We start from the raw sequence: 111,277 nt of genomic DNA on the forward strand, positions 1-111,277 counted from the left end.
GTCGACGCCAAGCAGTACGGCATAGAATTCGTTGCCGAGACCCGGAATGGTCGACGCCTCGGCGAACGCCTGCTTGCCGAACTTGGAGTAGATGCGGCGTTGCGGCTGGGCCATGCCCACATCGGAGCCGTTCTTCTTCACGTCGAGTTCGGCCTCGATGAAGATGTAGCCGGGGCCTTCGCCCTCGTACAACGCCTTGAAGGTCACGTCGTATCCGGCCACCTGCACGGTGTCGCCCTGCTGCATGATGACCTCATGCTCGGTCTTGTACGGGCCGGAGAAGGCCACGCCAAGGGCGGTGAGCGCAAGGCCGATGTGGACGCCGTAGGCGGCCAGAGACTGCGGCGAGCGCCTCAGGTGCGGTTCGGTCGCCAGCAGCATGACAATGCCGCCAAGGGCCGCGATGGCACCGGCTGCACCGAGGACTGCGGTGGGGATGGTGTAGCCAGCGGCCCATATGCCGCCAGCGGCCCCGACGAAGAGACCCAGTGCCGTGACGGCACCCACCTTGTTGCGCAGGCCGCCCTTCCAGCCAAGCCAAGGGCATATGGCGAGCATGACGACCAGCACGGCGAAGAGCGGGAGGCACACACGGTTGTAGAACGCCGGTTCCAGCCCCACGGGCTTGTCGACCCAGAACTTGCTGAACACGGGCCACATGGTGGCGACGAGGATGATGGCACCGAGGGCAAGCAGCACCCACGCGACCATCACGAGAAAGCCCTCGCGGCTTTCGACACCCGAAAGGGGCTTGGCATCCGGGTGTTTCCACAGGATGGAGCCACCGAGGGCGACCGCGGTGAAGACGATGATGAAGATGAGCAGGGGAGTGCCCACGCCGCCGTCGCCGAAGGCGTGCAGCGATTCGACCACGCCGCTTCTGACCAGATAGGTCGCGAAGAAGGCGGAGATGGTCGTCAGGGCCATCAGGAAGGTGTTCACACGGTGCAGCTTGTTGCGTCGGGCCTCGATGACGGCCGTATGCAGGTACGCGGAGGCGATGAGCCACGGGATGAGCGATGCGTTCTCGACCGGGTCCCATGCCCAGTAGCCGCCCCAGCCGAGTTCCATGTAGGCCCACCAGCCGCCAAGCACGATGCCGGCGGTGAGGAAGAGCCACGCAACAAGGGTGAAGGGACGTGCATGGTCCGCCCATGCGCCTTCGGAGAGACGCATGCCGCTCAGCGACTGTGCCAGCGCAAGACAGCCGGGAATGGCGAAGCCGCCGTAGCCGAGGAAGAGCAGCGGCGGGTGGAAGATCATGCCGGGGTTCTGCAGCAGCGGGTTCAGGCCGTTGCCGTCCGCCGGGGCGGGGTCGACCACGGTGAAGGGGTTGCTCCAGCAGGTGAGAACCAGCAGGAAGAAGCCCATCATGGCGAGAAAGAGCAACCAGAACCACATGCGGGTCGGTTCGCTCACACGCCGATAGACGGGGGAGAAGAGGAAGAACACACCGAACAGCGCGACCGACCAGCCCCAGAAGAGCATGGACCCGGCCTGCCCAGCCCAGAATGCGGTGAGACGGTAGAACAGGGGCAATGCCCTGTCGGTGTAGCTGGCGACGTACACCAGCGAGAAGTCGAAGTTCGCAAGGGCATGAAGAAGCACGGCTGATGCCACCGACATGAACGCGGTGAGCATGAGGTGCCCCTTCTCCATCCACGGCAGCGCCGTGGTTCTGCCCTGCCATATCTGTATGGCCGCCGTGCCCGCAAAGAAGAGCGCGAACAGCAGCGAGGCTACGAGAAGCAGGTAGGCGGAAAGGTGCATAGAGTCTCCGGCCGTTGCGCGAACGGCATCAACGCGGATGGCCCAAGGCCACGCGCAGCGGACAGCCCATGGGGGGCGGCGTCCGCCTTATCCGCGGTTTTCCTTCTGGTATTTCGAGGGACACTTGGTCATGAGGGTGCGTGCCTTGAAGGTGTCTTCACCGGGGGCGAGACCGCCTTCGATGATGACCTCGACACCGGGTTTGAAGGTGTCGGGCACAGCCCCTTTGTAAAGGACCCACACGGTCTTGGAGGTGTTGTCCTTGTCTTCGAGGCGAAACCGCACACCCGGTGCGCCGTCGAGCATGGTCAGCCCGTCGGCGGCAACGGTGCCGAAAAGCCTCACGGTGTGCAGCTTGTCTTGGGGAGTGGCAAGGGCTTCGGACACATTCAGGAAGTAGACGCTGTTCTGCGTGAAGCCCGAGAAGAGCAGATACCCTATGCCGCCGAGGAAGAGTGCCAGGGCGACAAGGTAGAGGCTCTTGCTGTTCTTTTGCGCCATGCGATGATCCTTGGGAATGTTGAACGTGCATCTATGGCGACCCGGCGACGTGTGGCGTGCCGGGGTTCAAGCGGACGGGATGACCCGGAGTGCACATCTGATACGGGTTTTGTGACGTTCTTGCAAGAGGATAATGGTTACTGATTAGCTTTGATGGCGGCGTCACGCCGTTCGCGTGCAAGTTCACGCAGGTCGGTCACACGGTCTGACTCGTCGACGATCTCACGTCCGAGTATCTCCTCAAGGACGTCTTCGAGCGACACGACACCGGCAAGACCGCCGTATTCGTCGAGAACGACGAAGAGATGCACCCGTGCGTCGAGAAACTGGAAGAGCACCCTGTCCAGCGTCTGCGATTCGAGTGCGTAATGCACGGGCTGCATGATGTCGGCAAGGCGTGTTCCCTCCCGGTCGGCAGCCACCTCCTGCAACACCCGGCGGCGCATGACGATGCCCACGATGTCCTCGTTGCCTTCGCCGAAGACGGGTATGCGGCTGTAATGCCAGAAGTCGGGCTTTTCGTAGGCCTCTTCCACGGTGAGGTCGGCAGGCAGCGAGAACACCACGGTGCGCGGGGTCATGATGTCGTGCACATGCTTGCGGTCGAGAGAGAGGATGTTGCGTATGGACATCTCCTCATGCGGCTGGATACCGCCAGCCTGACGCGAGAGGCTCACGATGGCGCGGATGTCGTCCTCTGTAGCATGGGGGCCCGATGAGGCGGGCATGATGGCACGCGTCACCCATCCGCCCAGCCAGATGACCGGCATGAGCAGGATGACCAGAAAGCGCAGGGGGTACGCGATGACGGAAGCCAGAGGACGGGCGTACGCCACGCCGAGGGTCTTGGGCAGGATTTCCGAGACCACGAGGATGAGGACGGTGAACCCCGCGGCGAAGGCGGGCATCTGGTCGGGTGACAGGACCTCGGCCGCGTAGGAACCGGCGATGGCGGCACCGGCGGTGTTGGCGATGGTGTTCAGCGTGAGGACGGCTGTGATGGGCTGTTCGATGCGCGAGCGCATGGCGAACAGCAGTTTTCCGACGGGGCTGCCCGATTTGCGCAACTGCTCTATGTGACTCCAGGGGACGGAGTACAGGATGGCCTCGGTGATGGAACACGAGGCCGAGACCACGACCGAAAGGGTGACGGCCACGACGAGTGCTAGCATGATGTGAAATACCGATGCGGCCGGAGGCACGCAGGGACAGACGTATTGCCGAGAAGCATGGCATGAATCGTAAGCGCTGGAAGGCCCGAAGGCAATGCCCGGCGTGAAGAAACAGGTGAAATCGCGTGGCTTGCAAAGTCTTCTGCCTCATGCCACAAGGTGCCGCAACCATCATCATATAGTGCGAGGAAAGCCATGGCATTGCGAAATCTGCTGCTGGACAGGGACGGCACGGTCATCGAAGACCGCCATTACCTGTCCGACCCGGAGGGTGTGACCCTGCTGCCCGGAGTCGGCCCTGCCCTCGGTCGTCTTTCGCGGGCAGGTCTCCGGCTGTTCCTCGTCACCAACCAGTCGGGAATCGGCCGGGGATACTTCACTGTCCCGGACTATGAGGCGTGTCAGGCCCGACTCGCAGCCTTGCTCGCCCCATACGGGGTGACGTTCGTGGATGTGGCCTGCTGCCCCCATGCCCCCGATGAGGAATGCTCGTGCCGCAAACCGGGTACGGGCATGTGGGATGTGCTGCAGAACCGCCACGGCCTTGTCGCAGGAGAGACGGCGATGGTGGGGGATAAACTGGATGATGTGCTCTTTGCGCGTAACGCCGGACTCGCCGCAGCCATACTCGTGCTCACGGGCAAGGGGGCGAGGGCGGCAGGGAGTATCGGCCTTTCCGTGCCTGCCGGGGGCACGTGCCTTGATGTGGCCCCCTCCGGGGGCGATGCCTCTGGACGGCCCGATGTGGTGGCGTGCGACCTCGTTGCCGCGGCCGACTGGCTTCTGGCCGTCAGTGCCCGGCGTAGTGCGCCGTCTCTGGAGGAACTTTGCTGATGTCCGCAGGTGATCTTTTGCGCAGAGGGGACACCCCGCGTGGACTATGGCCATCGGATACCATGTCTGCCGGATTGTCCATGACGGCCATAGAGGGGACATGCCCCTCTCCATCCGCCTGCCTGCAAGCGGGAGTCCTTGCCTCGCAGCCTATGGATGAAAGGGCGACGCCGCCCTCGCATACGTCAGGAAAACGCGCTGTGAACTGTCAGTCCGGTCCCGTCAGGGGGGAAGCCGTGCGCCGTATCGGCGTCTGGAACACCGCCTTTCTGGGCGACGCGGTGCTGACCTTGCCTCTGCTGCATACCCTGCATCGCCGCTTTCCGGATGCGGAAATCCATTTCTGGGTGCGCAAGGGGGTGGGGGCCTTGTTCACCGCCGTGCCATGCCTCGCTGCTGTCCATGAATTCGACAAGCGCGGCACACAGGGCGGTGGTGGTGCCGTGTTCGGACTAGGCCGGGCGCTGGCGCGTCAGGGCTTCGACATCTGGGTGAACGCTCACACCAGCCTGCGAAGCGGTCTTGTGGCGCGGGCCACAGGGGCACCTGTGCGTATCGGCTACGACAGGCCGTGGTACAATCGCCTGTTGCATACGCACGTGGTAGACCGCAGGTTCGACGAACTGGACGAGATAGAACGGCTGTTGCAACTGGTCGGCCCTCTTGCCATCGAAGACCGGGAGACATGGCCTGAACTCGTTCTGCCAGCCGATGCCCGTGAACGGGCAGAAGCCTACTGGCAGCGGTATGTGCGGGGCCCTGTCCTTGGAATGCACCCCGGTTCGGTATGGGCCACCAAACGCTGGACGGCGGCGCACTTCGCCGAGGTCGCCCGTCGTGCCGCCGCAGAAGGGGTGCAGGTGATGCTCTTCGCCGGGCCCGGTGAAGAGACGGTGGCACGGTCCGTGGTCGCGATGGCGGGGCTGGAGGGTTCTCCGGCGTTGCTCGACATGGCGGGAGCCCTGTCGCTTGTCGACCTTGCGGCATGGCTTGGCAGACTCGACTGTTATCTCAGCAACGACTCAGGCCCCATGCACATCGCGTGGGCGCAGCGTACGCCCGTGACCGCTGTCTTCGGTCCCACCGTGCGCCGACTGGGCTTCTATCCGCGCGGCGAGGGCACGACAGTATTCGAAGTCGACCTCGACTGCCGCCCGTGCGGGTTGCACGGGCCGCAGCAGTGCCCTCTGGGCCATCATCGCTGCATGACCGACGTCACTCCCGACATGGTGTGGCCCGACATCCGGCGCAAGCTCTTCGGTCAGTCCTAGTCTGTATGGCCTTGGGATGGTGATGCCAGCCTGCGGGCGTCGAGCGACGCCCCTCTGGCGGTCGTGCCCCGGCATTTGAGCCGGGACATGCGTCGTTCATGGCAGACTCGAGAAGGGCCTGACAGCCCCCGGCAGCCCCTGAAGCCATGGCCGCGTGGCGGCTGCTGTGCGTCATCGTGCGGGGATATGCCGTCGGCTGCCACTCTTCCGGCTTCCCCCGGAGGCGAACCTCTTCCGGCTCCATGTCTCGCGGGGTGTGCCTTGCGCGGCTGCATGGTCGGCGACCCCGTTGTCGGTACGAAGCGCATCCACTGTCGGCGTACCGTCTTTATCGCTCGTGCCGAAGCCAGTGCCCCCCCGACTACCTGCCTGTACACCTGCCTCGGTTCCCCTGCTGGTACGCAATGCCGCAGTCGTCCTTTCGGATGCCGTGAGGCCGTTGCGCCACCTGTAATCGGGACGTCAACGTACTTCGGCGGTCTGGCGGCTGCGGGCTATTCGGTCGTCTGGCTGGTATGGGGGTGGTCGTCATCATGCCCGGCGTGATGATGGCTGCCGTCATGCTGATGGCAACATCCGCGCGACGGATGCTCGTGTGCGACCTCCCCACCGTGGTGGATGTGGGTGTGCACGTGAGGGGTGTGCCTTGATGTGCACACGATACCGTCGTCGACGGTGAGAAAGGTCGTGCAGGTGCGGGCGAGGAAGTCCCAGTCGTGCGAGATGATGATGTGCGTTGCACTCATCCTGTTAAGGACGTCGATGAGGCGTTGGCGGGTGGCAGGGTCGAGGTCGTTGGTGGGTTCGTCGAGAAGCAGCGCCGTGGGCTGCATGGACAGCACCGACGCCAGTGCCACCATCTTCTTCTCTCCGCCGGAGAGTCGATGCGTCACCCGTGCACCGAACCCCTCAAGCCCGAGTCCTTGTAGTGTCTGCGTGGCACGTTCGCGCGCCTGTTCCGGAGACAGCCCCAGATTGAGCGGCCCGAAGGCCACATCTTCAAGCACGGTGGGGCAGAACAACTGGTCGTCGGCATTCTGGAAGAGGAATCCGATGTCGCGGCGCAACGCGGCAAGCGACGCCTCGTCGTGCGCCACGGCGTTCCTGTGGTGTACCGTGCCCGACTCGGGCCGTAGCAATCCCATGGCGATATGCAGCAGCGTGGTCTTGCCGCTGCCGTTGTGCCCCAGAAGGCCAAGCCTGTCGCCCTGCGCGAGGTGCAGGGTGGCACCTCGCAGCACAGGTGCGGTCGTGCCGGGATAGGTGAAGTGGATGTCGTCGAGAGAGAGAAGGGGATTCCCGGTCGTGTCGGTCATGCTGGCGTCCCGTGGCGGAGGATGATGTCGGTGACGAGTACGGCGATGGTGAAGGCGATGAAGGCGCAGGCCCACATCCTGTCACCGGGGGCCGTGCTGAAATCATAGAGCCGATGGAACGTGCCCGCGAAACCGCGCAACCGCATGGCCTGTTGTACCCGTTGCGCCCTGTCCCAGCTGCGGACGAGCACCATGCCTGCGAGGTTGGCATAGGTGGCGTAGGTCCTCATGTCCGTTCGTGCCACGAAGCCCCGCACCCGTGCTGCCGTGAGCAGCCGACGGTATTCCTGTTCGATGACATGCAGGTAGCGCCATGTGAAGAGCAATAGGAGCGACAGTTTGCGGGGGGCACCTATGGCCGCGAGCGCGTGCCCCGTCTCGGTGATGCCGGATGTGGCGGCAAGCCCTATGAGTGCGAGCACGATGGCGTTGGACTTCAGGGTCACCAGCGCGGCCTCGCGAAGGCCCTCGGCGGTGGCATGCAGCGGCCCGAGGCTCCATACCGTTTCGCCGGGGGTGGCAAAGGGCAGGAAGAGCCAGAGAAAGAGGATGAACAGATTGATGACGACCAGTCTTCGCACGAGGCGGGGGAGGGGCAGTTGCGCCGCCACGACGGGTACGAGGGCGAGGGCGAAGGCGCAGAGGGCCATGGGCAGCGAACGCACCGGCGCGACGAGCATGGCGAAGGCGAAGGCGCTGACCACCTTCGCCCGCGGGTCGGCCCGGTGCAGGTAGCTTGTGCCCTCGCTGAAGGGTTCGTCGAGCATCGCTAGCGGGTCGCCTGTGCCGAGAAGTCGAGCACTTCGGGACGAACCTTGTAGAGGAACCCGATGACAAGGGCGGTGATGCAGCCCTCGACGACCATGACGGGAAGATGGGCGATGAGCAGCGACTGCGCCGCCGGGATGAAGCCCTCACCGGCAAGACCGAGGGACAGGGCGGTGAGCGATGCGGAAAGGAGCACGGAGAGGAAGCCGCAGGCGAAGGCCGCACCCGTGCGCGGCGTGGAGGTGCCCGTGAGCGCCTTGCGGAAGAGATAGTGGCAGATGACAGGCGGCAGGGCCATGTTGAAGGTGTTCACGCCAAGCACCAGCAGACCGCCGAACTGGAAGAGCAGGGCCTGAAGCAGCAGGGCCACGAGAATGGCGGGGAAGGCTGCCCAGCCGAGAATCACGCCGATGAGCCCGTTGAGGACGAGATGGGCGCTCACAGGGCCGACAGGCACATGGATGAGAGAGGCGACGAAAAAGGCGGCGGCGAGCAGTGCCACGGTCATCACCCTGTCCCAGTCGATGCGCCGCAACCCCAGGGCCGTGCCGGCTGCGGTAAGTGCTGCCCCGCCCAGCAGGACGGAGGCGGGAAGAACCCCTTCGGAGATGTGCATGTCGTAGGCTCCTCAGGCTTAAGGCGTCACACTTGCGTGACAAGGTGCGTCAGCGGTGTCATCCGGGGTAGCAGATGGCACAGGGAGCGTCAACGTGTTACGAATTATTGGTTGATAACACAGTATGGCGAGTGGTGGCCCTGAGTCGCCCTGTCATCCTGGAGCAGGGGAGGGGGCCGACGTTCAGCGTGGTGGTGGGCGTCTGTGCCGGGGCGGGGGTCAGCGTGCCATACGCTCCAGCATCCTGAACAGGGCAGGCATGGTTTCAGGATGGCGCACCTGCAACCTGATATGACCGGGGGGCATGCCGGTGATGTTGTCGCATACGCGTACGAGATAGCCTTCCCCCATGAGCGCCTGACGTGCCGTCTCGGGATGCAGGTGTGGCTGTAGCCGACAGGTCACAAAGCTTGTGCCCTCATGCAGTCCGCCAGCGGCGAAGGCGCCTGTCGCTTCAAGTGCACAGCGCATGGCCGACCGTGCTGCGCGAAGGCGCGGAAGCCGCGACCTGTACTGCGCGATGTCGCCCAGAAGCCGTGCGCCGAGTTGTTCGGCGTAGGTGCTGACCATCCACGGGGCGCGAATGGCTGCCAGCCTCTGCAAGAGCGCAGGAGACCCCACGGCATAGCCGCAGCGGATGCCGGCGCAGTGGAAGAACTTGGTGAGGCTGTGCAACGCCAGAACCTCGCGGTCGGGTCCTGTGGTGTTGCGGTAGACCTGCCACGCATTGGCCTCGTAGGCATCTTCGCCCCAGATGAATTCCCGGTAGGTGTTGTCCACGAGGACGATAGGCGAACGCACGGCGGCAAGCAGACCCTCCACCGGGCCGTAGATGGCACCGGTGGGGTTGTTGGGTGTGCAGAATACGGCGAGGTCGGCGTCTTCAGCGGCGATATCGTCGAGGTCTTCGGCCGTGAAAGTGAAGGGGGACGGTGTCGTTTCACTCCATGAGTGTGAGGCCTGAACGCCGCAGGGGGACGGTGTCTTCCCGTACAGCGGGCGCAGGGCGCGGGGTGTCACCACCCGGTACGCGATGTCGAGTGCGCGGCAGGCCCGTTCGTACTCGCCGAAGAGAGGGCCCAGCAGCAGCACCCTGCGAGGGCGCAAGGCCATGAACGCGAGCCAGATGAGTTCTGCGGAACCGTTGCCTGCCAGCACGTGGTCGACGGGCACGTTCTCGTGTGTCGCCACTGCCTCGCGTAAGAGCGAGGCTTCAAGGTCGGGGTAATGCTCGTGCGGGTAGGGCACCGCCGCCACGTGTGCGGCTGTCAGGTCGGCGCAGAGGATATTGCCGTTGGTGCCAAGGTCGACAACCTGCGAGACGTCGACCCCGAGGGCGCGGGCAATACGGTAGGCCTCGCCCCCGTGCTCGCCTTGTGCTGGTCCCGTCATGCCGTGTGCAGCCCTCTGCGTCGCAACAGCTGTGCGTAGATGTCTTCCAGCGCATCGACCCGCGCATGGATGGTGTAGCGCTCGCCTTCCGCATGGCTGGCCGCAGCCCACGCCTCTCGCGTGGCATGATCCGATGCCATCCGCCCGAGCGCGGCTGCCAGCGCATCGATGTCGCCTGCGGGAAAGAGAAGGCCATTCCCACGCACGAGTTCAGGTACGCCGCCCACGGCACTGCCGATGACGGGCAGCCCCATGCGGATGGCCTCCAGCATGGTGTTCGGGAGCGATTCGGTGCGCGACGGCAGAACGAACGCGTCCATGAGCTGCAACATGTCGCTCACTGATTCCGTATGCGGCACGAGATGCACCCTGTCCGCAATGCCGAGGGCCTCGCAGCGGGGACGCCACATGTCGTGCGACACGCCGACCATCAGCAACCGTGCCTCGCCGACATCGGCGCGGGCGAAGGCGTCGATGAGGATGTCGGCCCCTTTGACGGGGCTGTTCTGTCCCACGAAGCCGAATACCAGTGGCGCGGGGGAGGAGGAAGACCATGCGGCCTCTGCACCTCGGGGCGGAAGCCCGACCTGTTCGCGGGCAGTGTCGGCGGGCGTGCGGGGGGTCACACGGGCGTCATCGACACCATTATAGACGACGAACAGTTTGCCTGCCGGGGTGAAGAGACGCAGCACACGGGCGCAGGCCTGCGAATTGGCGATGAACGCATCCATGCCGGGTGAGATGTAGGGCAGGGGGTTGCCGGGCCGGTACATCACCCCTCTGTGGGCGCAGCATACAACGCCGCGATGCCGCCAGAACATGCCGTGCCATGCCACGAACTTGACCGCCCTGTTGTGGAAGGCGTGCACGACGGTCGGGCCATCGGCGGCGAAAAGCGCTTCGATGCTGGCCTTCCAGCGTTTCCTGTCGGCTGGCAGGGTGACGATGAGGTCGTCGTAGCCCATGCCGTGCATCTGCGAATCCTCGGGCAGGCAGAGCGATACGTGGTGCCCGCGCGTGGCAAGTTCACGGGCCTGATAGAATGCCTGACGCGTGCCGCCGCTACGGTTCGTCGACGAGCTTAGGATGATGATACGCATGGTGTTCAGCTATTTGTGACGGGTGTCGATGATGTGTTGCAGCCATGTTTCGAGTTCACGGGTGCACGTCGTGAGGTCGAAGGTCTGGCGACAGGCCTCGCGGGCGCGTTCGCGCAGGCGCAGCAGGTCCGGGGCGGGCAGGTTCAGGGCCTCTTCGATGCGTGCGGCGAAGGCTTCGTCGTCAGCGTCACGGGGGAGCATCCAGCGGGTGAGGTCGGCGGGAATGACCTCGCCCACGCCTCCCACATCACGGGATAACGGCAGAAGACCGGTCGCCATGCCTTCCAGCAGGGTGTTTGGCAGGCCCTCGCTATGCGAGGCAAGCAAAAAGATGTCCGACTGTTCCAGCAGCGAGGCCACGTCCGGCCTGAACCCGTGCCATACGACCCTGTCGGCGATGCCGAGAGATGCGGCAAGCTCTTTGAGGCGGGTTTCGGCGGACCCCGTGCCCACGATGTGGCACTCGAACGGTGTCACGATGCGCGCCAACGCTCGCAACAGCGTGTCGTGTCCCTTGTCGGGGTTGAGTTGCTGCGTTGCGATGAGCCGCCGCGGGGCGTGGGCGACAAGCGTGTGGTCTGTCGCTGTCTTGCCGTTGAGCACCGTGTGTACGTCTTCCGGGGTGATGTAGGGCAGGCTGCGGGTGAAGCCTTCGGCGATGAACCGGCAGGGGCACAGGAATGCGGGGCGTATGAGACGGTGCAGAAGGCGCGTTTTCAGCCGGTAGGGGATATCCTCGGGCAGGCCGATGCGCTGGATGACCGGTATGCCCATGATGCGGGCTGCAATGCCCGCCGTGGCAAGGTCCTTGCCGACGTTGACGCATACGATGTCTGTCGCGTGGCGGCGGAATTCGCTCATGAAAAAGGCGATGGCGCGCGGATTGAGGTCGGCACCAAACGAAACCTGACGCCCATGCCCTACGGCCTTGACGGCGGCTTCGACGAACGCGGGCTGCCTGCCGTAGATGTGCACGTCATGCCCGAAGGAGCAGAGGCGTTCGGCGAACGCCAGCGTCCAGCTTTTTACGCCCCCCCATTTGCGGGTGGCGTTGACAAAAGCGATGTTCATCGTAGGGAAGTTCCCTTGTTAACGTGTTCCGTCACCTTGGGTGAGGACGTGTTCGTTTGACGCATCAGTGCGGCAGGGACGTGCCAGCCGTGTCGTTGTCATGGTCGCCTCGGGGTGCGCCTCGCCTACCGTCTGTGGCTGCGCGTCATCTTCACGGCGAATGCCGCAGCCCCGTAGCCGTTGTCGATGTTGACCACGGCAAGGCCCGGTGCACAGGCGTTGAGCATGGTCAAGATGGCGGATAGACCGCCAAGCCCGGTGCCGTAGCCCACCGATGTCGGAACGGCGACCACGGGGGCTTTGACCAGTCCCGCCACGATGCCCGGGAGGGTCCCTTCCATGCCTGCCACGACGATGAGCGCCTTGGCTGCGGTGAGGGCGTCCATATGGGGGGTGAGTCGATGCAGCCCTGCCACACCGACATCAGACACCAGTCCCGCATCGATACCGTTGAAGCGCAGGGTCCCGAGGGCTTCGAATGCGACGGGCAGATCCGCAGCCCCTCCCGTGACGACGAGCACTTCGCCTTCGCTGCTGAACGGGGCCGACAGCCTGCGTGGCGGGCTCACGGCAAAAATGCCAGCTTCGGGCCACCATTCACCGTCGGGCAGCTGCGCCGAAAGCAGTCGTCCCTGTGCCTCGCCGACCCGCGTGACCAGCACCGGGCCTTCTGCCGCAAGAATCGTCACTGCGTGAAGCAACCGTTCGTCGTCCTTGCCTTCTGCGAGAACGACCTCTCCCATGCCGGTACGGGCCATGCGCTGCATGTCGAGGCACAGGCCTGCGGGCATGGTGGCGCAATGCGTCTTTTCAGCCTTGCATACCTTCGTGCCGTTACAGGACCCGGTCGGCACGGCAGGCCTTTCGTCCGGGGGCAGTCGTCCAGAATCAGGCATGAAGACTCCGACAGGAGTGATGTCGATGATGACAGAAGCCTATACGGGAGGTCTTGCGCGGGGGTCAAGGCATGTCATGATGCCATGCGCCCGTCTTTGAACGGCAAGATTGTTGCCAACGACTTCGCTTCTGGGTAGTTAGGGTGCGTATGTCAGCACGACGCATCCTTTTTCTGGCGCCCGCCCACGCCGTCACCCGCATCTACCCGCAGTTGCGGGATGCGGGGTATGAGGTCGGGCTTGCCGAAAACCTCAAAGGGGCCTCGGCCTTCATCCGCAAGTCGGGGCCGGATGTCATCTTCTCCCGTCCTTCGTTGCCGGGCTACAGGGTCGACGACCTGCTTGCCGTGGGTAGCGACGACCCGGCCTTCCCGCCCGTCATCGTCTTCACCGACCGGGGAACCCCCGAAGAGGCCGAGCAGCTTCTCGCGCTCGGTGCACGTGACTACTGGCTCGAACCGCTGACATTCGAGAAGGTGACGGCCGCTTTGCCCCGTCCGCGTCGTTCCGCCCCTGCCGCCCCTCCCCAGTCCACGCTGGGCGGGCGCAAGCCCGACCCCTTTCCGCCGGGGGCCCGCATCGTGGGGTCGCATCCCGCGTTGCGTCGCGTCCTCGGTCTGGCAAGGCAGGTCGCCCCGTCACGCGCCACCGTGCTCATCTCCGGCGAATCCGGGACAGGCAAGGAGATGTTCGCCCGTTGCCTGCATGGCTGGAGCGATCGCGCTGCGAACCCCTTTGTGGCCGTGAACTGCGCCGCCCTTCCTGAACACCTGCTCGAAAGCGAGCTCTTCGGTCACGAGCGCGGCGCCTTCACCGGAGCCATTGCCCGCAAGCTAGGGCGGTTCGAACTGGCCAACGGCGGTACCATCCTGCTGGACGAAATCTCCGAGATGGATCTTGGCTTGCAGGCGAAGCTGCTGCGGGTGCTGCAAGAAGGCGAGATAGACCGCGTGGGTGGCATGGAGACCGTCAAGGTCGATGTCCGCGTGCTCGCCACCACCAACCGGGACCTCGAAGAGTGGGTGAAGCAGGGCAAGTTCAGGCAGGACCTCTTCTTCCGGCTCAACGTCATACCCCTGCGGCTGCCTGCACTGCGCGAGCGCGGGGACGACGTGCTCGAACTGGCCCGTTTCTTCATCGACCTCTATGTACGCGACTACACGCTGCCTGTGCCCTCCCTGTCGGATGAGGCCATCGCATGGTTGCGTTCCTATGAATGGCCCGGCAATGTACGCGAGCTTCAGAACCTCATGGAGCGCGCCGTGCTGCTTGCCAATGGCGGGGCCATCACTCCCGGACATTTTCTGCTCGACCCCGATGCATGGCCTCTTTTCGAAGAGTCGTCCGACGCCGGTGACACCGCAGGTGTGCAAGGCGCTCCCGACAAGGGCGCACAGGTCGAGGCCGTCAACATTTCGGGCGGGGTCATCCCCCTGCACGAGATGGAGCGCATCATGATTCTCAAGGGGCTGGAGGCCACTTCCGGCAACCGGACGCAGGCGGCCGAGCTTCTGGGTATTTCCGTGCGTACGCTGCGGAACAAGCTCAACGAGTACCGCAGCATGGGCATAGACGTGGATTGACCTTCGGGTCTTTCCCGTCATCGAGACGGCAGACCGCCCGTTCGAGGGGCGGTCGTGACAGGACGCTGGCAGCGAACCTCATGCCCGCACGCACGCGGGCGGCCCGCCCGACGGGGCGGTTCGGGGCAGGCTGCTTGCGTGGCGTCGCCTGCTGGCGACGCCCGACCCGCCTGATCGTGGCGGGTGCGAGTCCGGCCCGACCGGATACCGGGGCTCCCCTCGACGTCTGCCGGGTGCAGATGTGACGGGATGCCCTTATACGTGTCAGGTGCGGTTTCGCATGGCAGCCGGAAGCGCAGCCTCCGGGTCGTTCCGGCAACTTAAGACAGCATCTACGGGAACACGACATGCCCCTGAACCAGACCCAGAAGATCATCAAGGCCCATCTCGTGCACGGCGACATGGCACCCGGTGCCCCCATTGCCCTGCGCATCGACCAGACCCTCACGCAGGACGCCACGGGGACCATGGCGTACCTTCAGTTCGAGGCCATGGGGGTGGACAGGGTGCGCACCGACCTTTCGGTGAGCTACGTCGATCACAACACCCTGCAGATGGGCTTCCGCAATGCGGACGACCATCGCTTTCTGCGCACAGTGGCGGCCCGGCACGGCATCGTCTTCTCCGCCCCCGGCAACGGCATCTGTCACCAGTTGCATCTCGAGAACTTCGGCCGTCCCGGCGCGACCCTTGTCGGTTCCGACAGCCATACGCCCACAGCCGGTGGCATCGGCGCCCTAGCCATGGGTGCCGGTGGCCTTTCCGTCGCTCTCTCCATGGCGGGCGAGCCCTACACCATCACCATGCCCAAGGTCGTCAACGTTCGGCTTGAAGGCCGCCTGACGGGATGGGCCGCCGCCAAGGACGTGATCCTGCATCTGCTTGGTCTGCTCACCGTCAAGGGTGGCGTGGGGCGCGTGTTCGAATACACCGGCCCCGGTGTGGCGACCCTCAGCGTCCCCGAACGGGCGACCATCACCAACATGGGGGCTGAACTGGGAGCCACGACATCCATCTTCCCCAGCGATGAAAGCACCCGCGCCTTCCTCGCGGCCATGGGGCGCGAGGCCGACTGGCAGCCGCTCGCCGCCGACGCCGGTGCCGTCTACGACGAGGAGGTCGTCATCGACCTCTCGCAACTGGAGCCTCTGGTCGCCACGCCGCACATGCCCGACAGGGTCGTCACCGTGGCATCGCTGGCGGGGCTCAAGGTCGATCAGGTGGCCATAGGTTCCTGCACCAACTCGTCCTATGCCGACCTCAAGAGCGTAGCGCAGGTCGTCGCCGGACGGCGCGTCGACTCCACCACCGACTGCATGATCTCGCCCGGCTCCAAGCAGGTGCTGCGGATGCTCGCCACCGAAGGCTTGCTCGAACCCCTGCTCGACGCCGGTATCCGCATGCTGGAGTGCACCTGCGGTCCCTGTATCGGCATGGGCGGTTCGCCGGTATCCGGGGGCGTGAGCGTACGTACCTTCAACCGCAATTTCGAAGGGCGCAGCGGCACCAAGGATGCAGGCGTGTACCTAGCCAGCCCCCTCACGGCGGCGATGGTGGCCCTGCATGGCGGGTTCACCGACCCCGCCACATGGGGAGAAGCCCCGGCGGTGCCCGAACTTCCCGCCGATGTGCCCTCCATCCGGCATCTCTTCGTCTTTCCCCCGGAGGACGGTTCGCAGGTCGAGGTGCAGCGCGGCCCCAACATCGTGGCCCTGCAAACCTTTGAGGGGCTGCCCGACAGGCTTGACGCCGAAGTGGTCATCAGGCTTGGGGATGACATCACCACCGACCACATCATGCCTGCCGGTGCGGAGATAACGGCCCTGCGGTCCAATGTGCCTGCCATCTCGCGCCATGTCTTCGGACGTGTGGATGCGGACTTCGTGAAGCGCGCCGAAGCGGCGGCCAACGGCGTCATCGTCGCCGGAGAGAACTACGGGCAGGGCTCCAGCCGCGAACACGCGGCCCTCGCCCCCCGTCATCTCGGCATCAGGGCTGTCATCGCCAAGTCGCTTGCCCGCATCCATCGCGCCAATCTCGTGAACTTCGGTATTCTCCCGCTCATCCTCGTGGACAAGGGGGATTATGAACGCCTTGAGCAGGGCGGCAACGTGACCATTCCCGTTGCGGACATCATCGCCGGAGGCGAATGCGCGGTTGCGCTGGCAGACGGCGGTTCCGTCCGTGTCCGGAACGATTTGACGGTGGACGAATTGGAGATTATTCGAGCGGGCGGACTCCTCAACTACGTCCGCAATGCGAGAACGCGCGGCTAGACGCCGCGATCATCATCAGGAGAAACTATGCTCGACGTCATACGTGGGCACGCCCAGTCTTGGGGCGTCAAGGTCGCCTTCGGCCTCATCATTGTCGTCTTCGTGTTCTGGGGCGTCGGCTCCATGCAGGAAGGCCCGACATCGGTCGTAGCCACGGTGAACAAGAAGCCCATCGTCATTCGCGACTTCATTCGTGAGTATGAGCGTCAGGTCGAATCGCTGCGTACCCGGTTCCCGGGTGTGACCGCGGATGAGCTCAAGAAACTGGGGCTCAAGCGGCAGGTGCTACAGCAGATGGTTGCCGAGACGCTCATGCAGCAAGAGGCCGAACGCCTTGGCATAACCGTGACGCCGTATGAGCTGCGTGCCGCCATCGACCAGATTCCGGCCTTCCGCGACGCGTCGGGCAAGTTCGACCCCGAGACGTACAAGAAGGTGCTCAAGGCACAGCAGACCGTCCCCGGTCGCTTCGAGGAAGGGGTGCGCAAAGACATGCTGGGCCGCAAGATGCGTGCGCTTGTCACCGCCGGTGCGGTCGTCACCGATGCCGAGGCGCGTGACATGTTCACCTACGCGCAGGAAAAGCGCAGCATTGACTACGTCCTCTTCCCGCTCGACGAATACGCTGCGGCAGCCAGCATCGAAGATGCCGCACTGCAGGCGTGGTACGACAGCAACAAGGCCCGGTTCACCGAACCGCAGAAGGTGCGCCTCGATTTCGTGCGCATCTCGGCCGAGTCGCTTGCCGCTGGCATCGACATCCCCGAAACGGCCATTGCGGCGTTCTACGCCGAGAACGCGGCGAGCTACTTCATGCAGCCCGAACGGGTGCGTGCCCGTCACATCCTCGTGCGTGTGCCTGAAGGTGCCGACGAGGCCACCGTACGGAAGGCCGAAGAGCGCATCGCAGACGCTGCGGCGCAGATCAAGGCCGGAAAGGACTTCGCCGCCGTGGCGGCCAAGGTCTCCGAGGACGGCAGCGCGCGCAACGGTGGCGAGCTTGGCTGGTTCGGTCGTGGCGAGATGGTGAAGCCCTTCGAGGACGCCGCGTTCGGTCTCAAGCCGGGCGAGGTCTCCGCGCCGGTGCGTTCGCAGTTCGGCTTCCATCTCATCAAGTCCGAAGGGCATGAGGCGCAGCGCCAGAAGGCCCTCGACGAGGTGCGCAACGAGATACGCAAGCGTCTGGCCGAAGAGAAGGCCATCGAGAAGGTGCACGACTCCCTCGACAACGCGCTTGAACTGGTGAGCGCAGGCAAGTCGGTGGACGAGATCGCTGCACAGCTGAAGCTGGAGCGTCAGACCTCCGAACCGCTGACCCGCGAAAGCGCGTCCGCCACGCTGGGGCTCAAGCCCGCCGACGTCACGCTGGCCTTCTCCGCACCTGCGGGGACGGTCATCGACACGCCCCTCGAGGCCGAAGGCGGTTACATCATCGCCCGTGTCGCCGAGGTCGCCCCCGAGCGCATTCCCGGTTTCGACGAGGTGCGTGACAAGGTCGTCGTCGCCGTGCGCGAAGACGAAGGCGCCAGACTGGCGCTCAAGGCCGCGGACGAGGCGCTTGCCGGGGTCAGGGACGGGCAGTTGCCCGGTGCGCTGGCCTCGCGGGTGAAGACCTCGCCGCTCTTCGGGCGCGACGGCAACATCCCCGGTCTGGGTGTCGACCCCGCTCTTGCCGCCGCGGCGTTCTCCGCGGAGAAGGGCGTATGGAGCGACAAGGCGCATGCTACTCCGCAGGGCGTTGTCGTGCTGCGCGTGCATGAGGTCGTGCGGCCCACCGACGCACAGTGGCAGGCCGTGGCCTCCACCGTGAAGGAGACCATCCTTGCCGCCAAGCGTGAAGAGATGTTCCGCGCCTTCCTCACCACTCTCCATGCGAAGGGCAAGGTCGAGGTGAAGGACGCCTCGGTGCTCGAATAGCCGGACGCATTCGCCGTGCCCCGTTGCAACGGGGTGACTGAAAGTACAGGGGAAGCCCGATGCGCCAGCGCGTCGGGCTTCCTTGCTTTCTTGCATAGGCAGGGCTGGCCGGAAAACACGAGCAGATGGTCTTGGTACCACGTCTGGCCCTGGGCTTTGCGAGCCTGCCATCGCCCCCGAGATGTAAGGGGCGAGCACTACTAAACCGCAGGGCGGCCTTGTCTCTGAAGCCCTGTACCGTTTCTGGATGGGCAGGCCTCACCGTCCGCGTGTGCCGCGTGTACCGCGTGTGCCGCGAATGATGTTTCTTGGATGAGCGGTGGTGCAACGGAACCTCCTTGACAACAGACGCAGGGCAGGGCAAGGGAGGGCCACACATCATCCGGCCATCCGTTTCCCAACACTTCCCGGAGGAGAGCGTGAGCACCGCCGACCGCTATCGCAAGGTCTTTCCCGTCACCTGGGAGCAATTGCACCGCGACGCCAAAGCGCTTTCATGGCGCTTGCTGGAAAAGGGCCCGTACAAGGGCATCATCGCCATCGCCCGGGGCGGCCTGGTGCCCGCTGCTGTCATCGCCCGTGAACTCGACATCCACCTTGTCGAGACCATCTGCATCTCAAGCTACCAGTGGCAGGAACAGACGAGCAGTCACAAGGTGCTGAAGACCGTCGAGGGGCGCGGCGAAGGCTGGCTCATCATCGACGACCTCGCCGACACCGGAGGCACCGCCCGCCTTGTGCGGGAGATGCTCCCCGAAGCGCACTTCGCCACTGTCTACGCCAAGCCCGCTGGCCGCCCTCTCGTGGATACGTTCATCACCGAAGTCAGTCAGGATACGTGGATACTCTTCCCGTGGGACTCCGAGGTGCAGTACGTGGTGCCTCTTGTCAATCAGCCGCAACAAAGCTAGATTCCAAGGTTTCCGAGCGATGCGAGCAGGGGGGCGGAGTTGCCCTGTCCCTGCCAAGCAAACCACCAACGCAGGGAGGAGCGCGATGCGCCGCATTATCGTTCTGCTTGCCGCCATGCTTGTCCTTTCCGGGCTTGCCGGATGCGGCGATGACAAGAAACCCGCACAGGAGGCCCCCAAGCAGGAGGCTCCCAAGCAGGAGGCCAAGGTCGAACAGCCTGCGGCCAAGGCGGGTGAAGACAAGAAGCTCCAGATCGGCCTCGTCTACATCTCCCCCGTGGGAGACGCCGGCTGGTCGTATTCCCATGATCAGGGCCGCAAGGCGCTTGAAGAGGCGGGTGGCGTCACCACGTCGTACGTCGAATCCGTGCCCGAAGGTCCCGACTCCGAACGAGTCATCCTGAACATGGCACGCAAGGGCTACGACATCATCTTCACCACCAGCTTCGGCTACATGGACCCCACCATCAAGGTGGCCAGCCAGTACCCCGACATCACCTTCCTGCATTGCTCCGGCTACAAGACCGCGCCCAACGTCAGCAACTATTTCGGGCGCATGTATCAGGCCCGCTACCTGACCGGCATGGTTGCCGGGGCCATGACCAAGAACAACATCCTCGGCTATGTGGGCGCGTTCCCCATCCCCGAGGTCATCCGCGGCATCAATGCCTTCACGCTGGGCGCACGCGCCGTCAATCCCAATGCGCAGGTGCGCGTGGTGTGGACAAAGACGTGGTACGACCCTGCGACCGAAAAGGAAGCCGCGAAGAGCCTGCTTGACGTCGGTGCCGACGTCATCGCCCAGCATCAGGACTCTCCCGGCCCGCAAGAGGCCGCACAGGAACGCGGCGTGTACTCCGTCGGTTACCATACCGACATGAGCGCGTTCGCCCCCAAGGCCCACCTCACTTCCGCCGTCTGGAACTGGAAGGACTTCTATCTTGATGTCGTGAAGCAGGTTCGTGCCGGCACGTGGAAGTCCGGTTCGTACTGGCCCGGTATCGAGTCCGGGGTCGTCGACATCGCCCCCTACGGTGAGATGGTGCCGCAGGACGTGCGTGCCCGTGTCGACGCCGCCAAGGCGGACATCAAGTCCGGCAAGCTCAAGGTGTTCACCGGGCCGGTCAAGGACCAGAAGGGCGCAGTGCGCGTCGCCGAGGGCGCCGTGCCCACCGACCAGGACCTGCTTGGCATGACCTGGTTCGTCGAAGGCGTCATCGGTACCACCGAGTAGTCGTAACATCTGGAGATTCCGGTACATGCTCGGATACCGTGTCGTGAAACGACAGGAGCCCCTTGAATGGGGCTCCTTTTTCATTTTTCTGCTGGCACTTGCCTTTTCGTTGTCGGTGAGCGGCCTCCTGCTCGCCATTCAGGGCAAGCCGTTCGCCGAGGGCATTCTCATCCTGTGGCGCGGTGGCTTCGGCTCGTTTGTCGCGCTCGAAGACACGCTTCTCAAATCCATTCCCATCTTCCTGTGCTCTCTGGGGGTTGCCGTGGCGTTTCGCATGCAGGTGTGGAACATCGGCGCCGAAGGGCAGTTCGCCTTGGGGGCTGTGGGTGCCACATGGGCGGTGATGACCTTCGGCGGTTTGCCGGGCTGGTTGCTCATGCCTGTCATGTTCCTGTGCGCTGCATTCGCCGGGGCCGCATGGGGCCTCATCCCCGCCGTGTTGCGTCTGCGTTTCGGGCTCAATGAGATCATCTCGACGCTGATGTTCAACTACATCGGCATCCTGCTGCTGCAGTACCTTGTCTTTGGTTCATGGAAGGACCCGACAAGCTTCGGCTTCCCCATGACGCCGATTTTTCCGGACGGGGCCATCATCGGGCGTCTGTTCGGGCGCATCCACTGGGGGCTTGTCGTCTGTGTCGGGGTCGCGGTGCTGCTTGGGGTGTTCCTGCGGCGCACGAGACTGGGCTTCGAACTTCTTGCAGGAGGTGAGAACCCGCGTGCTGCCCGGTATGCCCGTATGCCCTACGACTTTCTCGTATTGCTGGTGATGGGACTGTGCGGCGCGCTGGCTGGCTGGGCAGGTTGCATCGAGACCTCCGCCACGCTCAACAGGCTGCAGCCGAGCATCATGGTCGGCTACGGGTACACCGCCATCGTGGTCGCGTGGCTTTCGCGGCTACGTATCTCTTCCATCGCGTTCTTCGCCTTCCTTCTCGCCGGGTTGCGCGTCGGAGTCGAGAATCTGCAGCTCGACTTGCAGGTTCCGGCGGCCTTCGGCGGCATCATAGAGGGACTCATTCTCCTCTCTGTCCTCGCCGGGCAGTTCTTCGACAGTTACGCCCTGCGGCGTAGGGGGGGCGACGCATGACAATTGAAATGGTCATTCCCGTACTCGCAGCAGCTGTGCAGTGCGGAACCCCCATCCTGTATGCCACTCTCGGCGAAATGCTCACTGAACGCGCGGGGGTGCTCAACCTCGGCGTCGAAGGGATGATGATCATCGGCACGTTCACGGCGTTTCTCGCCCTGCACCTGACCGGTGACCCGTGGATTGCCGTGGTCGTGGCGGCCCTGTGCGGTGGTGCGCTGGGACTGGTGCATGGCATCGTGTGCCTCGTCTTTCAGGGCAATCAGGTCGTTTCGGGGCTGGCGCTCACCATCTTCGGTGTGGGCCTCGCCGACTATCTCGGCACGCCGTTCGTAGGCACGGTGACCACTGGCTTCACGCCGTTCAGTCTGCCCGTACTGGGCGATATCCCCGTACTGGGTGAGGTGTTCTTCCGGCACGATGCTCTCGTGAACCTGTCCTATGTGCTGCCCCCGTTGTTCTGGCTGTTCCTTGCCCGCACCCGTTGGGGGCTGGCGCTGCGCGCCACGGGTGAACATCCCGCAGCTGCGGCCGCGGCAGGTATCAACCCGGTGCTCGTGCGCTGGGCTGCGCTCTTCGCGGGCGGTGCCCTTGTGGGCATCGGCGGTGCCTATCTTTCGCTCGCCTACACCCATCTGTGGACGAACAACATGACCGCAGGGCGAGGCTGGATTGCCGTGGCACTGGTCATCTTCGCCTTCTGGAGGCCGGGGCGCGCCGTTCTCGGTGCCTATCTCTTCGGGGGCGTCATGGCTTTCCAACTCCGGTTGCAGGCCATGGGTGCCAGCGTGCCTTCCTCGTTGCTGCTCATGCTTCCGTATGCCTTGACCATCGGCGTCTTGCTGTTCTCGTCGGCGCGGGGCAAGGGGCGGGGTGCCCCCGCGGCACTCGGCGTCAACATCGAGCCCAAGGACTGACGCCATGACAGTAGCGAATGCGAATGACACCGCACCCCATGCGGATTCCACGACCCCGCAGACGGGGCGTACCGGCAGGGCCCTTCGTCACGATGTGACACCCGTGGTGCGTCTTGAGGGCATCGGCAAGAGCTTCGGCCCCGTGCGGGCGAACCACGACATCACGCTGGACATCGTCCCGGGCCGTATCAAGGCGTTGCTGGGTGAGAACGGGGCGGGCAAGTCGACGCTCATGTCCATCCTTTCCGGACGTCTGGCACAGGACACCGGCATCATCCATGTCGATGGCGAGGCGGTTCGCTTCCGTTCACCCAAGGATGCGCTCAAGGCGGGCATAGGCATGGTCTACCAGCATTTCATGCTGGTGGATTCCATGACCGTGGCCGAGAACGTGCTTCTGGGGCAGTCGGGGGCGTGGTTGTCGCCTGTCCACATGAGCCGCGTGGTCGCTGAACTCGCGGCCCGTTACGGTCTCGACATCGACCCCGCGGCACGCGTGTGCGACCTTTCCATGGGGGAGCGGCAACGGGTCGAGATTCTCAAGCTGCTGTATCGCGACAGCCGGGTTCTCATTCTCGACGAGCCCACCGCGGTGCTGACCCCCGGCGAGACCGAACAACTGTTCGAAGCCCTTCATCGCATGGCGGAGAATGGCAAGGCCATCGTCTTCATCAGCCACAAGATGCAGGAGGTGCTTGCCCTCGCGGACGAGATCGCCATCCTTCGTCGTGGCGAGGTCGTGGATGAGTTCCACGAATCGGAAGTGCCCGGAGAGGCTGAACTCGCCAATCGTATGGTGGGGCGCGAGGTCATCCTTGAAGTGGCTGCCGAACCGCTGGAACCCGGCGACCGGGTGCTGCATGTCGATGGACTTGCCGGTGACGGCCTCAAGGGGCTTTCATTCGAGGTTCGCAAGGGGGAGGTCTTCGCCATCGCTGGCGTAGCCGGGAACGGACAACGAGAGCTCGTCGAATGTGTCACCGGGCTTCGCCGTCCTGCCGAGGGCGAGGTCGAACTTCTGGGTATCCCGTGGCGTCAGTTCTTCACGAAGGCACCGCGACAGGGCGGGCTTGCCTACATCCCCGAAGACCGGCAGGGGCTGGCCACGTGTCTGTCTCTCGACCTTGTGGACAATTTCCTGCTCACTGCGCGTGGCTGCTTCACCCGTGGGCCTTTTCTCGACAGGAAGTCGGCCGATGCCGCCGCACGTGACATTCTCGCCGAATACAATGTCCAGCCCGGTCGCGCCGAAGCGCCAGCCCGGTCACTGTCGGGCGGCAACTTGCAGAAGCTGGTCGTGGGGCGTGAGTTCTACCGCAAACCATCGCTCATCGTGGCCGAGAACCCCACACAGGGTCTGGATATCGCGGCGACAGAGGAGGTCTGGGCCAGATTGCTCGAAGTGCGCTCCCATGCAGGTGTCCTGCTTGTCTCGGGAGACCTCAACGAGGTACTGGCATTGGCAGACCGTGTCGCTGTCATGTACCGCGGATGCTTCATCGGCCTGCTTGACCGCAGTGACACCAATAAGGTGGACGCCATCGGTCTTATGATGGCCGGGGTTTCGTGCGAAGGTTAGCTGCGTTCTGATTCATAGTGCGTACAAGAAGGCCGGGGCAATGCCCCGGCCTTCTCGCTGCTGTCGAAGGGCAGCAGCCTCGAAAAGCACGAGGAGACGGGATTCATTCCCGTCGTGCGCGAATGCCTTTTCGTGCCTACCATCGGTACAGCGTTGTGGTGACGGTTCAAGGCCCGAGAGAGGGGCGTGTCGTCATGTTGTCGGCCGGGGCGTTGCTCCGGCCTTCTTTCCCATGAAGTGAACCATTGCAATGAAGATGCGGGAGTGGGGCAGGAAGAGACCCACCCGCACGGCGGATGGGTCCGAAAAGGGTGTCTGTGACGTCTGCGTGGTGTCCATGGTGGGCATCACAGCGCATCGCGGTCCGTGGGCATGGGGCGTCACCCGTAACGCTGCGCATGCCGTCAGCAGAGTGAGGCAGCGTCACATCAGCCGATGGTCTTCGTGTCGGATGCCGCGGTGGCGTCCACCGCGGCGGGTTCCTGTGCGTTGCAGTCGGCGGGGGGCGTACAGGAACCACACCCCCCGGAACAGCCGCCCCCGGACATGGAAGGGCAGGCAGGGGCTTCGTCCTGTGTCTCGTGCAGGTCTTTCATGTGCGGCAGCAGGGCCTTTGTGGCCAACGCAGATTTCGCATCGATGAACACTTCGCCGCCACTGATGCGGACGTCGAAGCTGGTGACCACACGTCTGTCGCCGGGGTGGATGAGCCCTTTCTGGCGCACCATCTCTTCGATGATGCCCTCGAGCGCCTCCCGTGCGTCGTCGTCAAGCCCGAAGCGGGCGATGGACTTCCTGAAGTTCGCCCTCCACCGTTCTTCGGGGAGGAACGCGGCGTTCCATGCGAAGATGCCAAGACTCACGGCGTTTTCGGGGCCGCTGAGGTCGGGTGCCACGGCAAGAAGGGGGCGACAGAAGTCGCGCAGTTCCTTGGCGAACGGGTCCATGACGCGTTCGGCCTTGCGCTGGCGGATGGCTGCGATGCGTTTCTTGAGCTTTTGCGGGTTCCTGCCGGACATGGCGGCTCCTTGTTGCGGTGTTCCGGCTGGATGTAGGAGGTTTCGCCTGCTCTGGCAAGACTCAGCGACGGCGCGAACGTGCCCAGAGGGCGAGTCCTGCCATGCCTACGAGGTAGCCGATGCCGCCGAAAATCTCCGGCAGTCGCGGGCCGCCAGCCGTGCTTGCCGCAATTGAGTGGCGCAGGGGGGCAAGCTTGGCTTCGAGTGCTTCGTCAATGATACGGCGCATGGTGGCTTCGTCGATGTTCCGGGATGTGGCTGGCACGGCGGTCTGCGATTGCGTCGCCTGCGGGGCTGTAGGGGAGGCTGCTGCCACCACCGGTGCTATGGGCTGTGCGCCGGGGGCTTCGGCTGAGAGATAGTCCTCAGGGGTGAGTTCCCATGTGTTGCGGTGCCCTTCGCTGGCTTGCAGTTCAAGACGCAACGTGGCCTTGCGCTGGCGCATGGCATCGGTGATGGGCAATGTGGCCTTTCCCTGTTCGTTCGTCGTCGCTTCACCGAGGACCGTTCCGTCAGCGGCGTCGATGGCGGTCACCTTGCTGTTGCGGGCGGGATTGCCGCTGTTGAAGGTCGCCTCGGCGATGATGTTCCCACCTTCTGCCCATGCGAAGATGTTCACGCGGTGGGCGAGGGCCGGGGTGGCGAGGGTGATGGCAAAGACGAACGTCAGAACGGATGCAGACAGACGGGAGAGGCCCGTCGAGATGGCGGAGTGGATGATCATGGTGCCTCCTTTGGCGAAAAGGCTGCCGAAAAATGTCATGACTTGCAATCAGAAAAGTATACGAATCATGCTGGCGTAACACGCATCTGATCTCTGGCTGTGAGATGTCTGGGGGGTGTAAAGTATTCACACCGTCTGCCGATACTAGAGAGGCAGGGGTTTCCATATGTTCGCCCGAAAGGGCCGGAGGAGACGATGAACATCACGCGGATACCGTCAGCGTTCGTGCTGGCTTTCGTACTGGCTGTCGCCTCTCCGGCGCTGGCAGAGGGTGACCTCGCCGAGATAGGCTCTGGTGAGCGGGCCGGTAAGCAGGGCGAGGCTATGCTCGATTCCGCCGACGCCGTGGCCCGGTCGCTGCATGATCAGTTGCGGCGGCATGGCAAGGATACGGGCACGATACTGGTGGCATCACTGACAGACCTCGAGGATATGGACGCGTCGAGCCCCTTCGGCAGGCTTGCCATGCAGCAGATAGCCTCACGGCTGGGAAGCCGGGGCCATGAAGTCGTCGAGGCACGGTTGCGGCGCGATTACGTCATAGCCCCTGAAAAGGGCGAACAGATGCTCACCCGCGACGTTACGGCCCTTCGTGCGTCCGACCATCCGGCATGGGCCGCCCTTGTGGGCAACTACAGCCGTGCAGGGGAGACGGTCTTCGTCTCTGTGCGTGTGGTCCGCCTTGTGGATGGCGTGCAGCTGGCAGCCGAAGAGTACCGTCTGCCCCTGCGTGGAGAAGTGAAGCAGCTGTTCGTCGCGTCGTCCGGACGTGCCAACCAGTGGGCGCACTACGCCATGCGCGACCCTGCCTTTGTCGTGGGAGGTGCCCAGCCGCAGGCTTCGGCAGCATCGGGGCCGCAGGTCGCCTCGCCTGCCGACCCGGCACTCATGCCACAACTCAAGGCTTTTCCGCCCTTCGGTGCGGAGGGGCGCAAGGTCGAACCTGCGCGTGGTGCCGTGAAGAAGTCGAAGGCCGCCAAGTCCAGACCCGCGACGGCCAAGGCGAAGAGCGTGTCGAAGCAGAAGCCGAAGGCCGTCTCCAAGCCCTCCGCGAAAGAGGGTGGGGCCCCTGCACCATCGCCGCTGGACACGCCCGGCCCGAATGGACTCAAGGATGCCTGAAGGCGCCCGTCGGGCGGCACTGCGGGCGACACCGGCGGGCGACCCGGCCCGTCACGCTTTTAGAGGTTGAAATCCGCCGGGAAACAGCCTAGAAAGCTGCACGCGAATGTCTGCCCGGGGCGATTGCGCCCCAGAGGCTGCTCTTGACGCGGGCCGTGCCACCCGGTACAAAGGTCCGTTCATATTTTTTGAAGGAGAAAACCATGAAGAGAACCTACCAGCCGAGCAAGATCAGAAGGAAGCGTAGCCTTGGTTTCCGCGCACGCATGGCCACCGCTGCCGGTCGCGAGATCATCCGCCGCAGGCGTGCCAAGGGGCGCAAGAAATTAGCCGCCTAACGTTCACCCATAGCCACCGACTGACCCGGCGGCCTGAGTTTCAAGCCTGCTATGGAGCAGGCCGCCGTTTTTTTTCAAAGAACTTCGTGCTGTTCGTCATGGAACGATCGGCCGACCCCGAAGGCTGGCGTCTGGGGCTGGCGGTCACGCGAAAGACCGGAACGGCCGTGCAGCGCAACCGCGTCAAGCGAGTGCTGCGTGAGTTCTTCAGGTTACATCAGCATGTGTTGCCCGATGATGCCGACATCATCGCGGTGCCCAAGCGCCATCTCAGGCCAGAGCGGGTCACACTCGGCCTCGTCACGCAGGAACTCCTGCCCCTGGTAGCGGCCCTCCGCCAGGACGCGACCCGCACGGCGGAAAACGGAGCGCCATGAGCGTTATGCTGCGCAGACTGGTGGTGCTGCCTGTCAGATTCTACCAGTACTGCATCTCCCCCCTCTTCCCGCCCGCCTGCCGGTATGTACCCACATGCTCGGCCTATACTGCCGAGGCCGTCATGAGGCACGGCGTCATGCGTGGTCTGTGGCTTGCCGCGCGTCGCATCCTGCGTTGCCATCCGTGGTGCGCCGGAGGGCACGACCCGGTTCCGCCCGTTCCGCCCCAAAGATATCCAAGCGCACAGGAGCACTAGACATCCCATGGAAAACAAGCGCGCCATCATAGCCGTCGTTCTCAGCTTCATCGTCCTCGTAGGATGGGGCTATCTCTCGGAATACATGGGCTGGACGCCCAAATCCGTTCCGGCGACCGAACAGAAGACTGCTGCTTCCGCACCCGCACCGTCAGTCGTGACCTCCGCACCGGAGGCCGTGACCCCCGCCCCCGCCTTCTCGCCTTCCACCGGTCATGAAGTGACCGTGACGACTCCCCTCTACAAGGCCGTCCTTCATTCCGGTGGCGGTGTGCTGCGCCAGTTCATGCTGTCGCGCTACCACATGGGCATCGACCGCGATGCCGCCCCGGTGAATCTCATCGAATCTTCCGCCATCCGCGTGGCGCCGCTGGGCCTTCTGGTCAACGGGCAGCCCTCGTGGAATACGGGGCAGTGGGCCTTTGAAGGTGGTGACCTGAACCTTGCCGACGGGCAGACGGGCACCTTGCGGTTTGTGGGGTCGGTGGACGGGCTGCGCGTTGTGCGCGAGCTTGAATTCCATGCCGACAGCTATCTCGTCACCGAGAAGCTGCACCTTGCGCCCGAGGGCGACGCCCCCCGCACCGCGCGCGTGGGGTTCACCCTTGGCACCACCAGCCTCACCCCGGGTGAGAGCCAGTACAACCTGACCCGTGTGGCATGGTTCGCAGACGGCAGCTTCAGTGAGAAGTCCAGCACCGGCGATCTTGAAAAGGGCGTTCTCATCGACGGTTCCATCGACTGGGCCGGGGTGATGAGCAACTACTTCCTTGCCGCCGTGGCGCCCAAGGACACCCGCGCCGTTCTCAAGGGCAAGCTCGAAGGCGGCGTGTACCGCGTTGCGGTCGAACGCCCCGACCAGATGGTCAACCCCGGCAACAGCGACGTCATCGTCTGCAACTACTGGTTTGGCCCCAAAGAGCGCGACCTCCTGAACGCAGCGCCCAACAATCTCGGCAAGGCCATCGACCTTGGCTGGTTCGGCTTCATCGCCCGCCCGCTGGTGACCCTGCTCGACTTCTTCTACAAGTACGTGGGCAACTACGGCACCGCCATCATCCTGCTCACCATTCTCATCAAACTCGTTTTCTGGCCGCTTTCGCACAAGAGCTACAAGTCCATGGAGCAGATGAAGAAGCTCCAGCCCATGCTCGCCAAGGTGCGTGAGAAGCATGCCGACGACCGCGAGAAGATGAACGAGGAGATGATGCGCCTGTACAAGACCTACAAGGTCAACCCCGCAGGCGGCTGTCTTCCCATGCTGGTGCAGATTCCCGTGTTCTTCGGTCTGTATCAGGCCCTTCTCAATGCCATTGAATTGCGTCATGCCCCGTTCATCGCCCATGTGCCCTTCACCGACATCGTGTGGCTTGCCGACCTTTCTGCCAAGGACCCGTTCTACGTCACCCCGCTGGTGATGGGGGCGACCATGTTCCTCCAGCAGAAGCTCACGCCTCCCGCGGGAGACCCCACACAGGCCAAGGTGATGATGTTCATGCCGGTGGTGTTCACCTTCCTGTTCCTGAACTTCCCTTCGGGTCTTGTGGTCTACTGGCTGTGCAACAACGTCCTGTCCATCGCCCAGCAGTGGTGGATTCTGCGCAAGGCCTGATTCCCACGTTGAATCCGCGACAAGCGACGAGGTGATGCATGGACGGTTACAAGGACTTTCAGGGTAAGACCCTGGATGAAGCCATACGCGAGGCCTGCTCGTATTTCGATGCGCCCCGCGAGAAGCTCGAGATAGACATCATACAGGATGCCAAGAGCGGCATCTTCGGACTGGTGGGTGTGCGCAAGGCCAAGATCAGGGCCCGTCGCGTGCAACTCAAGACGACTGTGGAAGAACTCGTCGGGCGCGGTCGGGAGGCTGCATCCCCTGCCGAAGCCTCTGAAGGCGAAGGCAAGGCGCGTTCATCGCGTCGTCCGGCGAAGCCCGTGCGAGAGAAGCGCGAGACGGCATCCGAGGATGCGCCCAAGGCCTCTTCGGCCGATGGTGACGATGCGGCACCTTCGCGGCAGCCCCGCGGCGAACGCGGTCGCAGTGACCGTCAGCCCCGTGAGGCCCGTGCCCCGAAGTCCGAGGCCGCCGTTGCCGAGTCGGATGCTGGCGCCGCGGCGACCGAACAGTCCGAAGCCATGGACGGCGAACAGCGCGAACGTACCGGCCGTCGTCGTCGTCGTGGCGGTCGCGGTCGTGGGCGTTCGCAGAATGGCGAACGTGCAGCGCAAGAGGCGACAGGTACGGCCGAGGCCGAAGCGCAGGGCACGGCAGACGCCGCCCCAGCACAAGAGCCCGCGACTCCTGCCCCGCGCGGCAGGGGACAGAACCGGCCCGCCCCGGCGCGTCGTTCCGCCCCGCCCGCAGCCTCTTCCGTCGCTGCCTCTGCCGAAGGCTTCGAAGACTTCGCCGACGGCGGCGATGACGCCACCCCCGAAGGTCTGCCGGATATCCCTCTCGCCGACCTTGATCAGGAGCTTGTGCGTAGCGTTGCGCTCGAAGTGACAGGCAAACTGGTTGCTCCCATCATCGGCGAGGCCGCGCTCACTGTCGACCTTGCCGACGGTCGCATCAAGGTCACCGTCGATTGTGGCGACAACTCCGGATTGCTCATCGGGCGCGAAGGGCAGACCCTCGCCTCCATACAATACCTCGCTTCGCGTATCGTGGCCCGCAAGCTCAACGCGGCCGTGCGCGTCCAGCTTGACACGGGCGACTACCGCGAGCGTCAGGACGAGAAGCTTCGTGAACTTGCGGTTTCCCTCGCCGAGAAGGCACGCGCGACAGGCAAGCCCCAGTCCACCCGCCCCCTCAGTTCCTACCATCGCCGGGTCGTCCATCTGGCCTTGCAGGAGGAAGAGGACATCGTCACCCGCAGCAAGGGTGACGGTCCGCTCAAGCGCGTCATCGTGCTCAAGCGTCGCAAGTCCCCCGCCGCGTAGCGGCGGTCTGCCAGTCATCACGACGGGGGAGCCTTTGAAAGGGTTCCCCCGTTTTTTCCGTTCAGGAGTCCCTATGCAGCACGACGACACCATCGCCGCCATCGCCACGCCACTAGGTCAGGGGGGCATCGGCATCATTCGTATCAGCGGGCCGGCCAGCCTTGAGGTGCTGCGGGCACTGTTCAGGCCGTCTTCTTCCCGGTTCGGGGGCTTCAGGCCATGGACGCTGCATCATGGAACCATCACCGACGGGTGCGACCCCCTCGACGATGTTCTCGCCGTGCATATGCCGGGGCCGCGGACCTTCACCGGAGAGGACGTGTCGGAAATCCACTGTCACGGCGGTTCCGGTGTCCTTGCTGCGGTACTGGAGGCGTGTGTCAGGCATGGTGCGCGCTATGCGGAACGCGGAGAGTTCACCCGTCGTGCGTTCCTGAACGGACGCATGGACCTGACGCAGGCCGAGGCCGTGGCGGAGATGATCGCCGCGCCGTCGCGTGAGGGAATGCGCCTTGCGCAGGCAAAGCTGGATGGTCTTCTGGGGCAGAGGGTCGGCGCGTTGCGTGCCCGTCTGGATGCGTTGCGGATGCAGTTGTGCGTGGCTGTCGATTTTCCGGAAGAGGAAGTGGAGTGTCTGGCGCCCGAGGCCTTTCTCGCTGAAATCGAAGCCGTACGGCAGGGCGTTGTGGAACTTTCGGCAGGGTATGCCAGAACCCGGTGCTGGCAGGACGGAGCGCTTGTCGTGCTGGCTGGGCAGGTCAATGCCGGGAAGTCAAGCCTCATGAACGCCCTCCTCGGCAGACGTCGTGCCATCGTCACCGATTTGCCCGGTACGACCCGTGACTTCATCGAGGAGCCCCTGAACCTGTCGGGCCTTGCCATCAGGCTTGCCGACACGGCGGGGCTGCGTGAAACAGGGGATATCGTCGAGCAGGAAGGCGTGCGCATGAGCCGCGACCTCGTGGCGCAAGCCGACCTCGTCCTGCTGGTCACCGATGCGACGCAAGGTTTGCAGGGGCCGGAACTCGAACTCCTGCGTCATGCCGGGCCGGAGAGGGTGCTTGTCGTCTTCAACAAGACCGACCTTCTGGAGGGGCGCATCTTGCCGTCAACCCCGGAGGGCTGCCGTTCCGTTCATGTGGCCGCAGCCTCGGGAGACGGGGTCGAATCGCTCGTCACGGCCATCCGTGCTGCTGTGCTTGCGGCGACGGGTGCAGGAGAACCCGAAGCGGGCGAACTCGCCCCCAACATGCGGCAGGCTGCTGCACTGGACAAGGCCGCGACAATCCTCGATGAACTCGCCGGGGATATACGGGCGCACGTGCCCTACGACCTTTGCGGGGTGCGCCTCGACGGGGCTTGCGCTGCCCTCATGGATGTCACCGGGCAATCCACCCCCGAAGCCATCCTCGACGCCATCTTCGCCAGCTTCTGCATCGGCAAGTGACCTGTGGGTGGACGGCTTGCGCACCACTGGGCGACACAGGGGCCGGACGTCCGGGGGGGCCCTGCCTTGGCGGTGGTTACGGCCGTGTGACCCGCGTCACAGACATGCACCTGTGATGTCGCCAGTATCAGGCATGTGCAACGCATACTGTACCTTTTCCCTGTGAGGTTCTGCATGTCCGAACGCGCTGTCTCCAGTTGCATGATCACCGTCTGCCGTGGGTTCGAACCGGGACGGTGCCGCTTCTCCCTCGTCGAGGGAGGCCTTTCTTCCGCAGATGTCGATGCCGCTGTCGCCGCGACCGGATGGGATGACTTCGTGAAATCGAGGGCACGCGGCCCACTCATGCAGCATGATGCCTTCAAGGTGGCATTGACGGGCTGCGCCAACGGTTGTTCACGTCCGCATATCATGGATGTGGGACTCATCCGGGCTGAACGCCCCGGTGCCGCCGATGACGCCTGTACCGCCTGTGGGCTTTGCATCCGTCAGTGTCCGGAAGGTGCCCTGACACCTATGGGGAACGACTCCTCGTGCCCCGCGACCATGTGCGCGCGTCCGGCAGGGACGCCGGTGCTGGATGTCGCTTCGTGTGTTTCATGCGGTCGCTGCCTGCGGCGCTGCCCGGAACATGCGTTGCCTGTCGTCGCTGCGGGCTGGCGCATTGTCGTGGGCGGTCGTCTCGGCAGACGCCCCCGCCTTGCGACCGAACTTCCGGGCATCTTCGATGATGCTACGGCCCTTGTGATTCTCGACCGTGCGGCCCGCTGGTTCATGCGTGACCATCGCCCCGGCTTGCGTTTCGCCGACATCGTGGCGAAATCTCCCGAAGGGCTGTCTGCACTGGTGGAGGGCGTATGACACCGCATACGAAACCCTGCGGCGGATGCCGTGACACCGCCGGAGAGGGCACAGCACGGGTGCCAGGACAGTCCGCAACCGAAGGGGACGACAGCGCCCTGAAGCACGAACAGGGCAAGTCTGCCCCTGCCGTTTCAGAAGATACGGCGCCAGACTCCATGATGGCAGGGGACGTTGCCGTTTCGTCTGGGCAGATGGCGAAACGGAGAGTCGCGCAAGGCGACGGAGAAGAAGCCAGCCCCTCTATCACCCCCCCGCAGGGCGAGACCCCTGCAGGGTTAACCCGTCACCTGCTGCCGTGGTTGCCTGTCGTTGCCGCGCTGCTTCTGGCTGCCAATGCACTCCGCCGCGACGCATGGGGGCTGCTTGGCCTCTGGTGTGTCGTGGCCTGTCTTGCCTGTACCCGGCAGGCATGGGCCCGCATCGTCGTGGCGTTGGCCCTGTGTGCCGGGGTGGTGGTCTGGGCAGACACCACGCAACAGTTCGTGTCGTTCAGGATGATGGCCGGATTGCCGTGGGGGCGGCTTGTGGCCATCATGGCGACTGTGGGGGGCATCACGGCCCTGTCTTCGCTCGTACTACTGGGGCGCGCCGGGGAGGCCCGCTACACCTCCGGGCGTGACATGGCCGGTGCACAGGCGTGGGCAGCCCTGCTGACCTTTGCCGGACTGATGTGGATACGGCATGCCACGGGCCCGCTCACGCCGTTGCTCGCTGACAGGCTATGGCCGGGAAGTGGCATGGTGCAGGCCGCTTTGATGGCCGTCTATGCGGCATGGGCGGTGGGCAGGCTTGCCGACCCGAAGCTGTCGCGCGTCTGGCGGCCGAGACTGTGGGCGTTGTTCAGCTTCGTCTTCTCTATGCAACTGGCCCTCGGACTCATCGGGTATGACATCTTTCTCATGACGGGCAGGCTGCATCTGCCGGTTCCCGCACTCATCCTCGCCGGGCCACTCTATCGCGGTACCGGGTGGTTCATGCTGGGGCTGTTCACCTTCTCCACGCTGCTCCTGGGGGCGGCGTGGTGCAGCCATCTCTGCTATATCGGTGCATGGGATGACATGGCGTCAAGGCGCAAGCGTCGTTGCGGGACACTGCCCAACCATGCGGGGCGGGTGCGGTTGGGCATCGCCCTGCTGGTGTTCGGCGGGGCCGTGGCATTGCGTCTGCTTGGTGTCGGCCCCGTTGCCGCCTTCACGGCCGCGGCGTGCTTCGGCCTTGCCGGAGTGGGGGTGATGCTGGCCGTCAGTACACGTCGAGGCGTGCTGGTGCATTGCACGACATACTGTCCCATGGGACTGCTGGCCGACGTGATGGGCAGGCTGACACCGTGGCGGTTGCAGGTCGATACGGGCCGTTGCACCCGCTGCGGGGCGTGTTCCGCCGTATGCCGTTACGATGCCCTCACCCCCGCCGACATCGAAGGCGGTGCCGCCGGTTTCACATGCAGCCGTTGCCGCGACTGTCTTGCCGTCTGCCGCCATGGGGCCATGCGTCTGACGTTTGCGGGGCGTGGCATCGTCGGCAGACTGGCTGGCGGCGTTCGTGCCGAGACTATTTTTGTCGTCACTGCCGTCACGTTGCATGCCATCTTTCTTGCGGTGGCGCGGATGTGAGGGCTTGCTGCAGGATTGGGGCTTTACGGAACACCCCCGGTTCATGTATGAAAACCGCCGCGACGCATGCCGCGTCGTGCTATTCAGCCGTGCCCGGCAGTACCCCAGCCGTGTGAATGATGACGAACGTACCGGAGCGCTACAGGCGCAAGATAAGCAAGGAAGAGATCAACGAACTTCCGTTGCGGCGATATGCTGGCGAGGTGCGTCTTGTGCGTACCGAAGAGGAACTCGCCGACGCACTCGACGTGCTGCGCAGTGATTCTGTGCTCGGCTTCGACACCGAGACGCGCCCCACGTTCCGCAAGGGCAAGGTCAACCTGCCTTCGCTTGTGCAACTCGCCTGTGCCGATGTCGTGTACCTCATCCAGTTGAACTGGGTCCCTCTTGGCGAGATGCTGGCAGACCTTCTCTCCGACCCTGCCATCATCAAGACCGGCGTCGCCGTCCGTGACGACATCCGCGACCTTCAGAAGCTGTACGCTTTCCGTGACGGGGGCGTGGTCGACCTCGGAGAGGTGGCCCGTGACCTCGGTCTCGAGACGCACGGCCTGCGTAACCTCGCTGCCAATTTCCTCGGCATCCGCATATCCAAGGGCGCACAGTGTTCCAACTGGAGCAACCGTGAGCTTGGCCCGCAGCAGGTCGTCTACGCCGCCACCGACGCATGGGTGAGCCGCGAGATACACATCTCGATGCGCAATCTGGGCCTTGTGGGGCTGTAACAGCCCCGTAACTTCACCCGCCTCTTTCGAGTCCCCGTTCCCGTAGCCGGAGCGGGGCTTTTTGTCATGTTGGCAAAGCTGTTGTAAAATGTCACACGGTTGTAACCGCTCTTCCACGCAGGTGTCACTCTGTGGCGTAGAATGTCGGCGCATAAGTGAGCAAGGAGATGCAGATGGCAAAAGAACGGATTCTGGTCGTCGAGGATGACGAGGATATCCTTCAGCTGCTCCGTTTCACGCTCGAGGCGGCCGGTTTCGAGGTCGTCACGGCCGCCACGGGACGAGACGGGCTCGAGAGCGCGCAGCGGCATGTTCCGGGGCTGGTACTGCTCGACCTTATGCTGCCGGGCATGAGCGGTTTCGACGTATGCCGCGAACTCAAGCGCACCCCCGCCACGGAGCATGTACCGGTCATCATGCTGACCGCCCGTGGTGAAGAGGTCGACCGCATCGTGGGGCTTGAACTGGGGGCCGACGATTACGTCATCAAACCCTTCAGCCCGCGTGAACTGGTCTTGCGCATCCGTGCCGTGCTCAAGCGCGTGACAGGGGCGCAAGAGCCTGCACCCCGTGGACAGTGGAACGTGGACGGGCTGTTTCTCGATGAAGAGGCCCACCGCGTGGAAGTTGACGGTGAAGAGGCGCTGCTTACCGCGACGGAGTTCAGGTTGCTTGCTGAACTTGTCCGGAACCGTGGGCGTGTCCGCACTCGTGACCAGCTGCTGAACACGGTGTGGGGCTACGAATTCGAGGGATATGCACGCACGGTCGATACCCATGTGCGTCGCTTGCGCCAGAAGATAGGCCGCTTCGCCGCCATGATCGAAACGATCAGGGGTGTCGGCTACAGGTTCAAGGAGTAACCGCGGCGACGCCGCACGGAAGGCATGATGGCAGTTACCAGCAAAGCGAAGATGTACGCCCAGGGGTTGCAGTTCTATTACGGCGACTTCAAGGCGCTGCATGATATCGACCTTACCTTTGAACAGAATCAGGTCACGGCGCTCATCGGGCCGTCCGGCTGCGGCAAGAGCACCTTCCTGCGTTGCCTCAACCGCATGAACGACCTCATCCCCATATCCCGGGTGGAGGGCGTCATCGCCCTTGACGGTGAGAACATCTACGACCCGAAGGTCGATGTGGTCGAACTGCGGCGCAGGGTGGGCATGGTCTTCCAGAAGCCCAACCCCTTTCCCAAGACGGTGTTCGAGAACGTGGCCTACGGGTTGCGTGTGAATGGCGTCAAGGACCGGGAATATCTCGAAGAGAAGGTGGAACAGAGCCTGCGTCATGCGGCCCTGTGGGACGAGGTGAAGGACAGGCTTCAGGACTCTGCGCTGGGCCTTTCGGGCGGGCAGCAGCAGCGGCTGTGCATCGCACGGGCACTGGCAGTCGAACCCGAGGTGCTGCTCATGGACGAGCCTGCTTCGGCGCTCGACCCCATCGCCACGCAGAAGATCGAAGAACTCATCCACATCCTCAAGCAGCAGTACACCATCATCATCGTCACCCACAGCATGCAGCAGGCGGCACGGGTCTCTGACGTGACGGCGTTCTTCTACATGGGGCGGCTCATCGAGACGGGGGCGACGGAGATCATGTTCACGCGGCCCCGCAACAAACAGACCGAAGACTACATAACCGGCCGATTCGGGTAGGTGCATTCGTGGAAACGCATTTTCACAGGGAACTGCAGAAGCTCCGGCTCACCATCCTCGAAATGGCGGCACACGCCACCACCGCCATAGAGGACGCCACCACCGCCCTCATCAGGCGCGATGTCGACCTTGCCAGCAAGGTCGTGGCGGGTGACAGGCATATCAACGCCCTCGAATGTGATGTCGATGAACGCAGCTTGCGTCTTATCGCCCTCGACCAGCCCATGGCGGTCGACCTGCGCAGCATCGTCGCCACCATGCGGTTGAGCATGGACCTTGAGCGCATCGGCGACGAATCGTCGAACATTGCCCGGTACGCCCGGTTTCTCGCCGAACGCCCGAAGCTGTCCGGGCTGGAGGGGCTGGAGCAACTCACGGGGCATGCCGTGGGCATGGCACGCAAGGCCATAGACAGTTTCCGTAACGGCGACCCGGGCAGTGCCCGTGAAGTGCTGGTGCTCGACAGACGCTGCAATGAGATAGAGCGTGAGACGCGCGCTGGTTTCATGGAGATGATGCGCAAGGATGGCGATACGGTAGAGCGTGCGTTACATGCCATTTTCGCCGCACGCAGCCTTGAGCGGGTGGGTGACCTCTCCACCAATATCGCCGAGTCGGTCATCTTCATCGAGGAAGGGCTCAACATCAAGCATTCCTGTCCTCAGAAGGTCTGAAGCCGACTCGCAAACAGCCTTCAGGCGATGCCATACCGATCAAGGCACGGCTGCTGTCGCTGCTCAGAAACTGCAAAGGCGCACGTCTCCCGTGCGCCTTTGCAGTGATACAGGTCGGCAGGCCGTGTGGCGAAAGAGCAGGGGACGATCATAGCGCATGCGTGGTTGCCGTGTCGCCTCGTCAGGCACTCGCGCACAACAGGCGGGGCAAGGCGGGCGAGTCCCTCTCCCTGCGCGCTCCCATTACCCCGCCATGCCACATGCACGAACGCGTGCCCGTGCGGTGTCGGCGGCGTATGGGCGAAGCTTCCTATACAACGCCCCCTGTGCTATCTTCCGCAGCATGGAACATGACAAACGCCGTTCAGGTGCAGGCGGAAAAGGGGCGAAGCCGGACTCGGGCGGTTCGTGCTTCGAACCCGGCGGCATGCACCCCAAGACGCTTGAAGACGAAGGAACCTGTCTGCCGTGCGTGACCCTGCAGCTTGACGGGCTGGGCGGCGGGGCAGGGCATGAGGATGACATCCCTGATGTCGAGCCCATGTCTTTCGCTGTCCCAGCAGTGGATGACGGTCCTTTCGATGAGGACAGGTTCTCTCACCTTGCCGTGGCGGCACTTCCCACCGAGTACGGTTCGTTCAAGAAATGGCTGGCCAAGGCCTTTCACCAGCTGCGCGAGGCTGCCGAGACCGGAGTGTTCCCCGATGAGCCGACAGTGCAGCGATTCATCGCCGCATGCCGTCGCATGACCGAACTCGATGGCAGGGGAAGCGAGACCTTTTCGGCGTTCCTTGCACAGGCCCATCGTTTTGCGGAAGCCGTCCGGGGCGGTGACCACGAGGCGGGTCGCGCCGCGCTCGATGCGCTGGAAGCCCATCGACGCCGTTGCCATGCCCGGTACAGGTGACCCATGCCGTTCCCCAGCATCCCGCACCCTTTCGAGAGCGATGAGACCCCGCCTGAACTCGGGCCCCGCCTGCTGTTCTTCACAGGCGGCACAGCGCTACGTGGGCTGAGTCGCGAACTCATCGACCATACCCACAATTCGGTGCATCTGGTCACCCCTTTCGATTCGGGTGGCAGTTCAGCCATGCTGCGCAGCTGCATCGCCATGCCTGCGGTGGGCGACCTGCGTAACAGGCTTCTGGCACTTGCCGATCGTCGAGTGGTGCCATCGTCGGTGCTTGATATCTGCAACATGCGCCTCCCCCGCGACGGTGACAGACAGGCATTGCTGCAGACACTCTATGGCATGGCGTCAGCGCGTGATGCCGTGTGGCGTGGCGTTCCGCGGGTGTTCGGCGAGGCTTTGCGCGTGCACCTGCGCTATTTCCTCGAGCAGATGCCCGAGGCCTTCGACCCCAGAGGGGCGAGCCTCGGCAATCTCATCATGGCAGGGGGCTTTCTGCATCATGGCAGGCGCCTTGAACCGGTGCTGCTTTTCCTTTCGCGTCTTTTGCGCGTGCGGGGGGTTGTCCTGCCCACGGTGCATGAGGACCTCCACCTGATGGCTGAGCTTGCCGACGGGTCGGTCATCGTCGGGCAGCATCGTATAACCGGTAAGGATGCCCCCGCCATAGCCTCGCCCATCCGCAGGCTTGCCATCACGCGAAGGTTGCCTGCCGCGGGCGCTGAAACCGTGGAGGAATACCGTTCGCCCCTCTCGCCCCTCGCGGCGACCTATATCGCCACGGCAGACCTCATCTGCTACCCCATGGGCAGCTTCTGGACGAGTGTCGTGGCGAACCTCCTGCCCGTCGGCGTGGGAGGTTGCGTGGCACAGGCCGATTGTCCCAAGGTCTACATTCCCAATGTGGGGGACGACCCAGAGCAACTCGGCATGAGCGTGGCGGCTGCCGTGGCGGTGCTGCTGGCGACTCTCCCGGCGTGATGCGGGGAGTGATGCGCCCGCGTCGCAACTTCTGCAATCCGTGCTTGTGGACACGAGGTCGGGCGAATACCGGGGCGGGCTTGATGCCGAAGGCATCAGGGCGCAGGGTGTGACGATCATCGACCGTCCTCTCATAGATGACGGCGCCAGTGCCCATGCCCCGAAGCTGGTGGCACAAGCGCTGTTTGAACTCGCTGCCCGCAAGGATGATGGCATGGCATAGGGCCGCGTGGCGGCTGCGGCGACATGTGTTCAGACCTGCCCCTTCCCCTGAAGCCTGAATGAGCCTGACACGGGCAACGCCTCTGCGGAACGACAGTCGTCTTGCGGCTGTGGGCCGGGGGCAGAGGTGTATCGCCCTCTTTCGTGTCGTCAGCCGGAATGCAACATGCCGGAGTGTCGCGTGATGTCGTTGGCGGTGTCTGCGATGCAGCTACGGCATGATTCGCCTCGTTGTTGTGCCTATGAGTCTGGCATGAGAATCCTCGGGAGTGTCGTCATACGTCCCGTCCCGTCCTCATCGGATGGGGCAGCATATGAAAGGCCCCGCATCGTCATGATGCGGGGCCCGTGTCCACAGAGGGAAGGCGTCGCCGGAGGCGTTAGCCGCCGATGAGCGAACGCAACTTGGCGAATGCGGCGTCGATACCAGCGGGGTTGGTGCCGCCCGCCTGTGCCATGTCGGGGCGCCCGCCACCGGAACCGCCGACTTCCGCTGCCACGTCCTTGATCAGTTGCGGGGCGGTGAAGCGGGTCTGAAGGTCTTTGGAGACGGCGATGATGAGCTGAACCTTATCGCCATCCACCGCGGCGAGGCAGGCGATGCCGGAGACCAGCTTGGAGCGCACGTCGTCCATGAGGTCGCGCAGTGCCTTGACGTTGGGTACCTCGACCTTGGCGGCGAGCAGTTTCACTCCGGCGACATCGGTCGCCTCATCCATGATGTTGCGTCCCTGACCGGATGTGGCCTGTGCGGCAGCACGTTCCATGTCCTTGCGCAGGGTGCGGTTCTCCTTCTGGAGAGACTCGACGCGGGATACGATTTCGCCCGGGCGTGCCTTGAGCATGGCCGAGAGTTGGGCCTGTTCGCTACGCTGTGCCAAGACGGCATGCATCGCATTCCAGCCCGTGAGGGCCTCGATGCGGCGAACCCCGGCAGCGACGCCGCTTTCGGAGACGATGAGGAAGAGTCCGGCCTGTCCGGTGGCCCTCAGGTGTGTGCCGCCGCACAGTTCGACCGATTCGTCGGCAATGGCGACGACGCGAACCTCGTCGCCGTACTTCTCGCCGAACAGGGCCATGGCCCCGCGCTTGACGGCGTCGTCGTAGTGCATGTGGTCGGTTTCGAGGGGGATGTCGGCCATGATGACACGGTTGACCTCGCGCTCGACGGCGGCGAGTTCCTCCGGTGTCATGGGGGCGATGTGGGTGAAGTCGAATCGCAACCTGTCGGGGGCCACCAGCGAACCGGCCTGCTTCACATGGTCGCCCAGCACGCGGCGCAGGGCGGCATGGAGCAGGTGGGTGCAGGTGTGGTTGCGGGCAGAGGCCACACGGTCGTCTTCAGTGACGGTCAGGTCGACTTCCTGGTCGAGCAGGATGTCGCCTTCGACAGCCTCGACATGGTGCACGACCAGTTCGGGAGAGGGCTTGATGGTGTCGACGACACGCACCTTGCCGGAAGGCGAGGCGATGGTGCCGATGTCACCGGACTGACCGCCCGACGCACCGTAGAAGGGAGTGCGGTTGGTCACGAGGTAGCCCTTCTGCCCGGCGGCGAGCCTCTCGACGGCGAGGGCGTGTTCGTCCATGAGGGCCACGATGCGGCCTTCACCGCAGAGGTGGTCGTAGCCGATGAACTCGCTACGCATGCCCTCTTCGAGCAACGGCTGGAAGCGGCTGGCGATGTCCTTCTCGCCCGACCCCTTCCACGCGGCCTTGGCGCGCTCCTTCTGCTCCTTCATCAGGGCCTTGAAGCCGTCCTCGTCGACGCTGAAACCGCGCTTCTCGGCGATGTCGTTCACGATGTCGAGCGGGAAGCCGAACGTGTCGTACAGGCGGAAGGCGATATCGCCCGGGACGTGAGCCGCGCCGGAGGCGGACAGGGTGGCCAGCTCGTCTTCGAGCATGGACAGGCCCTTGTCGAGGGTGCGGTTGAAGCGGTCTTCCTCTTCACGCACGACGCGCGCCATGAAGTCGCTGTTCTCGCGCAGTTCGGGGTAGTCGTCACCCATGATGTCGACGACCTTGAGGGCCGTCTTGTGCAGGAACGTGTCGGTGAGGCCGATGAGCCTGCCGAAGCGGTAGGCACGCCTGATGAGGCGGCGCAGCACGTACCCGCGTCCCTCGTTGGAGGGCAGGATGCCGTCGGTGATCATGAAGGCGATGGCGCGGCTGTGGTCGGCGATGACGCGCAGTGCCGTGTCCGTCTCGTCGTCGGAACGGTACGAGACGTTCGCCAGCCCGCAGGTGTACTGGATGATGGCCTGGAAGATGTCGGTGTCGAAGTTCGAGAACACGCCCTGGCACACGGCGGTGATGCGCTCAAGGCCCATGCCGGTGTCGATGGAGGGCTTGGGCAGCGGTTCGCGTTTGCCCGTGGCGTCCTGGTCGTACTGCATGAAGACGAGGTTCCAGATTTCGAGGAACCGGTCGCAATCGCACTTGCCGATGCCGCAATCAGGGCCGCAGGTCATGTGCTCGCCCTGGTCGATGAGGATCTCCGAGCAGGGGCCGCATGGCCCGGTGTCGCCCATGGACCAGAAGTTGTCCTTCTCGCCCATGCGGTAGATGCGTTCGGCCGGGATGTCGGAGTGCTTCAGCCACAGCTGTTCGGCCTCGTCGTCGTCGCGGAAGACGGTGGCGTAGAGGCGTTCCTTGGGAAGCTTCAGCTCTTCGGTGAGGAACTTCCATGCGAACTTGATGGCGTCTTCCTTGAAGTAATCGCCGAACGAGAAGTTGCCCAGCATCTCGAAGAAGGTGTGATGGCGCGCCGTGCGGCCCACATTCTCAAGGTCGTTGTGCTTTCCGCCGACACGCAGGCATTTCTGCGAGGTGGTGGCACGCGAGTAGGCGCGCTTCTCCTGCCCGAGGAAAATCTTCTTGAACTGCACCATGCCCGCATTGGTGAACAGCAGGCTGGGGTCGTCCTTGGGGACGAGCGACGACGAACGCACTGCCTCATGGCCGTGGGCCTTGTAGAATTCGAGAAACCGGCGACGTATTTCGTTGGCGGTGATCACGTTGAGTTCTCCTGTAAAGCGATGCACAGGGCATGCGAACGCCGCCCCCGGCGAGAGGGGCGGCGCGCGGTATGAGTTCTAGAGGTCGTTCTCTTCGTCGTTGGCGGGCTCTTCGCCTGATGAGGCGAATTTGGTGGGAGTCATGCCAAGGTGTTCGATGAGCTTGGCTTCGATGGCCTCGCGCAGGGGGGCGTTCTCTTCGAGAAGGGCGCGGACGTTCTCCTTGCCCTGGCCCAGTCTCTCTGAACCGAAGGCGAACCACGAGCCGCTCTTGTCGATGATGCCCGCATCGGAACCGAGGTCGATGATTTCACCGGTGCGCGAGATGCCGGTGCCGTAGAGGATGTCGAACAGGGCCTCGCGGAAGGGCGGGGCGACCTTGTTCTTCACGATCTTGACCCGGGTGCGCGAGCCGTAGACCTCTTCCTTGTCCTTGAGGGTCTGTATCTTGCGGATGTCCATACGGACGGAACTGTAGAACTTGAGTGCGTTGCCGCCGGTGGTCGTCTCGGGGCTGCCGTAGCCCATGGTGCCGATCTTCATGCGTATCTGGTTGATGAAGATGACGGCGGTGCGCGACTTGTGGATGGTGCCGGTGAGCTTGCGCAGTGCGTGCGACATGAGGCGCGCCTGACCGCCCACCTGCGTGTCGCCCATGCTGCCTTCGAGTTCGGCCTGCGGGATGAGCGCGGCGACGGAGTCGATGACCACAAGGTCGACCGCCGCAGAACGCACGAGCATGTCGGCGATGTCGAGAGCCTGTTCCCCGAAGTCGGGCTGCGAGATGAGCAGCTCTTCGGTGTTGACGCCAAGACGGCGGGCATAGGCCACGTCGAGCGCATGTTCGGCGTCGATGAACGCCGCCGTACCCCCGCGTTTCTGGGCTTCGGCGATGATGTGCAAGGTCAGCGTGGTCTTGCCCGAGGATTCAGGGCCGTAGATTTCCGTCACGCGACCGCGCGGAACGCCACCTACGCCCAGTGCGAGGTCAAGGCCGATGGAACCGGTGGGGATGACGGGGATGGCGACATGCGCCTCGTCGGACAGTTTCATGACCGCCCCCAGACCGTACTTCCGCTCGATGGTGCTAAGAGCGGTCTCCAATGCCTCGCGGCGCATCTCTTCGGGGCTGAGGCTCGGTTTCTTCGCCATGTGCTGTTTTCTCCATGTAAGGATGTGCGTGAGCGAGATGGGCATACCAGAACGGGGCAGACGGGGCAACGCTCCCGTTGTGGCAGTGGGCGCGCGGGTATGCGGACGGGCAGGGGCGCGGGGGGCATCCGTGCGGCTTTGCTTTCGCCCCGTCCGCCGCAGGTATGGTGCAGCGACCCCGGTCTCGGGCTGTGGTGCACGTCCCTGCGGGCATGTCCTGACGAGGCCCATGGTCGCCCGGTCATGAAACGGGTTGCCTTGTGCCCGCGCACCGCTTATGTCACGCCCATGGAAACGCAACACTACCATGCCGTAGCGCTGCTCTCGGGTGGGCTCGACAGCATCCTCGCCGTCAAGCTCGTCGAAGAGCAGGGACTGCGCGTCAAATGCCTGCACTTCGTCTCTCCCTTCTTCGGCAAGCCTTCTCAGGTGCGCCGCTGGCGTTCGATATATGCCCTGGACATCACCACGGTCGACGTGAGCGACGATTTCGCCCGTATGCTCGCCGAACGCCCGCAGCACGGGTTCGGCAAGGTCATGAACCCGTGCGTCGACTGCAAGATTCTCATGCTGCGCCGTGCGCGTGAACTGATGACCCAATACGGTGCCACGTTCATCATCACGGGCGAGGTGCTCGGACAGCGCCCCATGTCGCAGCGGCGTGACACGCTCAACGTCATCAGGCGCGATGCCGAGGTGCGCGACCTGTTGCTGCGCCCCCTCAGCGCAAAGCTGCTCGACCCCACCCCCTTCGAGCTTTCCGGGATGGTCGACCGCGAACGTCTGCTTGCCATCTCCGGGCGGGGACGCAAGGAACAGATGGCACTCGCCGAGCGTTTCGCACTTGAGGAGATTCCGACCCCCGCGGGTGGCTGCAAGCTCGCCGAACGCGAGAACGCGCGTCGCTACTGGCCCGTGCTCGTGCATGCGCCCACCGTCACCGCCGCCGAGTTCCGGCTTTCGAACATCGGGCGGCAATACTGGCAGGGGGCCCACTGGCTCTCCATCGGCCGCCACCAGAAGGACAACGAGGCGCTGGAGCGCTTCGCCTTTCCGGGTGACCTGCGTTTCAAGGTCGTGGGCTACCCGGGCCCCTTGGCCGTGGGACGTCAGTTCAACGGACAACCGTGGTCGGAAGAGGTCGTGTGCGACGCCGCGTCGTTCGTGGCGTCGTTCTCACCCAAGGCCGTGCGGGACGGCATCGCTGTCGCTGTTCGCGTGACGTGCGGCGAGACGGTGCGCGAGGTGCAGGTGATGCCCGCCCGAGCAACGGTTCTCGGCTGGGCCGAGGATGAGTGGCCTGTGGTGCGGGAGGCCATCAGGGCCGATGCGCGAGCGCGCGCCCTGCCCGTACATGCGACCCCGGACGATGGTCGCGACGGCGAGGCGGAATAGCCTTCAGTCATGAGAAATGTGGCGGCGTGTCCCGGCAGGGGATGCGCCGCTTTCTTTTGTCCAGCTTGGGTATACGGTGTGCAACCGTCAGGCAAACGAATGTAAGTGGTGGGTTACTTTTAAAAAAAGGCTTGAAAACGCGGGACTTCACGTTTAACCAGAGTCTGCCCGGACACTCGCCTGCGCCGGGACTCCCCCTTTAACGAAGGATAAACGAATGGCACAACAGACTTCTGGACGCGATGGTTTCGCGACTCGCCTCGGCGTACTCGCGGCCACGCTCGGTTCCGCAGTCGGCCTCGGCAACATCTGGAAGTTCCCGGCACTCACCGGGCAGAACGGTGGGGCCACCTTTCTTCTTGTGTACATCATAGCCACGCTGCTGGTGGGTCTGCCTGTCATGATTTCCGAGATCATGCTGGGGCGCAAGGCCAAGGCCAACGCCGTGCGCACCTATCGTGAACTCGGCCCCAAGGGGCAGCCGTGGTCGCTCATCGGTATCTCCGGTGTCATCGCGGCCGTGCTCATCATGGGTTTCTACACTGATGTGGCCGGGTGGGTCTTCGCCTATATCTTCAAGGCCATGAGCGGCAGCATCGCCACCACCGACCCCGCGGTCGCCAAGGAGGCCTTCGTGGCCCTCGTCGGCAGCCCCACGCAGTCGCTGATGTGGCAGTGGATAGTGCTGGCCCTTGTGAGTGCCATCATCCTCGGCGGCGTCTCTTCGGGTATCGAGCGCACCACCAAGATTCTCATGCCTGTGCTGCTGCTCCTGCTGTGCGTCGTCTGTGCGCGCAGCCTGACGCTGCCCAAGGCTGCGGAAGGTCTGGCCTTCCTCTTCACGCCCGATTTCTCCAAGATCACGGGTGGGGTCATTCTCATGGCGCTGGGCCTCGCCTTCTTCAAGCTGTCCATCGGCATGGGTACCATGACCACCTACGGCAGCTACTTCCGTGACGACCAGAACATCCCCGTCACCGCCGCCCGCGTCATGCTGTGCGACCTGTCCATCTCCATCCTCGCGGGTGTCGCCATCTTCCCGGCGGTGTTCAACTTCGGTTTCGAGCCCTCGGCCGGGCCCAGCCTGCTGTTCATGACCATTCCTGCGGTCTTTGCGTCCATGCCGGGTGGTCAGCTGTTCACCGTCATCTTCTTCTGCCTCACTGCCATCGCCGCCACCGGCGCCATGCTCTCGCTCTTCGAAGTGCCCGTGGCGTGGCTCGTGGAAGAGTTCAAGATGTCGCGTGCCAAGGCCACCATCGGCACTGCACTGGTGCTTGGCGTCATGGGTGCCCCTGCCACGCTGTCCATGAGCGTGCTGGGCGACTTCAAGATGTTCGGACTGAATATGTTCGACCTGTACGACTTCGTGTCGTCCAACATCCTGCTGCCCGTGGGCGGTATCTTCATCTGCATCTTCGCCGGTTGGGTGTGGGGTTCGAAGCGTACCCGCGAACTTCTGAGCAACGGCGGTCATCTCGACAATGCCGCTGTGGTCTCCGGCTTCCTGTTCGTGGTGAAGTGGGTAAGCCCCGTGCTTGTCACCATCGTGCTGCTCAACGGCCTGAAGCTCTTCTAGGCCATTCCGTCCGCATTCCGGCGTCATTGGGGCGCTGGGCGCAGGCGGACACTCCAGATACGAAGGCCCCCGGTGAGAACCGGGGGCCTTGTCATATGCATGGTCTGTCATTGAATGGCCTGTATCCCGTCCCCGGGCGATGGCAGACCCTCTTCGCCGGCGAAAGGAGAGGGGGCGACGTGAAGGTGGCTAGAAACCGAGGTCTGCGAGGACGTCAGGCAGTGACCTGAAGTCGTGTATGGTGCGAACGCCTTCGCGTTCACGCACTTCGTCGCTATGCGGGTTGAACCATACGCCGCACAGCCCCGCCTGTCGGGCGCCCCATACGTCGCCCATCCAGTCGTCACCGACCATGACCACCCTCGCGGGCGCCACCTTCAGGTTGCGCAGGACATGACTCCAGAAGGGGCCCCATGGCTTGGGACTGCCCACACTGCGCCACGTGAAGATGTGCTCGAAGAGATTTCCGATGCCGATGGTGTCGAGGGATGCGCGAATGGGGTCTTCGTCGGATTCGCAGGCGTTGGAGGCGAGGCCCATGCGCCAGCCTGTGGCGAGACAGTGCAATGTCTCGGGTGCGTGGGGGATGGCCTCTTCACGGGTCCATCCGGCAGATGTCCCCTGCCACCGGGGCATGGAACGCATGAGCGTACCGCCCCAGTCGAAGAGCAGTACCTTGTCATGCGTAGATGATGACGGATGCGATGGAACGTCGGGCATGGTTTCTCCTCTCTCCCCTTTCTGTATCACTGCTACGTCTTTCGCGTACGGTCAAGTGAAAGGGCCGTCCCTTGCGGAACGGCCCTCGGCAACTCTTCATTGCCCGTGGCGGACGTGTGCAGCCTTGGGCAGCTAGCGGCCGAGCCAGCTGTCGAGTTCGGCGATCTGGGCTGCCACCGAACGCGGCCCGGTACCGCCGGGGGTCTCGCGACGCGAGACGGCGGCTTCAGGTTCGAGGATGGGGTACACGTCCTCGTCGATGCGGTCGCAGATGCCCCGGTAGTCTTCCAGCGGAAGCTCTTCGAGGGTCACACCCTTCTCTTCGGCAAGCGCCACGGCAGCCCCGGTAAGGTGGTGTGCCTCACGGAAGGGGATGCCCTTGCCCACGAGGTAGTCGGCAAGTTCGGTGGCGTTCAGGAAGCCGGAACGCAGGGCCGTGCGCATCCGTGCGGTGTTGAAGCGCACTTCCCGCAGCATTCCGGCCATGATTTCAAGCGACGCGCTGACGGTACGGTCGGCGTCGATGAACGGTTCCTTGTCTTCCTGAAGGTCGCGGTTGTAGGTCATGGGAAGTCCCTTGACCGTGGTGAGCATGGTGGTGAGTGCACCGTAGACCCGCCCCGTCTTGCCGCGCATGAGTTCGGCCACGTCGGGGTTCTTCTTCTGGGGCATGATGGACGAGCCCGTGGCGTACGCGTCAGGCAGGAAGATGTAGCCGAATGCCGGATTGGCCCACAGGATGAACTCTTCGCACAGGCGCGAGAGGTGCGCCATGATCACCGACCCGTCGAACAGGGCCTCCAGAACGAAGTCGCGGTCAGAGACGGCATCCATGCTGTTGCGGAAGGTGCCGTACATGCCCAGTTCGTCGGCGACGGATGCGGGGTCGAGCGGATAGGTCGTTCCGGCGAGCGCCGCCGCCCCCAGAGGGCAGACGCGGGCGCGCTTGTCGCAGTCTTCAAGCCGGTCGATGTCGCGGCGCAGCATCCACGCGTAGGCCAGCAGGTGCTGTGCAAGGCTCACGGGCTGTGCGGGCTGCATGTGGGTGCAGCCGGGCAGCAGGGTGGCGGTGTGCTGGCGTGCCTGGTCGACGATGACGCCCACGAGGTCTCGCCCGAGTTCGCGCCATACGCGCACCCTGTCGGAGACGAAGAGCCTGAAGTCGAGCGCGACCTGGTCGTTGCGGCTGCGTCCCGTGTGCAGTTTCTTGCCCACGTCGCCGACGAGTTCGGTCAGGCGGTTCTCGATGTTCATATGGACGTCTTCGAACTCGCGACGCCAGACGAAGCTGCCCGCTTCGATTTCAGAGCGCACGGTGGCGAGGCCATCCACGATGATGGCCGCCTCTTCGGCGGTGAGCACCCCCTGACGGGCGAGCATCCGCGCATGTGCCATGGAGCCCGCGATGTCCTGCGCGTAGAGGGCCCGGTCATACGAGACCGACTCCGTGTACTCCTCGACGAGGGTGGCGGTACCCTGCTTGAAGCGTCCGCCCCACATCTTCTTTTCGGCCATGGGCTATCCCTTCTTGTAACCGCGGATGCGCAGACCCTGCAGTTTGATGAAGCCTGCCGCGTCCTTGTGGTCGTAGGTGGCGCAGTCTTCGAAGGTGGCGAGGTCGTGGCAGTAGAGGGTGTTGGGCGACTGGCGACCCACGGGCCACGCATTGCCCTTGTACAGCTTCAGGCGCACGGTGCCGGTGACGCGCTGCTGCGAGACGTCGATCATCGCCTGCATGGCCTCGCGTTCGGGGGCGAACCAGAAGCCGTTGTAGATGGCTGCGGCGTAGCGGGGCAGCATGGCGTCGCGCAGGTGCATGGTCTCGCGGTCGATGCAGATGCCTTCGAGGTCTCGGTGGGCGATGTGGATGAGCGTACCGCCGGGGGTCTCGTACACGCCGCGCGACTTGATGCCCACGAAGCGGTTCTCGACCATGTCGAGACGGCCGATGCCGTGACGTCCGCCGATGCTGTTGAGCTTCTTGACCAGCGCGGCGGGCGAGAGGCGTTCGCCGTTCACGGCCACGGGGTTGCCGTGTTCGAAGTCGATGCTGATGTACTCGGCCTCGTCGGGGGCCTGTTCCATGGGAACGGCCATGACGTAGCTGTTGGGGCCGGGTTCGTTCCACGGGTCTTCAAGTTCGCCGCCCTCGAAGCTGCAGTGGAGCATGTTGCGGTCCATGCTGTACTGCTTGGCCGAACTGGAGATGGGGATGCCGTGCTCTTCGGCGAAGGCGTTGAGCTGCGTGCGCGAGCGCAGGTCCCATTCTCGCCACGGCGCGATGACGCGCAGGTCGGGTGCGAGGGCGTTCACTGCCAGTTCGAAGCGCACCTGGTCGTTGCCCTTGCCGGTGGCGCCGTGGGCCACGGCCTGCGCGCCTTCGGCGCGAGCGATCTCGACAAGGCGCTTGGCGATGAGCGGGCGCGCGATGGAGGTGCCCAGCAGGTAGCGGCCTTCATAGACCGCCCCGGCGCGCATCATGGGGAAGATGAAGTCGCGGGCGAACTCTTCCTGCAGGTCTTCGACGTAGGCGCGGGAGGCTCCCGTGCGCATGGCCTTGTCGTCCACGCCGTCGAGGTCCTCTTCCTGACCGAGGTCGGCGGTGAGGGTCACCACTTCGCAGTTATAGGTGACGGCGAGCCACTTCAGGATGACGGACGTATCGAGACCGCCAGAGTAGGCGAGAACGACCTTCTTGATACCGGACATAGCGTTTGACCTCTTGAAATGAGACGGCCCGCCGGGGGCGGGCCGACGTTGTTATTCGGTGAAGACCCACTCCAGAATGGCCTTCTGCATGTGCAGCCTGTTCTCCGCCTGGTCCCATACGATGGAGGCGGGGCTTTCCATGACCTCGTCGGTGACTTCCTCGCCGCGGTGTGCGGGGAGACAGTGCATGAACTTGGCGTCGGGGTGTGCGCGCCCCATGAGGGCGCCGTCGATGCAGAAGCCCTTGAAGGCCGCCTCGCGACGCTTCTGCTCCTCTTCCTGCCCCATGGATGCCCAGACGTCGGTGTTCACATAGTGAGCGCCGTCGATGGCCATGTGCGGGTCGCGGGTGAGGAATATCTTGGCTCCGGCCTCGAGGGCGAGCCCAAGGAGCTGGCGGTCCGGTTCGTAGCCTTCGGGGAAGGCCATGAACAGCTCGAACGGGAAGTACATGGCGGCCTCGATCCACGAATTGGCCATGTTGTTGCCGTCGCCTATCCACGCCACGCGTACCTGTGAAAGGTCGGGGGTGCGCTCGTACATGGTCAGCACGTCGCTCATCACCTGACAGGGGTGCCCCTCGTCGGTGAGTGCGTTGACCACGGGAATGGAGCCGAACGACGCGAGTTCGTCGATCTTCGCCTGCCCGAAGGTGCGGACGATCATGCAGTCGGTGTAGCGCGAAATCACGCGCGCCGTGTCGCGCAGGGGCTCGGAACGGCCAAGCTGGCTTTCGGCGGGCGTCATGAATATGGTGGTTCCGCCGAGGTGGCGTACCGCCACTTCGAACGAGATGCGGGTTCGCGTCGAAGCCTTCTCGAAAATGAGGGTCGCTACCTTTCCTTCGAGCGTGCGGCCACGGTAGCCCGTATCCTTCATCTCCTTGGCCCGCTCCAGCACCTTCCATGCGCCTTCGAAGCCAAGATCCCTGATTCTCGTGAAATGCTTCGGCATCGGTACATCCTTTGTTGCGAGTAGCATCGACTTCCGAAAGGAAAATCCATAGAACCAAAGCCTGACGTTGTAAAGCCGCACGCGGGCCGCCCCGGCATACCGCATCCCGTCAGGGGATGCGCCCGTGCGCCACCTTCGGAGATGCCCATGCAGCACGTCCACACATCACCCGTCCGCGATTACCGCAACCGCTGTGCCCGACGAGAAGGCGAGACCGTCTTTCAGGTCGTCGTCGAGGAGACGGACCTCAGGGTCACGGCCCTTGCCGAGCTCGCTACGCCGATGGCGGCGTATGTGGGTGAACTGCGTGCACAGCTCAAAGTGTGGATGGAGTTCCAGCCTGCGTTCAGGCACAGCCTCGTTCCCGTCGAGGTGCCCGAGGGTGCGCCGGAAGTGGTGCGGCGCATGGCCCACGGGGCGCGGCTTGTCGGCGTGGGGCCTTTCGCCGCGGTGGCGGGAACCATAGCGCAGATGGTGGCGGAACGGTTCGTTGACGTATCGCCCGAACTCATCGTCGAGAACGGGGGCGACCTGTATCTGTACTCGGAACGTGACAGGGTGGTGGGCATCCTGCCCGACCCGGCAAGCGGCGACATGGTTGGCATACTCGTCCGTGCCGGGACAGCACCCGTCTCGCTGTGCGGGTCGTCGGCGCGTATCGGACATTCGCTGAGCCTCGGCGACGGCGACCTTGCTGTGGTGCGTGCCCGCGACGCCAGCCTTGCCGACGCAGCCGCCACCGCCTTCGGCAATATGCTTCGCCGCGCCGACGACGTGGCGGCGGTCACGGAACGTGCCGCGCAGCTTGCCTCCATAGGCATCGAGGGCGTGTACGCCCAGTGCGGAGGGCGTATCGGCATATGGGGCGACATGGAACTTGCGGTGGCGTGAGGCATCACACAACGTGACGGCACTTTGCGCTTGACTGTTCCTGACGTTGGGCGTATCTACGCCTCCTCGAATGCCAGCTTAGCTCAGATGGTAGAGCAACTGATTCGTAATCAGTAGGTCGGGAGTTCAATTCTCCCAGCTGGCTCCAGAGATTTCAAGGCGTTACCCGTCAAGGCGGGTGGCGCCTTTATGCGTTCTGCTCCCTGTTGCTACCCGGATGCGAAGAAAGCCTTATTTGTACCCGCTCGACCCCTTTGGCTGTGGGGTGTCACCCAAGTTGAGAAAATGCGTCACGCAAGTTGAGAAAGCTGTTTTCTCATCTGTCGTGACAGGCATAAGCGTTGCAACGCGCGCGTGCGCGAAGTTGGCCATCGTAGAAGCCCCCCGAAGGTGATGCCTTCAGGGGGCTTTTTTGTGGCCTAGCTCCCGACCGCCTGCTGGTGGGCTGCGAGCCTCTCGCAGGCCCTCTGGTGATACTCCTTGGACAGTTCGATGCCGAGGTAGCGCCGTCCGGTGTTGAGGCAGGCGACACCAGTGCTGCCACTGCCCGCGAACGGGTCAAGCACGAGTCCGCCCGGCGCGGTGATGTCCAGCAGGTTTTCGAGCAACGCCACCGGCTTTTCTGTGAGGTGGATCTTGCGGGCGGTGTTCACGCTATGGCTGTACACCCCCGGCGGGCACTTGCGGCTGTGCATGATCGGCTTCCCCTTGCTGCCGGTGATGACGTACTCGGCATCGCGCTTGAAGTCGCCAAGGCTGGGTCTGGCACTGGGTTTATGCCATGTGACCACCCCTCTCCACATCCACCCTGCGGCTTGCAGGGCGTCCGTCATGGATGGCAGTTGCCGCCAGTCTGTGAAGACCATGATGCGTGCCCCATCCTTTGCCACGCGCCAGCATTCCGAGAGCCACAGCGTAGCCCACAGGGTGAAGCTGCGCTGGTCGCGGTTGTCTCCGAGCATGGCGGGATAGGTGCGCTTCGTGTTGCTCTGTTGGTACTTCTGCGCCGGGTCTGCCTGACGAGCCGCCATGGTGACGCCTCCGCTGGAATACGGCGGGTCAGTGAGCACCGTGTCCACGAAGCCATCCGGCAGAGTGCGGAGAATGGCGAGGGATTCGCCTTGCAACAGTGTCAGCCTTTCATCGTCGAAGATGCGGGTCATGGGATGCTCCGTTCCGAGGCTCGTGGCCTGCCGGACTGGGACTCATGGCCCTCAAGTGGTTCATGGCCCCGCAACGGGGGCATTTGATGGCAAGTTCAATGGCCTCGCCTTTGGCGAGCAGGCGGTGACATACGCCGCAGCGCAGTTCCCGGTTGGACTGGTTTTCTCTCATATCGGATGGTTGTGTTGGCCCGCTGTGTTCTGCTAGGTTCCGTGGCACCCCTGATCAGGGCCATGGAGCAGCGGATCGAACCGGAAGGGGTCGGCCTTTCCGGGGGCCGTGGGCCGGTGTTCTCGCACCGGGCCAGTGGGGGCGTTAGCGCGCCCCCGCCTGTTCCTCCGGGTTGCCCGGTCGTGTCTCCTACATGCGGATACGACCGGGCGTTCTCGTTCTCCCTATGTGATTGTCACAGAGCGCCCCGCTTGGGGTTACACCGGATAGCTCACCACTATCGCCGTGACGGCCTCCACCGTCTGCGCGGCTTCGACCTGTGCTTCGAGTTCGGCCCGGCGTGTGGCCAGCTTCTGCCGGGCGTAGTCCAGCCCGGTGGGGTCGGTGGTGGCCAGCAGCGCCGCCTCAACAGCCACCACGGTGGGCGTGGGGTCGGAGATGGCCACCACACCCGCGAGGGCGGCATCGTGCCCGGCGGCGATTGCCGCACGCTTGGCGGCCTTGGCGTCGACCAATGACTGTCCCGGCGCGGGCGCGACACAAGGGCGGCCCTCTGCGTCCATCTTTATGATGCACCCCTGCGCCAGAGCGTCTGTCAGGTCGACATGCTCACTATCGGTGATAGGGATGGCATCAGCGGGGATGTCGGAGTGTACGCCGTCGAGATAGAAGCCTCCGGTGGAGGGGGAGTGGTATCTCTGCATGACTGGTATCCTCTTATCTGCCGATGGCGAGGAATCTGGAGTTGATGGGATAGCTGGCTGCCGCCGTATTGATCGAGTAGTAGATGAACTGGGCCAGACTGTGGTGCACCCACGATTGCTGGGTCACGCCGCTCTGCTGCCCCACGCTGCATGAAAGGAAGACACCGAGAACCTCGCTCGGGAACGCCACGGGATAGGTCACATACGTACCGTTGCCGACAGGCCCGGTGTTGCTGATCTGCACAATCAACCCGTTAGGTAACTTCCACGCCTTGCCCGGAACCAGTTCTACCCAGTCGCTGCGATCCACCTTGCCCGCCAGAGACGCGGCGAGCACCGCCATATCCACCTGAGCGGCGTTGATGGCCGTGTCGAAGGCCTTGATGCACGGCAGCCAACTGACAGACGGCGGGCGCATCCGCCCTTCGGCCACGGAGAGTTGTGTGGTGGGGCTGCTGCTGTTCGCCGTGGAGGTTGAGACCGTTTGTTGCCCGTCAAGATCGCCTACGTTGAGACGCAGGCCCGAACCGGGGGAGCCTCCTTCATATAGCACCGTTGCAGAGATGCGCGATGCACGCTGCCATGCCCCCACAGGCCGTCCTCCGCTGGGGTCTGCCCCGCGCGCGAAGTCACGCATACGTGGGCAACGGAACGTGGTGGCGCCGTCGCCGCTGGAAAAGGCTCCCACCGAGCTTTGCACGGCGGCCTGTGCCTGCCATTCCGACTCGGTGATGATGTTGCCGCTGGCCTGCGCCATGGCCCATAACTGCGGGTAGGCGGCACGTTGCAGCAACGGGCCGTCGTGGATGGCCAGCGAGCCCGCCGGAGGCGTGGTGCCCGGCCACCAGAACGGCATGCCCACGGGCATACCCGAGACACGGTTCAACGCATCCGCCAGTTGCTTCGGCGTCACATAGCGTTCGCCATCAGTTCCGGCCTGTGCCTCGGCATCGGTGGCGCGCTCCACCAGCCCCGCCGCGTCTTCAGTCGCATGGGGGTGCGTGTGCTCCTCCAGCCTGCGTACCATGTCGCCGTGGGCCGTGGGGCTTTCGTCATGGGCCTTCACTTGCGCCTGCACGAACTGCTGCGTCGCCACGGCCTGCGAGGCGATGGTCAACGTGATGGCCCCGGCGTTGGCTATGGGCAGCAGGATGCGTTCGACGATCTCGGCACTGGCCCCGGAACTGATGACGGGCTTGTAGAACTCTGCGTGCGCCCCCACGGCCACCATGTCGCCCTCGGCGTCGTACAGGCCCCATTCACGGATGAAGAAACCGCCGATGTTCAGCGGGATGACGGCATCGACCTGCACCTGACTGGCATTGTCGGGCGACGTCTGCACGCCGTTGACCATGCCGCGCCACACCTGCCGGGTAAGTGCCGTCCACGATGGCGCGGGGGCCGGGGCCGGGCTGCCGCCCCCGTCGCCCAGCGCCAGTTCGCGCAGCATGAGGGCCGTGCCGCCTGCGGCATGCCGGGCCAGCTTCTCAAGCCCCTTGGCCGTCCACATGCCCTGAAGTTCGTTTGCCATGTCAGGCTACCTCGCTCTGGATGATGACGTATTGGATGCATCCCGCGCCCACATGGAGAGGCGCGGGCGGGAACGCCGCCTCGCCCACCCCCACACGGTGCTCCATGATGATGGCGGTGGAGATGACGGCCCCGGCGGTGAGTCCTGCCGAGCTACGCAAGGTGAACCCTACCTTGCCGAGCACCGAACGGGCGGGTTTGTACTCGTTCGCCAGCGACCGTACCGCATCGATGTCCGCCGCGCCGAAACCTGTGGAAGGAGGAGAGAGAAGTTCGACGTCGAAGTGCGCCCACTGCGCCGGGTCGTCATCGCGCAGGTTGCGCACCCTTCCGTCGGGGTAGCCGTATTCGGCGAGGATCTGCGGCAGCCCGTCCACGGTGCCACCCATGCGATGCCACGCGAAGGCGCGTTCCACCCGGCGGCGGTGGCGCGCATCATCGTCGTGCCGGGTGCGCGGCGCACCGCGCGACGCCCCATAGCCCTGCATCCTGTCCTGCTCCGCCAGCGGCACCACCCACTGGTCGCGCATCCACCGGATGTCGTCGCGCACGGCGTCCATGGTGTCGGCAAGCCCCTTGGCGATGACGCAGAGAGCCCCCGGCGTGGCAAGCCACGGCCATGCCAGCGTGTCGCGGAAGTAGCGCCAGAAGAGACCCATTTACGCCTCCCGTCCATGCCGACCGACCGCATGTGCCATGCGGTACGGTCTCTCGCTTGCGGGGCAAAGCCCCTGCTGTGCTCGCGCTGCGCGGCCTGACATGTGAGTGAGGATGGAGGTGCCAGTGCTGGCGGGAATAATCGCCTTGAACATGCTACGCCTCCTCGGCCCACGCGGTGGTGATGGTCAGGTTGCGGAGCGAGGCGAGGCCATGCGGCGGGATGTCCACGTCGGCAGTGGGGGCCGTCCACACGATGCGCTTCACGCCGGGCAGCGTGACGATGCCTGCGGCCATGCGGTCGCGCACCACGTCCGCACCGATGCCGAAACCCGGCACGTCGCCCGTGATGTCGGGCCTGTCGCCCCTGAAGAGGGCCTCCACCCACGAACGCGCGGCCTGTTCCGTGGCGGTGGGGTCGCCTGTGAGCAGTTCGATGCGCATGGCCACATCCACTTCCACGGGGGTGGGTGCCTTGACCTGCACGTCGTGGTTGATGCGGATGCGCCCGGCCAGTGCCACGCGCACGGCTTCGAGCAGTTGTTCTGTGGGCAGCCCGGCGGCTCCCTGCACGATGACGTCCACCGTACCCTCGCCTCTGGGGTGCTGGTCGGCGATGTAGACGCCCACCACGCCGGGCACCGAAAGGGCTGCGGCTGCATAGGCTGCCGCGGTGACCCCGGCCTGCTCGCGCCATGCGAGGGCGTAGCGGGTGCGGAGCATGGCGTCAGGCTCGGCGTTGGCTCCCTCCTCGATGAGCCAGCCGACCCTGTTGGTGACGGCCCCGACACCGGGCACGGGTGTGGCCAGTTCCACCACCTGCCCCGGTGCGGCGTTGGCAGCGGCTCCGTATTCCTCGGCCCTGACCTCGACCTCCACGGTGTCGCTCCCGGCGGGCAAGACGGCATCGGCCAGCGTCACATAGCGGTAGACATCGCCCCTGCCGTCGGGCCGTGTGCGCACGATGCGCCCGGCGGGGATGCGCAGGTTGGGCTTCTCGGTGACGCCAGAGACGCCGGGGGCACGGGTGAAGAGGATGCGCCCCCGCGCCCGTGTCGCCTCCTTGCGGGCCAGTCCCACCTGTTCGGCGTGGATGTCGAGCCAGTCGCCGCTGGCCGAGAGGGGCACCGCCTGCCCATGCACCTGTTCCAGCAACTGGTAGAGTTGCCACAGCCCCCACGCGAAAAGCTCGATGAGTCCGCGCGCGATGCCCTTGTTGAGGGACAGGCGCTGGGGCAACCAGCCTTGGGCGGCGTATTCGTCCTGCACGGCCTCCATGCGCGCGTACAGTTCAGTGCGGATCTGCTCCATGGATTTAGAGAGTCGTGGGGTCGACATCGTTCACCACCAGTTCGCGCACGGCCTTGTCGGCGTGCAGGATGAGGTTGAAGGGCTGGTCTTCGCCGATGAACGTCCACGCCACCTCGGCGAGCACGGCCCGCTCGTCCCACCGGAAGACCTTGGTGCGCACGCTACCCACCTGCACGCGCGGGTCGAGTTCCACACGCAGGGTGACCTCGGCCTCGAAGGCGATGCGGGCCGCTTCGGTGTTCTCGTCGAAGATCCAGTCGTGGATGAGGCTGCCCCACGCCTTGTCGTAGAAGAGCGTGCCGAGCCGGGTGAACAGCCGGAGCCTGATGTCCTGCAGGCCCGTCTCCACGCCTTCGGTCAGGATGAACTCGCCGCTTGCCGCGACGAGGGCTTGGCCGGAGGCATCGAGCGCGATGTCTTGGCCCCATATTCCTGTCATATGATGCCCCCGCTTCGGCTGCCCGCGTGGCTGTTGCCGCTGACCGTGCTGTCACCATCCACCGACAGCCCCCCGTTGATGGCCACCGGGCCGTTGATGGTGAGGCTGCCGGTGATGGTGCGGTCGGCGTGCTCGCTCACCGTGCCCTTGCCGCCGTTGTGCCCTTCGCCCGTCACGTTGCCGCGCTGGATGATCTGCGGGGCTTGCAGGGTGATGGAGCCTTCGGCCTGCACGGTGGCGTTGCCGCCCACCTGCACCAGCCAGTCCGCCGGGGTCATGGACACGATGCGTTTGCCGGTGTCGATGCGCATCTCCACACCTTTCTCAAGTTGAATGACGAATTCGCCCACCTCGGCCAGCGGCGCGCCATGTCCCTGCCAGCGGATGTTGCCGATGCGCGGGTAGTTGGGGTCGCCGTCGTAGTAGGAGAGGTCGCACAACGTCCCCACCACGGGCGGGCACACCACGCCACGTTCCGGGCCACCCCACAGCACGGGCAGTTCCACACGGGGCACCACGGGTTCTGCGGGGTCGTCGCTCTCGTCGTTACGCAGGGGCTGCACGTCGGCGTAGTAACGCCCGTCGCTGGCATAGGCCGCCACCACGCGGGCCTTGCGGGTCATGCGGTAGTAGTGACGGAAGTCCGGCATGGCGAGTTCCACCGCGCGCCGGATGAGTTGCAGCAGGTTGGCGGTGCCGCCATTGCCGCCATTGCTAGGCCCAGCCATGGTCTGCTCCGTAACGGATGAGGGTTCTGTTGCCCGAGGGCGTCAGCACGTGGCGCACCTCTTGCGCACGGAACTGCCCGCTGACACCCCGCCGGGCATCTTCAAGCCTGAACTGCATGGAGTGCGTCAGCCCGGCCAGCAGCACCGTTTCCACTTCGGACAGCGCACCGGGAGCCGTCGCAGGGTTGTGCGTGATGAGGTTCTCGCCCGTGGCCACCGTGTACAGAGGGCCGGGTTCGTCGCCCGCGCTCCAGCGCAGGCCAGCCGCACCCAGCCACAGGGCGTGGCGTGAAAGATCGTGCCCGTGCCCGCGCTGGATGGACTCCGCCAGTTGCCGCACGGCCCGCCACAGCGGCACCGTGGCGAAGACGATGTGCGGCAGGGTCACGTCGGGTATCGCGACCTCGGCCACGGGCAGGCCGCTTCGCTCAAGGATGCGGCGGGCCACCGTGGCGACAGGTTCGCCGTGGAACGATTCGGTGAGCGTGGTGCGGGTGAGCGCCAGTTCGCGCCCGGCGGCGAGCACGGTCACGGAGTCCGGCCCGGCCTGCCTGATGCCGTCCACCGTACCGGTGAACTGCTGCATGGGGCCGCCCCGGTAGCCGAAGGCCAGCGTCACGTCGTGCCCCACGGTGATGGCGGCTTGCAGGGTTCCTTCCGGGTCGGGCAGTTCCACCTCGGCCCGCGTGACCACGGCCCGGCGGCGGCTGATGACCTCCGCACGCGGCGCGCGCAGGGCCTCGAACGTGCCGACCTGAACGCGGATGTCCACGCCTGTGATCTCCATCACCTGCTCCCTCCCTGATGACGGGCACCCGCGCTTCCTGCACGGGGTGCCCTGTCGCTTGCCGGAAACGCGGTTCCGGCTGCGCTCGCGCTGCGCGGCGTGCGGGCTTCCTGCCCGCAGGCGCATGCCTCTGCTGGCCTTGCCATCACCGGCTCCCTCTTGCCCGTTTGCCCGCCACGTCCACGAGGAGCGTGGCTTCCGGTTCAGGGTTGGTGGTGACGCCCGGCGTGGTGGCTGCGACGTCCGCAGGGCGCGGGGTCTTGGCCCCGGCCTCTTCCACGCGCACGATGGGTGGCCTGTGCTCCACGAAGGCGAGCGTGACCCGCAGGGTGTCGTCCACATCGCGCTCTTCGCTTTCGAGCCGCGAGAAGACCACCTGACGGATGCCCCGCGCCATGAGATGGCGGTTGGCCACCTCCAGCACGCGGGGGTTGGTGCGCCTGTCGGTGCCTCTGAAGGCGGCGTTGACCTCGGCCAGTTGGTCGTAGCAGTCGGCCCCGTCGTCGCTCACGAGGTCGAGCACCAGCACCACGTCGGCATCTTCCCAGCCGAGGGGGGTCTTCTTCTTGCCGGAGACCCCGTCCACCTTCTGTTCGTCGAAGCGCACCTCGCAGGTGACGCGCTGCGAGACGAGAACGCCCGGCAACGCGGTGTCGCCAAGGCGCACCATGCCGTCCTCGAAGGTCAGCAGGCTCATACCAGTCCCCCTTCGGGAACGCCGTCGTATGCGGCAACGAAGTCCTGCAACTGGGCCACGAAGTCTTGCGCGTTGGTGACGCCGGGCAGGTTCAGGGTGCCGATGGTGATGGTCACCCCCCGGCCCTGTGCGGCCCTTGCGGTCTTGCGGCCCGGCTGCACGTCGGCTGTCGCCGGGGCTTCGATCTGCGGCGCGACGGCATCACCGAGCGCCGTCTCCAGCGTGTCGTGCAAGCCCGGCGCGGCTGCGGTCATGCCTTCGCCCATGGTCGAGAGCGTGGCCATGCCCGACGCCGTGAGGGTCGAGAGCGGCCCTTCGTCGGCATCGCTGTGGGGCAGGAGCTTGCCCACCATGTCCAGAGCCTTCTTGGCGGCCTCGAACGGTGCGCTGACCATGGACATGATGCCGTCCACGAACGTGCCCAGCAGCTTGGCCCCCGCATCGAACAGCGAGACGCCGTTGAACAGGTCGAGCACGAACTGGAGCATACCGGCAGCCATCTCGATGGGGGCCAGCAGTGCCGTGAAGGCCGTGGCGAGGATCTCCACTGCCCCGCATACGACCGAGCCGATGACGTTGCCGAAGCGTTCCCACCCGGAAACGTCCGAGGCTGCCGACACCCCGAAGAACGCTTCGCCAAGGCCGCCCAGCACCGTGAAGAGTTGCCCGAACACGGCCCCGAGGCGGTCGAGCGTGGGGCCGAAGACGACAGCGAGGCGGTCGCCGACACCAGAGACCCCGTCCCATAGCCCGCGAAAGAACGCCTGCACCCGGTAGACGACGCTGCCCACCGAGGCCACCAGTCCTTCAAGCCCGGCGGCACGTATCTCTGTGGCCAGTTCGCCCCTGATCTCGCCCACCCCGTCGGTGAGCGTCGAGAACACGGCCATGACACCGCGCACCACCAGCGATACGGTCTGCCACCAGCGGCGGAGCGTATCGCCGATGCCTGCGAAGTTTGTTTTGTAGGCGAGATACAGCGCACCCACCACGGCGATGATGGCCCACATGGGCCACGAGAGTCCCAGCAGGGCCGCCTTGAGCGGGGCAAGGGCCGCAGCCAGCATCGGCCCGGCGGCAGAGAGTAGCCAGAGCGCACCCGACAGGGCCGTGGCCGCGACGATGGCCGCAGAGACCCCGGCCACCAGCTTCAGGGCGAACTCCCCGCCAGCGGTCTGGGCGGCTGCCCGTAACATGTCGACGAAACCCCCAAGGGCGTCCGCGACGGCTCCGATGACAGGCAGGAAGTAGCTGCCAATGACGATCATCAGGGCCTTGGCCTTGTTGCCGAGCAGGAGCAGTGCGTTCTCTGTGGTGCGGCTGCGCGCCTCGAACTCGCCCTGCATGCTGCCTGCGTAGGCCGCGCTGTCACCCACGAGGTCGAACGCCTGCGAGAGATTGCCCATGTTGGCCAGAAGCGGAGCGATGGCCCCCAGCGCCTCTTCTCCGAACATCTCGGTGAGCAGCGACATCTGCAATTCCTTGGGCTTGTCCGCCAAGGCTTGCAGCACCTTGAAGATGGTGCCTTGCGCGTCGGTCTGCATGTCTTTGGCCATCTGCGTTACGGAGAAGCCCAGCGCCCCGAAGGCGGCCTGCGCGTCTTTGGAGAGCGCAGAACCACGCACCAGCGTGGACGTGAACTTCTTGAGTGCCGTGGACGCGATCTCGGGCGATGCACCGGCAGAGAGGAAGGCCGCGCCAAGGGCCGCCACCTGTGTCTCTGAAAGGCCCGCCGCCATGCCCACCGCGCCCACGCGCTGGATGACCTCACCCAGTGCGGGGGCCGTGGCGTTCATGTTGTTGGAGAGGTGGTTGGTGGCGTCGGCCAGCGCATAGACGCGCGGTAGCGTCAGGTTCATGCCTGCCCGCCAGTCCGCCATCATCTTGCCAGCCTGATCACCCGTCAGGTCGAAGGCGACGCCCATCTTCGCCGCCTGTTCCGCGAAGTCCGTAAGGTCTTGCCGCGCCACGCCGCTTTGCGCCGCTGCCGCGACGATGGCGGCCAGACCGTCTGCCGCCATGGGGATACGGGTGCTCATGTCGAGAATGGTGGCAGACATGGCCTTAAGCTCGCCCGCACTCTCGAAGTTCACCACCTTGGCCACGTCTGCCATGGCGCTCTCGAAGGCGATGGCCTCACGCGCGGCAAGGCCCAGTGTGCCCAGCAGCACCCCGGCAGCGAGGGCCACCGGGGCCATGGCCACGGCGAGCTTGCCCATGCGGCTGCCCAGTGCCGAGACCTTGCCGCCCAGCAGTTCCATCCCCTCGGAGACGGAGCCGAGCGGCCCGGAGATCATGTCCACGAGGGAGAGTGTGGCGAAGACCTTGAAGACTTCCATGCCGTTGCCCTTCTGTTAACCCGCGTCCCTGCTGCCGTGCAGCCGCGCAAGCACCCTGTTGTGGCGCTCTTCGAGCCACAGCGCCTGCGCCACCTGTTCGGCGAAGGCGTCCATATCGTCGGCGGGGCCGGTGTTGAGCCAGTGGCGAATGAGCGCCTCGCCCTTGCCGACCCCGCCAAGCTGCTGCCGGGCGCGGTCGATCAGTTTCCCAGATCGCCGAGACCCACGGCCTTGATGAGGGCCGCACTCATGGTGGTGACGATGCCGGGGTAGGTCTCTGCGTCGCTCTGGAACGTGGCCCTGTCGTCGGGGTGGATGACGTCAAGGATGAGGGCGCGCGCCGCCTGTGCCGGGTTGCGGTGGGCGGTGGCCTGCATGCGCTTGATGTGCGTGGGGGTGGGACGCCGGAAACGGTAGCTGACGCTCACCTCTGTATCGGCCCAGCGGTCTGTCCAGCTGTGCTCGAAGGTGGCATAGCCACCGGTTTCAGGGGTGGACGTATCGTCGTCGGAATGCTTCGGGGTGGTGGACATGAGAAGGCCTCCGGTAAGGTGTTGCGTGCAGGTTGCCCTGCCATGCGGACACCCTAACGGAGGCGTAGGGGGCTTGCCGGAAGCTGTGAAAGCTGTGGATTGATATGGACGAAAATGACTAAAAAGAGTATATAAAGGCAGCTAGATAAAAGATTATCTTCTATTCTAATCGTTAAGGCATGTGAATGTTTTGCTTTGATTATTTTTAACTCTGCTAAGCAAGGAGGCACACATGACTGTTGTTTATGCTTTTTGGAATAACAAGGGAGGCACAGGTAAGACAAGCCTCGCATTTCAAACTGTTGCTCGTTACGCAAAACATCACCATGCATCGAAAATCCTGATTGTCGACGCATGTCCTCAAGCGAACATGTCTGAATTATTGCTAGGAGGACTTGAGAGTGGGGGAAGTCATAACGTACTTGAATTACACGATCTGAAAGGACGTAAATCTCTTGGAGGTTACTTTCAACTAAGACTTCCAAATCCATACAATGTCCCTCGCTTTGACTGTGATGATTTTATTATCAATGTTAGTGATTACAATGAACACATGCCCACAAATATAGACCTTCTTTGTGGTGATCCAATTCTCGAACTCCAATCTAACGCGATAAACACACTCGCGAACAATAATATTCCTGGCACAAATACATGGATAAAAGTTATCGATTGGATTCGAGATTTTATAAATGCTTGCGATGGTACATATGACACTGTTTTTATAGACTGTAATCCTTCTTTTTCCATATACACACAGATAGCCCTTGCTTCATCAGATAGAATTATTTTGCCAGTAATGGCAGACGACTCATCTCGCAGAGCAATACAAAATGCGCTTTCGCTTGTATATGGATTGAGAATACCTTCTGATATATATGCTACATACATGTTCAAAACAAAGCTTGAAACAGAACATAGGGAAATCCCCAAGGTACACCTTGTGGTCAAGAATAGAATAACACAGTATATGGGATCAGCGTCGGCCTATGATGCTGTTCTTTCCATGATTAAAAATGATGTTAAAGAAATAAGGGAATCAAACCCTGATTTCTTTACATTTAACAACGTCGATGACGGTTTCGTTGATATCCGAGATTTTCAAACAACAGGCGTTATCTCTTTCGCAAAGGGAATACCCTTTTTTAAGATGACTCACGGTCGAAAAACGTTAAACGGAAGGAAAATTGCGATAAGGAAAGAGTACCTTGAAAAATGCCAGCAGGAAATTACCGTGCTTGCAGGAAAGTTGTAAAATATTGGCGCAATGGTCCATAGTTGCATTTGTTTAAAGGAACCATTGCGCCATTTTCTTTACCTCCTCCTCTTCGCGGGCAGCCCGTTCCACAGGATGGGTTCCAGTATCTTGAACTCGCATTTGACCGCACCCACGTTGGCCTCACCCTGACTGCCGGAGGTGTCGAAGCTGGTGATGCGGCAGGCGGGCAGCGTGTCGGTGATGGTGCCTTGGTCTTCGTTGGCGTAATTGACCACGATGGGGAACGGCACATGGTCGTAGATGCCGCCTCCTGTCGCCGTCAGTTCGCGCGCCAGCCTGTCGAACTCGTCGCGGTCGAGGGTCATGGAGCCGGACGCCTCATAGTTCTTGCGCCCGTAGCCGCGCGGTGTGGAGCCGCGCCCGTAGCGCGGGTCGACATCCTGCCCGTCCTTGTAGCCTATTTCGGTGACGCCCACCGTCTCCCCGCTGGGCAGCCTGATGCTCACGTCTTCCCAGTCGTACAATCTGCCGTTGATGCCCATGTGTCGTCTCCTTTACGCGGCCTTGAGCCGGGGATCGAAGGCACTGCCCGCGTAGGCGTAGTTGGCGAACAGCTTGATCTGCCGGATGATGGGAATGCCGATGAGCGTGGCCTCTACGGCGACGCCGTTGTTCACGTAGTCCTGCCCCGGCGGGATGGTGACCACATACCCCGCCATCTCGGGCGGCACGGCGGCGGTCATGGTGGTCAGGGCGCTTTCGAGGTTGGTACGCAGGTATTGCAGCCCGGCGGCGTTCTCCGGCACGAGCGGGTCGCCCAGTTCGTCGTACATGGACTTGAGCGCCGCGATACGCAGCTTGCGGACGGCCTTGAACACCACGCGCAGCACCTCTTCGTACTGGAAGTCGCTGGTGACCTCGGCCATGGTGCGCGAGTCTGCCCAGTAGGCCCCGCGAAGGCCGGCATAGGTCTTGGCGGTGACGTAGCCGGCCTTTTCAAGGGCACCCTGCACGGCCTCGTTCCATCCTGCGGGCAGCACGCCCGGCGCGATGGCTCCGTCACGCACCCGGCCCGTGGCCCGCTGTACCGGGATGGAGAGCACCCGCCCGGCCTGAAGGCCGCCGAAGTTGCGCGTCTTGCGCTGGCCCGTGGCGTCGGTCACCTCGCCGAACTGGGCGCACACCTGCACGAAGCGGCCACTGAAGGCCTCACGTTCCACCAGAAGACCGGCCACCCAGTCGTTCAGGTCTTCGCCGTCGTAGGGCAGGCGGACCTCAAGCTTGAAGTAGGTGGGCCTGTGCAGGTTCCACAACTCGTCGGCCTTGGCCTGTGCCGCCGCCCAGTCCACAGAGTCGGACGGGCCGACGATGTGGACGAACTCCACGTCGTACAGTTCGAGGGGACGTTGCAGCGTGGCCATCACGTCCACGATGGAGGGCACCGGGGCCAGCAGCGTGGCCGCGTAGCTTGTGCCGCCAACGTAGTCCCCTGCGGGGAAGGTGATGGTGATGCCCGTGTCGCCAGCCGGGGCCGTGCCGTCCACGGGGATGGTGCGCACGGCGGTGAAGGTGTCGCCACCATCGAGCGAGAGGCGGTACGTGCCCTCGTTGCGGGCACCGCCGCGCATGATCTCCAGCACCAGTTCACCCCCCACCTTGGGCGTGCCCGCCAGCGTGATGGCCGGGCCGGTTCCGGTGCGGGTCACGGGGCCGACGTCCATGCGGGCCTTGCAGGCATACGTGGTTGCGGTCTTCAGTTCGCCCGCGTCGGGAAAGGTGAAGGTGACCCCGGTGCCGGGCACGGTGATCTGCGTGGCCGAAGCCTGCTGTGTCTCGAAGGTGGCCCCGCCATCCTTGGACAGTTGCACGCTGGCCAGCCCCACGGTGCCGTCGCTGGCCACCTTGAGCACGATGTCCGCGTTGGCCTGCGGAACGCCGGTGACCTTGACCGCCGCGCCGGGGCCGGACTGGCGCACGGGTGAGATATAGCCCGCAGGCTGTCCGGCCACGGGCACGGCGATGACGGTGGGGTTCTGCCCGCCTGTGGCGAAGACGTCGCGCAAGGCGTCCACCAGCGGCCCCACGCCCAGCAGGCCCGCAAGGTCGCTTCGCTTGCCGAGCAGGTAGCCCTTGCCGGGTTCGCCCCTGGAGCACACGCCCACGATCATGGCGGCACCGTCCACGCCGCCGGGCGCGAGGCCCGAGGTTCCATCCACGAGATATTCGAGTACGTCGCCCATGCTGCCTCCCTATCGGCCACCCTGCGGACGGGCATGCAGCACGTCGAGGGCCTGTTCGTAGTCTTCGGTGGTGACGCGCTTGCCCGTCTCCCAGCCGCACAGCCGGGCCAGCGCGGCCTGCTGCCACGAGGGCACCCGGTAGCGCATGGCCAGTTCGTCCAGCGAGAGCAGCGAGAGGCCCGCCGCTGTTGCGGACGCGGGGGGCACGGCCCCGGTTTCGGAAGCCGTCTCTGCCTCTGCGGCCTGTCCTTCGGCCCCGGTGCCGTCCGTCATGTCAGGCGGCGTGCCCGGAGCCATGTCCGGGGTCATGCCGGGTGACATCTGGGGAGTGTCGGCGTTCTGCGTCGCCTGCTCTGCCTGTGCCGCCTGCGGGTCGTTCTTCTTTGCCATGTCAGCCTCCCTGCCCCATGCGGGGCGTGATGGTTATGTCGGTGAGCAGGCGGACGACCTCTTCGGTGGCCACCCGCCATGTGAAGTCGATGGTGAACAGGCGCGAGCGCTTGGTGAACACGTTCACCGTCGCGGCGCCCACGCGCTTCTCGGCGTAGCCTGCGAACTCCGCCCGCTGCACGCGTACGGCCACCCACAGCCCTCGGGCATCGTTCACGCCGGGGGGCAATGCCGCGACGAAGGCGGGGGTGAAGGCGTCCAGCCATGCATCGTCATCAGCCAGAACGTGGGCCACGACAGGCAACCGGACGGCGTAGAGTTCACGCCGGGTGCGTTGCACCGGCGGGGTCGACGCCCCGTCGCGCTGGCGGCACAGCACACGCCCGGTTCGCAGGTAGCTTTCGGGCAGGTACTGCACTTCAAGACGCGGGCGCGGCAGCGTGATGTTGTCCTTGGCGCTCTGCGTGGTGACGCGCCCGGCGGGCAGGCCAGCGGCCTCTGCCGCCGTGGCGATGATGGAGTGGGCCAGCGTTCTCAACTCTTCGCTCCCGGTCAGCGCCTGAAGGCGCTGGCTAGATGCTGCGCGAGGAGGTTCTGCACCTCTTTCGCGTCTTCCTGTGACAGGCCGAGGTAGGGCCTTGCAGGCATGGTCACCGCGTGGCCGCGCCCGGTCTTGCCGCCATATTGATGTATGGCCGCGTATTCCACGGCTGTGCCCACCAGCACGGCGTCGTTCGTGACGGCATGACCGATGGAGTTGCGAAGCCGCGCCGTATCCACCAGCGTCTGCCCCTCTTCCTCCTTGGCCCTGTGTGACGCCTCCCATGGTTCACCGTCCGGCCCTTCGCCATCGCGGAACCGCTGGATGGTGGACGACACGAGCGTCTCGCCCACGGCATCGAGTATGGCCCGCCTGTTCGCCAGTTCTCTGGCGGCCCGGCCCAGCGTCCGGTCAAGGCCGTTCCATTCGAGTGAGACTCCTGTCTTGGCCATCAGAACCCTCTTCGATCGAACAGCGGGGGACGAGTGACCACGGCCACGCTGGCCTCCTCGCGGTCGGTGTTCAGTTCCTGCGCAGGGGGCGGCAGCCGTAGCCGCCCGGCGGCGATGTCGTCGAGTTGGGCGGTGACTCGCTTCCACTGCTGTTGCAGGGGCAGCCACTCGTTGTTGGTGCTGCCCTCGGTGTCCACCAGTGACGTGATGGCCTGCACGATGCGGTACGCCGCGATCACCGAGGTGATGTACCGCAGCAGGTCGGGGACGGCGGGCAACGGGGTGACATACCGCCACGCGAGCATGGCGGTCACTTCGCCGGATACCGCCGCGATGGTGCGTTCGACGATGCCGGGGTTCTTCTGCTCGGCCACGGTCACGTAGTCCTCGAGCAGCAGGTCGGTGATGTGGTCTCTGGTGCAGTATTCCATGGTCGTTCCCGGCGTTTCATACTGGTTTCATACTAGTCTGAAGGGCCGCCCCCCTGCCGTTGCCCGTTCCAGCCCTTTCGCGGCCCCTACGGGCCTTTGCCCGGTCGCCGCCCTCCGTGAAGACTCACGGCGGGCGAGAAGTTGCCTAGCCTCCTGCGCTACGGGGATTTTGTTCACCGGCTAGGAAGGCCCGCCGCGAGCGAGGGAGCGTACATTGTGGGTACGTGACCGCAGCGCGCGGCGTGGCCTGACGCAGCCGGTGGGCAAAAGGACGTAGCGCCTAGTCCACCGCCACGGTCTTGCAGATAGTCCTCGGATTCCGTGCGGGCAGGGGCTTGGACTGGGCGATGAGCCGGTAGCCGGAGTCGCCCGGCAGGGGTTCGGGCACCACATAGAACGGGGTGGCGCTGTTGGCTGCGCTGATGGAGTCGATGGCGCAGTACCAGACCTTGCCCGGCACGTCGGTGGCGTATCCCACCAGCGCCTTGCGTTCGAGCTTGGGCGTCCATGTCCCGGTGACCGGGTGCGGATAGGTCTCGTCCATCAGGGCCACGGAGAAGCCGCCGATGCTCAACTTGCCCTCGCTCATCTCGACGCGGATGCCTCCGCCTTCGGCTGTGCTCGTCCAGCCTTGGCAGATGTCCAGCAGCACGGCGAAGACGTCGGCCCCTGCGTGGAACGCGACCTTGCCGCCGATGCCGCTTTCACGGATGCGGGTACGCATGGCCGTGAGCAGCTTGAACACCTCGCTGACCTTGGACGATGCCGTGAGTTTGGCCTGCATGGTGTGGTTGAGGATGCTGCCGTAGTCGATGACGTAGCTTTCGCTGTTGCCGCCATCGCCCCGCGAGGGCCAGTTCACCTGCCCGGTGTAGAGCACCACCGAGGCCATGGCCTCTGTGGTGTCGCGCACGAGGCGGCGCAGGGTGTCGATCTTGTTGCTACGCCACATGTCGAGGGCTGCGGCGTTGCCGAGGATCATGCGCAGGTCGTTCAGTTCCGCCGCCGTCACTTCGATGGCGGGCTTCACGGGCTTGGGGGCGATGAGTTGCACGTCATAGCCTTCGCCGCCCACGGCCACGGGCTGGCCGCCACGCCGCACCACGGGCACGGTGCCCACGATGGCGGTGAGTTCGCCCACCCCCACCACGGGGAAGGGATGCGTGGGCCTGTCGGGAAAGGCGGTGTCGAGCACGGTGGTGGCGAGGTCGGGCAGCTTGGTGAGCGATGCCGCGATAGCCTGCGCCGTGAATACGTTCTTGAGTGATGCAAGCATGATGTCTCCTACAGGGCGTAGATGGTGGCCTTTTCGAGGCTGCGAAGGTCGGCGGGGGTGAGGGTCGCGCCGCCTGTCTTGGTCAGAGCGGCGGCCCGTACCGAGCCGTGGGCCAGATAGATGCAGCTTGCGCTGGTGGCGGTGTCGCAGGGGACGTCGCACACGCCCGCAGGCGTGGCGGAGCCGTCCCACGGCACGAGCTTGTCCTGCGCGTCGCGCATGAGGACGAGGCCAGCGGGGTAGATGCCGCTGGAGGCCTTCACCGCGCCCTGACGCAGCACGGGCGGGTGATCCATGGTGTGGGCGTGTTCACCCTTGAAAGAGAAGGTGCCGAGCACCCCTTCGTTGGCGGGCATGGTGTCGTCTCCTTGCTAGATCTTGCGTGAGAGGTCGGGGGTGGAGGCTTCGGGCTGGCGGAACGGGGGATGGGCCGGGCCATGGGCCGGGCCGCCGGGCGCGGAGAAGGTCATGGCAAGGCCGGAGGGGGTGCGGGCCTCAAGCCCCTTCCAGAGACGCTCCTCCAGCGTCTCTTTGACGCCGTCGCTGAACTCCACGGGGTCGGGCACCTTCGAGAGGGCCTCGACCTGTGCGAGGATGTCCTTGTGTTCGCCGGGGGTGACCCGGCCTTCGGCGGTGAGGCGTTCGAGGCGGGCCATGCGGGACGCCTTGACCTGCTCGCCACGGTAGGCGGAGAACTCCGCTTCGACCGTGGCCTTGCCTTCTTCTGCGGTGGCCTTGGCCTGCTCGGCCTCGGCACGGCCTTTCTCGCTGGTGGCCAGCTGTTCCTTGAGCGCGGCGTTGGCCTCGTTCAGGGCCTGCAGCTGCTGCTCCAGTGCGCCGAGGCGCTTCTGCAACTCTTCAGGGGTCATGCTTCCTCCGGGGGCTTCACGCCCCGACGCGGCGAACTGGATGGAGACGACGCCCTCGCCGTCGGCCAGTTGCACCGGGCCGAGGCCCTTGATGGCTGGCGGTACGGCTCCCAGCAGCCCCACATGCCGCAGGCGATCGCCGCCGGGGTGCAGGGCCATGGACACGTACCGATAGGCCCCACTCTGCACGACCTCGCGCACGGCTGCCGGAACCTGTGCAAGCTGTGCGAGCAATGTCTCTCCGTCACGCCGCAGGGCTTGCACCCAGCCGTAGGCCGGAGCGTCTTCGGCGGGGTGCCCGAACACCAGCGGGGCCTCTTCGGTGGCGGGGTCGTAGTTGCGGATGATGGCGTCGAAGTCGCGGGTCGTGAACGTATGGCTCTTGCCGCTGCTGTCCTTCCATGTGCCGGTGCGGGCGATGGCTATCCACGCGGTTTCGGGCTGTGCTGTCATGTTGACTCCTTGGCAATGAGGGCTTACGTGTTGCGTACAAAAGGCGATGACTATGCCTAGTTGCTTCCACCCCTCCATTGCGGAGAGATGGGACGGCGCTTGACGGCATAACCACTGAACCTCCGGCAGGCGGAGGGTCGCAAGTAAGTGGGTCGCCTGCCTCGTCTGGCCTGCCCTTTCGGGGCTGTCTTATTCCCCCTCCCGATAGAGCAGCGTCCCTGCGCGCTGCCGCTCCAGATACTCCAGCATGCTCTTGGTGTTCGTCCCCTTCGGGTTGAACACCGTGCTGCCGTGCCAGTTACGGCCTATGAGCGAGAACACGGCAAAGCCTCCGATGGTGGTTCCCTTTCCCCTGAAAAGGCGGATGAGGCGTAGCGCCGCATGCCTTCTTCCCGCGAGGGCGGCGGGTGTGAGCCATATCTCGTAGGGGGATTTGATCGTGCGAGCCAGCAGGCGCAGATAGGCTTCACGGCCCTCCTTGGTCACCTTGAACTCTCCGCTGGCCTTGTCGATGAGGAGGGCCTTGCTGATGACCACGGGCATCTTCACGCCCGGCAGCGTGATCACCGTGCTGGCGTCCATGTCGTTCAGGCCGAACTCGGCAAGGAAGGCCCGCACATATGCCGTGTGGGCCAGACCGCGCGGCAGCAGGTCTGCCTCGCGTATGGGCAGGATGTGACGCGGGTCGAGGGATGCGAGCGGAGGACGGCACGGGTCGCCCTTCTGGTCGTGGTCGGCAAAGGCCGGGCCGCCCCGGCGGCACAGGGCCGGGGCTTGCGGAAAGACCACCGCGCCGTCATCCAGTGGCGAGGGGGCGAGTCCCTGCAGCCAGTCCTTGCCGGGGTTGCCCGCAAAGCCCCTGTCCGGGCCGGGCATGTTCACGAAGTGCTCCATGCCCGTCTTGGCGTCCGTCCAGACCTGCGGCCCCGGCATGTTGCGCTCCACGGTCAGCCTTTCCGCCTCGACCTGACGGGGCGAGAGGCTGCGTACCGTGCAACGGCACTGGAATCCGTTGGGCGGGTAGTGAGCGTTCCAGAACTCGTGGTCGGCGGGGTAGACCTTGCCGTCGAGCACGGCGTGGGCTGGCCGGGTGCGCCTGTCCTGTACCGCCACATACTGCCAGTAGGGGCGGGCCTTGCTGGCCCTGCGCATCTGGACGTAGCGCCCGGCCTGATAGGCCTGCTGCACGTTGGTGCGGAAGATGTTCTCCACCCGGCGGCCCTTCCAGCCCGCCTCTTCGATGATGGCGGCGGCCCGCTTCTGGAACGAGGCCAGCGTCTCTCCCTGTTCCAGAGCGTCTGCCAGCGCAGTCTGTAACGCACTCACCTGATCGAGCCGCGCCAGCCCCACCACGGCAAAGGCCCGCGCCCGTGCTCCCGCTTCCAGCGACTTGAAGACCTCTGCGGTGATGGGCGTCTTGTCTCGCCAGAAGGCCAGCGCCTCTTCAGGCGGCAGCGGCTTGACCGTGAGTTCGGTGATGGAGGGGGGCATCACGCACCCCCTTGCTCTTCAGCTTCGGCGGCGGCGTGGCCATAGGCCGAGGCCGCGAGCATGAGTTCGGTCAGCAACGATTCAAGGGCGTCCGGCTCCAAGGCCCTGCCCAGATGTTCCGCCAGCAGAAGATGCAGGTCGTTCCAGCTTTCCGCAGTCTGCACGGCTTTCTCAAGTTGCGTGACAATGGCGGCGTTCGCTCGCAGGGCTTCAGGCAGGTGACGCTCTATGGTGGCGTCGATGGTGCGTTGGGCCAGTTCGGCGAGCGACGCACCATCTTCCGGGTCGGGTTCGGAGGAGGTCGCCCGGGGGGACGAGAACAAGGCGGGGGACGCCGCGCCGCCCGGGGGCGTGGCTTCCGGCTGGCGCACATCGAACTCTTCGGGGTCGAGTGAATACGTTCTCTGGTAATGCGCCTTGCGGAACACCACCCCGGTGTCGGTGAGCGTCTTGTCCAGTTGCGCCTTGGCCAGCAGGTCTTCCGGCTCGCTGTAGGCGAAGAGCGGAGCAAGTGCCGCCGGGCGGTTGATCTGCGCGTAGACCCACGCGACCTCGTTCAGGGCCGCCTCCACCAGTCGGCGGTCGGCCTCGGCGATGTCGTCCGCCACGTCCTTGTGCGTGTCGGACGCTGCGCGTGAGCCGCCCTTGCCGTCCAGTTCCACGGTGAGGGTCTGCCCCATGAGCACCTTGGATATGGAGGCGTCCCACCGGCGCAGGAAGGCTTCGTGCAGGTCACCCACCTGCCCTGTGGGCGTCTCGATGCGTACATCCGCCCCGTGGGGGATGACGGCCACCGCGTCTTGCACCATGCGGGCGAGGTCTGCCGCCATGGCCCGCTTCTCATCCCTGCTGGCTCTGGCCGGGGCCACGCCCACGGCCCATGGCATGCCGTACTTCTCAAGAAAGGTGGTGTAGAAGGTGACGCCGCCCTTCTTGAAGGCCACGGGCCAGAGGCAACGCGAGAGCAGCCGCAGGCCGTAGGGGTTGCGATAGGTGGGGTGATGCCGGGCCACCACGAACTTGCCCGCAGGCAGGGGCGTGCCCTCTACCTGCGCGGCCCCGCGCCAGACGAGTTCATTCTCGGCATTGTAGCCGAACCATTCCGGCGGGCGGGGGGTGACATCCGCAAGGTGCCACCAGCCCCCGTCGAAACGCCAGAGCAGTTCGAGCGGTGTCATGCCGTAGTACGGCGCATCGAGGATGCCGGAGATGACCCCGGCAAGATCCCATCGCTCCATGTCTTCAGTGAGCCTGTCGCATAGCAGCGTGGCGTCGGCATCTGCCTGCTGGCCTTTGCGCTGGCCCGGTTCCAGAGCGTAGTCACGGCGATTGAGCACCCGGTTCTTGCGGCCCAGCATGGCCGTGGTCACCTGATCGTCCGCCGCGAGGTCGTTGAGCACCAGTACATCGTCACCACGGGCGCGCAATACCGGGTCGGGGTCGGGCAGAATGCCGAGGTGGCTGCCCATGAGGGAAAGGAAGTCGCCCGCCCGCTCTCGCGTGGCGATCTCCGAGGTCAACGCCTCGGCGTCGAAGGGTCTGAAACTGCCGTCAGGCAGGTACAGGCCGCGTGGGCCTTGCGGGGTTTGCATGAAAAAGCCTCCTGTCGCTTGGACAGGAGGCTATGCAATGGCGGGGATGTTTGCCGGAAGGGGTGAGGAATGTGCGTGGGAATGTTAGTTAATCTGGCAGTCTCGCAAGAAGACGTTGCCGATGCTCATGCCGTTGACCGTGCCCACGACTTGGATCTTGGCCCCACGGCTTATTTTCGCAGCACTTGCCTCGTCCTCCATGATGCAGTTGACCCCGGTAAGGCCAAACTGGTCGACTGCCATCGCGACATACGGAGACCCTGTGATGTCTTTCTTGATGTCCGTGGCCGTGCCAACAACGAGGATTCTCTTGCCCTTGTATTTGTTGTCGGCAGCCACTTCATTCGCATCATAGGCAGCCCACAGATCCCTCGCACTGATGCGTGAGGCTTGGAGGGCCTGCGCCTCGGCTTTTGCCTTGGCCTCTGCTTCGGCTTTTTGCGCACGCTCCTTTTCTGCCTTCTCTACGGCTCGCACAGCTTCTGCCTCTTGTCGCACTTGGGCTTGCCTCGTTTTTTCTTCGGGACTCATGAGCGCAGTGCCTACGAGAGAACAGGCAAGGGCAATGACAAAGTAAAAGCCAAACGCCTTAAGGCGCGTTCTGTGGTGCGGCTGCAAGAAGAACAACAGTTGCTTGGGAAGAATGATCCCGACCAGCGCAGCAAGCATTGCAATAGCAGTAATCGCTCCAAAAAACTGAGTCATAATTCCTCCTGTTTGCTTGCCGCATATCGCTGATGACACATTATATCAAGAAAATGATGTTAATTTATGTGAGACACGAACATGGAGCGTTCCACCGTCTCCACCTCCCACGGTTCCACCGCCCCCAGCGTGGCATGCGCGTGCTGTGCCAGTGCCAGCGCCACGGCAGAGTCGGCGTGACGCTGGCCAGAACCTCCCCGGCTTCGGCCTTCGGGCACCTTGGGCACGCCACGCACCATGCGCAGGCTGCGCAGGTCGTCCTTGATGTCCGCATCACGGGGCAGGACGATGGCCCGGTCTTCAAGCCGGGCCTTAACGCGCGGCATATGCTCCCGATACCAGCCTTCAGAGAGCATCACCTCGGCCACCATGGAAGGCCCCCACGTCTGCCGGGCGAACTCGGCAAGGGCCTGTCCGTTGCCGCGCGCGTCCAGTGACACCCCACCGCAGCCCGGCAGCCCGTTGACGAGATGCGCGAGTATCTGCTCTTGCGTGCGGAACGGGGCGTCGCGCAACTCCATCACGAACGGCGTGGCCAGTGTGAGATCCACGCGCTCGGTCAGGGGCCAGAACACCGAAAGGTCGCCGTTACGCCCGAAGTCGCCGCCCACATAGTGCGCCCTGTCCTTGGGCAATGCAGCCAGAAGCGGATCGAGGTGCGCGGCCAGCCATTGGCGTACATGCTCTTCCGCCACGGTCAGGGGCCAGTCCACGAAGTCGGAGGCAGGAGGCCGCCACCGGAGCACCGGCACGTCTTCGGCCCGTTCGGCCATGCAGCCCTCGATGAGCGCGCCGGGCAGCCATGCCCCGCCGCTCCGCTTGGGGATGCAGAACAGCTCCTCGTCGGCGTTGTCTCCGTGGCGATGCACGATGTCCGTGCGCCATGCGTCTTCGGCCTCTGGTGACCACTCCCGGCCTGTCTGTCGGCATATGGCCTTGTAGAGTCCCAACTCCAGCGCATCGTCCAGCGTGGTGCGATGCAGGGCATAGTCCCATTTTCCGGCGCGGATCTCCTGCACCCGTTCGTTGAAAAGGTTCTCCTCGCCGTTATGGGTCGAGATGACGCGCACCTGCCCACCCCACATGAGCAGGGCCATGCTGGCCTTCAGCACCTCTTCGAGGTCGTCCACGAAGGCCGCCTCGTCGATGACCACGCGCCCCTGCTTCGACCGCAGGCTACGCGCCTCCGACGGCAGGGTCACCACCTCGTTGCCGCTGTCGAAGCGGATGCGGTAGACCAGCACGTCACGATCAGGGTCGCCGAGCAGACGCAGGCCGTCCTCTATCTGCCCGGCGACCACGTTCAGCGCCCGCGCCCACCACGCGCAGTCCTTGATGAACTGCTCGGTCATGTCCTTGTTGTAGGCGAGGTAGTAGGTCGACTGGCCACCGCCTTCACGGGTGACGGACGCGGCGAGCACGGCGTCGAGGGCCTCGGCCCAGCTTGCACCGATGCGGCGGCTCTTCTCCCACCATTTGACCGGATGCCTGTCGTTGATCCACGCACGCTGGTAGCCCAGCAGGATGTCGGGGTCGGTGTGCATGTGTCCTCACGCGGGAAAGAGGGTTGCAGCGGACAGAACGCGGGCCGCCATCATTTGAGTCCCAACGCCTCGCGCAGGGTCTGGACGATGTCGACGGGGATACCACGCGAGCGTTCCGCCTCCGGCGTCTCGTCCGGGGCGACGGTACGTTCCAGCGTCGCCAGCAGGTCGAGGCAGCGTTGCACCTCTTGCAGGGCGCGCAGGTCTACCGCTTCGGGCCGGGCCAGCAGCATGTGCAGCCGTCGCTCCACCGCCTTGCGCACGGCGGACACGGCATCGGCCCGCGTGTGGATGGCAGGCAGTTCGCCCGTGGTGGCATCGGACAGGGTCTGCCCCTGCCGGGCGGCCTCGGCCTCTTTCAGGGCCAGCGATTCCAGCGCGGAGACGGCGAAGGCGTTCTGTGCATCCGGCTTGGCCAGCAGGGCCTTCAGGGTCTTCGAGCGCGCCAGCACCTTGTCGGCGCGGATCTCGCTTTCAGCCTGGGCGAGTTGTTCCCGCTTGTCGCGCCAGCCGTACTTGTCCGCCCAGCGGCACAGGGTGGAGACGGCCACCCCGGTGCTCTCTGCCACGCGCTCGAACGACAGGCGGTCGACGCAGTAGAGTTCCTGCGCCCGCCACACGGTTTCCGGCTCATGTTCGCGGCCCATGTGTCACTCCGCTAGTCGCCCAGTTCGCGGTTGAGGATGCCCAGCTTGTGGTCGAGGGCCTGCAATTCGCCAAGGCGCTCGTACAGGGCCATGGCCACGTCGAGGAACTGCTCGCGGTCGAGGGTGCCCACCTCTTCGGCGATGGGCAGCGACAGTCTCACCCTGTCGCGCAGAGCCTCGCAATCGACCGCCTTGCGCTGGCGCTGCTGGCGCAGTTCGACACGCTGCCCAAGGTACTGGGTGCGTTCGCTCATTTCTTCCCCCTTGCTGCCTCGCGCACGGCGGGGCACATCATGTTGTTTTCGATGAGGCTCAACACCCGCTCCATGGTGCGCGTGTTGTTGACCACCACGTCCTGCAGGCCGGTGGCGATGCGCTCGTATGCTTTCACCAGTTCCACATTGTCGCGGTAGTATTGGGCCGTCTCCTGCTGGTGGTCGCCCAGCTCGCGCAGCACGGTCTGCATGTCGGCCCGGTAGCTCTCCAGCTTGCAGGCCGAGTCTTCGCGCATCTCCTTCACCATGTCGGCCACGTCGGAGCGGTAGGTCTCCAGCAGTTCGCCCTGCCGTCTGCTGCGCAGGTGGTCGAGGATGAGCACGGTGATGAGCACGGCGGCAGGCCCGGCCAGCATGAGCGACACGAGGCCGGGCACGCCGAGTTGCTGCAGGATGCCCGCGATCATCTGCAGGGCTTCGACAAGTTGTGTGATGTCTGCGGGGTTCATCGGTTCTCCATAGGTGCGGTTTGGGCGCGGTAGCAGTCCACAGCGGCCTCAAGGCCCTTGGCGTAGCCGCGCAAGGCGTCGTCGCGTTTCAGCAGGGCCGCCACGTTGGGCGGTGCATCGAAGGGGAGCGTGCCGTCCAGCATGGGCAAGACGGGCCGAACCGGGGCCGGGCACGGCTGCGTTGCCACGACGAGCACCGATGGCGGCGGCGCAGGACGTGAGGCACACCCCGTCAGCCCGCAAAGGGCCAGCATGCTACCAAGGACGGTTGAGGCGAGCAGCGGCTGCATGGCGCGTGGCATCGTCGACAACCTCCTGCGCTTCCGCATCGGTGCGGGGGCGTGGCTTGACGTTGGTCATGATGGCGGTGCGGGCCGCGAAGTCCGCGCGGGCCTCTGCCTCTCTCTCCATGCACGCCTCGGCGAGTTCTGACAGGGCGCTGGTTGCCCCGTTGGCCAGTTCCAGTGCTCGGGCGGCTTCGCTCAACTTGTCGCGGAGCTCCGTTTCACGGGCCACGGATGCCGCGTAGAGCTTCTCGCGCAGGTCGAGCATGCTGCCGAGGTAGTCACAACGCGCGGCCAGAACAGCGACCGTAGCGACAAGCGCCGCGCACAGAAGCACGCCACGCAATGCCCATAGTTGGTGCAGGATGAGCCTTACGCTAGTCATGCCGACCCCCTTCACTGCATATGCCCCCGCCCCAGCCCGCCGCCATGTAGGCGGGTTCCAGCGTCAGCAGGATGCGCCGGGGGTAGCCCCGGTTCTCGGTCAACGCCGCACGATTGCGTCCGGCGTTGACGGTCTCCACGTTGTCCCACCACCGCCGGGCATCCAGTCCGCGTGCGGCGGCAAGCCGGGCATCGCGCTGCACCCAGCCGAGGCCGCCGTTGTAGGCGGCCAGCGTCATGGCCATGCGGTCGCAGGGCGTGACGGCCTGCACCCGCTGCCATAGCCAGCGGTCGTAGGTGACAAGGGCGCGGAGTGACCACGCGGGGTTGAACGGCAAGGGCTTGCCCGTGTCCGGGGCCACCTGCGGCAACCAGCGGGCGGTTGCGGGCATGAACTGCGCCAGCCCCTGCGCGCCCACCGGCGACACGGCGTCGGCGTTCCACGTGCTCTCTTGGTGGATCTGCGCGGCGAAGGTGGCTGTGGGTGCAGACATCCCCCATTGCACACGTGCTTCACGAATGAGTTGATAACGGTGCTGGAGGGCTTGCGCGGGGATGGATGGGGCGGCCTTGGTGACTGATGTCCACATGAGGGCCAGCACCAACAGCAGGCAACAACCCATGCAGGTGGGCAATGCGGGGTAAGAACGCACCTTCATCACAGCCCCAGCCCCACGGCCAGCATCGCCACTGCCATGACGGCGGCCCGGCGAAGGCTCGCGGCGATGAACAGGCGCTGGCAGTTCTCCACCACCGGGTAGTCCTCAACGCCGTCGCTGAACTCGTCCTCGTCCTTCCATTCGTACACGAGGTACGAATCCGGGCGTGCGTACGGAAAGGCCCAGCGGTCGAGCCAGTAGCCCCCTGTCCCCGCAAGGGAGAGGAGCGATCCTTTGTAGATGATGACGGGTAGCTGCTGCGGAGAGAAGAGGCCCACCAGCCCCAGCAGCAGGACAGAGAGGGCTAGGCACCAGCCCATGCGGGGCAGGCGGTGGAACAGGGAAGCAAGCGAGGGGAAGAAACGCATATGATCCTCCTTTTTAGGGAGGATCATAGCGACATGGCAGGATGTTTCCTGAATTGGTGGAAGCTGTGGAGGGTTATTCCTCCCAGTTCTCCATCATCGCCCGCACATCCTCGGAAGGGACGCGCACGGGGGCCTCTTTCAATCGGCGCAGTCTGCCCTCGGCTATCCAGTTGTATATCTGGCCGGGGCTGACGTTCAGGCAATAGGCCGCCTGATGCACGTTGAGCAGGCGCAGTCTTGTGACCATCTCCTGCGGAGTGAGCGTGAAGGGCCGCTCTTTGCTGACGGGGTAGCGCACGGGTAGCGGCGGCTGGAAGCCGTTGGGCCTGTTCAGGCTGCAACGCCTGCCACAACCGAGGCAGAGGAACACGTCCGCCCGGTGGAACCAGTACGGGCCGCCGCTCTTCGGCGCATTGCGTCCGGGTATGGGCAGGCGGGGGCACTCCAGCGCGTCGTAGACACTGGCATCCACATCGCCACGGTAGGGCCGCCAGCCGCCCGCAACCAGCTTCACCACGTCATCAATCAGTGTCGCCATGGCAGCCTCCTTCTGTCTGCATAGGCAGCAGGTCGATGATTTCCTTGGCCTGTGCGGTGAACACGGGCAGGCAGGTTGCACAGAGCGAACTGTTGCGCACCATGCACCGAGCGCAGGCGTGTTTACGAAGAATCTGCATGATGCCCTCCACCGTGGGGACGGATGCTACGCGGCGCTGCAACGCCGAGCGAATCCGGTTGGCCTGCCGGGTCATGTCCCCGGCATAGCGGCCTGAAAGAACCTGATAGACCGTGCCGCGTGGCAGCCCGGTCGCCTTGCAGAACCGGTGCGCCGACCCGTAACGTCGCCTGATCTCATCCGCCAGCGCCGCCCGCTCTCCATCCGTCATGCTTGGCCCTTGCGCCGTTGCGCGTGCAGGCGGGTTTCGAGGTCGGCAAGCAGGGTGCGCAGATGGCGCTCGTCTTCGAGCCAGCGAAAGGCATCCACTCCGAACGAACGGCGGACACGGGTGTCGAGGCTGGTCATGTCGTACCCGAGTTCGCGCCACATCGCGGCGATCTTGCGCTTCAGCGCGGCCAGTGGCCCTTCGGGGATCTCGTACCAGTCCGAACGCCGCCCGGCGGCCTTGCGCCGGAAGGGCTTGCCTTCACGGGGAGCATCCTTGGCCGTGAACGAGGCTCCCAGCGTGGCGAGATGGTCACACAACAGGGCCAGTTCATGGTCGTTGAGTTCCTTGCGCGACTCGCGACCGAAGAGGTTGCGGAGCATGGCGCGGAACGTCTCGTCATCGAGGCCGAGTTGCTTCACGGCGATGGCCGTCTTGGCCAGCATGGCCCTGCGCTGTGCGGGATGCGTTCTCATCTTGCATGACTCGCTTGATGTTTCAGGATGCACGCCTCGGCGGGCACCATGACGACGCCTCGCCCGTACAGATGCACGCCCACGTACCACCGTCCGTCACGCCCCTGCATCGGTGCTTCCGTGACCACATGGGTCACCTCGTGCGGGGATTCCTCGCCGCCAGTGGGCGCGGAGACGCGCACTCCACGCCCGAGGGCCTCCGGGCGGTCTGGCGTCCGGGCCGCCGTATCTAGATCGCCACCGAAGAGATGCTGCGCCACCACGGCGGCGATCTCATCGGTACTGAAGAAACGCTTGGCCCCGTGTGTGCCGTCCATCCACTTGCGCCCCACGCGGATGCGGTAGAAGCCTTCCGGCCCCTCCCACTCGCTGGCGGGGAAGAACTCAAGGGTGCGGCCTGTGTTTGCGCTGTTTCTGACGCAAAGTGACGCCACTTTTTTACGATGTTCGGCCATGTCCTTACCTTTGGCTTTCGGCTGCTCGTCAGGCCGGAGCCGCCACGCTCCGACGACCGCCCCGCACCGGGGGCGGTTTCGCTATCCAAGGGCTTCGCGCAGGTCTTTTCCCGCCTTGAACGTCACCACCCGCCGGGCAGGGATGGCGATGGACTCGCCCGTGCGCGGGTTGCGCCCGGCGCGCGCGGCACGCTCGACCGATCGCAGCTTGCCCAGCACAGGCAGGGGCACGTCGCCCCCTTCGAGCAGTTCCGCAGCCGCCACGTCCCCAAAGACATCCAGAGTGCGCTCGACATCACGGCGCGTGATCTTGCAGCCCGTCCGTTCCAGCGTGTTCTGCACCGCCGACACGAGTTCCTTCCTGTTCATGGTCTCCTCCTTTTCAATTGAGGCGCAACACGCGCCGCACCTTTGCCTTGCAATGTCCCGCTGCCACCAGCACCTTGCCCGCCTCTTCACGGATGGCGTGGTCGATGCCCATGCGGGCCTCCACATGCTGTTCCCTGTAGGACTTGAGCCTCGACAACTCCGGCAGCCGTTCCGGTTGCAGGGTGCCATCCTTCAAGACCCGTTCGGCGTAGAGCCGCCCGAAGCGCGTGATGTCGATGCCATAGCGTTTCATGCTGACTCCTTCCGCCTTCAGGCAGCGGTATCCGCCACTTCTTCACGATTGATTTCGATGTAGAACGCATCCGTGGTGCGGCGCTTGAGACCCACCATTTCCAGCCGTTCGTCGGGCCATCCCTGCATGGCCTCCTTGTTCACGTCCTCCTTGATGCGGATGCCTTCGCTGATGCCGAACTGGCGCAGGCGCTCCAGCGTCATGTCCTTGGTGATCTTGCTCATCTGCACGATCTGCGTGGAGAGCCGGAAGCCTATGGTGCCGAAGCCAAGGTCGAGGCTCTTGCGGTCTTTGAACATCTCCGTCTTGTTCAGGGTGGCGAAGGTGGCCACGCCGTCTTCCAGTTCCTTGCGGCGGGCGAGGAGCGGCGCACTCTTCTGGCTGGCACGGGCCTTGGCGGCATCGATGGCCTCGTTCATCTGCGCCTCGATCTCACCCACCTTGCGGTCGATGGTGGCGATCTCGGCCAGTGCCCCCTCGGCCTGCCGGATGTCCGCCACGATGACGGGGTTGGGCTTGCGTCTGCTCATGCTAGATGCCTCCTTCATGCTTCGCGCCCGGCGCGGGCACGGTCAGTTCACGTTCAAGGGTCTCGGCCTGCCCGGCTGCGTCGTCCAGTTCGTTCTGTACGCAGCGGATGAGGCCCCAGCTTTCCTCGCTGACCTGTCCGGCCAGCACGCCCAGCGCGAGGCGGGCGTCCCTGATCTTGGCGGCGACCATGTTCATGCCTCCGTGATTTGCGGGGTGTCGGCCCCTGTGGTGCAGAAACGTGCGGTGAGCACCGCAAGCTGTTCTTGGATCCTGTTCCGGGTACGGGGTTTGTCCGGGTCTTCCAGCAGCAGGATACGGCACAGTTGGGCCGTGGCCTTGCGCTCGTCCTCGTAAGGGTCGGGGATATCGACAGGGGGCCACGGGGTCTGGCGATGGTCACGCCCTTTGGCGGTCGTGCGCCACAGGTTGGCATTGCCTTCCTGCCCGCTCTTGGCGATGTACCCTTCGCTTTCGAGCCAGCGGGTGTAGCGTCCCACGGCAGTGGCATCCACACGAGCGATCAACGCGATGTCTTGACGCTTCCAGCCCACGCTCTGGATGCGGATAGCCCGCCACATGCGCACGTAGCTTTCCCCCCGGCGCGATGGCTCCTTGCCGGGGATGAAGAGCCACACCCCACGGCCCACCTTCTCTGTCTCGCCGCGCGTGGCGAGGATGAGCAGCCTGCGCCGCAGCAACTGCTTCTGGCTCTCCGTCGTCAGGCCAAGGGCTTCCGCCAACTGGGGCACGGTCACCGTTTCCTTGCCCGTGGGGCAGAACGCACGCAGGGCGGCGCGCAGGGCGTCCATGGCATCGCTACGCATGCTGCCCCCTCCGGGGTGCCCTCGAAGCCGAAGAACGGGCTGCGGGCATGGCGGCCCGCACCAGTGCCTCGTCCACCTCCGTGGTGTCATGCGCCCGTGCTGCCGACTCCACCGAGAGCATCAGGTTGTGGATGCGGCGGAAGTTGCCCTTGGCCTGCTTGTGGATGAGGCCCGCCGCGCCGGGGGTGAGCACGATCTCCGCCGCCTCAAGGGCGAAGAGGCTCACGTCGCGCGGCGTGATGCCGGAGAACGGCACCCGGTATTCTTCGGGGATGCGGTCGTCGATGCGGGTGCGCTCTGCCAGCTTGCCCGGCAGGTGCTGCTCACCGATGAGCACCACAGGGCACCCGGTGATGTCGTGGATGTCGCGCAGGTCTTCGAGCCTGCGCAGGTCGAGCCTGTCGGCCTCGTCCACGTAGACGGTGGCGGGTTCCTCTTCGAGCGCTCGCAGGATGTCGGCCCGGCAGCGGTGCGACCCGTGCGGGCGCGTTCCCTTCACCTCCCAGCACAACTCCTGCAGGAATGCGTGCTGGCTCATACCTTCCATGGCGCGCAGGAAGACCCCGCCCCGCTGGGCATACAGGCTGTGCGCCGCGATGGTCTTGCCAGCGCCTGCCTCACCCCACACGGCCACCATGCCGGGCCGCCCGCGTTCCGTGTCCTCGGCCTGCTTCACGGCAGCGCGCAGGCGCGTCACGTTGTCCGTTTCGATCAGGATGCCTTTTTTCATGCGTGTGCCTCCTCCATGGCCGCCAAGCGAGCGTTCAGGCGGCGTTGCTGTTCGTAGCGCGGCAGGGCCACTTCAAGGTATTCGGGCGTCTGCTCGTAATCTCTCTTGAAAGCCGCGTCTGCCGGTGTCAGGGGCAGGCCCTGCACCTCGGAAACCTGAAAAAGGTACTCGTAGCGTTCGAGCGCGGAGCCGAAGAACGTGGGCGCGTCGTAGGCGGGCCGGGCCGCCATGGCGGCCTTGTGCTCTGCCAGCATGGCCTCGTGCGCGTGGCGCTCCTCGTCGGTGATGACGGGCGCGGGGCATGACTCCGGCAAGGCTTCAGGGGCACGGGCAGAGACGGTCAGACGCTCCATGCGCTGGCGGGTCTCGGGTTTGACCACCGTCTCGAGCAGCGCGCGGGCCGTGCCGCCCGCCAGATGCTCCTGCTCGCGCCGGATGGTGAGCGCGTCCGCAAGGGCCTGCTGGTCGCTCTCGTCGCCGAGGTAGTAGGCGGCGGGGTGCAGCGTCTGCATCTCCTTGGCCTCGGCGATGAAACGCCCGTCCGTGGCGTAGACGAGTACGCTCTGCGGGCGCTGCGCGTCGTAGCGGATGATGGCCGGGTGCTTCTTGCCGTAGAGTTCGGGGGCGAAGTAGCGACGCCCCATGAGGCGCACCGTGCCGCCCCGGTCGATCTCGCGCACCTCGCGTTCCAGCATCCACATGTTCAGGCGGGTCATCTCCTCGCCGTCGAGGCCGGGGCCGCGTCCTGCGGCGAAGACCTCCTGCGGTGTCCGGCCCTTGAGGTGCCCTCGGGCAGGTCGACGTACATAGGTGTCGAAGAAGTGGGCGATGGCCGCATGCGTCTCTTCCAGCGTCAACGGGCGTCCGCCCATGGCTGCGTAGAGCTTGCGGTGCGTCACTTCGCCCCGGTGCATCCGGGCGGGCTTGGTGTCGATGCTGCGGCCCGTGTACGAGGGCACCCAGTTCTCAAGCTCGTGGAACGTGCCGAAGAACCGTTCGATGGGCTTCGACTGACCGTGGTAGGCCCATGCGTGGATGACCTGAATGCCGAGGTCTTCGTACAGGCCCACGATCCCGGCCTGCCGGAAGTCGGCGCAGCCCTTGAAATGCTTGGCCCGGAACGCCTTGCCGTTGTCGAGGTAGGCGATGCGCGGAATCTTGCCGAGGCGCAGGCATGCCCGGCGGAGGGCCGAACTGATGCAGGCCGTGTTCTCGGTGGGCATGACCTCCCAGCCCAGCGGGTAGCTGCTGGCCCCGTCGAACCAGAGCAGCAGTGTCATGCGGCAGGGCTTCCCCGTTTCGGGATGGACGGACTCGAAGTTCAGCACGTGTCCGTCCGCGATGAGGATGTCGCCCACCTCCACCAGCCCCCAGTTGCGCTCGAAGTAGATGGCTGCCTTGTCGTTCCACGCCTTCTTGCCTTCGCGGATGAACGTCCACTCGGCGTAGCATTCCTGCATGTACTGCCCCACGAAACGGCGAATGGTCGCCGGGGCGGGGATGTGCAGCCCTTCGGCCCGGCAGCGGGCCACGGCTTCGTTGCACACGTAGCTGATGGCGGGATTGTTGATGTTGAGGGCCAGCCCGAGGATGATCTGGCGATGCCTCTCCGTAAGCAGCGACCGCCCCCTGTGGGCGATGCCCCGCTTGTCGGCGATGGCCAGCACGTCACCCGCGCGGCGCTGCTGCACCTTCCAGCGCTCCAGCGTCTTCCAGCTGGTCGGGCCGATCTGTTGCAGCAGTTCAGGCCATGCCCCGCCTTCGTAGGCGGCCATGAAGTCGGCCCGGCTCCTCGCGGAGGTGCCATGCCTACGCAGCCAGTGCGTGTATTCGCGGACGAGGTCGGCGCGGGCCAGAGCCTTCTGGCGGCGCTTGGGGTCGATGGCGACCACGCTGGCGACATCGTGGGCCGTGACGGCTGGTGATGCGGCGGCGGGCGTGGCGATGGCGTTCCGCACTTCGGCGGCCTGTATCGCCAGCACTGTGTCTTCGGGCATCGAACTCACCAGCCACTCATTACCGCCGCCACGGCCCGGACGCTTACGCGACGTCCAGCCCTCGCGCTTGGCGCGCCACTCCATGCCCTGTCTGCTCAAGGACAAGAGTTCTGCCAATTCGCGAGTCGTGTATGCGTCTTTGTTCGTCTTCATTGCGTCCACCGTTGCGGGTTGCCTGCTGTGGTTAAATGGTGCCCGGCTTGTGCCGCGCCGGGCTGCGTCCCGCGTGACTTGCGGTATTCGCCGTTACATCTCTCCGAGCCGGAAACTCCCTACGGCTCGTCCTACACGGTCGCGGTAGCGGGCCATCTGGCGCTCAAACACACATGCGTGCGGGCGCTCTGTGGCTCTAGGTGAAAAACTGCGGGAGCATCCTCTAGTAAGGCTCATTGAAAACCGGGCCGAACAAAGTGCCTCCGGCGTCGACGATGGCTTGCATCAACAGCCAGTAGTGGAAGGGGACTTTCTGCTCCTCGAGGAGGTCTGCCACGGCGAAGAATCTGTTCTTGAGAATGGGGTCGGCGTGCAGAGTCTGGAGCATCAAGTGGGTGCGAGGGCCTAGCCAAGGGTAAGGGTCAGCTTTGTGCTCGGCACGGTTCTCGGTGTTCTCCGACGGAGCCGTTTCAGTGCGTGAAGCACGCTGCCACCGGCTGTGGATGGCATCCGCATCGCAAACATGCGAGGCGATTGGGCGCACTTCGACAGTCGCCACATAACCACTGGGTAGCCAGAGCCTGCTTGCGACGGTGCCAAGCACGAGGGTAGCGTCAGCCTCATTCAGCATATTGTTCGCCAACGCCTGCATCACATCGCATTCCCCTTTTTGCAGGCGTTCCAGCAGATCGTTCGGGGTGTTCTTGGTCATCACGCCACCTTCCCTTCCGTGACTTCTTCAAACTTCGCAGGATCGCAGAGGTACTTTTCCGGGACACCGATTTCCCGCAGAGCCTGAAGCACTCGCGGACTGTGCGTCATGCCGCTGATGGTCTTCGACACGGCCTGATTGCAGACGCCTATCTGCGCCGCCAGCGAAGTCATGGTCAGCCCGCGCCGTTCAAGCTCCTCGCGAATGCGGAAGCGCATCTTGGCCCGCGCGGCACCGCACTGCCGTCTGCGTGTCGTCATCACGTTCATATGTTCTCCTCCAGCATCTTCTTGCGCTTGCGAACGGCCTTCTCTTCAAGGCAGGCACGCCCGTAGTCGCGCTGTCGCTTGTCTTCTGCTGTCATCACATCCAGCCCCAGCACCTTCAGGGCAGCACGAAGCGGAGCCGGGTCGCCCGTGGCTTTGCAGAACACCACAACAGCCAGGAGTGACGGCGTGTGTTCCCGGTCGGAGGGCGAAAGCCACTTGTCGAGCAAGTCCTTGCTGATGGTTTTGGTGTTCCCTTGCGTCAGGCGCACCCCGGCGTTGGTCGCTAGCGCATTGATGCGGTCGACCAGCCTTTTCCGCCCTTCGGCATCGGCCCCGGCAGCGCGGTTCATGGCTGCGCGTATGGCAGGCATGACACCGGCTAGCGCACCGTTGTCGTCGTCGAAGAGGGAGAGTTGCCGCATGAGAAACACCGTCCGTCAGAGTGAGGGGTTAACGTCCAATCATTATCAGGCTGTGGACATTGACCCGTAAGCGCGGGCGGTTTAGGTAGGGTTAGCGAAACTTTTTCCTAACCACCCGCAAGGCAAAAATACACTTTTGGACGGCATAATCAAGCAAAAGTTGCCTTGCAGGTTTAGCTCTATGCTAAAAGTTGCAAATACGTGTTAATTCGTAGAGTTGCACGAATCCAAAACTTGCAACTTAATTTGCAGGTTCTACCCATGAAAGATGCAAGCTGGGAAGAAATCCTTTCCCGCCTCAATGAGGCGACTGAAACCAGAAGTGACGCCGCATTAGCCGCAGCGCTGGGGCTCTCTCATCAAGCGATTTACAGCGCAAAATCAAAAGGTCGAATCCCTCCTGCATGGATTTATGAGGCAGCAAGAAGATACGATGTATCAGCTGATTGGCTTTTCTTTGGGCGAGGGAGAAAGAAGGTGGCCGACCCCGATGAATCCGCAGATCCTTCCCCTACACTAGAGAAAGCAGAGGTTGCTCGACGGCTCTTGGCCACCAGACAGGCAACACCTCTTGATGTGGAGCATGACGGAATCATCGAATGTGCTGATTGCCAGATTATGATGATGCCCATGGTCGAAGCCCGTCTGAGTGCGGGCACTGGCAGTTTTGAGACGGGTGCAAACGTAGAACGTCGTTACGCATTCCGCATGGACTTCCTCATGCGTAAGGGGTGTCCCTCTCAAATGGTTCTCATGCGCGTGGCGGGTGACAGCATGGAGCCGGAAGTCAAACACAACGACGTTGTGCTCATCGACCAGAGTCAACTCACCCCACGGCCAGGGGCTCTTTACGCAGTGGGGGTTGAAGACATGGTTTATCTCAAGCTTATCAATGCCACTCCCGGCAAGCTCGTGATGACCAGCTACAATGCTGCGTATCCTCCTCTTGAAGTCGACGCGCGCGGAGACCTCGCGAACGGTATCCGCATCATTGGTCGAGCTGTTTGGGTGGGGCGCGAACTGAGCTAGAAAAATCAACTGCACAAAAAAGCCCCGGTAATTTGCGTCTATTTCAGCGCAAACTCCGGGGCTTCCTTTTCTCATCTTGAGTGACAAATCGCAGAGCTTTTGCAGTCTCGTGCTCAACTCTTTAAGCGTGGGCAGATTGAGGCTCCCGCTCGTCTTTAACCCGCATCATTCCTAGATTCTTCCGACATCCTTCCTATTGGATCTAGGCCCCATGCCCTTTCTCAACTTCCGCTAGCCCCTATATTGGCATTGTGTAGCGGGAAAATTGGCACTGGAAAGTACGGTAAAAAGCCCCGGTAGCATGCTGGCTGGGAGCTCCGCCTTGGGCTAGTTTTGGGCCATGTTTTGATCGGTCTCGGCGAAGCGGTTTGATGTCCTCTCATGGTACCCGGTGGAGAGCTCGATTCCGACGAATCGTCTGCCTGTATTGATACGGCACCGCTTGCGGTTCGAGTTCGGGGCGTGCGCGACAAATTGCGTCGAATATAGCCCCGTTCGAGGGAGTGAAGGTGGTGGGCTGAATGTGCTGAGCTAGTTATGGCCTGACAGGATGCCCTCCGAAAGGAAGTGGTCATGCTGTGCCCGACTGGGTAGCGATGAGGTCGCGACACTTCATCAGTCACCAGCAAGGAGGCCAACATGCCCACTGGCAGGAAGATAAAACGAAGGAAGTTGAGCCTGCTAGAGCTTGCAAGCGGACTGGATGGCGAGAGCAAGGGGGCCGTATTATTGGAGTATCCGGGGCTGCAGTTCGGTGAAATCCGCGAGCGCCATATTTAAACCCGGTGCAGCGGCTATCTGGTGGCTTTGGATACGTTTTCGTGGGGAAAGTCTATCTGCAATCAGCCATCGACTGTCACATCCGCTACGCCTTCAGCTGGCTGTACACCAGTAAGCTGCCGGTTCCGGCGTTGCATATGCTCAACGAGTCTGTCCTGCCCTTTTTCGACGGCACGACATGCCAGTCGTTACGGTGCATTCAGATAATGGCCGGGAATTCTGCGGACGCCACGACAGGCCACCCCTACGAGCTGTTCATGCAACTGGAAGGTGTCGAACATCGGACAATCCGGGGCAGCGTCCGCAAAGCAACGGCCTTGTGAAGCGAATGCTCAGGACATTGCTTGATGAATATTTCAGGATTCAGGGGCAGAAAAACTGGGTGAGTCACTGGGTGAAATGCAGACAGACCTTGATGCCGACTTGCGCCACTTCAACCACAAGCGGGCACACCAAGGCAGAAACATGAACACCCGGACACCCTATCAAGCCTTCCTTGATAGCCTTCCCGAAGGGGAGCCGAAAGAAGACAACGAAGGACACTACGCAGTCTGATCAGCTCTCCAGCCGGTATGGCAAGTGTCAGTTGAATGCTATTTCTGCGCAAGTATTGCTTGCAAAATATTGTTGCGTACTTTGTGATAGTAAACTATTGTCACACGTTTTTTTGTTGTTTTTAGCGCGGCAGCTATTTAGGCCGTATGCGTTTCTGTGCGTAGATGACGAGCAGATTGACCTGCTTTATAGGCTTTTGCGGATGGTTAAGTGGCGTCACCTTAAACACTATTGATGAGTACTCTAGTCTATGGTTTTTACATCGTTAACATTTATTTTCTTAATTTTACCGCTTTTTTTAGCTCTAGATGCTAGCGCAAAGTCTTCAAGAATCGACATTCGCAATGCCGTTCTCCTCTTTGTCAGCGTTGTCTTCTATACGTGGGGGGAAGGGGCAAACGTATTCATCCTTATCCTGATGGGTATTATCAATTATATTGCGGGTGAAGTCATACATAAAGCAGACAACAAAAAGCCTTACCTCATATTGTTTGTAACTCTCAATCTTTTTACGCTGTTCTCATACAAGTTTCTCTGTTGGGTGGTTGCTGCGATTGCTCCTGGGGTTCAGTTTCCAAATATTGCTATGCCCCTTGGTATTAGCTTCTTTTCGTTTCATGCAATGAGCTATTTGTTCGATATTTATAGTGGTACAACAAAACCAGCTAGAAATATTAATGAATTTTTGACCTATTTTTGTATGTTTCCCCACCTCGTTGCGGGCCCTATAGTGCGATTCGCACAGGTAAAGAGTGATCTTGAAAAACGAGGGCCGAGCCGCGAACTTGCTATTTTCGGTGCCTACCGGTTTCTCTTGGGTCTGAACAAGAAAGTACTCATAGCAAATACGGTGGCTCCAGTCGCCGACACAGCGTTCCTGCTTTGTAAGCAAGGAGAGTTAAGCAGTCCTGACGCTTGGGTAGGTATCCTTGCCTATGCAGTGCAGATATATTTCGATTTTTCAGGTTATTCGGACATGGCCATCGGCTTGGCTGCCCTTGCAGGGTTCCATTTCGAAGAAAACTTCAAAAGACCTTATTCGAGTTTGACAGTCAGGGAGTTTTGGCGACGCTGGCACATTTCTCTGTCGACGTGGTTTAGGGACTATCTCTATATCCCGATGGGAGGGAATGCTCTAGGACGCACAAGGACATACGTTAACCTTGTCATGGTGTTCTTCTTGTGCGGACTGTGGCATGGTGCAAACGTCACTTTTATCGTGTGGGGGTTGTGGAATGGCTTTTTTCTTGTCTTTGAGCGAGTAGCATCAAAGTTTACATCCTTAAGAATGCCAAGCCCAGCATTGAAGGTTTATTTTGTTTTAGTGACCCTCATCGGGTGGGTGTTTTTTAGGTCAGAAAATATTACACAGGCAATGGATTATATTGGAAGCATGTTTTCAAGCGGTGGATCGTTTACGCTGACAATTTATCATGCTGGTGCAATGGGCGTTCTTGCTGTTGCTCTCATGCTGTGTGCTGTCCCTGATAAGTATATTCCTTGTCCAGATTCTGCTAATCCAGATGATTTTTTTGTTGCACCATATGCAGCTCAAGCGGTGTTATCTTTTTTTTCAGTTGCAATGCTTCTTAAAAACATGCGAAATCCTTTTATTTATTTTAATTTCTGATATGACTAAGCAACGTATAACGATCATGCTTTGTGCCGTTCTTTTTTGTGCGGCACTCGGTGTTTATGCTCCGTTGAAGTCTTCAGTCCTTGAGACTGAACGGCGATTGGCGTCAGCTTTTCCTGAGTTGCCACATGGTATTTCTTCAGGAAAAATTAAAAAGTTTTGCGCTGGAATAGATAGATTTTATGCAGACCATTTCCCACTGCGCAGTACTATCCTTAGTGCTGCGTCCGTAATCTTCGCCTACACAGGCAATCACTATGATACGAGCAGGTGTTATCAAGGAAAGAGTAATTGGCTGTTTCTCGGGAATGATTATAGTAAATGCGTAGACAAGCTCACAGGTAAAGAAAGTCTCAATGAAAACCAGATAGAGCGCATGGCAGCGAAATATTCACGGCTGCAAAGGCTTGTCGATAGCGGGGCGTCCCAGTTTTTAATCTTGATAGGACCTAATAAATCAACGATTTATGGAGAGCATCTTCCGGGTTTTATATTCCCTTCGCGCGTACGATATATATCTCCTCTCGTAGCCAAGCTGCGAGCAATGAATATTGATGTCTATGACCCGACAGAACGCCTTATGTCTTTCAAATCAAATCGTCTTCTTTACTACAGAACTGATACTCATTGGAATCTGCTCGGAGCATACGTTGCATTTGAAGGCTTGCGCGAGTACGCAAAATGGCCACCCCTCTTTCCGGCTACGTTCAAAAATGTGCCTAGTAAGCATGGCGATCTTGTTAATATTGGAGGGTATACTTCTTTTCATATTATAGATGATGATACTTTTTCTTTAAATGACTTCCACATACAGTCTTCACCTAGCCAAGACGATACAATTACTACTGTTCAAGCGAGCAGTGATAAGGCCGTATGGGTGTTTGGAGATTCCTTTACAGAAGCACTTAAGCCGTTCATACAGGCACAATTTCGAACGGTGCGGTACTTCAAGCATGATGACTTTAAAAAGGTTATGAAGTCGGACGCACCTCGTCCTGACATTGTGCTGTGGGTTGTCGTTGAGCGCAACTTCGCAGAATAGTAGTAGTTTTAGAATGGTCTTCTGCCTTTACTCCGTCAAGTCTACCATGGATAAGCCCGGAGTCGCGGCTTCAGTGTTTTCACCCTTCATCGGTCTTCGGTATTCCTCTGGGCTTGTCCCGGCGAGGGAACTGTGCGGGCGCACGGTGTTGTACTCCTGCCTCCACGCCTCGATAATCCGTCCTGCCTCGGCTAGTGAGAAGAAGGCCTGAGCATTCAGGCACTCTTCCCGAAACCGGCCATTGAAGCTTTCGATGTGGCCGTTTTCAGTCTGCTTGCCGGGGCGAGAGGAACTCCAGCCTTACTCTCGCCCATGCGCCCACAGGTCTAGGGCCATCCGCTGAACTCCAGACTGTTGCCGGTGCGGATGACCGCCGGACACTGTCGCAGAGCTTTCAGCCGCTCCAAGCCTAGGCGATCCGCGCGCCTGTCGGGGAGTGCTCCGCTTCGATCGCCTGACAGCACCGAGCATAGCGGTCAACGACGGTCAGTATGCAAAGCCTGTGGTCGTTCATTAGACAGTCGCCCCATGAAATCCATGGCCCCAATGCTGATTCGGCCCCCTTGAGACATGGCGTCACCACCCGCAGAGGCTTATCCGTTTGCTGCGGTGCTCGAGCCTGAGGACAGCCCTTCCTCCCGATACACTCGAGCGACGCGCTTGTGGTTCACGACGAGGCCTTTGCGGTGCAATAGGGTCTGCAACCGTGGGCTGTCGACGCGCAGAAGTTCCTCGGTCAGGCCACGCAGACGGAGGCGCAATTCAACGTTGCAATCTTGTCCTGACGGTCGTCTGAAGGTCCGTCGATTCATCTCTATCAGCTGGCAGCCCGCCGCTCTGAAAAACGTGCACCTTGATGGCGTAACGCACGGCCAAGCTCTGCTCGGTGGGCTCTACCTGCTGTTTCCAAGGATTTCCTTGAGCACTTGGATGTTCAGGGGCTGCTTCGCTACGAGCCGCTTCAGGCGCTGGTTCTCCTCCTCAATCCGCCTCAAGTGACGCGCTTCGGACACGTCCAGTCCGCCGTACTTACTGCGCCACTTGCAAAACGTCGCGTCGGACATCACATGCTGTCGGCACAGGGACGCTACCGTCATCCCGACTTCGGCTTGCTTGAGAATTGCAATGACGTTCTCCTTGGTGAATCTGCTCTTTCACATGACGATGGAGTCCTTGGCCTGCGTCACGAACTAATAGCTGGATACATGGGGGGGAAAGGTCACGCAAGCCCGACGGAGAACGTCCTCCATCTGTCTGCACTGGCGGGCCACGGCACCATGGAGGTGGGTAAGGAGGTGTATGCGGCCTGCGGAGAGGGCAATGTCCCAGTAGCCCAGTAAACGCCGCGCCTGACGCTGAGGGCTGTGTCAGGAGGTGGTTTAGCCTGTCGACACGTGGCATCACCTGTCGACTGTCTTTACAATGCATTAGATGAACATGATCTTTCTTTACATCATGTTGCATTGCCGCGTCGGCAATGAGTTGTCGGAAGACCTTACAGTTGCCTGAAGTGGATGTCTTTTGTCGTAATTATGTATGATATAGCAGTATGTTAGTGTGTTATTTCTGGCGGTATGCAACTTGCAAATCGATGACATACTATGGAGGTTCTTATGAGACTTGTCGCTCTTTTTGCATCGTTTTGCATGATCGTGTCGCTTATGTTGTCACCGGTAAGGGCCTCGACGATCTATCAGATTGATGATGGCATCGGAGACGAGTCCATCGGCGTGACAACACCAGGCCTCTCGTGGACATGGATGAACAGTTTCAATGCCGTGGGAGGACAGGATCAGATAACCAGCGTGAGTATTATGTGGGGTCAGGTGAGCGACGGGCTTGCTGCCCTGGTCAAGATTTGGGACGATCCCAACAATGACGGCAACCCCAATGACCGGGTGCTCTTGAACACCCTTGAGGTTGTCATCTCCAACGCCAATACGGACGTCTTCAGTCTCTACGACATCGCCGATACGCTTGTGTCGGGTTCGTTCTTCGTCGGAGTGGAGATGGCTTCTGATTCGAATATGTACCCTGCCCGTATCGACTTTACCTTGCCCCACCAGCAAAGAAGCTGGGTAGGCACACTGGATGGGCAGATTGCCATGAACCTGATCGACAACTACGGCTACGCCGGAAACTGGATGATCAGGGCCAACGGTGCTGGAACCGCACCAGTGCCGGAGCCGTCAACCTTCTTGCTGCTCGGTTCGGGCCTGCTTGGGTTGTTCGCCTTCAGGGCTCGACCAGAGCGTGACTGGACTTGCCAGAATGATCAGCCGGGGGGCGCAAAGCTCCCCGGCTTTGTGTTGCTGGCGATAGGGAAGGTGCTGGAGGTTGGCCTTGGGCAGGTCGGCCTCGTGGTGCGGGGTGACGCACAGCACTCCACCGCGCGGACCGGGCGTGTCGCTCTTGCGCTGGGGAACGGACGTGGACAATGAAGGTTGCCTGCCCGGCATCCTCTCCCGTCCACACTGATATTGAAGCCGCTGATTGTGGCACCAGCACTGGGCAGATCGTCGCGCAGTCCGCGCAACAGGGCGTCCGGCGTCGTGCCTGTCGGTATGCGTCAGGCTGAAGCCGCTTTCGGCATGGGGCGCTCGGGTATGATGAGCAGATGTGCCTCTGACGCTGTGTGTTTGTCGCGGAAGGCGTAACGGCTGGCGTCCTCGCACAACACCTGCGGAGGATGCAGGGCAAGACAGGGCGGACAGCACGTCTGACGGAAGAGGGCTCATGTCTCATCCATGGTCTTGGCGTCCTGCGTCCTGAAGGCCTCGCCGCGGCGGATGGCCGTGCTGTAGTCGTTGCGCAGCGATGATTGTGGCGGGGGTGCGGCCTTCTGACCGTAACGTGAAAGCTCCACATGCATCGTGAAGCTGGTGATTGGAGCGCAGGGATTTGATTGCCCGTAGTGTTTGTTGCGTGCGTGAACGCGCTATGTAGTCCTTAAGCAGCATATGTCATGCATATGTTGTTTGTGAAGTGATGGAACATGGTCGTGTATGTCAACGGCAATGGCCATATAAAACGAGTGCGACATGATATTTTATGGTCATTCTGGAGTTTTGATATCTCTAGTGCGGTTGATGTGTTTTTTTTGATACTATTTAATCGATTTGAGTTTTTTTATTTTTGCACTCAATGCTTGTTGGGTTATGCCGAGAAGTCCAGATGCTACTGTCTGATTGCCACCAGATATTTCCATGGCTTTGCATATGAGTTTTGATGTCATCGTGTCGATGGCAGACTTGAGTGTGGGAAGATTTTCTGTTGTGAATTGTAAGGTTTCTAAATCGTCCGTTGTGCCTATTGATGATGTGAGCAATTTTGTGTCGCATTCGTTCATTATGTATTGTCTGAAAGAAGATGAGGATAGCATGTGTGAAGCATGATTCATGAATGCATCGGAAATCATGCCGCGAAGTTCTCGGATATTGCCGGGAAAGGCATAAGACCTGAGCAGATTGATTAGTTCCGGGTGGTATGACGGCGGCTTGCGTTTCTGTTCCCGTGCGTCAAGTTCGAGGAAGTGGTCGAGGAGGCAGGGAATGTCGCCAGGCCTCTCTCTCAGTGGAGGAATGTGTATCCTGTGTGTCGTGAGCCTGTAGTAGAGGTCGTCTCTAAAGAGTCCCCTGTGCCGCAGGTCGACGAGGTTCTTGAGGGTCGATGCCACGATTCGAACGTTGGCCTTCTTCGCGTTGTCTGACCCTACGGGGAAGTACTCCTTCTCCTGCAACAGCCGTAGCAGCTTGACCTGTGACAGTGCTGGCAAGTCGCCTATCTCGTCGAGGAACAGCGTCCCCCCCGCCGCCTTTTCGACAAGCCCTGCCCGGGGCGTGTCGGCACCTGTGAAGGCACCTCTGGAGTGTCCGAAGAGCGTGTCGGCGAAGACCGGGTCATCGAAAGCCGCGATGTTGACGGCGACGAACTCGCCCTTGCGTCCGCTCAAGCGATGGAGCGCCTGCGCGACAAGCTCCTTGCCAGTCCCTGTCTCTCCGGTGATGAGTATGGGCTTCGTGCTCGGGGCGACTGCCTCACAATACCTGAAGATTGCATGCATCTTTTGGTCCTGAGTGACGATATCTGAAAAGGCCTCAGGATGCCGTATTTCTCCATCCAGAAGAGATGCACGCAGAAGCCGATTCTCACGCTCAAGTTCCCGTCGCTCCAATGCCTGCTGAACCCTGTTGCGCAGATGGTCCTTGTCTACCGGTTTGAGAATGTAGTCCTGCGCGCCGTTGCGTATGCACTCAACCACCGAATCTATGTCGTTCACGGCCGTGATGATGATTATCGGTACCTCGGGCCGTCTGCGCTTTATCTCCTCGATGAGTTCAGTGCCGCTCACATGGGGCATGATGAGGTCCAGCAGTATGAGCTCGGCTTCATGCTCGGCAATGAAGGGCAAGACCTTTCTGCTGTCGTCCATGGTGACGATGTTGGTGTAGCCCGATGACACCAGCGCGACCTCGAAGCCGTCGAGTGCGGCTCGTTCGTCGTCAACGACAAGTATGGGGCGCTCGGGGAAGACTCGTGTACTCATGGCAAAGGCTCCTGCTGCTGGAGGGGGGGGCGCTCTGGTGCCTGAAATCTGAGCGTCACGGTGGTTCCCCGGCCCGGTTCGGAAGAGAATTGCATGTTGCCTCCATGTTCCTTGATGATTCCCGCCGAGACCGAGAGACCGAGTCCCGTTCCGCCCTGATCACGCTTCGTGGTATAGAACGGGTCGCAAATGTGCGTGAGTTGCTCCTGTGTTATGCCATGCCCCTCGTCGACGATTTCGAAGCAGACAGTGCCGTCTGCCCGGTAGGTGCGCATGTGAATGCCCTGCCGCCTGTTTTGCAGGGCCTGATAGGCGTTCTGGATGAGATTGACGAGTATCTGCTCTATGCGTCGCTGGTCGCCCCGAAAGGCAGGCAGTCCGTCCTCGGTCTCGACGACGAGCCGGTTGGTGGCCTTCCGCAGTGGCGTTGTCAGCAGTTCGAGCGCAGAATGCACGGCCTTGTTCAGGTCGACGCTCCCGCTCATGTCCAGCGGCACTTGCCGGGCATAGTCCTTCAGGTTGCAAATGATAGTGGACACGCGTTCGGCTCCCTGATGGATGCCGCGCAGCAGTTTCGGAATGCTCTTGCGCGCGTAGTCGAACGGCATTCCCGCTATCCACAGGTCTTCCTTTTTGCTCTCGCGGTCGAGAATGTGGATGGAGTCGTCCCATATGGATTGCAACAGGCCGATATTCATGCGGATGAAACTGGAGGGGTTGTTGATCTCGTGCGCCACGCCCGCGACAAGAATGCCAAGGGACGCCATCTTGTCTGCCTGCCTCACGGATTCGAAACTGCGTTCCAGTTCTTCGGTGCGCAGCCTTACCTGACTTTCGAGACTCTCGTTCAGTTCTTTGAGGCGTTCTTCGCTGTGGCGGAGTTTTTCCTCGGCGAGTTTGCGTTCGGTGATGTCGTCCAGCAACCATATGCTGCCGTATTCCACATGGACGGGATCGACGACACTGACGGAGAGTACGCACCAGTACTGTTGCGTGCTGGAATGGAAGATGGGCAGTTCGACATCGAACTTCCCGCCACTTACATGGGCGGCGCGCACTTCGTTCATGATGTCGGTGCCGGTACCCAGCTTGGCGAGGATGGTGCCAAGGGGCATGGTCGCCCCTTGCCGCAGGTCGTCGGCAAGGCCACACAGCCGCATGAAACGGTTGTTGCCCCACACCACCCGCTTCTCTCGCACGTAGGCGATGCCGATTGAAGCGTTCTCGAGTATGAGGCGCTGCTGGCTGGCCGATTCCGCCAGCTGGGCGCTCATGGCCTCACGTCTTTTGACCTCTTCGTTCAGTTCGTGGATGTGCCTGTCCAGTTCGTCTTCAGTCCGCAGTCGCGTCTCCTGGATGAGCGATGACCACCATACCCATATGCCGTTGATGAGCGAGGAGAAGACGAAGATCGTGGCACATATCTCTTCTAGCAGGGGGCTGCCGAGCCCCGTGTTCCTGAAGTAGGCGTAGCAGAGGACGAAGATGAGGGCCTGTGCACAGAAGATATTGAAGAAATGCAGGCAGAATATCTTGGCCCTGCGGCTGAGGTGCAGGAACGGGAGGGGAATCTTCGCCTCGTCCCATGCCTCCTTGCGTCCGGCCGTTGCGTGCGCGAGGCGTTTGCAGAAACCTCCGCATACGCTGTCGAGGGAACAGCATAGCGAGCATACGGGTTCGTCATAGGCGGGACAGTACACCATGTCGCCCGCCTCGTAGCTGTTGCCGCAGGTGGTGCATGTGGTGCTGGCGGTGAGCGAGACCGGTTCGGCCTTGCGCGCCATGTAGTACTTGCCGCCTGTGAGAAGGGCTATGCCCACTGCCGTGGGGACGGAGACGACGAGGGCGACGAGGGGGGCGAACGCTTGCGGCAAGGGGCCGAAAGCCCCCCGGTAGCAAAGGAGGGACACGCCAGACGCCATGAGCATGGCGCCGAAGCCCACGGGGTTGAGGTTGTACAGGTTGGCCCTCTTGTATTCGATGTGCCTCGGGCTGAGGCCGAGGGGCTTGAGGATGACAAGGTCGGCGAAGAGGGCCCCCACCCACGAGACGGCGAACATCGCATAGACCATCAGCACCGAATGCAGCAGGTAGAAGACGCCGAACTGCATGAGCAGAAGGGATATCGTCACGTTGAAGACGAGCCACAGCGCCCTGCCGGGGTGGCTGTGAGAGATGCGTGAGAAGAAGTTCGACCATGCCAGCGAGCCGGCGTAGGCGTTGGTGACGTTGATCTTCACCTGACACACGATCACGAAGATGGTTGTCGTGGCGAGAGTGAGCCCGCCCGTTCCGAGCAACGCCGAGAAGCCGTTGTAGTAGAGATTCACGGGGTCGAGCGCGTCGCTGATGCGCGCTCCGGCTTTCTGCATGAAGTACACGGCGAGAAAGGAGCCGCCCAGAAGTTTCAGGCATCCGACGACTATCCAGCCGGGCCCGGCCGCCGCCATGGAGAGCCACCACGCGCCTTTGTTCTCTGGTGTCTTGTCGGGAAGAAAGCGCAGGTAGTCCACCTGTTCGCCAATCTGGGGGACGAGCGAGAAAAGCACGGAGAGTGCACCGCCGAAGAGCAGGGGGTCGAATCCCGCCGCCATGCCGTCCTTGCCTGTATATTCGACCCAGGCATCAAGCGCGGTCGGGTCGCAGGTGAGGATATAGGCGAACAGTATCACGGTGAGCACGACCCACACCGGCTGGGTGTACAGTTGCAGCTTGTTGATGAAGGTTATGCCGTAGAAGACCAGCGGGATGATGACCACCGAACTGATCAGGTAGCCCAGGTGTATAGGGATACCCAGCCCGACGGAGAGGGCCTTGGCCATTATGGCGGCTTCGATGGCGAAGAATATGATGGTGTAGGACGCATAGATGAGCGAAGTGACAGTCGAGCCGTAATAGCCGAACCCGGCTCCTCGCGTGAGTAGGTCGATATCCACGTTGTAGCGCGAGGCGTAGTACGAGATGGGCAGCCCGGTGAGGATGATGATGGCCGAGACGCAAAGGATGGCAAGCGTGGAATTGACGAAGCCGTTGTTGAGCACGAGCAGGGCACCGATGGCCTCAAGGGCCATGAAGGTGATGCCTCCGAGCGCCGTATTGGCCAGCAGCCAGCAGGGCCAGCGCCTGAACGACTTGGCGGCACTGCGGAGCGAATAGTCCTCTATGGCCTCGTTGACCACGAGCGCGTTGTAAATCCTCCTGCGTTTCAGGGCTTTTATCGACAGGCTTCGCGCATCGTGAAGTGGGGTTTGCATAGTCCACCAGCGCTTATGTGTGCCGATCCCGCGTGGATGGGCGGGGTCTGCCGATTGCAGGCCTATCCTCGGTCATCCTGAAAGCCGTCAGGTAAGGCAGGTCATGGTGTGGGCATCCGGACTTCTGGCAGGTCATTGTCAAAGCCGGCTGCATCCTCCCCGGGCCTGTCCGACGCGGATTGTGCCATATGTTCCGCATACCTTCTTTCCCCATGAAAGCATAGCTATTTCATATGCTTATATTCATTCGCCGATATGCTGCCTGTGCGTGTCATGCCCCCGGACTTCGGCGATGTGGCGTTCGCGGCAGGTATCCGAGCAGAAGTCGCCGGATGGCTCTTCTGCTGTTGCAGGCTCTTCACCGGCATGGCGTTCCCTGGTGATGAATCTTGTGCCGCAGTGGTCGCATACCTCGGTCGTGCTCTTGATCAGCGTGACCAGACATCGTTCGGAGCAGACAGCAAGCTCCTCCCTGGCACCGGCGCGGACGGTTGCAGGGCTTCCGCACACCCGGCAAGGGACGGCGGCGGTGGCTGCCATCAGGTCGGTGCCGCATGCGGGGCAGAATAGCTGCGGCCTGATTGTCATGCGGTCACCGCAGCGTGGGCACGAAGTGCGCATCGGCCCTCCGCAATGGGGGCAACTGCCCGTGTCGCCAGACTCCGTGCGGGCGGCATGGGGAAGTTGAGACTGGCCTGAACGCCCGGAACAGTAGGGATTGGGGCAGTATGCGTAAGCGTGGTTGTCCATGTTCACCTCGATGAGGGAAGAGGGTGCATTGGGGGCAAACTGTCATCGGGTAGAAGCGAGCACCATGCCAAAGGATGCTTGGCATGTAATATATTTGAATAATTTGGTATTTCCGTGATGTTCCCGTCGCGTGCCAAAGGGGAGGTCACAACGTCTGTTGTGGCTTCCCGGGGAGACTGCTCCTTCAGAGCACGTCTGGCATGGATGATGGCGTTTCAGGGGGTGGCGTTGGCTACAACCGCGGTTGTAGGACTTCATGGGATAGTGGCGGAGGGACGGGCTGGACTCCGCCCCTCCGCCGTGCACCCACCCTGTGGGGAGCCTTCAGCGAGACCCGATCGCGAGGCTGCGCAGGTTGTCTTCCGGAGTTCCGGCCTTTTCGGTGGGTACCTGCGCGATGTTGCGGAACATGCTCCCGGCGAAGAGGAACAGCCATGTGACGACGATGAAGGGCCAGGTGAGGGCAGGCATGCCGATGGGCGAGAGAAGCACGGAGAACGCGCCGGTGGCTATGGCTCCCAGAACCATGCAACCGAGGGCGTACAGAAACGTGCGGATGTTGAGGTAGAAGAAGATGCCGCCCATGGCGATGCCGCACAGTACCGAGTTGAAACCGTACAGACCGAGCCGTACCGGCGTTTCGGGCGAGTGCATGATGAGCGCGGTGCAGAGGCCCACCAGTGAACCTATGACGGCGAACAGGGCAGATATGCGCGAGTTGACCAGAATCGCCACGACAAAGATCACGCCGGTCACGATGTTATCCTGGAACATGACCTCGCCCACGCCCTTGAACAGGCCTTCCATGAACGTGCGTCCTGTCACGGTGCCCATGTCTGCCAGTCCTGCAACGGAGGGCAGTGCTGGAGCAATGAGCGCACCGGGGTGGAACAGCGAAAGCTTGTATACGCCGAACATCAGCAACCATGTGGCAAGCACGAAGGGGGCCGTCAGGGCCGGTACGCCCCATTTGCCGAGAAAATTGAGCAAGGAAGCCATGATGATCGTCGTGAAGGCACCATTGAGGGCCACATAGCCGAGCATGGCCGGTTCATAGTTGAAGAAGAATGGCAGGGCGATGCCAGCGAGTGTTCCGTTGAAGCCGAAAAGTCCGGCACGTACAAGCGGCTTGTCCACGCCAAGCAACTGTGCCGTGAGTGTCGAAGCGGCTGTCCCCAGTACGGCGCAGACGCCGAGAGTGGTAGAGTTGTAGAATATACCTGCGAAGAAGAGCAGGCCCGTTACGGTGTTGTTCTGGAACATGACCTGACCGCAGCCCCGGCATACCGAGTCGCAGAACTCGATGAGCGGATTCTTAAGCAACTGTTCTCCAAACATCTGATCCCCTCCTTTTATGTGCGTGAGGCACCTTGTTCAGACTGAAGTCTTCATTTCAGCCTTGAGTTTGTCTTTTTCTTTCGCCTTTGCCAGTCCACCGAGCATGTTCCGTTCCCAGTGGTCGGCGTTGCGATAATAGGTGATGGATATGATGCGCGTTGTCTGGACACTTTTGCAGAATGGACAGACAGCCTGTGCATCATCCTTTCCTCCAATGACTTCGAACCAATCGGAACATTGGTCGCATATGTATTCATAGATCGGCATTCCTGTTCTCCTGTTGTTTTGCAGTATGGAAAAGCGATAATCGTGCCAGTGTCTGATGTTCCTTTAAGTGGCCGTCATCACTGTTCATGTTGTGCTCATGCAGGGAACGCGGGGGGCGGAGTCCCACAAACGTCCTTGTGAGAAGAGCGGGAGCGCGTGGCTGTCGTGCGGCTGGCATTGAGAGTACCTCCTGCCTTCGGCAGTGTGTCGCGCTGCCGGAGAGGACGGGCGGTCCGTGTCCGAGGCAGGACCGCCCGTTGCGGCATCGGCCTCACTCGGTCAACGCTTCACACGGAAGGGTCGGTCGGTGCCGTGCCGTCTCAGGATGTCTCGCCGGCTGCCTGTTGCTCGAGGAACATGCGCCGCCTTATCTGGCGCAGGTCCATGCAGAGGAGGCAGGAGACGATGAACGCGAAGGTGAGGAAGCCGGTGAAGATGTAGAGAGTCATCGTATAGCTGCCCGTCGCTTCCAGCACGCGCGTGACGATAGACGGCCCGACCATGCCTGCGATGCCCCATGCGGTCAGCTCGTAGCCGTGGATGGTGCCGAGTTGCTTGGTTCCGAACATGTCACCGAGGAAGGCTGGAAGAGTGGAGAACCCCCCGCCGTAACAGGTCAGGATGATGAAGATGAGGCACTGGAACCCCAGATGACTGGTGGTCGTCGTCAACGCCATGAACGCGCATATCTGGATGAGGAAGAAGGCCATGTATGTGCGCCCGCGACCGAGGTAGTCGGAGAGGCTGGCCCAGCCGATTCTCCCCCCGCCGTTGAAGAGCCCCATGAGTCCGACCATCGTGGCTGCCTGCATCGGTGAGAGTCCGATGACTTCCTGCGCCATGGGAGACGCGACGGAGATGAGAGCGATGCCGCAAGTGATGTTGATGAACAGCATGAGCCACATGAAGTAGAAACGCTTGGTGCGGATGGCCTCGGCAACCGTGTACTGACCAAGGTCCCTCTTGAGGGTCCTGCCAGCGGATTGCTGTCCCTGTGCGGCATATCCGGGAGGGACCCAGCCCTCGGGAGGCGGCGCCAGATACAGGGATGACCCGTAGATGAGGCAGAAGTAGATGGCCCCGAGAACGAAGTACACCTGCCAGATCTCCATGATCTGGAAGAGTTTCGCCATGATGGGCCCGAAGATCATCGCCGCGAAGCCGAATCCCATGATGGCCATGCCCGTTGCCAGCCCTCGACGGTCGGGGAACCATTTCACGAGCGTGGAGACAGGCGTGATATAGCCGACCCCCAGGCCGATGCCCCCGATCACACCGTAGCTCAAGAGGAACAGGGGCAGTGATCCCAGCTTGACGGCGATGCCGGCCCCCATGATGCCCGCCGTGTACAATATGCCCGCAAGGCGGCCTGAATTGCGCGGCCCCATCTTCTCGACCGAACGGCCGAGGAATGCGGCTGAGAATCCCAGAAAGAGGATGGCGAGACTGAACGCCAACGTGATGTTGCTCTTCTGCCAACCATGTAACTGGTTGAGCGGCAGCGTCATGACACTGTAGGCGTAGACGGAACCGATGGAGATGTGCACGCCCACTGCCGATGCGGCTATGAGCCAGCGGTTCTTCACTTTATCCATGATGCTTTCTCCTGTGCAGTCGGGCCGCAGACCGTTGCTGCAGGCCGATACAGACCACTTAGAGTGAAAAGAGGCGGCCGTGACCGGCCGCCTCTGCGAACCTGCTACACGTTCCGGACCTACAGTCCGAAGCGGCCGCCGGTGGTGGGGTAACCGTATATGGAGCCGTCCTTGATCTTGATCTTGTCTTCCCAGGGCAGGTGGTACTTGCCGGCGGCGAAGTCCTTGACCCAGGTGTAGGGGCAATCCTTGACGCCACCGGGATGAGCGACGTAGCCGCGGGTGCCCACGTTGAAGATGTTGTTTTCCAGACCCCAGTCGGTGCGAGCCTGGTCGGCCATCTTGGGGAACACTTCGGCGGTGACGATCTCCCACGGGTTGCGATGGCCCTGTACGAGCGTCGTCCCGTCGAAGTTGCAGACCTGACCTTCACCAAAGTAGTAGAACACGCCATCGTAGCCGGCGAGGTTGACGGCTGCGGTGTACATGAGGTTGTGCCACGCGTTCGAGCGGTTGGTCAGTATCCACTGCTCGTTGACCTGCGTGCTGTAGCCGGAGATGCGGATGTAGACGTTGCAGCCCTTGTAGGCGGCTTCACGCGCCTGCTCGGGGAACATGCCGTCATGGCAGATGCACAGGGAAAGCTTGCTGCCGCCGGGGCCGTCGCACACGGGCTGGCCCAGATCGCCGGGCATCCAGGGCTCGATGGGCACCCACGGGTTCAGCTTGCGGTACTTCAGGGCGAGCTCGCCCTTGTTGTTGAAGATGACCGCAGTGTTGTAGGGCATCTGGTTCTTGTTGGGGTTGCGTTCCATGATCGAGAACACGCCCCAGACGTCATTTTCCTTGCAGGTCTGGGCGTAACGCTGGAAGAGGGGCTCCTCGACATCCATCAGGAACTCTTCGGTGACCCACTTCTTGGTGTTCAGGCCCTGCGTGCTGTATTCGGGCCATACGATGAGATCCATGCCGGGGTAGCCAGCCTTGGTGGCGGCGGTGGCGGCGCAGATGCGATCGACGCTGGCTTCGATGTCGCGACGGGAGTTGACGATGGGCACAGGGTACTGGACGAGTCCCATCAGCATGCCTTCACTCGGCTTGTTCATGCTTCCGATGCTTCCCATGGTGATTCCTCCGAAAGTTTGCACGGTTGATCAGAGTGTTCAGGAATTTTCAGGAACAGTCGTGACTGGCCAGTCATCTTGCTTTCGGAGATAGCGACAAGTGTGCCAAATGCAGACATGCATCTATGATTTTGATATTTATGATTGTTTTGCTTGTCGTGTCAGTTGGGGGGCCACAACGTGGTTTGTGGCAGGGCATGGGGAATAGCGGAGACTGGCACTACACAAGCCCTCGGCGCTCACAACGACTTTTGTGGGATGCAGGGAGTTGGTTGGAGACCTGGTGGCAGTCCTGTCTGCGTTGCAAAGGGACGGGGTCGATGTGGAGAAAGATGCAGGAATCGCCTGTAGCGGTGGTGGGTTGCCGAGGTGCGGCGCAAGGCTGTTGAAGGCATCCCCTTGCGCTGTCTGTGGTTGGTGCGGCAACGAGGGCGCAGGGCAGCCGGTATCGCCGGGCAATCTTTGCAACCGGCGTGACAGGATGGCCCGGATATATCTATAATCCGATCGTATGCCGGTAGTGGTGTCCGCTGCAGGGGCGGGGAACGGTTCTTTTGTGCGGCAGGGTGCCACTGGAATCGTGCACACGGCGGGCACAGGGCCCTGATACTGCATCGGGCAGGCATAGGGCAGGGGCATGGCAGGTACATCCGTCGTCAGGCAGGTCGGGCATGGACAAAGCGCGTGTTGTGGTGGTCGGGGCCGGTTTCGCCGGGTTGTGGGTGGTGCGTCGTCTCGCGTCGGAGAAGGATGTGGAGGTGATGTTGCTGGACAGGCACAACTACCACACCTTTCTCCCGCTGCTGTATCAGGTGGCGGCGGCGGAACTTGAGCCGGAACAGATAGCCTATCCCCTGCGGGGCATATGCCGCAGGCATTCCAACGTGCGGCTTGCCGTGACGGAGGTGCGGGGCATCGACACCGCCCGCAAGCTGGTTCGCGCCGACGGTCTGGATATTCCCTATGACTATCTGGTTGTCGCGGCGGGTAGCCGCACCGCCTATTTCGGGGTGCCGGGCGCAGAGGAGCATTCCTTCAGCCTTAAGACGCTGGAGGAGGCTGTCTGCCTTCGCAATCAGATCATCAGTTGCTTCGAGCAGGCCGCGCTGGAGTCCGACCCTGAACGGCGACGGGCGATGCTGACCTTCACCGTCGTGGGCGGCGGTCCCACCGGGGTAGAGTACGCCGGGGCGCTGGCTGAACTTGTGCGCGCCCCGCTGCGCAAGGATTTTCCCGAACTGGACATGAACGAGGTACGTGTGGTGCTGCTTGAGGCCGCACCGGGGGTTCTGGGGGGATTTCCCGAACGGTTGAGAGGTTATGCGAAGAAGCGGCTGGGGGCGATGGGCGTCGACGTGCGCCTTGATGCCAGTGTCGCCGAGGTGACGGCAGCGGGCGTGCTGTTCGCCAGCGGCGAGCATCTGCCCACACATACGGTCGTCTGGACAGCGGGCGTGCGCGGCGAAGTCGTGGCAGAGCACATGGGGCTGCCACTGGGGCGTGGCGGACGGGTCGCGGTGTTGTCTACGCTTCAGGTCGAAGGGCTGCCGGAGGTGTTCGTGGTGGGCGACATGTCGTTGCCGGAAGGACAGAACCCGCCCATGAACGCCCCCAACGCCACGCAGCAGGGGCGTCTTGCCGCCGAGAACATCCTCGCCATGCTTCAGCGGCGCGACCCTGTCCCGTTCCGCTACCGCGACAAGGGGGCCATGGCTACCATCGGGCGTCAGGCGGCTGTGGTGCGGATGGGGAACTTCGCCTTTTCAGGATTTCTGGCGTGGCTGCTGTGGCTTTTCGTGCACCTTGCGTACCTGATAGGTTTTCGCAACCGGCTCATCGTGCTCATCAACTGGGCATGGGACTACCTGTTCTACGAACGGGCTGTGCGGCTCATCCTGCCACGGCGCGGCTGCGGGACGATAGACAGCCGCAAGCGGGAGGCGGCGCAGGGGGCGGGTGACGCCGACAGGCCGGGGGCGACCTGTTCATAGGCGTGATGCTAAGACCTCGGCCCCGTTTCACGCTTTGCTTGCGGGGGGGGACTGACCATGGGGCGCGTGGTGCGGCGCTGCATGCCACACTGGTTTCGCATCGGGGTTTGCCGCAGGTCTGCTTTGCTGGCGAGATAGGCCTCCGGTGCGGCACGTGTTTTATACAGTCGGCACGGGGTGCGTGTTGGCTGTGGGGAACCTGTTCGCACGGGGGATGCTCTTCGGAGGTCGTGTGTGCGGTCACGCTGCCCGATGCGTCGTGCGAAGCCGCCGCGTTGCGCGGTGGTGAAAGAGGGGAAAGCAGGCGGTAGGTCTAACTTGCCGTGCGCGTTGCACCTTTCGTTCGGGTTCTTTCGGCTGCCCTGTTAGGGAATATGTCCAAAACGGCTCACCTGCCGACCGTCGGCTTTGCAGTGCAGTTCGCCAGTGCCCGTATGCGCGTCAGTCGACGTTCCTGAATGGACTCCGCGGCGATGTGCAACCTTTTTGATCTTCAATAGTAAACTCATATTTCGGATTTATCTGAGCGCAGGATTTATGTAGATTCACTTTCAGAAGTGTTTTTTTGATATTGGTTTTAACTTTTATTGGCAAACATCAAGCAGTATGGGGAATGGCATGTCAGCTTCTGATCCTTTTTATGTGGTCAAAGTATTCTTTTTTTATTTTTAATGAGTATTGTGATTGACGTCTTATCTCTGAGATATGGCAAGTTAAGAATCTGCGAAGACATGAACGCTCTCCAATCTGAAGTCGTGTATATAGGTAAATCTCGTGTATTCTGTAGAGTTCAGTATTATTTGACCATGTCTTTTGTCATACCACTAGTTATGATCACATTATATGGGTCGTCACTTTGTGTGTTACTAAAAGACACATTGCTATGGGGCGCGTTTTCTTTTTCTTTATTGATGATTTTGGTTCTTTCGATAAGAATGATTCTGTGCATGAATATTTCGTGGATTTGCTACGGTGATAAGATTGTGTATTGGCGTAAATGGAGCGAGAGATCTTTTAATACATGTGGTTTGGAGGATGTCATAAATTATAGATCATTACCTGGAGTAGGTGGACATTTGTTTTACTTGGTGGATGGGCGCGTGCTTATTTTTTATAATTTGTATGATAATTTAGAAGATATGTGCAATAAGTCGGGAATTGTTGCGTGGCGGAAGAAAAATGAAGGGAATTGGCCCTTTTCAAGTTGATGACGAACACCGCCCACACAACACTCAACAACGTGCCGAGAATCTTTCCGGTGGTGGTGCCCAAGGCCATGAACAGGTCCAGATAGGTGCCCAGCCATACAATCCACGACCCGGATGCCAGCCCCAGTAGCGCAGAAAGCAGAAACACCTCGAATCCGATGACCCCGCCTTCGCTGCGGGCGGTCATCTGAATGGACGCCACCGGTCGTGGGCAAGCTCATGCTTGTACCATGAGATGCCGAAGGCGACGAGTGCGAAGACGATGCGGGCCTCATCACTCACCACGCCATCAAGGAGTGTGATGACGAACACCGCCCACACAACACTCAACATCGTGCCGAGAATCTTTCCGGTGGTGGTGCCAAGGGCCATGAACAGGCCCAGATAGGTGCCCAGCCATACAATCCACGACCCGGATGCCAGCCCCAGTAGCGCAGAAAGCAGAAACACCTCGAACCCGATGAATCCGCCTTCGCTACGGGCGGTCATGGCGACCATGAAAGCCTGTTTGAGACGTTGTGGCATTTCGGTTCCTGCTGTGCCGGATACGGCATGTCGGCATGACGTGGCAGGTCGGGGCGGGGTGCGATTGCCAGCCACGTCTGCGAAGAATCAAGCTTCAGTGACCTTGCTTATACCGTCATGGCCCGGTGCAGGCAACACCGGGCCATGACTCTTTTGCATGTATGGCGGATGGTTAGCGGCGCATGTCGGTGATGATGCCGTTCAGGGTGCTGATGGTGCCGTGCATATGCTGCACGTTGCCGGCTGCCTGCCGCATGGCGTTGCGCGTCTCGTCGGCCATGGTACCCATGTCGGCTGCGCTGCGGGCTATCTGTTCCGTAGCCGCGGACTGCTGTTCGGCCGCGGTGGCGATTTCGGTCACCATACCGCTGGTTGCCCCGGCAAGGTCGACAATGGACTTGAGCGCCTCGTCGGTCCTACCCGCCTGTTCGACGTTGTTGCGGGTTTCGTCCTCGACGCGCAGGGCAGAGGCGGTGCACCTGCGGGTACCGTCCTGTATGGCGGAGATGGCGTCTGCCACTTCGCGTGTGGCGGATACCGTCTTCTCCGCAAGTTTGCGCACCTCGTCGGCGACGACGGAGAATCCCCTGCCCGCCTCGCCCGCACGGGCGGCTTCGATGGCGGCATTGAGGGCCAGCAGGTTGGTCTGGTCGGCGATGTCGTTGATGATCTTGATGACGTTGCCCACACTGTCGGCCTGCGCGCCCAGTCCGCCAAGTTCACGCCGCATCTCTTCGACCAGTTCACGCAGGTTGTTCATGGTGCGGAGCGATTCTGCCACCACCGCAGCACCGTTGTCGGCCTGCTGCTTGGTGTCCTGCGCGTTGTGGGCCGTCCGGCTTGCATTGTCGGCAATCTCCCTGACCGTGGCGTTGAGTTCCTCGATGGCGACCACCGACTCGGCGATGAACTGGGCCTGACGCTCGCTGCTGCGCCCCGTCTCGTCGATGTCCGCTGCAAGGGTTCTCATGGTGGCTTCGGCCTCTTCGGAGACTTCGCCAGCCTGACGTGCCGCCGCTTCGATGGTGTCGCGCTGCATCTCGACAGCACGTTGCCTGCGATGAAGTTCGGTGACGTCGTTCCAGAAGGTTATGCCGCCGATGATGTCCCCCGAAGCATCGCGGATGGGCATCACGTCGATGATCATCTCGAATTGTTCCCCTACGGTGCTGGTATACGAGAACGGCACGTTCTTGCGCGGTTTGCCGTCTTCGAGCACGTCATGGAGGAGGGCGCGCCTGTTGCGGTCGGCGAACAGGAATTCGGAGATGTGCATACCCACGAAATCGGCCATGTCACCCGTGCGGCCCGTTGTGGCAACCATGCTCTGACTGCAGTTGCGGATGTGCAGGGTGGCGTCCACCACGGCGAAGGGGTTCTGGATGCCCCGGAGGATGCCTTGCATGAAGCCCGTCTCCTCCTGAAGTTCACCGATGATGTTGACCGTCATGTCGGAGAGGGTACTTGCCAGTTCGCCTATCTCATCGCTTCTGTCCACGGCTAGCCGCGTATCGAACGAACCGGAGGCGATGGCGCGGGCGTACGCCACGACCTTGCCGAGAGGCTTGCTGACGATGGCACGGGTGAGCAGGATGAGCACCCCGCCAAGGATGACCAGCAGAAGCCCCCCACCCGCCAGCAGCATGGTCAGGAAGTCGTCGGCAGATGCCGTGATTTCGTCCACGGGCTGGGCAGAACAGAGAAACCAGCGGTGCGCGATGCTGT

113 protein-coding genes, 1 tRNA gene, 1 other RNA gene and 2 pseudogenes (2 of these 117 running past the window's edge) are annotated in these 111,277 nt (G+C 62.8%); 38 read left to right on the plus strand and 79 right to left on the minus strand.

From position 1 onward, the window contains the following. From DVU_RS04965 to DVU_RS04975, 3 genes are all read right to left on the minus strand, one after another. On the minus strand, positions 1-1,770 hold the 5' portion of the coding sequence (locus DVU_RS04965) for a heme lyase CcmF/NrfE family subunit (RefSeq protein ID WP_010938349.1). 126 nt of this gene lie to the left of the window's left edge; the window shows 1,770 of its 1,896 coding nt (coding positions 1-1,770); its start codon is at positions 1,768-1,770; its stop codon lies beyond the left edge, outside the window. Between the two features lie 87 nt (positions 1,771-1,857). After that, positions 1,858-2,271, minus strand: a complete 414-nt coding sequence (locus DVU_RS04970; RefSeq protein ID WP_010938350.1) for a cytochrome c maturation protein CcmE — start codon at positions 2,269-2,271, stop codon at positions 1,858-1,860. A 137-nt stretch (positions 2,272-2,408) separates the two neighbouring features. Beyond that, positions 2,409-3,443, minus strand: a complete 1,035-nt coding sequence (locus DVU_RS04975) for a hemolysin family protein (RefSeq protein WP_011792562.1) — start codon at positions 3,441-3,443, stop codon at positions 2,409-2,411. 195 nt (positions 3,444-3,638) lie between these two features. Between DVU_RS04975 and DVU_RS04980 the strand changes: the two genes are divergently transcribed. Continuing rightward, on the plus strand, positions 3,639-4,277 hold the full coding sequence (locus DVU_RS04980) for a D-glycero-alpha-D-manno-heptose-1,7-bisphosphate 7-phosphatase (RefSeq protein WP_010938353.1): 639 nt from the start codon (positions 3,639-3,641) through the stop codon (positions 4,275-4,277). A gap of 236 nt (positions 4,278-4,513) precedes the next feature. Beyond that, entirely contained in the window at positions 4,514-5,548 is a 1,035-nt protein-coding gene (locus DVU_RS04985; RefSeq protein WP_010938354.1) for a glycosyltransferase family 9 protein, read from the plus strand. Positions 5,549-6,042: 494 nt separating this feature from the next. Here the strand turns inward: DVU_RS04985 and DVU_RS04990 are convergent, their stop codons facing one another. The 7 genes from DVU_RS04990 to larB form a co-directional block, all read right to left on the minus strand. After that, complete coding sequence (locus DVU_RS04990) at positions 6,043-6,864, minus strand: energy-coupling factor ABC transporter ATP-binding protein (protein WP_010938355.1); 822 nt, start codon at positions 6,862-6,864, stop codon at positions 6,043-6,045. Beyond that, the gene (gene cbiQ, locus DVU_RS04995; RefSeq protein ID WP_010938356.1) at positions 6,861-7,631 is read right to left on the minus strand and encodes a cobalt ECF transporter T component CbiQ; all 771 of its coding nucleotides are present in this window, start codon (positions 7,629-7,631) and stop codon (positions 6,861-6,863) included. The genes DVU_RS04990 and cbiQ overlap by 4 nt, the downstream gene beginning before the upstream one ends. Before the next feature lie 2 nt (positions 7,632-7,633). Further along, on the minus strand, positions 7,634-8,248 hold the full coding sequence (gene cbiM / locus DVU_RS05000; protein ID WP_010938357.1) for a cobalt transporter CbiM: 615 nt from the start codon (positions 8,246-8,248) through the stop codon (positions 7,634-7,636). A gap of 219 nt (positions 8,249-8,467) precedes the next feature. Further along, a complete protein-coding gene (locus tag DVU_RS05005) occupies positions 8,468-9,640 on the minus strand; it encodes a pyridoxal phosphate-dependent aminotransferase (RefSeq protein WP_010938358.1) in 1,173 nt (390 codons plus the stop codon). Then, positions 9,637-10,740: a glycosyltransferase family 4 protein gene (locus DVU_RS05010; RefSeq protein WP_010938359.1), complete on the minus strand. Its 1,104-nt coding sequence runs from the start codon at positions 10,738-10,740 to the stop codon at positions 9,637-9,639. Before DVU_RS05010 ends, DVU_RS05005 begins: the two co-directional genes overlap by 4 nt. Positions 10,741-10,749: 9 nt before the next feature. After that, positions 10,750-11,811, minus strand: a complete 1,062-nt coding sequence (locus DVU_RS05015; RefSeq protein ID WP_010938360.1) for a glycosyltransferase — start codon at positions 11,809-11,811, stop codon at positions 10,750-10,752. A 125-nt stretch (positions 11,812-11,936) separates the two neighbouring features. Then, on the minus strand, positions 11,937-12,707 hold the full coding sequence (gene larB / locus DVU_RS05020; RefSeq protein ID WP_010938361.1) for a nickel pincer cofactor biosynthesis protein LarB: 771 nt from the start codon (positions 12,705-12,707) through the stop codon (positions 11,937-11,939). A 149-nt stretch (positions 12,708-12,856) separates the two neighbouring features. Between larB and DVU_RS05025 the strand changes: the two genes are divergently transcribed. The 8 genes from DVU_RS05025 (at position 12,857) to DVU_RS05060 (ending at position 24,214) form a co-directional block, all read left to right on the plus strand. After that, positions 12,857-14,290, plus strand: a complete 1,434-nt coding sequence (locus DVU_RS05025; RefSeq protein WP_014524308.1) for a sigma-54-dependent transcriptional regulator — start codon at positions 12,857-12,859, stop codon at positions 14,288-14,290. Positions 14,291-14,637: 347 nt separating this feature from the next. Further along, positions 14,638-16,566, plus strand: coding sequence for an aconitate hydratase (locus DVU_RS05030; RefSeq protein ID WP_010938363.1), 1,929 nt, complete (start codon positions 14,638-14,640; stop codon positions 16,564-16,566). 27 nt (positions 16,567-16,593) lie between these two features. After that, entirely contained in the window at positions 16,594-18,483 is a 1,890-nt protein-coding gene (locus DVU_RS05035) for a peptidylprolyl isomerase (RefSeq protein ID WP_010938364.1), read from the plus strand. A 419-nt stretch (positions 18,484-18,902) separates the two neighbouring features. Then, positions 18,903-19,394 carry a xanthine phosphoribosyltransferase gene (gpt, locus tag DVU_RS05040; RefSeq protein WP_010938365.1) on the plus strand — a complete coding sequence of 164 codons (492 nt, stop codon included), beginning with the start codon at positions 18,903-18,905 and terminating at the stop codon, positions 19,392-19,394. 85 nt (positions 19,395-19,479) lie between these two features. Then, positions 19,480-20,628 carry a BMP family ABC transporter substrate-binding protein gene (locus DVU_RS05045; protein ID WP_010938366.1) on the plus strand — a complete coding sequence of 383 codons (1,149 nt, stop codon included), beginning with the start codon at positions 19,480-19,482 and terminating at the stop codon, positions 20,626-20,628. Between the two features lie 25 nt (positions 20,629-20,653). Continuing rightward, on the plus strand, positions 20,654-21,718 hold the full coding sequence (locus DVU_RS05050; protein ID WP_010938367.1) for an ABC transporter permease: 1,065 nt from the start codon (positions 20,654-20,656) through the stop codon (positions 21,716-21,718). Next, on the plus strand, positions 21,715-22,635 hold the full coding sequence (locus DVU_RS05055; protein ID WP_010938368.1) for an ABC transporter permease: 921 nt from the start codon (positions 21,715-21,717) through the stop codon (positions 22,633-22,635). Before DVU_RS05050 ends, DVU_RS05055 begins: the two co-directional genes overlap by 4 nt. A gap of 4 nt (positions 22,636-22,639) precedes the next feature. Beyond that, positions 22,640-24,214, plus strand: a complete 1,575-nt coding sequence (locus tag DVU_RS05060; protein WP_010938369.1) for an ABC transporter ATP-binding protein — start codon at positions 22,640-22,642, stop codon at positions 24,212-24,214. A gap of 428 nt (positions 24,215-24,642) precedes the next feature. Here the strand turns inward: DVU_RS05060 and DVU_RS05065 are convergent, their stop codons facing one another. Next, positions 24,643-25,233 (minus strand): hypothetical protein, encoded by a 591-nt coding sequence (locus tag DVU_RS05065; protein WP_010938370.1) that lies wholly within the window; start codon positions 25,231-25,233, stop codon positions 24,643-24,645. 61 nt (positions 25,234-25,294) lie between these two features. Then, entirely contained in the window at positions 25,295-25,957 is a 663-nt protein-coding gene (locus DVU_RS05070) for a hypothetical protein (protein ID WP_010938371.1), read from the minus strand. Positions 25,958-26,152: 195 nt separating this feature from the next. On the opposite strand from DVU_RS05070, the gene DVU_RS05075 reads away from it, so the two are divergent. From DVU_RS05075 to DVU_RS16770, 16 genes are all read left to right on the plus strand, one after another. Beyond that, entirely contained in the window at positions 26,153-27,079 is a 927-nt protein-coding gene (locus DVU_RS05075; protein ID WP_010938372.1) for a FlgO family outer membrane protein, read from the plus strand. Between the two features lie 203 nt (positions 27,080-27,282). After that, entirely contained in the window at positions 27,283-27,417 is a 135-nt protein-coding gene (gene rpmH, locus DVU_RS05080; protein ID WP_010938373.1) for a 50S ribosomal protein L34, read from the plus strand. Then, on the plus strand, positions 27,405-27,794 hold the full coding sequence (gene rnpA, locus DVU_RS05085) for a ribonuclease P protein component (protein WP_014524309.1): 390 nt from the start codon (positions 27,405-27,407) through the stop codon (positions 27,792-27,794). The genes rpmH and rnpA overlap by 13 nt, the downstream gene beginning before the upstream one ends. Then, entirely contained in the window at positions 27,791-28,051 is a 261-nt protein-coding gene (gene yidD / locus DVU_RS05090) for a membrane protein insertion efficiency factor YidD (RefSeq protein WP_010938375.1), read from the plus strand. Before rnpA ends, yidD begins: the two co-directional genes overlap by 4 nt. A gap of 7 nt (positions 28,052-28,058) precedes the next feature. Continuing rightward, positions 28,059-29,663: a membrane protein insertase YidC gene (gene yidC, locus DVU_RS05095; protein ID WP_010938376.1), complete on the plus strand. Its 1,605-nt coding sequence runs from the start codon at positions 28,059-28,061 to the stop codon at positions 29,661-29,663. A gap of 38 nt (positions 29,664-29,701) precedes the next feature. Then, positions 29,702-30,994 carry a protein jag gene (locus DVU_RS05100; RefSeq protein WP_010938377.1) on the plus strand — a complete coding sequence of 431 codons (1,293 nt, stop codon included), beginning with the start codon at positions 29,702-29,704 and terminating at the stop codon, positions 30,992-30,994. A 73-nt stretch (positions 30,995-31,067) separates the two neighbouring features. Next, on the plus strand, positions 31,068-32,441 hold the full coding sequence (mnmE, locus tag DVU_RS05105; protein WP_010938378.1) for a tRNA uridine-5-carboxymethylaminomethyl(34) synthesis GTPase MnmE: 1,374 nt from the start codon (positions 31,068-31,070) through the stop codon (positions 32,439-32,441). 174 nt (positions 32,442-32,615) lie between these two features. Further along, the gene (locus tag DVU_RS05110; protein WP_014524310.1) at positions 32,616-33,302 is read left to right on the plus strand and encodes a 4Fe-4S binding protein; all 687 of its coding nucleotides are present in this window, start codon (positions 32,616-32,618) and stop codon (positions 33,300-33,302) included. Then, complete coding sequence (locus DVU_RS05115; RefSeq protein WP_010938380.1) at positions 33,299-34,918, plus strand: 4Fe-4S binding protein; 1,620 nt, start codon at positions 33,299-33,301, stop codon at positions 34,916-34,918. The genes DVU_RS05110 and DVU_RS05115 overlap by 4 nt, the downstream gene beginning before the upstream one ends. Positions 34,919-35,037: 119 nt before the next feature. After that, positions 35,038-35,643: a 3'-5' exonuclease gene (locus DVU_RS05120; RefSeq protein WP_014524311.1), complete on the plus strand. Its 606-nt coding sequence runs from the start codon at positions 35,038-35,040 to the stop codon at positions 35,641-35,643. 173 nt (positions 35,644-35,816) lie between these two features. Beyond that, on the plus strand, positions 35,817-36,506 hold the full coding sequence (locus DVU_RS05125) for a response regulator (RefSeq protein ID WP_010938382.1): 690 nt from the start codon (positions 35,817-35,819) through the stop codon (positions 36,504-36,506). A 27-nt stretch (positions 36,507-36,533) separates the two neighbouring features. Further along, a complete protein-coding gene (gene pstB, locus DVU_RS05130) occupies positions 36,534-37,301 on the plus strand; it encodes a phosphate ABC transporter ATP-binding protein PstB (RefSeq protein ID WP_010938383.1) in 768 nt (255 codons plus the stop codon). An 8-nt stretch (positions 37,302-37,309) separates the two neighbouring features. After that, positions 37,310-37,975, plus strand: a complete 666-nt coding sequence (gene phoU / locus DVU_RS05135; protein ID WP_010938384.1) for a phosphate signaling complex protein PhoU — start codon at positions 37,310-37,312, stop codon at positions 37,973-37,975. Positions 37,976-38,318: 343 nt separating this feature from the next. Next, complete coding sequence (locus tag DVU_RS05140) at positions 38,319-38,882, plus strand: GAK system XXXCH domain-containing protein (protein ID WP_014524312.1); 564 nt, start codon at positions 38,319-38,321, stop codon at positions 38,880-38,882. 3 nt (positions 38,883-38,885) lie between these two features. After that, positions 38,886-39,866, plus strand: coding sequence for a GAK system CofD-like protein (locus DVU_RS05145; RefSeq protein WP_010938386.1), 981 nt, complete (start codon positions 38,886-38,888; stop codon positions 39,864-39,866). Positions 39,867-39,912: 46 nt separating this feature from the next. Then, positions 39,913-40,089, plus strand: coding sequence for a hypothetical protein (locus DVU_RS16770; protein ID WP_010938387.1), 177 nt, complete (start codon positions 39,913-39,915; stop codon positions 40,087-40,089). A gap of 379 nt (positions 40,090-40,468) precedes the next feature. Here DVU_RS16770 and alaS read toward each other — a convergent pair whose 3' ends face one another. Both alaS and recA read right to left on the minus strand, forming a co-directional pair. Next, complete coding sequence (gene alaS, locus DVU_RS05150) at positions 40,469-43,108, minus strand: alanine--tRNA ligase (protein WP_010938388.1); 2,640 nt, start codon at positions 43,106-43,108, stop codon at positions 40,469-40,471. A 78-nt stretch (positions 43,109-43,186) separates the two neighbouring features. Further along, positions 43,187-44,260, minus strand: coding sequence for a recombinase RecA (gene recA / locus DVU_RS05155; protein ID WP_010938389.1), 1,074 nt, complete (start codon positions 44,258-44,260; stop codon positions 43,187-43,189). A 288-nt stretch (positions 44,261-44,548) separates the two neighbouring features. Between recA and DVU_RS05160 the strand changes: the two genes are divergently transcribed. Both DVU_RS05160 and DVU_RS05165 read left to right on the plus strand, forming a co-directional pair. Next, entirely contained in the window at positions 44,549-45,655 is a 1,107-nt protein-coding gene (locus DVU_RS05160; protein ID WP_010938390.1) for a DUF814 domain-containing protein, read from the plus strand. A 217-nt stretch (positions 45,656-45,872) separates the two neighbouring features. After that, a complete protein-coding gene (locus tag DVU_RS05165) occupies positions 45,873-47,234 on the plus strand; it encodes a sodium-dependent transporter (protein ID WP_010938391.1) in 1,362 nt (453 codons plus the stop codon). A 189-nt stretch (positions 47,235-47,423) separates the two neighbouring features. Here DVU_RS05165 and DVU_RS05170 read toward each other — a convergent pair whose 3' ends face one another. From DVU_RS05170 to argF, 4 genes are all read right to left on the minus strand, one after another. Further along, positions 47,424-47,954 carry an HAD family hydrolase gene (locus tag DVU_RS05170; RefSeq protein ID WP_010938392.1) on the minus strand — a complete coding sequence of 177 codons (531 nt, stop codon included), beginning with the start codon at positions 47,952-47,954 and terminating at the stop codon, positions 47,424-47,426. Positions 47,955-48,086: 132 nt separating this feature from the next. Next, the gene (argH, locus tag DVU_RS05175; RefSeq protein WP_010938393.1) at positions 48,087-49,469 is read right to left on the minus strand and encodes an argininosuccinate lyase; all 1,383 of its coding nucleotides are present in this window, start codon (positions 49,467-49,469) and stop codon (positions 48,087-48,089) included. A gap of 3 nt (positions 49,470-49,472) precedes the next feature. Then, positions 49,473-50,663 (minus strand): argininosuccinate synthase, encoded by a 1,191-nt coding sequence (locus DVU_RS05180; protein WP_010938394.1) that lies wholly within the window; start codon positions 50,661-50,663, stop codon positions 49,473-49,475. Between the two features lie 51 nt (positions 50,664-50,714). Continuing rightward, positions 50,715-51,617, minus strand: coding sequence for an ornithine carbamoyltransferase (argF, locus tag DVU_RS05185; protein WP_010938395.1), 903 nt, complete (start codon positions 51,615-51,617; stop codon positions 50,715-50,717). 147 nt (positions 51,618-51,764) lie between these two features. On the opposite strand from argF, the gene DVU_RS05190 reads away from it, so the two are divergent. Next, a complete protein-coding gene (locus tag DVU_RS05190; protein ID WP_014524313.1) occupies positions 51,765-52,508 on the plus strand; it encodes a UPF0280 family protein in 744 nt (247 codons plus the stop codon). 72 nt (positions 52,509-52,580) lie between these two features. Next, positions 52,581-52,656: transfer RNA gene (locus DVU_RS05195), tRNA-Thr, on the plus strand. A 271-nt stretch (positions 52,657-52,927) separates the two neighbouring features. Here the strand turns inward: DVU_RS05195 and DVU_RS05200 are convergent. The 12 genes from DVU_RS05200 to DVU_RS05255 all read right to left on the minus strand — a co-directional run bounded on the left by DVU_RS05200 (position 52,928) and on the right by DVU_RS05255 (position 63,568). Beyond that, positions 52,928-53,671, minus strand: coding sequence for a DNA-methyltransferase (locus DVU_RS05200; protein WP_010938397.1), 744 nt, complete (start codon positions 53,669-53,671; stop codon positions 52,928-52,930). Then, entirely contained in the window at positions 53,649-53,843 is a 195-nt protein-coding gene (locus DVU_RS05205; protein ID WP_014524314.1) for a Com family DNA-binding transcriptional regulator, read from the minus strand. The genes DVU_RS05200 and DVU_RS05205 overlap by 23 nt, the downstream gene beginning before the upstream one ends. Before the next feature lie 257 nt (positions 53,844-54,100). After that, positions 54,101-54,547: a tail assembly protein gene (locus DVU_RS05210; RefSeq protein ID WP_010938398.1), complete on the minus strand. Its 447-nt coding sequence runs from the start codon at positions 54,545-54,547 to the stop codon at positions 54,101-54,103. A 13-nt stretch (positions 54,548-54,560) separates the two neighbouring features. Next, complete coding sequence (locus tag DVU_RS05215; protein WP_010938399.1) at positions 54,561-56,078, minus strand: phage tail-collar fiber domain-containing protein; 1,518 nt, start codon at positions 56,076-56,078, stop codon at positions 54,561-54,563. Between the two features lies 1 nt (position 56,079). Then, entirely contained in the window at positions 56,080-56,736 is a 657-nt protein-coding gene (locus tag DVU_RS05220; protein WP_010938400.1) for a phage tail protein, read from the minus strand. 154 nt (positions 56,737-56,890) lie between these two features. Beyond that, a complete protein-coding gene (locus DVU_RS05225) occupies positions 56,891-58,072 on the minus strand; it encodes a baseplate J/gp47 family protein (protein WP_014524316.1) in 1,182 nt (393 codons plus the stop codon). Then, positions 58,050-58,484, minus strand: a complete 435-nt coding sequence (locus DVU_RS05230) for a baseplate assembly protein (RefSeq protein ID WP_010938402.1) — start codon at positions 58,482-58,484, stop codon at positions 58,050-58,052. The genes DVU_RS05225 and DVU_RS05230 overlap by 23 nt, the downstream gene beginning before the upstream one ends. Continuing rightward, positions 58,481-59,212: a baseplate assembly protein gene (locus tag DVU_RS05235; protein ID WP_010938403.1), complete on the minus strand. Its 732-nt coding sequence runs from the start codon at positions 59,210-59,212 to the stop codon at positions 58,481-58,483. Before DVU_RS05235 ends, DVU_RS05230 begins: the two co-directional genes overlap by 4 nt. After that, the gene (locus DVU_RS05240; protein WP_010938404.1) at positions 59,199-59,999 is read right to left on the minus strand and encodes a hypothetical protein; all 801 of its coding nucleotides are present in this window, start codon (positions 59,997-59,999) and stop codon (positions 59,199-59,201) included. Before DVU_RS05240 ends, DVU_RS05235 begins: the two co-directional genes overlap by 14 nt. Before the next feature lie 145 nt (positions 60,000-60,144). Then, positions 60,145-60,696, minus strand: a complete 552-nt coding sequence (locus DVU_RS05245; protein ID WP_010938405.1) for a hypothetical protein — start codon at positions 60,694-60,696, stop codon at positions 60,145-60,147. Further along, the gene (locus DVU_RS05250) at positions 60,693-63,035 is read right to left on the minus strand and encodes a phage tail tape measure protein (RefSeq protein ID WP_010938406.1); all 2,343 of its coding nucleotides are present in this window, start codon (positions 63,033-63,035) and stop codon (positions 60,693-60,695) included. Before DVU_RS05250 ends, DVU_RS05245 begins: the two co-directional genes overlap by 4 nt. A gap of 200 nt (positions 63,036-63,235) precedes the next feature. After that, positions 63,236-63,568, minus strand: coding sequence for a DUF6848 family protein (locus DVU_RS05255; protein ID WP_010938407.1), 333 nt, complete (start codon positions 63,566-63,568; stop codon positions 63,236-63,238). Positions 63,569-63,800: 232 nt separating this feature from the next. Here DVU_RS05255 and DVU_RS05260 point away from each other — a divergent pair, with 232 nt between their 5' ends. Continuing rightward, positions 63,801-64,823: a ParA family protein gene (locus DVU_RS05260; RefSeq protein WP_010938408.1), complete on the plus strand. Its 1,023-nt coding sequence runs from the start codon at positions 63,801-63,803 to the stop codon at positions 64,821-64,823. A gap of 59 nt (positions 64,824-64,882) precedes the next feature. Here DVU_RS05260 and DVU_RS05265 read toward each other — a convergent pair whose 3' ends face one another. The 35 genes from DVU_RS05265 to DVU_RS05435 form a co-directional block, all read right to left on the minus strand. After that, positions 64,883-65,329 (minus strand): hypothetical protein, encoded by a 447-nt coding sequence (locus DVU_RS05265; RefSeq protein WP_010938409.1) that lies wholly within the window; start codon positions 65,327-65,329, stop codon positions 64,883-64,885. Between the two features lie 12 nt (positions 65,330-65,341). Continuing rightward, entirely contained in the window at positions 65,342-67,027 is a 1,686-nt protein-coding gene (locus DVU_RS05270; RefSeq protein WP_010938410.1) for a DUF2586 domain-containing protein, read from the minus strand. A gap of 9 nt (positions 67,028-67,036) precedes the next feature. Next, the gene (locus DVU_RS05275; protein WP_010938411.1) at positions 67,037-67,417 is read right to left on the minus strand and encodes a hypothetical protein; all 381 of its coding nucleotides are present in this window, start codon (positions 67,415-67,417) and stop codon (positions 67,037-67,039) included. A gap of 1 nt (position 67,418) precedes the next feature. Next, complete coding sequence (locus tag DVU_RS05280) at positions 67,419-67,955, minus strand: hypothetical protein (protein WP_010938412.1); 537 nt, start codon at positions 67,953-67,955, stop codon at positions 67,419-67,421. 14 nt (positions 67,956-67,969) lie between these two features. After that, complete coding sequence (locus DVU_RS05285) at positions 67,970-68,410, minus strand: phage virion morphogenesis protein (RefSeq protein WP_010938413.1); 441 nt, start codon at positions 68,408-68,410, stop codon at positions 67,970-67,972. Continuing rightward, positions 68,410-68,841 (minus strand): DUF1320 domain-containing protein, encoded by a 432-nt coding sequence (locus DVU_RS05290; protein WP_010938414.1) that lies wholly within the window; start codon positions 68,839-68,841, stop codon positions 68,410-68,412. The genes DVU_RS05285 and DVU_RS05290 overlap by 1 nt, the downstream gene beginning before the upstream one ends. A gap of 280 nt (positions 68,842-69,121) precedes the next feature. After that, entirely contained in the window at positions 69,122-70,117 is a 996-nt protein-coding gene (locus DVU_RS05295; protein WP_010938415.1) for a major capsid protein, read from the minus strand. Positions 70,118-70,125: 8 nt separating this feature from the next. Then, a complete protein-coding gene (locus tag DVU_RS05300) occupies positions 70,126-70,473 on the minus strand; it encodes a head decoration protein (protein ID WP_010938416.1) in 348 nt (115 codons plus the stop codon). 15 nt (positions 70,474-70,488) lie between these two features. Next, the gene (locus DVU_RS05305) at positions 70,489-71,439 is read right to left on the minus strand and encodes a phage protease (protein ID WP_010938417.1); all 951 of its coding nucleotides are present in this window, start codon (positions 71,437-71,439) and stop codon (positions 70,489-70,491) included. A 189-nt stretch (positions 71,440-71,628) separates the two neighbouring features. Beyond that, complete coding sequence (locus DVU_RS05310) at positions 71,629-72,930, minus strand: phage minor head protein (RefSeq protein WP_010938418.1); 1,302 nt, start codon at positions 72,928-72,930, stop codon at positions 71,629-71,631. Next, positions 72,930-74,522, minus strand: a complete 1,593-nt coding sequence (locus DVU_RS05315) for a DUF935 domain-containing protein (protein WP_010938419.1) — start codon at positions 74,520-74,522, stop codon at positions 72,930-72,932. Before DVU_RS05315 ends, DVU_RS05310 begins: the two co-directional genes overlap by 1 nt. Positions 74,523-74,606: 84 nt before the next feature. Beyond that, positions 74,607-75,227 (minus strand): OB-fold putative lipoprotein, encoded by a 621-nt coding sequence (locus DVU_RS05320; protein ID WP_010938420.1) that lies wholly within the window; start codon positions 75,225-75,227, stop codon positions 74,607-74,609. A 59-nt stretch (positions 75,228-75,286) separates the two neighbouring features. Next, a complete protein-coding gene (locus DVU_RS05325) occupies positions 75,287-76,771 on the minus strand; it encodes a hypothetical protein (RefSeq protein ID WP_010938421.1) in 1,485 nt (494 codons plus the stop codon). Positions 76,772-76,821: 50 nt separating this feature from the next. After that, complete coding sequence (locus tag DVU_RS05330) at positions 76,822-77,418, minus strand: hypothetical protein (protein WP_014524317.1); 597 nt, start codon at positions 77,416-77,418, stop codon at positions 76,822-76,824. 11 nt (positions 77,419-77,429) lie between these two features. Further along, positions 77,430-77,672, minus strand: a complete 243-nt coding sequence (locus tag DVU_RS05335; RefSeq protein ID WP_010938423.1) for a hypothetical protein — start codon at positions 77,670-77,672, stop codon at positions 77,430-77,432. Further along, positions 77,669-78,142 (minus strand): hypothetical protein, encoded by a 474-nt coding sequence (locus DVU_RS05340; RefSeq protein WP_010938424.1) that lies wholly within the window; start codon positions 78,140-78,142, stop codon positions 77,669-77,671. The genes DVU_RS05335 and DVU_RS05340 overlap by 4 nt, the downstream gene beginning before the upstream one ends. Continuing rightward, positions 78,139-78,444, minus strand: a complete 306-nt coding sequence (locus DVU_RS05345; RefSeq protein WP_010938425.1) for a lipoprotein — start codon at positions 78,442-78,444, stop codon at positions 78,139-78,141. The genes DVU_RS05340 and DVU_RS05345 overlap by 4 nt, the downstream gene beginning before the upstream one ends. After that, positions 78,398-78,811: a hypothetical protein gene (locus tag DVU_RS05350; protein WP_010938426.1), complete on the minus strand. Its 414-nt coding sequence runs from the start codon at positions 78,809-78,811 to the stop codon at positions 78,398-78,400. The genes DVU_RS05345 and DVU_RS05350 overlap by 47 nt, the downstream gene beginning before the upstream one ends. After that, positions 78,804-79,469, minus strand: coding sequence for a transglycosylase SLT domain-containing protein (locus DVU_RS05355; RefSeq protein ID WP_010938427.1), 666 nt, complete (start codon positions 79,467-79,469; stop codon positions 78,804-78,806). Before DVU_RS05355 ends, DVU_RS05350 begins: the two co-directional genes overlap by 8 nt. Then, on the minus strand, positions 79,469-79,837 hold the full coding sequence (locus tag DVU_RS05360; RefSeq protein WP_010938428.1) for a putative holin: 369 nt from the start codon (positions 79,835-79,837) through the stop codon (positions 79,469-79,471). The genes DVU_RS05355 and DVU_RS05360 overlap by 1 nt, the downstream gene beginning before the upstream one ends. A 73-nt stretch (positions 79,838-79,910) precedes the next feature. Then, on the minus strand, positions 79,911-80,375 hold the full coding sequence (locus DVU_RS05365) for a helix-turn-helix domain-containing protein (RefSeq protein ID WP_010938429.1): 465 nt from the start codon (positions 80,373-80,375) through the stop codon (positions 79,911-79,913). Then, positions 80,359-80,724 carry a hypothetical protein gene (locus DVU_RS05370; protein ID WP_010938430.1) on the minus strand — a complete coding sequence of 122 codons (366 nt, stop codon included), beginning with the start codon at positions 80,722-80,724 and terminating at the stop codon, positions 80,359-80,361. The genes DVU_RS05365 and DVU_RS05370 overlap by 17 nt, the downstream gene beginning before the upstream one ends. After that, entirely contained in the window at positions 80,721-81,197 is a 477-nt protein-coding gene (locus DVU_RS05375; protein ID WP_014524318.1) for a regulatory protein GemA, read from the minus strand. Before DVU_RS05375 ends, DVU_RS05370 begins: the two co-directional genes overlap by 4 nt. After that, positions 81,194-81,652, minus strand: a complete 459-nt coding sequence (locus tag DVU_RS05380) for a hypothetical protein (protein WP_010938432.1) — start codon at positions 81,650-81,652, stop codon at positions 81,194-81,196. The genes DVU_RS05375 and DVU_RS05380 overlap by 4 nt, the downstream gene beginning before the upstream one ends. A gap of 15 nt (positions 81,653-81,667) precedes the next feature. Further along, an RNA gene (locus DVU_RS05385) (hammerhead ribozyme type II) lies at positions 81,668-81,736 on the minus strand. Continuing rightward, entirely contained in the window at positions 81,734-82,021 is a 288-nt protein-coding gene (locus DVU_RS05390) for an HU family DNA-binding protein (protein ID WP_010938433.1), read from the minus strand. Before DVU_RS05390 ends, DVU_RS05385 begins: the two co-directional genes overlap by 3 nt. Before the next feature lie 13 nt (positions 82,022-82,034). After that, the gene (locus DVU_RS05395; RefSeq protein WP_010938434.1) at positions 82,035-82,274 is read right to left on the minus strand and encodes a hypothetical protein; all 240 of its coding nucleotides are present in this window, start codon (positions 82,272-82,274) and stop codon (positions 82,035-82,037) included. Positions 82,275-82,291: 17 nt separating this feature from the next. After that, positions 82,292-82,804 carry a host-nuclease inhibitor Gam family protein gene (locus DVU_RS05400; RefSeq protein WP_010938435.1) on the minus strand — a complete coding sequence of 171 codons (513 nt, stop codon included), beginning with the start codon at positions 82,802-82,804 and terminating at the stop codon, positions 82,292-82,294. A 1-nt stretch (position 82,805) separates the two neighbouring features. Beyond that, positions 82,806-82,994, minus strand: coding sequence for a hypothetical protein (locus tag DVU_RS05405; protein ID WP_010938436.1), 189 nt, complete (start codon positions 82,992-82,994; stop codon positions 82,806-82,808). A gap of 2 nt (positions 82,995-82,996) precedes the next feature. Next, a complete protein-coding gene (locus tag DVU_RS05410) occupies positions 82,997-83,629 on the minus strand; it encodes a hypothetical protein (protein WP_010938437.1) in 633 nt (210 codons plus the stop codon). Then, a complete protein-coding gene (locus DVU_RS05415) occupies positions 83,622-84,359 on the minus strand; it encodes an AAA family ATPase (protein ID WP_010938438.1) in 738 nt (245 codons plus the stop codon). Before DVU_RS05415 ends, DVU_RS05410 begins: the two co-directional genes overlap by 8 nt. Further along, positions 84,356-86,509, minus strand: coding sequence for a Mu transposase C-terminal domain-containing protein (locus DVU_RS05420; protein ID WP_010938439.1), 2,154 nt, complete (start codon positions 86,507-86,509; stop codon positions 84,356-84,358). The genes DVU_RS05415 and DVU_RS05420 overlap by 4 nt, the downstream gene beginning before the upstream one ends. A gap of 223 nt (positions 86,510-86,732) precedes the next feature. Beyond that, positions 86,733-87,221 carry a hypothetical protein gene (locus tag DVU_RS05425; RefSeq protein ID WP_014524319.1) on the minus strand — a complete coding sequence of 163 codons (489 nt, stop codon included), beginning with the start codon at positions 87,219-87,221 and terminating at the stop codon, positions 86,733-86,735. Further along, positions 87,221-87,490 carry a helix-turn-helix domain-containing protein gene (locus tag DVU_RS05430; RefSeq protein ID WP_010938441.1) on the minus strand — a complete coding sequence of 90 codons (270 nt, stop codon included), beginning with the start codon at positions 87,488-87,490 and terminating at the stop codon, positions 87,221-87,223. The genes DVU_RS05425 and DVU_RS05430 overlap by 1 nt, the downstream gene beginning before the upstream one ends. Next, positions 87,487-87,912 (minus strand): hypothetical protein, encoded by a 426-nt coding sequence (locus DVU_RS05435; protein ID WP_010938442.1) that lies wholly within the window; start codon positions 87,910-87,912, stop codon positions 87,487-87,489. Before DVU_RS05435 ends, DVU_RS05430 begins: the two co-directional genes overlap by 4 nt. Positions 87,913-88,173: 261 nt before the next feature. Between DVU_RS05435 and DVU_RS05440 the strand changes: the two genes are divergently transcribed. The 5 genes and pseudogenes from DVU_RS05440 (at position 88,174) to DVU_RS05455 (ending at position 92,954) form a co-directional block, all read left to right on the plus strand. Continuing rightward, positions 88,174-88,941 carry a LexA family transcriptional regulator gene (locus DVU_RS05440; protein WP_010938443.1) on the plus strand — a complete coding sequence of 256 codons (768 nt, stop codon included), beginning with the start codon at positions 88,174-88,176 and terminating at the stop codon, positions 88,939-88,941. 639 nt (positions 88,942-89,580) lie between these two features. Further along, positions 89,581-89,721 carry a hypothetical protein gene (locus DVU_RS16985; protein ID WP_010938444.1) on the plus strand — a complete coding sequence of 47 codons (141 nt, stop codon included), beginning with the start codon at positions 89,581-89,583 and terminating at the stop codon, positions 89,719-89,721. Next, positions 89,698-90,276, plus strand: a pseudogene (locus tag DVU_RS05445) (integrase core domain-containing protein); the annotation flags it as partial. The gene DVU_RS16985 and the pseudogene DVU_RS05445, both read left to right, overlap by 24 nt. 250 nt (positions 90,277-90,526) lie before the next feature. Further along, positions 90,527-91,906, plus strand: a complete 1,380-nt coding sequence (locus DVU_RS05450; protein ID WP_010938445.1) for an MBOAT family O-acyltransferase — start codon at positions 90,527-90,529, stop codon at positions 91,904-91,906. A gap of 1 nt (position 91,907) precedes the next feature. Next, positions 91,908-92,954, plus strand: coding sequence for an alginate O-acetyltransferase AlgX-related protein (locus tag DVU_RS05455; RefSeq protein ID WP_010938446.1), 1,047 nt, complete (start codon positions 91,908-91,910; stop codon positions 92,952-92,954). A 27-nt stretch (positions 92,955-92,981) separates the two neighbouring features. Here the strand turns inward: DVU_RS05455 and DVU_RS05460 are convergent. From DVU_RS05460 to DVU_RS16995, 3 genes and pseudogenes are all read right to left on the minus strand, one after another. Next, positions 92,982-93,239, minus strand: a pseudogene (locus DVU_RS05460) (integrase core domain-containing protein); the annotation flags it as partial. A gap of 308 nt (positions 93,240-93,547) precedes the next feature. Continuing rightward, the gene (locus DVU_RS16990) at positions 93,548-93,766 is read right to left on the minus strand and encodes an IS3 family transposase (RefSeq protein ID WP_081448121.1); all 219 of its coding nucleotides are present in this window, start codon (positions 93,764-93,766) and stop codon (positions 93,548-93,550) included. Positions 93,767-93,847: 81 nt separating this feature from the next. Next, the gene (locus DVU_RS16995) at positions 93,848-94,051 is read right to left on the minus strand and encodes a transposase (RefSeq protein ID WP_372341097.1); all 204 of its coding nucleotides are present in this window, start codon (positions 94,049-94,051) and stop codon (positions 93,848-93,850) included. 516 nt (positions 94,052-94,567) lie between these two features. On the opposite strand from DVU_RS16995, the gene DVU_RS05475 reads away from it, so the two are divergent. After that, positions 94,568-95,395 carry a PEP-CTERM sorting domain-containing protein gene (locus tag DVU_RS05475; protein ID WP_014524321.1) on the plus strand — a complete coding sequence of 276 codons (828 nt, stop codon included), beginning with the start codon at positions 94,568-94,570 and terminating at the stop codon, positions 95,393-95,395. Positions 95,396-95,688: 293 nt separating this feature from the next. On the opposite strand, the gene DVU_RS16935 is transcribed toward DVU_RS05475, so the two are convergent. The 8 genes from DVU_RS16935 to DVU_RS05515 form a co-directional block, all read right to left on the minus strand. After that, positions 95,689-95,820, minus strand: coding sequence for a hypothetical protein (locus tag DVU_RS16935; RefSeq protein ID WP_263053356.1), 132 nt, complete (start codon positions 95,818-95,820; stop codon positions 95,689-95,691). A 240-nt stretch (positions 95,821-96,060) separates the two neighbouring features. Beyond that, positions 96,061-97,500, minus strand: coding sequence for a sigma-54-dependent transcriptional regulator (locus tag DVU_RS05480; protein ID WP_010938453.1), 1,440 nt, complete (start codon positions 97,498-97,500; stop codon positions 96,061-96,063). Next, the gene (locus tag DVU_RS05485; RefSeq protein WP_010938454.1) at positions 97,497-100,754 is read right to left on the minus strand and encodes an ATP-binding protein; all 3,258 of its coding nucleotides are present in this window, start codon (positions 100,752-100,754) and stop codon (positions 97,497-97,499) included. The genes DVU_RS05480 and DVU_RS05485 overlap by 4 nt, the downstream gene beginning before the upstream one ends. A gap of 243 nt (positions 100,755-100,997) precedes the next feature. After that, positions 100,998-101,342 (minus strand): hypothetical protein, encoded by a 345-nt coding sequence (locus tag DVU_RS05490; protein WP_164561555.1) that lies wholly within the window; start codon positions 101,340-101,342, stop codon positions 100,998-101,000. Positions 101,343-101,828: 486 nt separating this feature from the next. Further along, positions 101,829-102,842 carry an urea transporter gene (locus DVU_RS05495; RefSeq protein WP_010938457.1) on the minus strand — a complete coding sequence of 338 codons (1,014 nt, stop codon included), beginning with the start codon at positions 102,840-102,842 and terminating at the stop codon, positions 101,829-101,831. Between the two features lie 36 nt (positions 102,843-102,878). After that, positions 102,879-103,109, minus strand: a complete 231-nt coding sequence (locus tag DVU_RS05500; RefSeq protein ID WP_010938458.1) for an FmdB family zinc ribbon protein — start codon at positions 103,107-103,109, stop codon at positions 102,879-102,881. 320 nt (positions 103,110-103,429) lie between these two features. Continuing rightward, a complete protein-coding gene (locus tag DVU_RS05510) occupies positions 103,430-104,704 on the minus strand; it encodes an L-lactate MFS transporter (RefSeq protein ID WP_010938460.1) in 1,275 nt (424 codons plus the stop codon). 119 nt (positions 104,705-104,823) lie between these two features. Beyond that, positions 104,824-105,828 (minus strand): formamidase, encoded by a 1,005-nt coding sequence (locus DVU_RS05515; RefSeq protein WP_010938461.1) that lies wholly within the window; start codon positions 105,826-105,828, stop codon positions 104,824-104,826. Between the two features lie 671 nt (positions 105,829-106,499). Between DVU_RS05515 and DVU_RS05520 the strand changes: the two genes are divergently transcribed. Further along, positions 106,500-107,819, plus strand: coding sequence for an NAD(P)/FAD-dependent oxidoreductase (locus DVU_RS05520; RefSeq protein WP_010938462.1), 1,320 nt, complete (start codon positions 106,500-106,502; stop codon positions 107,817-107,819). Between the two features lie 1,104 nt (positions 107,820-108,923). On the opposite strand, the gene DVU_RS05525 is transcribed toward DVU_RS05520, so the two are convergent. The 3 genes from DVU_RS05525 to DVU_RS05535 all read right to left on the minus strand — a co-directional run. Continuing rightward, complete coding sequence (locus DVU_RS05525) at positions 108,924-109,214, minus strand: hypothetical protein (protein WP_014524322.1); 291 nt, start codon at positions 109,212-109,214, stop codon at positions 108,924-108,926. Then, on the minus strand, positions 109,211-109,552 hold the full coding sequence (locus DVU_RS05530; RefSeq protein WP_014524323.1) for a hypothetical protein: 342 nt from the start codon (positions 109,550-109,552) through the stop codon (positions 109,211-109,213). Before DVU_RS05530 ends, DVU_RS05525 begins: the two co-directional genes overlap by 4 nt. A 172-nt stretch (positions 109,553-109,724) precedes the next feature. Next, positions 109,725-111,277: the 3' portion of a methyl-accepting chemotaxis protein gene (locus DVU_RS05535; protein WP_010938466.1), read on the minus strand. Its footprint extends 862 nt past the window's final position; only the last 1,553 of its 2,415 coding nucleotides appear in the window; the start codon falls outside the window, past its right edge — the gene reads right to left on this strand; the stop codon is at positions 109,725-109,727.

This window comes from Nitratidesulfovibrio vulgaris str. Hildenborough, from assembly GCF_000195755.1.
Lineage (GTDB): Bacteria > Desulfobacterota > Desulfovibrionia > Desulfovibrionales > Desulfovibrionaceae > Nitratidesulfovibrio > Nitratidesulfovibrio vulgaris.

What these genes read in the sequence shown, in the direction of transcription:
- DVU_RS04970 (WP_010938350.1), bottom strand. Translation starts at nt 2,271, where the DNA reads ATGGCGCAAAAGAACAGCAAGAGCCTCTACCTTGTCGCCCTGGCACTC.
- DVU_RS04975 (WP_011792562.1), bottom strand. Translation starts at nt 3,443, where the DNA reads ATGCTAGCACTCGTCGTGGCCGTCACCCTTTCGGTCGTGGTCTCGGCC.
- DVU_RS04980 (WP_010938353.1), top strand. Translation starts at nt 3,639, where the DNA reads ATGGCATTGCGAAATCTGCTGCTGGACAGGGACGGCACGGTCATCGAA.
- DVU_RS04990 (WP_010938355.1), bottom strand. Translation starts at nt 6,864, where the DNA reads ATGACCGACACGACCGGGAATCCCCTTCTCTCTCTCGACGACATCCAC.
- cbiQ (WP_010938356.1), bottom strand. Translation starts at nt 7,631, where the DNA reads ATGCTCGACGAACCCTTCAGCGAGGGCACAAGCTACCTGCACCGGGCC.
- cbiM (WP_010938357.1), bottom strand. Translation starts at nt 8,248, where the DNA reads ATGCACATCTCCGAAGGGGTTCTTCCCGCCTCCGTCCTGCTGGGCGGG.
- DVU_RS05005 (WP_010938358.1), bottom strand. Translation starts at nt 9,640, where the DNA reads ATGACGGGACCAGCACAAGGCGAGCACGGGGGCGAGGCCTACCGTATT.
- DVU_RS05010 (WP_010938359.1), bottom strand. Translation starts at nt 10,740, where the DNA reads ATGCGTATCATCATCCTAAGCTCGTCGACGAACCGTAGCGGCGGCACG.
- DVU_RS05015 (WP_010938360.1), bottom strand. Translation starts at nt 11,811, where the DNA reads ATGAACATCGCTTTTGTCAACGCCACCCGCAAATGGGGGGGCGTAAAA.
- larB (WP_010938361.1), bottom strand. Translation starts at nt 12,707, where the DNA reads ATGCCTGATTCTGGACGACTGCCCCCGGACGAAAGGCCTGCCGTGCCG.
- DVU_RS05025 (WP_014524308.1), top strand. Translation starts at nt 12,857, where the DNA reads ATGTCAGCACGACGCATCCTTTTTCTGGCGCCCGCCCACGCCGTCACC.
- DVU_RS05030 (WP_010938363.1), top strand. Translation starts at nt 14,638, where the DNA reads ATGCCCCTGAACCAGACCCAGAAGATCATCAAGGCCCATCTCGTGCAC.
- DVU_RS05035 (WP_010938364.1), top strand. Translation starts at nt 16,594, where the DNA reads ATGCTCGACGTCATACGTGGGCACGCCCAGTCTTGGGGCGTCAAGGTC.
- DVU_RS05045 (WP_010938366.1), top strand. Translation starts at nt 19,480, where the DNA reads ATGCGCCGCATTATCGTTCTGCTTGCCGCCATGCTTGTCCTTTCCGGG.
- DVU_RS05050 (WP_010938367.1), top strand. Translation starts at nt 20,654, where the DNA reads ATGCTCGGATACCGTGTCGTGAAACGACAGGAGCCCCTTGAATGGGGC.
- DVU_RS05055 (WP_010938368.1), top strand. Translation starts at nt 21,715, where the DNA reads ATGACAATTGAAATGGTCATTCCCGTACTCGCAGCAGCTGTGCAGTGC.
- DVU_RS05060 (WP_010938369.1), top strand. Translation starts at nt 22,640, where the DNA reads ATGACAGTAGCGAATGCGAATGACACCGCACCCCATGCGGATTCCACG.
- DVU_RS05065 (WP_010938370.1), bottom strand. Translation starts at nt 25,233, where the DNA reads ATGTCCGGCAGGAACCCGCAAAAGCTCAAGAAACGCATCGCAGCCATC.
- DVU_RS05070 (WP_010938371.1), bottom strand. Translation starts at nt 25,957, where the DNA reads ATGATCATCCACTCCGCCATCTCGACGGGCCTCTCCCGTCTGTCTGCA.
- DVU_RS05075 (WP_010938372.1), top strand. Translation starts at nt 26,153, where the DNA reads ATGAACATCACGCGGATACCGTCAGCGTTCGTGCTGGCTTTCGTACTG.
- rpmH (WP_010938373.1), top strand. Translation starts at nt 27,283, where the DNA reads ATGAAGAGAACCTACCAGCCGAGCAAGATCAGAAGGAAGCGTAGCCTT.
- yidD (WP_010938375.1), top strand. Translation starts at nt 27,791, where the DNA reads ATGAGCGTTATGCTGCGCAGACTGGTGGTGCTGCCTGTCAGATTCTAC.
- yidC (WP_010938376.1), top strand. Translation starts at nt 28,059, where the DNA reads ATGGAAAACAAGCGCGCCATCATAGCCGTCGTTCTCAGCTTCATCGTC.
- DVU_RS05100 (WP_010938377.1), top strand. Translation starts at nt 29,702, where the DNA reads ATGGACGGTTACAAGGACTTTCAGGGTAAGACCCTGGATGAAGCCATA.
- mnmE (WP_010938378.1), top strand. Translation starts at nt 31,068, where the DNA reads ATGCAGCACGACGACACCATCGCCGCCATCGCCACGCCACTAGGTCAG.
- DVU_RS05110 (WP_014524310.1), top strand. Translation starts at nt 32,616, where the DNA reads ATGTCCGAACGCGCTGTCTCCAGTTGCATGATCACCGTCTGCCGTGGG.
- DVU_RS05115 (WP_010938380.1), top strand. Translation starts at nt 33,299, where the DNA reads ATGACACCGCATACGAAACCCTGCGGCGGATGCCGTGACACCGCCGGA.
- DVU_RS05120 (WP_014524311.1), top strand. Translation starts at nt 35,038, where the DNA reads ATGACGAACGTACCGGAGCGCTACAGGCGCAAGATAAGCAAGGAAGAG.
- DVU_RS05125 (WP_010938382.1), top strand. Translation starts at nt 35,817, where the DNA reads ATGGCAAAAGAACGGATTCTGGTCGTCGAGGATGACGAGGATATCCTT.
- pstB (WP_010938383.1), top strand. Translation starts at nt 36,534, where the DNA reads ATGGCAGTTACCAGCAAAGCGAAGATGTACGCCCAGGGGTTGCAGTTC.
- DVU_RS05140 (WP_014524312.1), top strand. Translation starts at nt 38,319, where the DNA reads ATGGAACATGACAAACGCCGTTCAGGTGCAGGCGGAAAAGGGGCGAAG.
- DVU_RS05145 (WP_010938386.1), top strand. Translation starts at nt 38,886, where the DNA reads ATGCCGTTCCCCAGCATCCCGCACCCTTTCGAGAGCGATGAGACCCCG.
- recA (WP_010938389.1), bottom strand. Translation starts at nt 44,260, where the DNA reads ATGGCGAAGAAACCGAGCCTCAGCCCCGAAGAGATGCGCCGCGAGGCA.
- DVU_RS05160 (WP_010938390.1), top strand. Translation starts at nt 44,549, where the DNA reads ATGGAAACGCAACACTACCATGCCGTAGCGCTGCTCTCGGGTGGGCTC.
- DVU_RS05165 (WP_010938391.1), top strand. Translation starts at nt 45,873, where the DNA reads ATGGCACAACAGACTTCTGGACGCGATGGTTTCGCGACTCGCCTCGGC.
- DVU_RS05170 (WP_010938392.1), bottom strand. Translation starts at nt 47,954, where the DNA reads ATGCCCGACGTTCCATCGCATCCGTCATCATCTACGCATGACAAGGTA.
- argH (WP_010938393.1), bottom strand. Translation starts at nt 49,469, where the DNA reads ATGGCCGAAAAGAAGATGTGGGGCGGACGCTTCAAGCAGGGTACCGCC.
- DVU_RS05180 (WP_010938394.1), bottom strand. Translation starts at nt 50,663, where the DNA reads ATGTCCGGTATCAAGAAGGTCGTTCTCGCCTACTCTGGCGGTCTCGAT.
- argF (WP_010938395.1), bottom strand. Translation starts at nt 51,617, where the DNA reads ATGCCGAAGCATTTCACGAGAATCAGGGATCTTGGCTTCGAAGGCGCA.
- DVU_RS05190 (WP_014524313.1), top strand. Translation starts at nt 51,765, where the DNA reads ATGCAGCACGTCCACACATCACCCGTCCGCGATTACCGCAACCGCTGT.
- DVU_RS05200 (WP_010938397.1), bottom strand. Translation starts at nt 53,671, where the DNA reads ATGACCCGCATCTTCGACGATGAAAGGCTGACACTGTTGCAAGGCGAA.
- DVU_RS05205 (WP_014524314.1), bottom strand. Translation starts at nt 53,843, where the DNA reads ATGAGAGAAAACCAGTCCAACCGGGAACTGCGCTGCGGCGTATGTCAC.
- DVU_RS05210 (WP_010938398.1), bottom strand. Translation starts at nt 54,547, where the DNA reads ATGCAGAGATACCACTCCCCCTCCACCGGAGGCTTCTATCTCGACGGC.
- DVU_RS05215 (WP_010938399.1), bottom strand. Translation starts at nt 56,078, where the DNA reads ATGGCAAACGAACTTCAGGGCATGTGGACGGCCAAGGGGCTTGAGAAG.
- DVU_RS05220 (WP_010938400.1), bottom strand. Translation starts at nt 56,736, where the DNA reads ATGGGTCTCTTCTGGCGCTACTTCCGCGACACGCTGGCATGGCCGTGG.
- DVU_RS05225 (WP_014524316.1), bottom strand. Translation starts at nt 58,072, where the DNA reads ATGTCGACCCCACGACTCTCTAAATCCATGGAGCAGATCCGCACTGAA.
- DVU_RS05230 (WP_010938402.1), bottom strand. Translation starts at nt 58,484, where the DNA reads ATGACAGGAATATGGGGCCAAGACATCGCGCTCGATGCCTCCGGCCAA.
- DVU_RS05235 (WP_010938403.1), bottom strand. Translation starts at nt 59,212, where the DNA reads ATGGCTGGGCCTAGCAATGGCGGCAATGGCGGCACCGCCAACCTGCTG.
- DVU_RS05240 (WP_010938404.1), bottom strand. Translation starts at nt 59,999, where the DNA reads ATGGAGATCACAGGCGTGGACATCCGCGTTCAGGTCGGCACGTTCGAG.
- DVU_RS05245 (WP_010938405.1), bottom strand. Translation starts at nt 60,696, where the DNA reads ATGAGCCTGCTGACCTTCGAGGACGGCATGGTGCGCCTTGGCGACACC.
- DVU_RS05250 (WP_010938406.1), bottom strand. Translation starts at nt 63,035, where the DNA reads ATGGAAGTCTTCAAGGTCTTCGCCACACTCTCCCTCGTGGACATGATC.
- DVU_RS05255 (WP_010938407.1), bottom strand. Translation starts at nt 63,568, where the DNA reads ATGTCCACCACCCCGAAGCATTCCGACGACGATACGTCCACCCCTGAA.
- DVU_RS05260 (WP_010938408.1), top strand. Translation starts at nt 63,801, where the DNA reads ATGACTGTTGTTTATGCTTTTTGGAATAACAAGGGAGGCACAGGTAAG.
- DVU_RS05265 (WP_010938409.1), bottom strand. Translation starts at nt 65,329, where the DNA reads ATGGGCATCAACGGCAGATTGTACGACTGGGAAGACGTGAGCATCAGG.
- DVU_RS05270 (WP_010938410.1), bottom strand. Translation starts at nt 67,027, where the DNA reads ATGGGCGACGTACTCGAATATCTCGTGGATGGAACCTCGGGCCTCGCG.
- DVU_RS05275 (WP_010938411.1), bottom strand. Translation starts at nt 67,417, where the DNA reads ATGGCAAAGAAGAACGACCCGCAGGCGGCACAGGCAGAGCAGGCGACG.
- DVU_RS05285 (WP_010938413.1), bottom strand. Translation starts at nt 68,410, where the DNA reads ATGGCCAAGACAGGAGTCTCACTCGAATGGAACGGCCTTGACCGGACG.
- DVU_RS05290 (WP_010938414.1), bottom strand. Translation starts at nt 68,841, where the DNA reads ATGGAATACTGCACCAGAGACCACATCACCGACCTGCTGCTCGAGGAC.
- DVU_RS05295 (WP_010938415.1), bottom strand. Translation starts at nt 70,117, where the DNA reads ATGCTTGCATCACTCAAGAACGTATTCACGGCGCAGGCTATCGCGGCA.
- DVU_RS05300 (WP_010938416.1), bottom strand. Translation starts at nt 70,473, where the DNA reads ATGCCCGCCAACGAAGGGGTGCTCGGCACCTTCTCTTTCAAGGGTGAA.
- DVU_RS05305 (WP_010938417.1), bottom strand. Translation starts at nt 71,439, where the DNA reads ATGACAGCACAGCCCGAAACCGCGTGGATAGCCATCGCCCGCACCGGC.
- DVU_RS05310 (WP_010938418.1), bottom strand. Translation starts at nt 72,930, where the DNA reads ATGCCCCCCTCCATCACCGAACTCACGGTCAAGCCGCTGCCGCCTGAA.
- DVU_RS05315 (WP_010938419.1), bottom strand. Translation starts at nt 74,522, where the DNA reads ATGCAAACCCCGCAAGGCCCACGCGGCCTGTACCTGCCTGACGGCAGT.
- DVU_RS05320 (WP_010938420.1), bottom strand. Translation starts at nt 75,227, where the DNA reads ATGACTCAGTTTTTTGGAGCGATTACTGCTATTGCAATGCTTGCTGCG.
- DVU_RS05325 (WP_010938421.1), bottom strand. Translation starts at nt 76,771, where the DNA reads ATGCACACCGACCCCGACATCCTGCTGGGCTACCAGCGTGCGTGGATC.
- DVU_RS05330 (WP_014524317.1), bottom strand. Translation starts at nt 77,418, where the DNA reads ATGGGCCGCGAACATGAGCCGGAAACCGTGTGGCGGGCGCAGGAACTC.
- DVU_RS05335 (WP_010938423.1), bottom strand. Translation starts at nt 77,672, where the DNA reads ATGAGCGAACGCACCCAGTACCTTGGGCAGCGTGTCGAACTGCGCCAG.
- DVU_RS05340 (WP_010938424.1), bottom strand. Translation starts at nt 78,142, where the DNA reads ATGAACCCCGCAGACATCACACAACTTGTCGAAGCCCTGCAGATGATC.
- DVU_RS05345 (WP_010938425.1), bottom strand. Translation starts at nt 78,444, where the DNA reads ATGCCACGCGCCATGCAGCCGCTGCTCGCCTCAACCGTCCTTGGTAGC.
- DVU_RS05350 (WP_010938426.1), bottom strand. Translation starts at nt 78,811, where the DNA reads ATGACTAGCGTAAGGCTCATCCTGCACCAACTATGGGCATTGCGTGGC.
- DVU_RS05355 (WP_010938427.1), bottom strand. Translation starts at nt 79,469, where the DNA reads ATGAAGGTGCGTTCTTACCCCGCATTGCCCACCTGCATGGGTTGTTGC.
- DVU_RS05360 (WP_010938428.1), bottom strand. Translation starts at nt 79,837, where the DNA reads ATGCGTTTCTTCCCCTCGCTTGCTTCCCTGTTCCACCGCCTGCCCCGC.
- DVU_RS05365 (WP_010938429.1), bottom strand. Translation starts at nt 80,375, where the DNA reads ATGGCGACACTGATTGATGACGTGGTGAAGCTGGTTGCGGGCGGCTGG.
- DVU_RS05370 (WP_010938430.1), bottom strand. Translation starts at nt 80,724, where the DNA reads ATGACGGATGGAGAGCGGGCGGCGCTGGCGGATGAGATCAGGCGACGT.
- DVU_RS05375 (WP_014524318.1), bottom strand. Translation starts at nt 81,197, where the DNA reads ATGAGAACGCATCCCGCACAGCGCAGGGCCATGCTGGCCAAGACGGCC.
- DVU_RS05380 (WP_010938432.1), bottom strand. Translation starts at nt 81,652, where the DNA reads ATGGCCGAACATCGTAAAAAAGTGGCGTCACTTTGCGTCAGAAACAGC.
- DVU_RS05390 (WP_010938433.1), bottom strand. Translation starts at nt 82,021, where the DNA reads ATGAACAGGAAGGAACTCGTGTCGGCGGTGCAGAACACGCTGGAACGG.
- DVU_RS05395 (WP_010938434.1), bottom strand. Translation starts at nt 82,274, where the DNA reads ATGAAACGCTATGGCATCGACATCACGCGCTTCGGGCGGCTCTACGCC.
- DVU_RS05400 (WP_010938435.1), bottom strand. Translation starts at nt 82,804, where the DNA reads ATGAGCAGACGCAAGCCCAACCCCGTCATCGTGGCGGACATCCGGCAG.
- DVU_RS05405 (WP_010938436.1), bottom strand. Translation starts at nt 82,994, where the DNA reads ATGGTCGCCGCCAAGATCAGGGACGCCCGCCTCGCGCTGGGCGTGCTG.
- DVU_RS05410 (WP_010938437.1), bottom strand. Translation starts at nt 83,629, where the DNA reads ATGCGTAGCGATGCCATGGACGCCCTGCGCGCCGCCCTGCGTGCGTTC.
- DVU_RS05415 (WP_010938438.1), bottom strand. Translation starts at nt 84,359, where the DNA reads ATGAAAAAAGGCATCCTGATCGAAACGGACAACGTGACGCGCCTGCGC.
- DVU_RS05420 (WP_010938439.1), bottom strand. Translation starts at nt 86,509, where the DNA reads ATGAAGACGAACAAAGACGCATACACGACTCGCGAATTGGCAGAACTC.
- DVU_RS05425 (WP_014524319.1), bottom strand. Translation starts at nt 87,221, where the DNA reads ATGACCAAGAACACCCCGAACGATCTGCTGGAACGCCTGCAAAAAGGG.
- DVU_RS05430 (WP_010938441.1), bottom strand. Translation starts at nt 87,490, where the DNA reads ATGAACGTGATGACGACACGCAGACGGCAGTGCGGTGCCGCGCGGGCC.
- DVU_RS05435 (WP_010938442.1), bottom strand. Translation starts at nt 87,912, where the DNA reads ATGCGGCAACTCTCCCTCTTCGACGACGACAACGGTGCGCTAGCCGGT.
- DVU_RS05440 (WP_010938443.1), top strand. Translation starts at nt 88,174, where the DNA reads ATGAAAGATGCAAGCTGGGAAGAAATCCTTTCCCGCCTCAATGAGGCG.
- DVU_RS16985 (WP_010938444.1), top strand. Translation starts at nt 89,581, where the DNA reads ATGCCCACTGGCAGGAAGATAAAACGAAGGAAGTTGAGCCTGCTAGAG.
- DVU_RS05450 (WP_010938445.1), top strand. Translation starts at nt 90,527, where the DNA reads ATGGTTTTTACATCGTTAACATTTATTTTCTTAATTTTACCGCTTTTT.
- DVU_RS05455 (WP_010938446.1), top strand. Translation starts at nt 91,908, where the DNA reads ATGACTAAGCAACGTATAACGATCATGCTTTGTGCCGTTCTTTTTTGT.
- DVU_RS16990 (WP_081448121.1), bottom strand. Translation starts at nt 93,766, where the DNA reads ATGAATCGACGGACCTTCAGACGACCGTCAGGACAAGATTGCAACGTT.
- DVU_RS16995 (WP_372341097.1), bottom strand. Translation starts at nt 94,051, where the DNA reads ATGACGGTAGCGTCCCTGTGCCGACAGCATGTGATGTCCGACGCGACG.
- DVU_RS05475 (WP_014524321.1), top strand. Translation starts at nt 94,568, where the DNA reads ATGAGACTTGTCGCTCTTTTTGCATCGTTTTGCATGATCGTGTCGCTT.
- DVU_RS05480 (WP_010938453.1), bottom strand. Translation starts at nt 97,500, where the DNA reads ATGAGTACACGAGTCTTCCCCGAGCGCCCCATACTTGTCGTTGACGAC.
- DVU_RS05485 (WP_010938454.1), bottom strand. Translation starts at nt 100,754, where the DNA reads ATGCAAACCCCACTTCACGATGCGCGAAGCCTGTCGATAAAAGCCCTG.
- DVU_RS05490 (WP_164561555.1), bottom strand. Translation starts at nt 101,342, where the DNA reads ATGACAATCAGGCCGCAGCTATTCTGCCCCGCATGCGGCACCGACCTG.
- DVU_RS05495 (WP_010938457.1), bottom strand. Translation starts at nt 102,842, where the DNA reads ATGTTTGGAGAACAGTTGCTTAAGAATCCGCTCATCGAGTTCTGCGAC.
- DVU_RS05500 (WP_010938458.1), bottom strand. Translation starts at nt 103,109, where the DNA reads ATGCCGATCTATGAATACATATGCGACCAATGTTCCGATTGGTTCGAA.
- DVU_RS05510 (WP_010938460.1), bottom strand. Translation starts at nt 104,704, where the DNA reads ATGGATAAAGTGAAGAACCGCTGGCTCATAGCCGCATCGGCAGTGGGC.
- DVU_RS05515 (WP_010938461.1), bottom strand. Translation starts at nt 105,828, where the DNA reads ATGGGAAGCATCGGAAGCATGAACAAGCCGAGTGAAGGCATGCTGATG.
- DVU_RS05520 (WP_010938462.1), top strand. Translation starts at nt 106,500, where the DNA reads ATGGACAAAGCGCGTGTTGTGGTGGTCGGGGCCGGTTTCGCCGGGTTG.
- DVU_RS05525 (WP_014524322.1), bottom strand. Translation starts at nt 109,214, where the DNA reads ATGACCGCCCGCAGCGAAGGCGGGGTCATCGGATTCGAGGTGTTTCTG.
- DVU_RS05530 (WP_014524323.1), bottom strand. Translation starts at nt 109,552, where the DNA reads ATGCCACAACGTCTCAAACAGGCTTTCATGGTCGCCATGACCGCCCGT.